Below are 115343 nucleotides of genomic sequence, written 5' to 3'. Positions count from 1 at the left end.
ATCATCATCAACGGCATCCCAAAAGCGTCTGTCGATTTCGAAGTCACAGCAGCTGCTCATGAAAAAACCCGCCACTGAGGCGGGTTTCAGCGTGTAGACAAACCCTCGCATTCGGTGTCAGTCCTGCGTGCTGGTGCTCACGAATGTCACATTCGCTCCGCGCCAGTACTCGTCCTTCCTAGACTGCAAAGGTTTTCTATCACGCTGAAAAGAAGACAAAGGGCTAAAATAAAGTACATTTTAGCCCTTTATCAACAATCTGATACCCGCCACTGAGGCGGGTTTTGCTTGCGTTTCTAAGCTTTCTTTTTCATTAAGAATGAAGCAATGATGGCGGCTGCTAAGAAACCGATACTGATAATCGAGCTAGGTAAGTTCTCTGGTCTGAATAGGAACAGAACAAAACTGACACTGAGTACAAGACCAGCAAATAAAGTGAAATACGGAAATAACCAAACTTTGAAATACGGCTCCTGCGGATATCTTGGACGCAGTTTCAAATGAGCCAGACAGATGCTGATCCAAATAAGAGAAACCGCAAAACCAGGGATAGCCAGCATATAGCTGAAAATTTGATCTGGGTACAAGTAAGCAAAGAATGTTCCGATTAAAAGAAATAGAACAGTCACCCATAAACTTAAAATAGGTACACCTCTTTTGTTGACCTGTGCCAGCTTTTTTGGACCGCCGTCTGATTTAGATAGAGAATGAATCATTCTCGTCGTGCCGTAAATACCAGAGTTGGCGGCAGATAGAACGGCTGTAATTAAGACGAAATTAATGAAGTGAGAGGCACCTTGCATGCCAGCTGCTGAAAAGACTTGGACAAAAGGACTGTTATTCGGATCAATTTGATTCCAAGGAATGAGTCCACAAATAATCAAAATCGGCAGTGTGTAAAACAAGATGATGCGCCACATCATACTTTTGACAACACCAGGTAATACCTTTTCTGCATCCTTTGTTTCTGTAATGGTCAGCCCGATCAATTCAGAGCCTCCATACGAGAAGATCACCACTAATAATGAGGCAAAGACAGCACCCCATCCGTTCGGGACAAAGTTTTGGTAATTGGTGAGAACAGGCGTGCTTTGTTCGCTCGGAATGATTCCAAATAATAGTGCAGCACCGAGAATAATAAACACAATAATAACGAAAATCTTCATTCCAGCGAACCAAAACTCAATTTCACCAAAGTATTTTACATTATTTAAATTAATTCCGATGACTAAGAGCGAGCAAAGTAAACATAAAGACCATAATGGTACGTTCGGCAACCAATATTGAAGCAAACTGCCCGCTGCAATGATTTCAATGACACATACAGTGAGCCACATAAAACAGTAAACCCATCCGACAACAAATGAAAAACGTTGACCAAGCGCAATCTGTATGAGGTCGCGAAGGTTATTCCCCGGGTAGACGATGGCCATTTCAGCTAAAGCCGCCATGACAATGAGAAGAAGCAATCCAGCAAATACATAGGAAAAGATAACTCCAGGACCTGCTAAGCCGATTGTATCGGCACTTCCTTTAAAGATTCCTGTACCAATGACCCCGCCCATCGCAATCATGCGAATATGACGCGGCGATAAAAGCTTTTTTAATTCGTGTTGTTCCTGATTCGCGCTCATGACGTTCTCCTTTTTTAAAATGCTTATGTTCCATTTTCTTTTTTCGAGCGGTCAGTGTCAATATAAAAAAAGAGATTTTTCAGACAAAATAGGCGGTTGATTCTATCAAATGAGCCGTTTTCTTCCATAAATCTTTTCCATGACCCATCCCCAAAATCTAAAACTTCGTGAAAAAATGAACATTTGCCTTCATTCTGACATAAACAATTTTCAGTTTTTGTCGATATATCTTTTGTGTTACTAAAGTCCTAATAAAGAATTGTTTATAACTGTAAAATATTTCAAAAATGTATGAAAGAATGAAAGGAGTTATTGAAGATGTTTATGAGAAAAGCAAGTGATTCATCGTCGGAAGCCCTTCTTAGTGAAAGCAGTCAATTAGTTGAACGAATTGAGAAGGGAGATTTTTCAGCCAGAATTGATACTGCTGCATTCTCTTCTAGTCAAACAATAGAAGCAGTTGCTCAAATAAATGAAGCGTTGCAAAAGATGCAAGAAGTGCAAGAAGATATTCATATGCGTATGAATTTAGTGACAAAAGCGATTCAAGTGGGTCTATGGGATATGACGGTTGTAGCAGGAGATCCTGTGAATCCAAAAAACGAATTCACATGGACAGACGATTTCCGCAAAATGCTAGGTTTTCAGAATGAAAACGATTTTCCGAATGTCTTAGACAGCTGGGCATCTCGAATTCATCCAGATGAGCAGGAATACACCTTGAATGCATTCTCTACGCATTTATTGGATCATTCTGGCCGTACACCGTATGATATCGAATATCGTCTGAAGTTGAAAAATGGCGAGTATCGCTGGTTCAAAGCAACTGGAACGACGATTCGAGATCGAAATGGGGTACCTCTTCGTGTGGCAGGGGCTCTTTTTGATATTCATGATCAGAAATTGAAAGAAGAAGAGCTGCAAGCATTCGTGACAAGATATGACTTGATCAACCGTGCGCTTGTGGAAGCGCCTTGGGATATGGTTGTAGAGGCTGGCGATCCTGTCAATCCAAACAATGAATTCTGGTGGTCTCCGCAGTTTAGAAAAACGCTTGGTTTTATAGATGAAAAGGATTTCCCGAACGTGTTGAGCAGCTGGAGTGATCGTTTGCATCCTGAAGATAAAGAATCAGCTCTCCAAGCTTTTGCGGATCACTTAAATGACCATTCTGGCCGTACACCATTTGACATTGATTATAGATTGCAGAGTAAAAATGGCGAGTACCGCTGGTATCATGCGGGCGGTGAAACCATTCGTGATGAGAAGGGTGTCCCTTTACGTGTCGCAGGAACGATTCGTGATATTACGTTAGAAAAAAATAAAGAAAAAACAGCCCATGAAATGGCTTCCCAAGTAGAGCAGCTTTCAAGTTCTATTAGTGAGATGGTATCTGGCATCAGTTCTGTGACAAACCAAGCACAGGAGCTTGCTGTCGCCCAAGAGCAGTCAACGTCTGCTGCTAATCTGGCGAAAAACAGTGCAGATGAGACGAAGAACATTTCAGACTTGATCAAAGAAGTGGCAAACCAAACGAATCTGCTTGGTTTGAATGCCGCAATTGAAGCAGCAAGAGCAGGCGAGCAGGGACGCGGTTTCTCAGTCGTTGCCGATGAAGTACGTAAGCTAGCGCTTCATAGTGCCAATGCGACAGAAAATATCGAATCTAGTTTAACTGAAATGAAAACACAAATCGATCAAATTCTTGAAAATATCTCCAATATGACAGCTCTTACGCAAACACAGGCTGCTTTAACAGAGCAAGTGAACGCTTCAGTTGATGAAGTGAATCATATGTCTCAGCGTCTGGTGGCATATTCAAAGAGTATCTAATGTCAAAAAACCGCCTTTTCATCAGTGAAGTGCACCCCAAATATTAGACACAGTCTAACATTTGGAGGTGCTTTTCTTTTGGCTAAATTTACAATTGAAGATAAAATCAAAGCGGTAAAACGATACCTCATTGACCGCGAACCCCTGCTTGGAATTGCAAAACAGATTGGCGTGCACAAAAGCATACTTCAATATTGGGTCAGAAAGTATCAATATCATGGCGAAAAAGCTTTTTCAAAGTCATATACAAATTATCCAGTCCAATATAAACTAGACGTACTTGATTATATGAATGAACATGGGACGTCTATCTTGGAAACAGCTGCACTCTTTAACCTGCCTTCTGATACAACGCTTTGGAACTGGAAGCGCATCTTGGAAACACAAGGAGTAGACGCCCTTCAATCTAAGAAAAAGGGGCGTCCGTCTATGAAAAAGAAAACTGGAAAACAAGAAATAACGAAAGGATCAATGGAAGCGTTACAGGCAGAAGTAGAACATTTGCGCATGGAAAATGAGTATTTAAAAAAGTTGAATGCCTTAGTTCAAAACAAGGAACAATCACCAAACAAGACAAAGCGCAAGTAGTCTATGATTTAAGGCATCAATATCCGGTGAAATCACTTCTTAAGCTCGCATGTATTCCACGCAGTACCTACTATTACTTGATCAAGCATTTAGATCGTCCTGATCAGGATGTCGAACTGAAAAAGATGATTCAAACCATTTATCAGGAACATCAAGGACGTTATGGATATCGCCGGATTCGTGATGAACTAATCAACCGAGGACAAAAGGTGAATCACAAAAAAGTCCAGCGCATCATGAAAGTTCTAGGGCTAAAATGCATGGTCCGAGTGAAGAAATATCGTTCATACAGAGGCACAGTGAACAAAATAGCGCCTAATATTTTGGCTCGTCATTTTCAAGCTGATAGACCAAATGAGAAATGGGTCACAGATATAACGGAGTTCAAGTTATTTGGTCAGAAGCTCTATCTTTCGCCCATATTAGATCTATTTAATGGTGAAATCATTACCTATACAGTCGGTTCAAGACCTGTTTACTCACTCGTCTCAACGATGCTTCATCAGGCGTTCAACCGTTTAGATGAAGAGGAGAAACCAATGATACATTCTGATCAAGGATGGCATTACCAAATGAAGCAATATAGACACGCCTTAAAAAAGCGTGGGATTACACAGAGTATGTCCCGAAAAGGTAACTGTTACGATAACGCAGTTATCGAGAACTTTTTTGGTATCTTAAAGTCTGAATTTCTATACCTAAAAAAATTTGAGAACATCGAACACTTCAAGCAAGAACTTGAACAATATATTGATTACTACAATCACACACGTATAAAGACAAAACTAAAAGGCATGAGTCCGATACAATATCGAACTCATGCCTCGAAAGCTGTCTCATAAAAAAACGCGTCTAAATTTAGGGGGTCACTTCACAGAAGGCGGTTTTTTTATTTAGGCATGATCCGCTGGGAAAACAATACCGGCGTCTTTCCTAGCGGTTTCAAGAACCTTCATAACAGAAAGACTGTCATCAAGCCATTCATAACACTTTTCGACATTTCCTGTTTCAATGATATGCTGAAATGCTTCTGCTTCATAAAACAGGCGGTTTGAATTGGTTTGTGCATTGAGTGAAGTGACTTGGTCTCCTATATGCAGCAACACTTCCTCACAGCCATTCGCACCATTTTTCACATGCAGGAACCCTTTTTCCCCTTGAATCAAAGCGAAATTCATACTGCTTGTATCTTTGCTGCCAACACTTGTGGCGATGAAATCATTGTAAGTAAAAGTTAAAACACCAGATGTGTCGATGCCGTTTGGATGGCGGTTGGCCTGGTAACGAACGTCTTTCGGTGAACCAAATAGATTCATAATGAAATGAACATTGTAAATGTTAATATCCATGAGGGCACCGCCAGAAAACTCTGGGTTAAAGACATTCGGCGTTTCCCCGGCGAGCAGCTGATTATATTTACTTGAATATTGACTGTAGTTGCATTGAACGAGTTTGATTCTGCCTAATTGATGAAGGTGTTTTTTGATTAAATGATAGTTGGGCATATGAACGGTCGTAATGGCTTCAAATAGGAAGAGCTGCTTTTCCTTTGCGAGAGCGATTAAGGCTTCTAGCTCTTTCACATTAGAGGTAAAAGGCTTTTCGCAAATCACATGTTTTCCGTGTTTCAATGCAGCCGTGGCATGCTCGCTATGTAAACGATTGGGTGATGCGATATATACCGCTTCTATGTGGGGATCTTCTAACATAGCGGTTAAATCCGTATAAGTCGTTTGCACCCCAAATTGATCTGCGAGTTTCTTTGCCGTCGCTTCCTTTCTTGAATAGACAGCGTGGCAAGAAGCACCTTCAAGCTGTTCAATTGCCTGGAGGAAACCTTCCACAATCACACCTGTTCCAATGGTTGCTATTCTCATTCTATTCATAACCCCTTTCATACGATTGATGTCACGTCAAGCTGTCTCTAGTATACCTGATGTTTTCATACAACGTGTACTTAACAGCTAGGCGCAGAGGGGTGCCAGTAAAAAATACCGGCACATCTTTGGCAGTCTCTACAATTAACTAATGTTAGCTAATGTTTGTTTCGTTAACAGTTGAATGGCCGCCTTCCTCTTTTTTAACTCTTGAATGGATTTTTGAATATCTTCTACTTTTTGTTCGAGCAGCTGTTCCGCTTCTGTTTTTGACTGTTTCTCGAATAGTGACGTGATAATTTCTCGAATTTCTTTGAGTGAGAAATCTAGCTTTCTTGCTTCAGTGATAAAGGATAGCATGAGTACATATTTTTTATCATATAAACGATAGCCGTTATGTGCTCTCTTAGGCTCGGGGAGCACACCCTCATTTTCATAAAAACGAATGGTTTCAATATGCACACCAGACATTTTTGACAATTTTCCTCTCGTAAATGTAATCATTCCCTGCACCTCCTTTCTTTGCTATCCATCATACAATTAGATTTGCTAGTTTCAAAATATTCTCCGATGAACATTTGTACCTTTTCATACTGTTAAAATGACAGGTCTGTTCTATTCACAGCGGATTCCATAGAATAGGTTATAATAGATGAGGATGAAGTGATTTTTTGTTACAGATAGGAACAAGTAGACAGCGTGAGAAAAAAACGATAGGCTAAAATAGGTATATAGTATGATGAATAGCATGTGATTATGTAGATGATCACTCAAAATAGTGACAGCACGTTTTGCTGAGAAAAGGGGAGCAGTGAATGTATAAATTAGTCGCAATTGATATGGATGGTACGTTATTAAATGATCAGCATATGGTGCCGGATGAGGTGTTTGAAGCCATTCAACAGGCGAAGGCAGAAGGCGTTAAAATTGTTTTATGTACAGGCCGGCCGATTGGCGGGGTGCACCGCTATTTAAAAGAGCTGCAGCTTGATCAAGAGGGGGATTATGTCATCGCCTATAACGGAGCGCTTGTACAAAACAGCCATACAAATGAAGTCGTATCAGAATTAACTTTATCCTATGATGATTTGACTTCTTTATATGAACTGAGCCGTCAGCTGGATACACCTATGCATTATTTCGATTCGGCTCATCTATACACACCAAATCGGGATATTAGTGAATACACGGTACTTGAATCGTATTTAACGAAATTGCCGCTTAAGTATTTACCTGTCGAAGAGGCAGACCCATCCATGAGACTTCCGAAGATGATGTATATTGATCAGCCGGAACGTTTGGAAAAGACGATACAAGCCATTCCATCTGAAGTGAAGGATCAGTACATGATGGTAAAAAGCACAGATTTCTTCCTAGAAATTCTTCATCCTGATGTGAGCAAAGGGAATGCCGTGAAGCTTCTAGCGCATGAACTGGGGATTTCTCGTGAAGAAGTGATGGCGATTGGTGACAATGGGAACGACGTGTCGATGCTAGAATTTGCGGGCTGTGGCGTTGCGATGGGAAATGCCATTGAAGATGTCAAAGCAGTTGCGGATGTTGTGACAAAATCCAATAACGAAGCAGGAGTCGCACATGTCCTGCATGAGCGAGTCATCGGAAAATAAAGAAAGAGCGGTCTACCAATGAGGTAGCCGCTTTTTTATATGTGTGAGAAAAAGTAAACAAGCATACGTCTGCTGTTCAAATTTGTTTTTTCGAGCATCGCCTTTACATGATCATGCACCGTATGAGGCGAGATAAATAACGTACTGGCAATTTCCTTTGTGGATTGTCCTTTTATTAAGCAGTCAAGGACGTTCATTTCTCTTTCTGTCAGCCGATATGTTTTCGCTATATAAGGAAGGATTTCACTTGTTTGAGCTCGCTTAATATGAATCATGACAGCCTCTTCCTCCCCGGCTGCCTGTGCTAAACGAAATGCTTGAAGAGAGAGAAAACGCCCTGTCGGCATTCTGGTGATGCTGACCGCTGTTTGGTCACCGCCGCCGTATAAAAGCTTAGCACCTAATGCTCTAAACGGACGGGGCATGATGGCACCGTCATGAATTTGCTCAAAGGTTTGGAAGGTGTGGAGCCAATGAAGTCCGGTTTCATTTCCATAAAGAAGATGGTAATCGTGTGAAAGAATGAGGAAGCCTTGGTGTTCCGCCGTTTCATCTTCTTCAGTTTCTCTTCTTTTAAAAAGTTCATCTCTCAGCTTGGCTGCGAGTGCTGGTGTTTGGCGACTAACCGCTTGTATATCTTGTTCATGAAAAGGTTCCTTCTCCTTTTTTCGATAAAGGCTGGCAATTCCCCAGCATTCACCTTGAATCACAAGGGCTGCCCGCAATTCATCTGCCCATCCGTTAGGTAACAAAATGTGCTGGTATCGACGACTGTTGATGTATTCTCCGCTTTGGACGAGACTGGCAGCGTGGACAGGACCTTTCGCTAGATCTTCATGCTGGTGCACATCTTTTTTTAAATATTCATTTTGAAACAGCTCGTTATGTATGGCTTCAATCGGTTCATCTGTAAAAGAACCCGTCGAGAGGAGAGTAGCTGGATCAATGGTTGTGATACAGGCAGCATCAAAATCACAGATAGCAGCAAGTTCATCTCGAATGCTTTTTCTCAGCTGCTGAAAATGAGCGGCTGGATTGTTCATTTGATCTCCTCCTCAATATCCCTACTTTTAGGGATCGTTTTTTCTCATCTATCTTCTTACAATGAAGATAACATACCGTTAGTGTAAAGGAAACGAAGCAAAGCGGAAACTGGAGGAGAAGACATATGAGTGTAAATCAACATTGGCATGATCCTGTTGCTGAATCCTATGCAGCGACAATTGCACATAAAGTACCGGGCTATCATCTTTTGCATGAGCTGACAGTGGATAGAGTAGAAATCGAATTAATGGGAGCGGCTTCTCGCATGTTAACAGTCGGAGCAGGTGGGGGCGAAGAGATCATCAACATGCTTCAAAGAAATAAAGACTGGCATATCACAGGGGTTGATCCATCTCCAACCATGCTTGATATGGCCAAGCGCAGAGTGGCACAGCTTCATATGCAAGATCGCGTCACATGGTATGAGATGGCCTTAGACAAAGTGCCGGTTGAAAAGTCGTACGATGCAGCAGTAAGTTTGCTTGTCATTCATTTTGTAAAAGATCAGCTGACCTTTTTACAGGAGATCGCCCGCCGGCTTCAACCAGGTGCTCCTCTCGTGTTGGCATTTATTCAAGGAGACCCGGAAACGCCGACATTTCAGCTGGAGCTTCATATGCTTTCTCTATTCATGAAGCGTCAAGGTTTGGGAAAGGAAGTGTTTACGTCCTTCCGAGAAAGGCTGGGTGTCACAACATATCCCGTGTCTGAAGAAAAGATGACAGCACAATTAACCGAAGCAGGATTTCAAGACATCAGACCTTATTTTCAAGCGGGCATGATCAAAGGGATTGTTTGTAAAAGAGGCGATAGAAAGGCGGTTGGAAAATGAGGTCAAAAGTGATGGTGATAGGCGGTTATGGACATGTGGGGCAGCAAATATGTCTTCAATTAAGTGACGTGTATCCTGGGCAAGTCTTTGCGGCTGGCCGAAGTTATGAGAAGGCTGAACAATTTGCACGCCAAACGAATGGGCGTGTACGTCCATTTCAGATAGACGTAAGACAACCAATGGATACGGACTGGATGGATGAAACGAAACTCGTGATCATGTGTCTGGATCAAGATGACACGTCATTTGCTGAAACATGCTTACGATCAGGTATTGATTATCTCGATATTTCGGCAAAAGGAGCCTATATTGAGAAGCTAGCAAAGGTCCATCAACAGCAATTGAACGCAACGGCTGTGCTGAGTGTAGGCCTTGCACCTGGTCTCACCAATTTGCTTGCAGCGAAGGCGGCATCTATTCTGACCTCTGTGGAGCAAATTGATATTAGTATCATGCTTGGGCTAGGTGACCAGCATGGAAAAGCAGCTATTGAATGGACGCTTGATCATGTGCATACGGATTATGAGCTGACGAAGAATCATCAGCGAAAGAAAGTCAAAAGTTTTACTGGAGGGAAACGCATTGATTTTGGCAAAACGCTTGGAAAGCGGCAAGCCTATCAGTTCCCTTTCTCTGACCAGCAAACATTGCCTTCGACGCTCCATGTGCCTTCTGTGACAACAAGGCTCTGTTTTGATTCTGGCGTAGCGACACGTGCATTTGCTCTCACAAGGAAACTCGGAATGACGTCCCTTCTCACGATGCCGAAAATCAAGGAACGAGCCATTTCACTGATTCAATCTGCTCAAATGGGTACAGATCAATATGCAGTGAAAGTAGAAGCGGTAGGAATGAAGGGTAACGAAATTCATCAAGCAGCGCTTGGAATAAAAGGTCGCGATGAGTCTCAAGCAACGGCTCAAGTCGCCAGTGCTGTGGCACTGCATGTATTGAGTAGGCAGTTTCAGGCAGGTGTTTTTCATATCGAAGAATTATTTTCATTAGCGTATGAGAATGGTGATTTTGCGTTGGTGGATCAAAAAACGAAGGAAAAGCACCCATTAGCATTGAGAGCCAGCCTTTTAACGGCATAAAAGAAAACGACAAAAGATACGCATCAGCTCAAAAGAACAGGTCAGTCATGTGGGCGCTTTATTCATGATCCATTTCAAAACAAGGTGTCTATGATCCGAAAACAACCGCTTGCTCTCCATGAAATGGCCGAGAGGTGGAAGAGATTTAAATCAAGGATTGTAGTCGGAACTGATATAATGGTTACATTGGGCAAATAAATCTCAAGTGGGTGTTTACAAGTGTTAGATACAGAAAAAGATGTAGTGAAGAATTATATAGATTCACCCCAAAAATTGAAAAATTTATATAAACGAGTATTGTTTGTTGTCAGTCTATCGCAAATATTTGGAGGGGCTGGAATAGCTGCAGGAATTACGGTAGGTGCCATTTTAGCACAACAAATGCTTGGAACTGAAGCCTATGCAGGAGTCCCAATCGCTTTATTTACTTTGGGGTCAGCTGGGTCAGCTTTCATTGTAGGAAAGCTTTCACAACGTTATGGACGACGCATCGGTTTATCGACAGGTTTTGTTGTTGGAGGGCTCGGAGCAATTGGCGTTGTGCTGGCAGCTATGATGAATAGTGTCATTTTATTATTTGCATCGCTCTTCATTTACGGAGCAGGAACATCCACGAACTTACAAGCGCGTTATGCTGGGACGGACTTAGCAAATTCTAAACAGCGTGCAACTGCAATTAGTACAACAATGGTCATGACAACATTTGGAGCAGTAGCAGGTCCGAATTTAGTTGAAGTGATGGGTAAATTTGCAGTGTCCATTGGTGTTCCAGCACTTGCCGGTCCTTTTATTTTATCAGCAGTAGCATTTATTGTAGCTGGTCTTGTCCTTTTTATTCTGCTGCGTCCTGATCCATTAGACATTGCCCGAAGAATAGCAACTTACAAAGCAGAACATGGGCATGGAAATAAACCAGATGCTGCTGATAAAAAAACAGATAAAAAAGGGCTTACAGTAGGTGCCACAGTGATGATCTTAACTCAAATTGTCATGGTGGCACTCATGACAATGACCCCGGTGCATATGCAGCATCATGGTCATGGATTAGCCGAAGTGGGCATTGTGATTGGTTTTCATATAGGAGCCATGTATCTTCCTTCACCTATCACGGGTGTACTTGTAGATAAACTAGGACGAACAGCTATGAGCATAGCGTCGGGCATCACATTGTTACTTGCTGGTTTATTAGCAGCATTCGCACCAAGTGATTCAATGATTCTATTAATCATTGCTTTGTCTTTACTTGGATTGGGATGGAACTTTGGTTTAATTAGTGGTACTGCTCAAATAGTGGATTCTACAGAACCATCAAACCGGGCAAAAACCCAAGGAACACTCGATGTTTTTGTTGCGTTAGCAGGTGCTTCTGGCGGTGCCCTTTCAGGAATGGTCATGGCGAATACGAGTTATGCTACATTATCTTTAAGCGGAGGAATTTTATCGTTAATTCTCATCCCTGTCATCGTTTGGTCTTTTAAAAGTAAAACATAATGCAGCTCCGTGCTCATCCATCACAAAAAAAGACATGCCTCCAATCATAGGAAAGCATGTCTTTTTTGAATCTCTCTTCACAGGATGCTAGTCTTCTTATGATGCCGAGGACACATCTCCTTTTTTCTTGATACTGGCTTTAATGAGCTCAGTCAATGTGTCAGAGCCTTTTGTGGAAAGATGAACACCATCTGGCTGAAAATAGGATGGCTGTCCGGTAGCGGCTGAATGCCAATCGACTAAGCTCACATTGTGGTGTTGATTGGCCACACGCTCAATGACTGCATTCACATCATTTTCCCAAGATCTTGGAACGCGAGTGTTCACAAGAAAAATATGTGCCTTCGAGAAATGTTGAATGAATGAGGTCAAAGTCCCCTCTGTAAAATAACCATTTGTGCCAAGCTCAATAATAACAGCGGCATCAGCCTTGTTAAAAGAAGCATATTGAGGGGCGATGCGGATGGCTTCGTTCATTTGCCTTCCGACCCTTGCGTCAATGGTGATGGGTTCATAGGCCTTTTCTAAATTTGAAGCAATGTCTAACATGACGGAATCACCAATGGCAAGAACTTGGTGAAATTGTTTAGGATCCGCTGCTTTTTTCTTATGTTTGTCTTTCTTTTTCTTCACTTTTGATTCTGTCTGACCGCCTGCCTTTTGGGGCGCTGTCTTAATTTGTGTGACTTCTTGCGCATGCGGGGATGTATGAGACGAGCTAGACATGCCAATGGTAAATAAAATCAAAAGGACTGCGGCAATCCCAAGAAACACTTTATTGGACATAGACCATTGCTTGATTCCTGTTTTCCAAATCGACCAAGAGGCAAAATAGTGTCTAAACCCGAGTTTACGAATCGGCTGTTCGATCAAACGATAGGAAGCCTCTGATATGAGTAGAATTGCGATGAGCTGCAATGTGACACGTCCCATGGAAGGCTGTCCAATCTCAATGACCGGTGTGGTCAGCACGATAATTGGATAATGCCATAAGTAGATGCCATAAGACCGCTTTCCGAGCCAAACGAGTGGTTGAAATGACAGCCATTTCCCAATAAGACTGGCAGGATGGCAGACACACGCAATTAAGATCGCTGCATTCAAACAGAATAAAAGCATACCGCCTTGGTAGAGAAAGCCGTCAAATTCGTCGACTGCATAAACACATAAGAGGAAAATGACCATCGAACCGAATCCGGCTATTTGTAACATACGTCTGCCGATAGGAAGTAATTTTCTGCTGGAAAGTCTGTGCATGGGCCAGACAAATGCAAGACTGCACCCGATGAGGAGTGCAAACGCACGTGTGTCTGTTCCATAATAGATCCTGCTCGGGTCAGTATCCGGTGAATAGAGAATGGCCATCCATAAAGCAGATACAAGTGCCAGACCAAAGGTGATCATAGGAAGATGGGATCTATTTTTCACCCATTTCAGTCCAGCAATCAACAGTACCGGCCAAATGAGATAAAATTGCTCTTCAATCGCCAAAGACCATAAATTTTTTAGTGGAGATACAGCATTGAAGCTGTCAAAGTAAGAGAGCTGATGAAAAATGTACCACCAGTTACTCACATAAAAAAAGGACGATAAGGCATCGCCACGAATGGACATTAATGCATTTGAACCAGCAATGGCGCACCAGCTGACGATTAAAAAAATCATGACGTAGGCAGCTGGAAGCAGCCTTCTGATGCGGCCCATCCAAAAAGGCAGAAGCTCTTGATAGCCCAAATCCTGCTTATGCAGCAAGATGGTTGTAATCAAGTAACCAGAAATCACAAAAAACAAATCAACGCCAAGAAACCCGCCGCTCGCAGGTCCAATATGTAAGTGATAAGCAATGACCGCCAATACGGCAACAGCTCTCAGCCCATCTAATCCTAATATGTAACGTAAACGGTTTTCCTTGCTGTTCATGAAAAAGAATCCCCCATCAATGTCAAACGCGTCTTTTTTGTTGTCACTCCAAAAGAACAACGATTCTTTTATTTTATATAAGATTAGACGAATCAGCATTACATTTTGTTGGCGAATTTCTGTCTTTTTTAAAATTTTTTTATATGAAGAAACATTCTAAGGCTTGAGGGATTCTTATTTTTATACTCAAACCGAAAATCCCTGTCATAATAAAAGAAGAAGGAAAGGGGATGTGTTGAATGAAAACGATTGAAAATGATCTGTTATTGGTTCAAATCAATGAGAGAGGTGCCGAGGTGAGAGAGGTGCTTCATAAAGAAAGTGGACGTCAATATATGTGGTCTGGTGACCCTGCTTATTGGGGCAGGGTGTCGCCCGTCTTATTTCCGATTGTAGGACGGTTGAAGGATGATCAATACAAGATAGACGATCAAACGTATCAACTCTCGCAGCATGGATTTTTGCGTGATGTTGATTTTGAACTATTTGAAGAAGCAAAAGATCAGGTGATTTTTCAATATCAATCAAATGGCCGTCACACGTCACAATATCCGTATGAATTTACAGCGCGCATCAGTTATGCACTGTCGGAAAATGGACTAACGATTTCCTGGGAAATTGTTCATGAAGGAGATGGCACGATGTATTTCTCGATTGGCGGGCATCCGGCATTTCATGTCCCGCTTGTTGAAGGCGAGCAGACAGATGATTATTCACTCACATTGATACCTTCCACCGAACATGATCCAGTTCAATATGAACTTCATGATTCACTTGTGAGAGAGAAGGAGAAAGGTGTTGAGTTTGAACCGATTCAACTTCGCCCAGAACTTTTTCAGAACGATGCAATGATCTTTAGTCATATTGATCAAGTATCATTGACTTCTCAAGCAGGTCACGGCGTTGAGGTCGATCTCAGTGGTTTTCCGTTCGTTGGTATTTGGTCTCCATATGATCAAGAAAAGGGAACAATGGCTCCTTTTGTTTGTATTGAGCCTTGGTATGGGATCGCTGATATGGAAGGGACAAACGGGCAGTATAAGGAGAAATTCGGCATTCAAACCTTAGAGAAGCAAGAGACCTTTCACGCAGCTTACACCATTTTCTTTAAATGAACATTTGTGCATGATGAAGTGAACAATTTGTTATGATAGAGGAAAAAAGGAGGCGTACGAATGGATCGGGAGAAACAGCAATTAAGTATTGAAGCAGCAAGGCTCTATTACTTATCTGATTACAGTCAGCAGGAAATCGCCAAGCAGCTTGACCTGTCGAGGCCAACGGTGTCTCGTCTGCTTCAGTATGCGAAGGAAAAAGGGTACGTCCAAATTACAGTGATGGACCCATTTGAGGATTTAAATGAGCTGTCCTTATTGCTGAAAGAAAAATATGATCTGCTCGAGGCTCATGTGGTATTTTCGCCAAAGGACGATTATCCAACGATTACTGATTACTTGAGCCGGTTTGGTGCAGATTATCTTCAGAATACGGTGAAAGACGGTGATATCGTTGGAGTGAGCTGGGGCACCACGATGTATCAAATTGCTCAAAAGATGCAACCTAAACAGGTAAAAGGGGTAGAAGTGGTTCAGCTGAAAGGCGGAATCAGCCATTCACATGTGAATACATATTCTGCGGAAACGATCCAGCTGTTTGCATCAGCTTTTCAAACGGCACCACGCTATTTGCCACTGCCTGTTGTGTTCGATAGTGCCGCCGTTAAAGAGATGGTCGAACAGGACAGACATATTCAGCGCATTATTGAAATGGGCAAACAGGCAAATATCGCTGTGTTTACTGTTGGGACGGTAAGAGATGAGGCGCTTTTGTTTAGGCTTGGTTATTTCCGTGAAGAAGAAAAGGCGCTGCTCAAGACATCCAGTGTTGGAGATATCTGTTCGCGTTTTTATGATCAAGAAGGACGCATTTGCAGTGAAGCGATTAACAATCGCACAATCGGTGTGGAGCTGGATGATTTGAGAACAAAAGAGCGTTCCATTCTTGTTGCTGGTGGACATCGAAAGGTTGCCTCTATCCATGGGGCGCTGAGAGGAAAATATGCGAACGTATTGGTGATCGATCAGCACACAGCAAGAGCTCTTTTAAATGTCACAAAATAGATGAACAAAATTTCATAACTATATTTACAATTGTTCAATAGTCATTTAAGATGAAAGTATCATATTTAAAAGGAAGTGTGAATCATGACAATAGCAAAGCTCATTGATCATACAGCACTAAAACCAGATACATCTAAAGCTGCGATCATGCAGTTACTAGAAGAAGCAAAGACATATCAATTTGCTTCCGTTTGTGTGAACCCAACTTGGGTATCTCTTGCGGCGAAAGAACTAGAAGGAACAGGCGTTGATGTATGTACAGTCATCGGTTTCCCGTTAGGTGCAAACACAACAGCAGTGAAAGCATTTGAAACAAAGGATGCCATTGAAAACGGTGCAACTGAAGTGGACATGGTCATCAATATTGCGGCATTGAAAGATGGCGAATATGATGCAGTTGAACAAGATATTCGTGCTGTTGTAGACGCAGCAAAAGGCAAAGCCTTAGTGAAAGTCATCATTGAAACTTGTTTACTCACAGATGAAGAGAAAGTACGAGCTTGTGAACTTTCTGTAAAAGCTGGCGCTGATTTCGTCAAAACATCGACTGGATTTAGTACAGGCGGTGCAACAGCTGAGGACATCGCATTAATGCGTAAAACAGTTGGACCTGACATCGGTGTCAAAGCATCAGGCGGCGTGAGAACAAAAGAAGACGTAGAAGCGATGACAGCTGCAGGCGCAACCCGTATTGGTGCCAGTGCAGGCGTTTCCATTATTAAAGGGGATCAATCAGCTCCTTCTAAAGACTATTAATTCATACGATCCTATGGTAGGATAACATTCATGACTCATTAGATGATGAAAAAGTCATATGCGGAAGGATCTCATTTCTGGGATTTTCTTCCGCAATTTGTTTGCGAAATAGGGTTTGTTCCATACAAGCACATTAATGTAAACGAATTCATTCAAGGAGGAAAAACATGAAATACGTCATTGGTATTATCGGTTTGCTGGTGATTCTCGCCATTGCATGGCTGGCAAGTAACGGGAAAAAGCGAGTGAAATTCCGTCCAGTCATTGTCATGATTGTACTGCAATTTATTTTAGGTTATATTCTGCTCAATACAGGTGTTGGGAACTTCCTAGTCGGGGGCTTTGCAAAAGGATTCCAAATGCTTCTAGGCTATGCTGGTGAAGGGATCAACTTCGTATTTGGCGGTTTAATGAATGATAATGCGTCAACTTTCTTTATCAATGTCTTGCTGCCGATCGTCTTCATTTCTGCCTTGATTGGTATCCTGCAGCATTGGCGTATCCTTCCGCTGATCGTACGCGGAATTGGGTATTTGCTTAGTAAAGTCAATGGAATGGGGAAACTAGAATCTTACAACGCCGTAGCGTCAGCGATTTTAGGTCAATCCGAAGTGTTCATTTCCATTAAGAAACAGCTTGGATTATTACCTCAACAGCGTCTTTATACATTGTGTGCATCTGCGATGTCGACTGTATCAATGTCCATTGTCGGTGCGTATATGCAAATGATTAAACCGGAGTACGTTGTTACAGCACTTGTGCTGAACCTATTTGGTGGATTTATTATTGCGTCTATCATCAATCCATATGAAGTGTCTAAAGACGAAGACATGCTTGAAGTCGTAGAAGAAGAAAGACAATCTTTCTTCGAAATGCTCGGCGAATACATTATGGATGGTTTCAAAGTAGCCATTGTTGTGGCTGCGATGTTGATTGGATTCGTTGCATTAATTGCGATGATTAATGGTATTTTCACAGCTGCCATCGGTGTTTCTTTCCAAGATGTACTTGGATATGTGTTTGCACCATTTGCGTTTATTGTTGGTGTACCATGGAGCGAAGCAGTACAAGCGGGAAGTATTATGGCGACCAAGATGGTGTCTAACGAATTTGTGGCGATGCAAATTCTTTCTGGCGATGCCTTCCATTTCACTGCTCGTACAGAAGCGATCATTTCTGTATTCCTTGTGTCATTTGCGAACTTCTCGTCTATCGGTATCATTGCTGGAGCAGTGAAAGGCTTAAATGAAAAACAAGGAAACGTTGTCGCACGCTTTGGATTAAAGCTGTTATTCGGTGCAACACTCGTCAGCTTCTTAACAGCAGGCGTTGTCGGTTTGATTTACTAAACTAAAAAAGGAATGGTGAAAACAATGAGAATGGTAGATATCATTGCGAAAAAACGTGACGGAAAAGAATTATCTTCAGAGGAAATTTCTTTCTTTGTCAAAGGTTATACGGACGGAACAATTCCTGACTACCAAGCAAGTGCCTTGGCGATGGCGATTTTCTTCCAAGATATGACGGATCAAGAACGTGCAGATTTAACACTCGCTATGGCAAACTCAGGGGACACAATTGACCTGTCTGCTATCGAAGGTATTAAAGTAGACAAGCATTCAACAGGTGGTGTAGGCGATACAACAACGCTTGTACTCGCTCCTCTTGTTGCAGCACTTGATGTACCTGTTGCAAAAATGTCTGGGCGTGGTCTTGGACATACGGGTGGAACAGTCGACAAGTTAGAGGCAGTCAAAGGCTTCCACGTTGAAATTACAAAAGACGAGTTCATCGAACTGGTGAACCGTCATAAAGTAGCGGTCATTGGACAATCAGGCAACCTGACACCTGCTGATAAAAAACTGTATGCCCTTCGTGATGTAACAGGAACTGTTAACTCAATCCCGCTCATTGCAAGCTCGATTATGAGTAAGAAAATCGCTGCTGGCGCAGATGCAATCGTATTAGATGTGAAAACAGGTGCAGGTGCTTTCATGAAAACACCTGAAGACTCTGAGAAGCTTGCAAAAGCAATGGTTCGTATCGGAAATAATGTTGGCAGACAAACGATGGCTGTCATCTCAGACATGTCTCAGCCGCTAGGATTAGCGATTGGAAATTCCCTTGAAGTGAAAGAGGCGATTGACACGCTTAAAGGCGAAGGCCCTGAAGACTTAAACGAGCTTGTGCTCACATTAGGAAGTCAAATGGTCGTTCTTGCGAAAAAAGCAGAGACACTTGATGAAGCAAGAGAAAAGCTAATTGAAGTCATGAAAAACGGCAAAGCACTTGAGAAATTCAAGGAATTTTTAGAAAACCAAGGTGGAGACGGCTCGATTGTAGATCAACCGGAAAAATTGCCACAAGCACCTTATCAAATCGAAGTGCCGGCAAAAGAATCAGGTGTGATCGCTGAAATCGTCGCAGACGAAATCGGTGTTGCAGCGATGATTCTTGGAGCAGGACGTGCAACAAAAGAAGACGATATCGATCTATCTGTTGGCATCATGCTCAACAAAAAAGTAGGCGATCGTGTAGAAAAAGGTGAATCTCTCGTGACGCTGCATGCAAATCGTGAAGATGTTGCGAATGTCATGGAGAAAATTTATGACAACATCCGCATCGCTGACCATGCTGATGCTCCGACTTTGATTCATACAGTGATTACAGAATAAAGAGAAGAAGACAAAAGTGATGAATCGCTTTTGTCTTTTTTTATGTAAATTTTAGGTAGCGCTTCTTCTAGATATGATAAGTTAGATGAGTGGGAGGGGATAAACCATGAGAATGCTCAAACTCATTCTCTTTATTTTTGTAGTCTTGATGATCATTGGATTTATCAGCTACTATGTGGGACCAACATCGACACCAAGTTCTTAAGACGAGCAAAAGCTCGTCTTTTTTAATTGAAATAAAAAATTTCACTTTATGAAACAAACCTCTTGCAATCATGAAACAATGGGTGTATATTAGTTGACGAGTCAATGATTGATATATCAACTAATTGATCTGAATAGAAAAGAGGGGATGGCATTGACTGCATTTTGCTCTGAAGAAGCAGAGGTATTATATCGTTTGCAGTGCGTGAACCGTATGATGGGTGTGAAGTTCGAAGCATGCACGGGCATCAGCCAATCAAGACTGGAGTTGCTATCACTGTTATTCCAAGCCGACGAAATCAGCCAATCCGATTTGCAGAAAAAAGTAAATATTGATAGTGCGGCTGTGACGCGTCACTTAAAACAGTTAGAAACAAAAGGAATGGTCACGCGAAGAAGAAAGCCGGAAGATAATCGCGTCACGCTTGTTCGTCTGACAGATGAAGGCAGAACAAGAATCGAAGCTTCTAAAAAAGAAAAAGAACGATTTATCTCAGAAATGCTTGAAAACGTAAGTGATGAAGAACGAAAGCTTCTCACTGATGTGCTCATCCGTATACAACAAAACATCGAGAAGATTCAAACAACCTAAAGGAGTGTTACACATGGCTACAACATTAAAAACAAACGATTTTATGGATATTATGAAAGGGCGCCGCTCCATTCGTAACTATGATCCAGCAGTGAAAATTAGCAAAGAAGAAATGACGGAGATTTTAGAAGAGGCAACAACAGCACCATCATCAGTGAATGCACAGCCTTGGCGCTTCATGGTCATTGACAGCCCAGAAGGAAAAGAAAAGCTTGCACCACTCGCAAAATTCAACCAAACACAAGTAGCTACATCATCAGCTGTCATCGCTGTGTTTGCAGATATGAAAAACAATGAATACTTAGAAGAAATTTATTCAAAAGCAGTAGAAAATGGCTACATGCCGCATGAAGTAAAAGAAAGACAAATTGCTGCATTAACTGCACATTTTGAAGCTCTTCCAGAGCAAGTGAATCGTGAAACGATCTTAATTGACGGTGGACTTGTGTCAATGCAGCTGATGCTTGCTGCTCGTGCGCATGGCTATGATACAAACCCAATTGGCGGATATGACAAAGAAGTCATCGCTGAAACATTCGGCTGGGATAAAGAGCGCTATGTACCAGTTATGCTTCTATCCATTGGGAAAGCAGCTGACGAAGGTTATGCTTCTTACCGTTTACCGATCGATCGCATCACAGAGTGGAAATAATTTTTTAAAAAAGGGAGACGATCATATGATTATTATTCATGCAGGGATGACCATTCATCCAGAGAAAGAAAACGTATTTCTAGAAGAAATCAACGGTTTAATGAAAGCTTCACAGGAAGAAGCAGGCAATGTGTCCTACAAGCTTTTCAAGGATACAGAGAAAGAAAACACCTTTTTAATGGTAGAAGTGTGGAAAGATGAAGCAGCGGTTCAAAGCCATAATGCAAGTGCACATTTCCAAGCTTTCGTCGCAAAGGCAAAAGAATTTTTAGCCGCTCCACTTGATGTTATTGCATATCAAGGAGAGCAACTTTCATAGAAAAACAACAAGAACCCTAGGCATTTATAGCCTAGGGTTCTTTTATTTTCGACAATTCGTTCCACCTATTTCAATCTCGTATTGTGCATTTTCCACAAAGTTTCTGAAAATAAAATGTTTTTCGACTTAAGTATATTGGAATATGCTAGAATTAGATATTATTTATTACCAAATTAGGGAGGAACCAATATGAAAAAAGGGAAATGGACGAGCATCGCACTAACAGCTGTCCTCAGTTTAGGCACATTGACAGCTTTCAGCACCCCTCTATCTGCCCACACCTCAGAAAAGTCAACATCCTCAGATGGTGGTCATTATTCAGGTATTCCATTCGACGCAAGTGTTGTCAATGAAGACCGCCTCATCAAAGCCTTGAAAAAACAAGGAAAGATCAAAAAGAATGCCAATGAGGCAGAAACCCAAAAAGCATTAAAGAACTACCTAAAGAAAAAAGAAGAAGCAGCGATGAAACAAAGCGCAAGTACCTTAACAGAAGAACCTGAATTCCTAAAAGAATACAAACAAAATGTACATAATAAACTAGCCAAAAAGAAAAAGTTAAAGAAGCATAAAGGAAAAGAAGGCAATCAAGTAAAGCCGGTGAAAAAGGAAAAATATAAAGGCGACGTCCGTAATGATAAAGTTTTGGTCTTATTAGTAGATTTTAAAGATTATAAGCATAATAGTATTAAAAAAGAAGAGACTGATATGTACTATGACAAGTATGATCAGCAGCATTACCAAGATATGCTTTTCGGAAAAAATGGCTACATCGGTCCAGATGGTAAAAGAAAAGTATCTATGAAGCAGTATTACGAAAAGCAGTCCGGTGGAAGCTACACGATTAGTGGAACAGTAGCTGGATGGTATACAGCCAAGCATGAAGCAGCATATTATGGTGGGAACGTACCAGACGAATCAGGCAGTGACGGCAGACCGCGCGAATTGGTGAAAGAAGCCCTCGAAGCAGCGGCAAAGGATCCAAACATTGACCTTGGTGAATATGATCAATGGGACCGCTATGATATGGATGGAGACGGTGTTTATAATGAGCCGGACGGTATCATTGACCACCTCATGATTGTACACGCTGGCGTAGGTGAAGAAGCTGGCGGCGGACAGCTTGGCTCTGACGCGATTTGGTCGCATCGCTGGTCACTTGGTGATGTATTTGAGATTCCAAATACTGAATCAGAAGTGGGTCAAGGCGGAAAGTTAGGCGCTCTAGATTATACAATTGAGCCTGAAGATGGCGCAGCAGGCGTGTTCACACATGAATTTGGACATGATCTTGGTCTGCCTGATGAATACGATACACAATACACAGGCAGAGGAGAGCCCGTTTCTTATTGGTCTATCATGTCAAGCGGAAGCTGGGCAGGTAAAGTACCTGGTACGGAACCAACAGGTTTTAGTCCATATGCAAAAGAAATGCTTCAAAACTTGCATGGCGGCAACTGGCTTTCTGGAAAAACCATTGATGGTAAGACATTAACAAAAAGCAAAACAGTTTTAATCGATGAAGCAGCAACAAAAGGAACCAACCATGATGCGGTTCGAGTCGATTTGCCAGATAAAGAGATTGTGGTCACTCAGCCTGCACAAGGGCAATATTCATACTTCAGCGGAACAGGTGACAATTTGAATGCTACCATGACGACATCAGGGATTGATTTGTCGAAGGGAAGCAAAGCCGAGCTTACGTTTAAAGCATGGTACGATATCGAAGAAGATTATGACTATGCGTATGTAGAAGTTCGTGAAACTGGGACAGACAAATGGACAACCATTGCTGGTAATATTACGAATGATCGAAATGAGGCAGGAGCGAATGAAGGCAATGGCATCGATGGAAAATCGGATGGCTGGGTAGATGCATCCTTTGACCTTTCTGCTTATGCAGGGAAGAAGATCGATCTGCAATTCCGCTATACAACTGATGCAGGATATTCACTGCCAGGTTTATTTGTAGATGATCTAAAGATTACAGCAGATGGAGCAAAAGTGTGGTCAGATGATGCCGAGGGAACGTCCACGTTCACTTTTAATGGATTCTCTCAATCTAATGGAAAACAATATGCCGCTCAGTATTATTTACTAGAATGGCGCTCTTATGCTGATGTCGATAAAGGCTTAAAGCATATCAAACGAGGAGCAAGTCTGATGAGCTATAATAACGGTTTGGTCGTGTGGTACGTCGATCAATCGTACAGTGATAACTGGGTTGGAAAACATCCAGGGAACGGCTTCCTTGGAGTCGTAGATGCAGATCAACAAGTGTTGAAATGGAGTGACGGCTCTATTGCAGCGACAGGTTTCCAAGTACATGATGCAGCATTCTCTTTGAATCCAAGCACGAAGCTGAATATTGATTATACAGCGACAACAGGCTTAACCTTAGAGGATCGCTATATCCGCCCAACGCGTACATTTAGTGATAAAAAGAACTATGTGAATCCAAATAACCCGGATGCAGGACGTGATGTGCCAACATACGGCCTATCCTTTAAAGTCGTCGGACAAAGTAAGGACCGTTCTGTTGGAAAGGTATTAATTTCTAAAAGCAACTAAACAAAAAGCCGGATTCTATCCATGAATCCGGCTTTTTGATACGTTAAGACATGGATTTTTAGCGTATGACTCGTCTTTGATCGAATGTTTGTTCTTTTTTATTTTGATATCCGAATGAAACCATTATATAATAGAGATTGGAAGGTTTTTCTTTCATTCAATGTTCTTTTTAGTTGTTAAAAAACCAAGAAAGGATGAGCGTTACCAATGAGTTGTGTCACTGCCAAGCAATTAAAGGTGATTCGAGGGACGATGCAGACTTTTTGCAGCCATTTAGAGTATGATGGCCACGGTAAGCTTCATATTAATACCATCATGGCTTTTATTAAAAAGGAATTTGGTGTAAGAAAAATGAAAGACATTCCACAAAGTCGTTTTCATGAGGCGTTAGAGCTAATCCAAGACTTTGATTTATACACGGACAAAATACAAATACGAGACCGTCTATCAGAAAGGAATTCACTAAATTGAATATTTTAGCAATGATTTTAGTAGGAATTGTCGCTTTAGAGCACATTGTCATCATGTTACTAGAAATGTTTTTTATGGAATCAAAAATGGCGAAAAGATCTTTCAATCTGCCTGAACACTTACAAAAGGATCCAAATGTGAAAGTGATGTTTGCTAATCAAGGGCTATACAATGGCTTTCTAGCTGCTGGACTCATTTGGGGGCTCATTCTTGGTTCGAATACCGTAGGATATATGATTCAGCTATTTTTCGTTCTTTGTGTGTTCATCGCAGCAGTATTTGGCGGTGTGACGTCTAATAAATCGATTATCATCAAACAAGGGTTACCAGCTTTTCTTGCATTAATTGCACTTATCCTGGCTATATAATCCTATCAGCGTGATAGAAAACCTTTGCAGTTTAGGAAGGACGAGCATCGGAGCGAATTTGACATTGGTAAGCACTGAAGCACAGGACTGACACCGAATGCGAGGGTTTGTCTACACGGTAAAGCCGCCCTAGAGGGCGGCTTTTATCTTTTACGCATTCCCATCAAACGAATAATGGACGTAAGACAAAGGGCAACAGCGACAGCCAATATGATTTTTCCATACATGACGCCCGTAAGATTCATTAAAAAGACAGCCAATATGATACAGAGCGTGATGATAATCATCACAATCGAATAGGTTTTCATCTCTTTTTCCACTCCTTTTAAATTCCCTCTAGCGCAAGAGGCCTGTCAATTGTTTCTCATATTATATCATTTCATCACAATTTTACATGAAATTCCCTGTCAATAGAATGTGACAGAATGATTAGATTTGAAGTGAGGCTATATTTTTTAAAAAATCGGGTATAACATAAAGAGTTGTATCCAAGTCTGATTGCTTGATATTTAATTGTGCAAAATATAAAATAGCCACATGATAAATAGAAAGGATGATAAAGTTGAGCAAGAACGTTTTATTAGTATCAACAAGCAGCTCAGAAATGAACGGACACCCAACAGGCTTATGGCTAGAAGAATTGGCCGAGCCATTTCATATTTTTAAAGAAAATGGACTCAACGTGCAAATTGTTTCAATAAAAGGTGGAACAGTACCGATCGATAAAAATTCAATTCCTGAAGGAGTTCCAGCACAATATCAAGATGTGTATGAATTACTTCAAGACACAAAGGCACTGACCGATGTAAACCCAGCTGAGTATGATGGCATTTTCTTTGCTGGAGGACATGGCCCAATGATCGACTTTGCGTCCAATCAATTGGTTGCCGATGCGATCTTAGCGATTTCAGACAAAAATGGAGCCGTTGGGGCAGTTTGCCATGGCGTTTCTGCCTTTGTTGATGTGAAGGATCGTGATGGAAAATCATTTATCGACGGCAAGAAAATAACAGGATTCACAAATGAGGAAGAGGATGCTGTTCAATTGACATCTAAAGTTCCTTTTTTATTGGAAACAAAACTTCGCGAGCAAGGGGCAGCATTTGAAAAAGGCGATGCATTTGCGCCATTCGCCGTTGTAGACGGACAAATCATTACTGGACAAAATCCAGGATCAAGTGCAGAAACAGCACGCTTATTTGTCAAAACCATTGCATAAATCATCAAATAAACCAGTCGTGACGATACGGCTGGTTTTTTGTTATAAAAATTTCCTGAAAAGTCCAAAACAAGTATTAGAAAAATGGTAAAATAATCACAGGGTAAAAAACCCAAATTAGGGAAAAGGGGATGTTCCTGTGAGAGCATTTTATGTCAAAATCACCGCCGCCTTACTGTCTATTTTATTGGTCACAACAGGTTTATTTTCACCAGCAATCAAAGCAGAAGATGCACCAAAATCAAGTGAAAAAGTATCGCCACTGACTGAAAAAGCCATTCAGCAAGTGCAAGAGTCGTTTGAAAAGCAGGATAAAGGGACTGCGGTTCAACAGAAGGAAGTAAAAAAATCATTTAAAGTAGATAAGAAAAAGGGAATAAGTATTAAACGAAAAGCGGCTGCAGATGGAAAGATGCGCACGTCTGCTGTTCGCTCTATTGATGGACTAGCCATTAATCAATCGGCAGTTTTAAACGAGGAAGATCCAGTTGATTTATGGTTCTTAAGTACATCGTCCCCTCAGGCGCTCATCAGCCGGATTACCTCTCCAAATGCTGATTATTTCGTTCAGTTATTTGTTATTGATTATGAAGAAGGACAAGCTTATCCAACGGATCTGATTCAACCGGCAGGCAGTCTGCTTGCGTTAAGCAATTTACCAGCGGGGGATTATGCGTTTGGTATTACTAGCGGTGGAGACTTTGGAGACTCATATACATTACAGGTGAATGCAAAAAACCCACCAAATTTCACAGGTGCTGAATCCCTGTCATCAACATTGCAATACTTTGTTGCTTCGTATGCCAATGGGGATGTTTTCGCAAATGGTACAAAAGTGTATAACAAACAATCTAAGACCGCTGATTATAAATGGGAGCGTGTATTTTATTTCTCATATGATGGAAAATATCAACAGAGAACGCATTCTGTTGACAGTGTAAAAGTGAAAAGTATTTCGGCACCAGTATCGTACTCTGCTCCATACGCGAGTTCCTCTGAGGCCATTCTTGTCTACTTAGATGTGGAGACATTATTTATGTATCATGAATCATCGTTTGCTAGTGGGCAGTACTACCATAGCAGCTTTGTTGATACTCTCGGAAAGACAACGCCAAGGCGTTTAGACATTGATGACCTGACAAATTACGGCGATCATATTTTGGCTGTTGATTTAAAGACAGGAAAGCCAATTGATTTCTTCAGTGTCCTTAATTTCTACTATGCAGCAGGGATCGAGAAGCTGCCAAACATCAATACATTGAATTAAGATCGGCGGTTGACATCAAATCGCCACATGTGTAGAGTAAAGATAATTAAATGACAAAAGTCCACTAGGGGAGTCATGTATGACTGAGACAAGAGGAAATCTTGGACCCTTTGAACCTGATCTAGTTTGTACTAGCGGAGGGAAGTGGAGCTGGACCTTGTCTTATTCATGATTGAATCGATAAGAAGGCCGCTCCATTCGGGGTGGCTTTTTCATTTATTCAACTGAAAAAGAGGAGGCTTTTTTTATGACATTTTCAACCCAATTAAGGCAAGAAGCAGAACCATTATTTGAAGCGATTTATCAGCATCCGTTTGTGAGAGGACTCGCAGCAGGAGAACTCGAAAAGGAACAGATCATTCATTATGTCAAACAGGATGCAGAATATTTAAATGCCTTTATTAAAATTTATGCGGCAGCCATCAGCAGATGTACAGACAGAGAGGACATTACCTTTTTCCATCAACAAATGGCTTTTGTCCTTGATAGTGAGACACATCCTCATCAAAACCTTTGCCGAGTGGCAGGTGTCGCTTATGATGAACTGCAAGGTGCGTCTTTGGCGCCAAGTGCCCATCACTATATTCATCATATGCTGCAAGTCGCCGAGGAAGGGACGCTAGGAGAAATCATTGCGGTTTTGCTCCCTTGCCCTTGGACCTATTGGGAAATAGGCAAACGAATGCTTAAAGATGTTGAGCCCGACCCTGCCCATCCATTCTATGAGTGGATCACGTTTTATGGCGGGTTAACGGACTCTGTTACAGTGGAGCTTTGCAAACGGCTTGATCAGTGGGCGGAAGGAGCAAGTGAGAAGGAAAAGGAGAAAATGAAACAGCACTTCATCTTAAGCTGTCAGCTTGAGTATAAATTCTGGGACATGGCCTTTACTGTCGAAGAGTGGCCTGTCCAAATGGAGGTGCATTCTTCATGACATGGAAGATGAAAGAAGTCGTTCTTGCTGTCATTTTATCAGTGGCATGCGGAGTTATCTATTTAGGGTGGTCGACTCTTTATTTACCGATTACAGCCCTTGTCGGTCCAGCAGGAGGCAACATCATGTTCGGAATTTGGGTCATTGCCAGTCCAATCGTTGCTTACATTATCCAAAAGCCTGGCGCTGCCCTCATCGCAGAAACAGCTGCCGCTGCCGTGGAATTACTGACAGGCAGCCACTTCGGTCTTTCTGCGCTTTTGATTGGTGTATGCCAAGGACTTGGAGCAGAAATCGCCTTCGCTCTATTTGGCTATAAGCGATATCGCATGTGGACACTCATGTTGTCTGGTGCCTTTGCAGCAGTAGGGGCAATGGCATATAGCCTCATTGCCAATGGATTCGGCTATTACACGCCTCAAGTGTTACTCATGACACTTGTCACTCAAGTCATTAGCGGCATGTTACTCGGTGGTTGCTTGGCAAAGGTTGTGGTGGATGCTTTATCTAAAACGGGTGTGCTGAATCAATATGCCATCATGAAAGAAAAACGAAGTAAGGGTGACCAGCATGGATTCATTTCTCGCGTGCAGTAATCTCACTGTCCGTTTTTATGAACAGCCGAATCCCGTTCTTCATCAAGTATCTCTTTCTATTCAAAAGGGGGAAAAGGTGCTGATATTAGGACCAAGTGGAAGCGGGAAATCTACGCTGATTTCTGTGCTTGCTGGCATTATTCCAGAGCATATGGAAGCTGAAGTACAGGGAGAAGTGATGCGGCAAAGGCATACTGGTGTCATGTTTCAAGACCCAGATTCGCAGTTTTGTATGCACCGAGTCAATGAAGAAATTGCGTTTAGCTTAGAGAATCGATCTGTCCCTCGAGAACAAATGGATGACATGATTCAGCATCTCATGAAAAAGGTACAGCTGGATGTCGACCCAAATACAGATATTCATACCTTATCTGGCGGAATGAAGCAGCGGTTGGCGCTTGCATGTTTACTAGCATTAGAGCCAGATGTCCTGTTCTTTGATGAACCGACTGCACAGCTTGACCCAGCAGGAAGAATGGAGATATTTCAATTGCTTCAGCAGCTTTCGGCTGAACAGAATCAGACGATGATTTTTGTGGAGCATGTGTTAGACGGTGTCATCGAGTGGATGGATCGGGTGATCTTATTAGATCATCAAGGCCGTATCATAGCAGATGGAACGCCAAAAGACGTGATGAACACATTTGAGGGAGAAATGAAAGAAGCCGGCATTTGGCGTCCGAAAATATTTCCCGAGAAATGGTCCACTATCGTACAAGATCCGTTTCATCCACTGAGTCAAACACTCTTGCAAACCTTTGAGGCGAGAAAAGAACGTCATGAGACATCAACAAATCGAGAGGTCATTATTCGCACAGATCATCTACAATTAAGCTACGGGAAAAAAAGCATTATAGATGACCTGCACCTTAATATAAAAGCAGGAGATTGGGTTGCGATCATCGGTGAAAATGGAAGCGGAAAAAGTACGTTTCTTAAACATGTCATCCGTTTAGAACCAATAAAGAAAGGTCACATTTTCTTAAAAGGAAAACACCTGAAAAAGTGGTCTGACCGAACATTATATGAAAAAGCAGGCTTTGTATTTCAAAATCCAGAACTTCAATTTATACAGGACACAGTGTTTGATGAAATCGCATTTGGTGGGAGACAGCGAAATTGGCCAGAGCCTGTTGTGCAAGAAAAAACGAATCAGCTATTAGCAGAGTTCGGCCTAGAGAAGCATAGAGACGTGCATCCTTTCACCTTAAGCTTAGGACAAAAAAGAAGATTAAGTGTTGCCACGATGCTTCTTTTTGATCAGGATGTACTCATTTTAGATGAGCCGACCTTCGGGCAGGATGAGAAAACGGCGAGGGAGTTAATCCGGCGTTTAAAAGAACGTCAACGACAAGGCACCACTATTATCATGGTCACACATGATATGGAACTCGTTGATGAGTGGGCTGATCAGGTGCTTGTTTTTCATCAAGGGGAGCATGTTTATGATGGTACGCCTTTTGATTTATTTTCTCATCAGGAACTTGTCACTTCCTGTGAGCTGAGAGTGCCGTTACATTATCGCTATATGGCTGAAAGAAAGGAAGTGATGACGATTGCAAAGTAATCACTCCTTTCTATCCACTGTAAATCCAGTCATGAAATTACTTGCCCATCTCCTTGCGATGTGCTGTCTGATGGCGATTTCTGATCCTAAAACGACGTTCATCATCTGGCTGTTTGCACTTGGAATTGGACTTGTCCTAGGCGGCTGGAATTTGAAATACCTCATCACCAGACTTGTACCTTATCTGCTCTTTTTCATTCTCGTGTTTTGGATGATCGCGGCCTTTGGCAAGGGAGATCATACAGTTTGGAAGTGGGCATGGTTTCATATCACAGAGGAGAGTTTAAGAAATGGGCTGACCATTTCTTTTAGAATGCTCGGGTTTGTGACATTTGGTCTCCTTTTTACATCAACAACTGATTTGACGGCCTTTATGATGAGCTTAATCCATCAATGCCGAATGTCACCCAAATGGGCATATGGGATGCTGGCAGGCTTCCGGTTTATCCCGTTGTTTCAAAGTGAATTGAAGCAAATGAAGGCTGCACATAAAATTAGAGGTTACAAGCAAAAAAACAGTTGGAAAGCCTTTATACGTTATGCACTCCCTCTTTTCACGCAAGGCGTACGGAAATCTGAACGACTAGCCATTGCGATGGAAGCAAGAGGCTTCACAGGGACGAGGGAGAGAACGTATTATCATGTCATCAGCACTTCATGGATCGACTGCATGTATCTTTTTTTCATCGTCATTAGTGTGTTGATATGCATCTTCTTCTTTTAAAAACAGCCACATTCTCTTGATAGAATGTGGCTGTTTTATATGTCTTAGGTCATTTGGTTGATATTAGTACACATTGCAGGCTGTAATAGATCATATAAAGAACCGATAAAGAGAGTGTACTGAGAAAAAGAGAGGATGAACGTGAGCGAATGTCACAGAGAATTGATAACATAATAGACGCTTTACCAATCGTTGGACTAGCTATGAGAGAGCAGCTAACCTTTTCTGTATTAGGGAAAGAGAAGGTTCTTTATTATCAGCAGCACGGGAACATTGACTTAGGGTTTAAAGCTGGGGATGTTGTAGCTCCCGGGTTCCAAAACTTTTCAATGTTGAAAAATGGGAGAGAGCCATCGTTTATCCAGATTCCTAAAGAGGTGTACGGAATTCCTATGGACATCGTCGCCGTCCCGATTAAAGATGACAATGGTCAAGTGATCGCTGCCTTCTGTGTAGCATATGACCAAACGAATCAACAACGATTAGAACACATTATGACGGAAAGTAACGATGCTTCCGAAAAACTAGTCGCGATGGTACAGCAAGTGGCTGCACATTCAGAGGAACTACAAGCGACAAGTGAACAAATTCTACAAAATACAAAAACCACTGTCGAAAATTCCTCTAAAATCAACCAAGTGTCTAATCTCATCAAAGGTATCTCTGATCAAACGAACTTACTTGGACTCAATGCATCCATTGAGGCTGCAAGAGTAGGTGAAGCAGGAGCAGGCTTTGGGGTGGTTGCTACAGAAGTGAGAAAGCTGTCTACTCACGCGAAGCAAGCAACGACTGATATTGAAACAGCGCTAAAAGATGTGCAAGGCTCTATCAAAGGAATGGAAGAAGAAATAGCACAAATCGTGGCTTCTTCTGAACATCAAGCAGAACTCGTTGGCACTTTCACAAAAATTATTGAGGGGCTGCACGAAACGAACGAAACGATGAAATCATTGGCAACAGACTTAGTGAATTATCAAGTGAAATAAATAAACGAATCACCAAACCTCCAGCCGTATCGGAGGTTTTTTAACGTGTTGAAGTGAGTTTTTTGTCATGATATTGACGGGTTTTTCACTGACAGGGAAGTTACACTTCTGTATGATAGAAAAAGAGAGACCTGTTTTGATCATTAGACCTATTCATAAGGAGGAAGACCATCTTGACACAATCAGCAAAGCTACAAGAAGTACTTGCGCCTTACCGTCCATTGCTAGATCAAACCGAAAAACCACTGATTCAATTACAGATAAAACAAGGAAAAACAGGACCATATGATAGCAAAATAGCAGGTGATCCTTATTTCCCAAAAAACGACGAATATCCTGTTGATGGAGAAGGCCATCCTATGAAGCTGCTGGCACAAATCAATTTCGGTCAGCTGCCAAAGCTGAAAGATTACCCAGAAACAGGACTTTTGCAAGTGTTTATTTCTGTACATGATGATCTTTATGGGATGAATATTGACCAAAAAACAGAGCAAAAAGATTTTCGGATCAAATTTATTGAGGAACCTTTCTTAGCTGAAGAAGACTTATTGACTGATTTTTCATTCGTGAAAATTCCTGACGATTTTTATTTTCCAGTTACGAAGGAAGGTGCGATTACAGGTGAATTATCAAGCGAAACGATCAGTGTAGGAGATTTCCGCTTTGAAAAAGTCACAGGAAAGCAAAGCTGGGATCTATTCGAAGATGCTGTTGGTATTGATGGTGATGAAGCGGATCAATTGCTAGATGAATTTTATGAGACAGCAAGTGGTTTTGGCCATAAAGTTGGCGGATACCCAGGTTTTACACAAGAAGACCCGCGTACCTATGTAGACCAAGAACATACTGTGCTATTATTGCAAATTGACTCAGATGATGAAGTGGACATGTTGTGGGGAGATTGCGGCATTGCCAACTTTTTTATCAAACCAGAAGACCTCAAACGAAAACATTTCGAAAATGTCGTCTATAACTGGGATTGCTCCTAATTTTGTAAAAAACACTCTTTTTGAAGAGTGTTTTTTGTCTATTTTTAGCCTTTTTGCCCCTAAATCGTCATTTCTGAGAGGTAATATGTCATTCTTTCTAGTTGACCGTATCAAAAAAAAATGTAAAATCATCTTAAAGTCCTCTTTTTTGAAAATAATAATAACATGACATATCAATCAACAATGAAATGCTCGAAAAAGCGGAATGTACTGGGGGGGATCAATTGATCATTTCGAAAGTAATCAACAATAATGTGGTCAGTGCGTATGATGACGAGCAGCATGAGCTGGTCATTATGGGCAGAGGGATTGCGTTTCAAAAGAAAAGCGGAGACCCGATTGACGAAGAACGTATCGAAAAAGTATTTTCCATTCAAAATAAAGATATATCAGAAAAATTCAAAACCCTGCTTTATGATATTCCGATCGAGTATATGCAAGTGTGTGAGGCAATTATCGATCACGCAAGAACGACCCTTAACAAAAATTTAAATGACAGCATCTATGTCACGTTAACGGATCATATTACCTTTGCTATTGAACGTCATCAAAAAGGAATGGACATTAAAAATGCCTTACTTTGGGAAATCAAACGGCTGTACAAAGAGGAATTCATGTGTGGTGTAGAAGCGATTCGGATCATACAGGACAAGCTCAACATCCATCTTCCCGAGGATGAAGCAGGCTTTATTGCGATGCATATTGTCAATGCAGAACTGAATGAGGAAATGCCGAATGTCATTCAAATTACAAAACTGATTCAAGATATTTTGAACATCGTAAAGTATCATTTCCAAATTGATTTGGACGAAGAATCATTAAATTATTTCCGTTTTGTCACGCATTTGAAGTTTTTTGGACAGCGTCTGTTTAACGAAACACAAATGGAAAATCAAAATGAGTTTCTGTATGAAGTGGTAAAGGAAAAAAATACAGCCGCTTTTCAATGTGCGGAGAAAATTAATGACTATGTTCAAAAAGAATACAACCGAAGTCTCATAGAAGATGAGATGTTGTACTTAACTTTGCACATCGATCGAGTCATAAAAAGAAAATAAATCAAAAAGAAAGCGTTGACATATCAAAATTAACATGCTAATTTATAACTATAAACTCAATAACCCACAATCTTTTAGGATTGTTACTGGTCAAGCAGGCAAAACCTAAATCATTGTCCCTATCTTTGATAAGGCATGATTTAGGTTTTTTTGTATCTAAAGGCTTATAAAAATTGAATAACGATCAATCGCTATGAAGGATTGTTACTGGTTAAGCAGGCAAAACCTAAATATCGATTAATGTCTGAATCGCTATTTTTCGGGCATTAATGGATGTTTAGGTTTTTTCTATATCAAGATGAAATCAACGATTGGAGGGTAACACAATGAACCACAAACAAACAGCAAAAGAAGTTCTAGAGCTTGTCGGCGGTGAAAAGAATGTAAAGCAAGTCACGCATTGTATGACAAGGCTCCGCTTCAACCTATACGATGAAAGCAAAGCGGATAAAGAGAAGCTGCAATCAACAGACGGCGTCATGGGCGTGAATCAAAGCGGCGGTCAATACCATGTCATTATTGGCAACGACGTATCAAACGTCTATCAAGCAATGATTGCTGATTCTGGGCTATCAGCCGATGTGAAATCAGGCGGTTCAGAAGAAGCTTCAAAACAAAATGTGATTTCTAAACTTTTCGATTTTATCTCTGGTGTCTTCACACCGATTCTTCCAGCCATCGCTGGAGCTGGTATGATCAAAGGGATCTTGGCATTAATGCTGACATTCCAATGGATCTCAGATAAAAGCAGCACATATGCGATTTTAACAGCTATCGGAGACGGAGCCTTTTACTTCTTACCGATTCTGCTCGCTGTAAGCGTAGCCAAAAAAATTGGCACAAATCAGTATATCGCCGCTGCCATTGCAGCAGCCGCACTGCACCCGCAGCTCACTGCTTTACTAGGTGCAGGAAATACAGAATTTCTAGGCTTGCCAGTGGTTGCCGTTGTGTACTCTTCATCGGTGATTCCAATTCTACTCACGATCTGGCTCGGCTCATATGTTGAAAGATTCGCGGAAAAATATAGCCCAAAATCATTGAAGATTATCCTTGTTCCAACGGTCACACTTCTTGTCGTAGTACCAATTATGCTTATCGCAGTAGGACCGCTTGGTGGGATTATCGGAAATGGCCTTTCAGGTGGAATTGATTTATTGTTCAAACATGCAGGTATTTTGGCCGGACTCTTAATCGGTGGCTTTATGTCACCATTGATCATTACGGGCATGCACTATGCACTACTTCCAATCATGATCAACAACATTACATTAAACGGTTTTGACTTCATTCTTCCAATGATGTTTGTAGCGAATATGGCACAAGCAGGCGCAGCATTCGGTGTCTTCTTAAGATCAAAAAACAAAACATTCAAATCATTGGCGATGTCTACAAGTATCACTGCGTTAATGGGTATTACTGAACCTGCTATGTATGGTGTGAACATGCGATTGAAAAAACCGTTCCTTGCAGCCCTCATTGGTGCAGCAGCAGGCGGCGTGTTCATGTCTATCTTCAAAGTAAAGTCATATGTGATATCAGGATCAGCAGGTCTTCCAGGTCTCCCAACGTTCATTGGACCGACATTTGTTTACTCCATCATTGGATTAGTGATCGGCTTTGTTGTAGCAACCATCATGACACTTGTTCTAGGGTTCAAAGATGTACCAGTGAAAGATGATACAAAAGCAGACAAACCAGAAGAAAAGAAAGACACAGTAGCGCTTCAAAATGAAGTGGTACAAAGCCCGCTTGAAGGTCAACTAAAGCCGCTCAATCAAGTAAATGATGCAACATTCTCTAATGAAATCATGGGTAAAGGAACAGCCATTGTCCCAACAGTTGGACGTGTAGTAGCACCGTTCAACGGCAAGGTTGAAACCATTTTCCAAACGAAACATGCCATTGGTTTAAAGAGTGATCAAGGCACAGAGCTTCTCATCCATGTGGGGATTGATACAGTAAAACTTGGCGGTAAACATTTCACAAGTCATGTAGAGTCAGGTGATCTCGTTCAAGCAGGAGATCTGCTAGTTGAATTTGATATCAAGGGCATTCAGCAAGAAGGCTATGATGTAACAACGCCAATTATCGTCACCAACACAAATGATTTTGCACAAGTTGATGCGAAAACAGATGGGGCGATTACAGTAAAAGAGACATTGCTTACAGTCAGTGTAGAAGAAAATGAGGAGGGCATTCAACATGACCAATTTAGAAAAAACATTTCCTAAAGGTTTCTTATGGGGCGGCGCAGTAGCCGCCAACCAAATTGAAGGCGCTTATAACAAAGATGGAAAAGGCTTATCGACAGCGGATGTATCACCACACGGTATTATGCACCCATTCGATGAATCAATGAAGGACCTTAACTTATATCATGATGCGATCGACTTCTATCATCGCTACAAAGAAGATATTGCCCTGTTTGCAGAAATGGGATTCAAGTGCTTCAGACTATCTATTTCTTGGCCACGTATTTTCCCAAATGGAGACGATGCGGAACCGAATGAAGCGGGCCTCGCTTTCTATGAAAAAGTATTTGATGAACTGCATAAGCATGGAATTGAGCCAGTTGTCACGATCTCTCACTATGAAATGCCACTTGCACTTGTGAAAAACTACGGCGGATGGAGAAACCGTAAGCTTGTGGGTCTTTATGAAACATACGCTAAAACATTGTTCACTCGCTTTAAAGATAAAGTGAAATATTGGATGACCTTCAATGAAATTAACGTCGTCTTACATGCTCCTTTCACAGGGGGTGGCCTTGTATTTGAAGAAGGCGAAGACGAGAAAAGCATTCAATATCAAGCAGCGCATCACCAATTTGTTGCAAGTGCTCTAGCTGTTAAAGCAGGACACGAAATCATTCCAGATGCGAAAATCGGTTGTATGATTGCAGCGATGACCACATATCCGTACAGCTCAAGACCTGAAGATATGTTTGCTGCGATTGATCAAGATCGTAAAACATTGTTCTTCTCAGATGTACAGGCAAGAGGCTATTACCCTGGATACATGAAACGTTATTTCCTGGAAAATAACATCAACATTGAATTCCAAGACGGTGACGAAGACATTCTAAGAAACCATACAGTCGACTATATTGGCTTCAGCTATTATATGAGTTTTGTGACAAGTACAGATCCAGAGGTTCTTGGACAAGTGACTGGTGGTAACCTATTTGAAGGCGTGAAAAACCCTTATCTAGAAGCAAGTGATTGGGGCTGGCAAATTGATCCAAAAGGACTTCGTACAACACTAAACCAACTATATGACCGCTACCAAAAACCATTGTTTATCGTAGAAAATGGATTGGGTGCTGTGGATCAAGTAGAAGAAGACGGCTCCATCCAAGACGATTACCGAATTGATTACCTCAGAAGTCATTTGCTTGAGGCAAGAGAAGCGATCGCAGACGGTGTTGATCTGATCGGCTATACAAGCTGGGGCCCAATTGATCTTGTCAGTGCATCAACAGCTGAAATGAAAAAACGCTACGGCTTCATTTATGTCGACCGTGACAATGAAGGCAACGGTACATTAGATCGAAAGAAAAAGAAAAGCTTTGATTGGTATAAACAAGTGATCGCGACAAATGGAAAGCATTTAGACGCATAAATAGAGAAAATATTGTTTGGTTTCTTTGAGAACTCATGGTGTCATAAAACGATGAAAACAATTTGAATCGAGGCATTATCATTCTTTAGGTGTCACTTTGGAATGATAATGCTTTTTGTTTTATGAAAAGACAAAATTTTACAAAAAATAAACCACACTTTAAATTTTTGCGTGGTTCAAATAAATCATATGATCTTTCGAATATATTTATTTATGCTTTTGAAGAAGAGCTTTGATCTTCAAAAAGTGGTTTTAATTCGATAATATCAAGTAATACTGATTCTTCAAGTCTTTCTTTTATATATCTAAAATCTTGATTATTTTGAGATATAATATCTTTTATGGATTTGATACCATTGATTTTACTTAAAAAAGTAAACCATTCATAAGCATCGCGTGAATCAACAAGGTATTCAATGCTATTATTAATAGTGATATATAATAAGTTATCCTCTTGTAAAGGCATTAAAACATCTATGTTTTCTTTTAGTATTGGAATGTGTAATATATTAATCGTGAGAGCTGCGTCTTGGTTTAAGTTAAAAGTGAAATCGCAATAACAATCAATCTGCTTTTTATAGTCATCGTATCAACCTTTTTTCAAATTCTAATTCATCTTTGACATTTATTCCGTAATTTCCTATAGAGGGAATTGTCGGCTTAAGCATTCTTGCTTTATCAATTGCACCGATATAGATGTTTTTGAAAGAATATCCCTTTCTTTGATAAAACCTAATGGCATTTAAGTTATCATTACTAGTGATTAAATTAATAGATTGTATATTTTGTGTTTTTAGATGTTGTTCTAACTCAAAAAGCAATTTACTGCCAACCCCATGGTACTTTTCTAGAGCCTCTAAAGTCAGGATTTCCGCCTCTTCTTTGAATATTTTGTAAACTAATATTCCTACTATAGTATCTCCACGTTTAGCCAACATAATGTTTTCATTTAAAACATTATAAGTTGTCCCTTTAGACACCATAGTCGTTCCACCCCAATGTTCATTGAAAAAACATGTTAACCATGAAAAGTCTTTTGAACTTGGCTGAGTTACTGTCAATTCTTCTGAAAGAGACCATTTTTTTGAAAGCTGGATATGAGCTATTTCGTTGTCATTCGCTTGATCCTTAGAAAAATTGATTGAGATACCTAGTTTTTCGGCGTTTATTTGAGCAAGTTTTTGTGCGTAGTTTGAAAAATCTTCAGGGTCAATACCAAAATAAAAAAAACTTTCAGGTGGATTCTTTTTGTACCACAATTTGCTACTGATGACATATTCGTTTTGTTTTGTTTCAGTTATGTTGATATCATCATATAATAGTGCTCTTCCTTCAATAAACTCTACGACAAATTCATCTAATTTGTTTTGAGTAAATAAACGGTTTTTTTCTTGAAAATATCCTATTGCACTTAATTTACTGTGAATCCAATTAATTAAATCATCCTCGTTTAGTTCATGATCTCTTGCTAGTGCCATTAGCATTGCAATGTAATTAACGATTGTTTTGCTTCTCTTAGTTGAAATGTTTTTATAGATGTTTTCTAGAATATCATCATTCAGTTTATTCATTTTACATATACAACTTCCTTTTCAATTAATTGTTTACTCAATGCTTGGAGGTCTTTGATACAAGTTTGAACATCTGTATCATATTCTTCAGCAATTTCCGTTACTATTGAAATAAACTCTCTTTGTCCGTCAATTCGTTCATAAAAATCAGCTGCGACTTGATTTAGGGACATGCCCGGTTCGATAATGATACCTTTTAAGTACTTTCTTGTTCATTATCAGGATTTTTTACGAAAATTGTATTATTCTTCATTGTGATTCCCTTCATTCTTTTTTCTATAACAAGGTACCAAGATTGTAGCTTTGGCTCGTTTGTGTCAGGGGATGATTTAAGATTTTATTATCTTCAATGGATATATGTATAGTTGATTTTCTTTGACAAAATCATTATATAAATAACATTCGTCATGAGTCAGCAAAGATTATACACTCCTTTCATAAAGTGTTAGGGTATGAAAAACTAGTTATTAATGTCCTCCAGCAACAACTACATTACGAATCTCAACAAGACATGGAGTTTTATTTTTTTGATGTAACATTCCTCCTGTATATGTATTAAATTCCTATTTTATATCCTAACAAAAGTGATAATAGCATGCCGTTTATATTTTTTTCAATATTTAAATAATGATTTTTTAACAAATTTTATGTTTATAAAGTAATAGTGATGAGTAGATTGATGTTGCAAATAGATTGATAGTTTGTAAAAAAGAAATTGGAGAAAATACAAAAGATGGCTAGAATCATCGGTTATTTTAATCTAGGAAGGCGTTTATGGTTTTAGAGAGCTGTATATCCACTAAATTGAATTCTAAATGGTATAGGATAATCTTTTAGGCTTGCCTGAGGGAACAATGGCAAAAGCAGTATTGTACGCTGCTAAAGAATCAGCTGGATTTTCAGCACATTTTGATGCGTATTGCAATTTCATTTTTCAACTTAAAGGGAAAAAGAAATGGAAGTTGGCTGAAAATTTTAATACAGTGAATCCACTTCAACATTATGAATTAATTGAGGCTCCTCATTTGCCAGATCCATTAAAGTCGTATTGGAATGGTGATTTTCCTGATGAAAATTTATCTAATGGATGGGAATTGATTTTGGATACGGTATCATTTTTATTTCTTCCAAGAGGTTGTTGGCATTCAACTAGTTCTTCTGAAGAAACCATTGCATTAAACTTTACCTTCGGTCAGCCAGTTTGGCTAGATCTAATTTTAAGGAATCGATTGATTCAAAAAGACGAATGGAGAGAACTCGTTAATATTGATCTTTTGGATGAAAATGAACGAAAAAAGGTAGAAGAAAAATTAAAATCAATGATAAATAATTTGCCAAACGATTTCAAGGGGATTTCAGTAGGGGATATACTGGCAAGAAAGATGACTTAGATGTATATCAATCTACACAACTTGTTGTAAGACAACTTATGAGTATAAAAGATGGTTTTTAAGAAGATAACTTATATTCATTATCTTCTTAACTCTACTATAGAAGTATGACGATTAAACTTAATATAATGTTGATAGAGATGACAAAAAATAAAGAACCGCCCAAAAAGCGGTTCTTTATTATGACGGTAAGCTTTTTCTGCAGATCTCCGCCTATTTCCACACTTGATCCGCAATCTCAATCACATGACGCAGCTTTTCCCATTGCTGTTCTTCTGTTAACAAATTGCCTTCCTCTGTTGAGGCGAATCCACATTGTGGGCTCAAACAGATTTGGTTGATGTCCACATATTGTGCCGCTTCCTCGATTCTTCTTTTGATCTGATCAACGGGTTCAAGTTCCCCATACTTTGAAGTGACAAGACCTAGTACGATTTGAAGGTTTGGATTTTTCACATAACGAAGGGGTTCGAATCCGCCAGAACGGTCATCGTCGAATTCTAAGAAGAGACCATCCAAATCGAGACCCGCAAAAATCGTTTCTGCTGCTGCTTCATATCCGCCTTCAGCTGCCCACGTCGATTTAAAGTTACCACGGCAAATGTGCATGGTGATCACTAAATCATCTGGTCGATCGGCAACCGCTTCATTGATTGTTTTCGCAAACGATTCACGCAGTTCATCTTCCTCGCGGCCAAAAGCTTTGATTTGTTCATGTCCTTTTTCAGAAAAGAACACAGCCCAAGCTGTATCATCTAGCTGTAAGTAACGGCAGCCTGCATCATAAAAAGCACGGATGGCTTTTTTATAAGCTTGTGCCACGTCATGGTGAAAATCATCTAAGCTGTCGTACACACCTTCTTCAAGCTTTCCACGGAAAAAGAGCATATTCGGACTTGGAATCGTCATTTTAGCCGTATGATCACCCGCGATGCTGTGAAGGAAGCGATAATCCTCCAGCATTGGATGATCAGTAAAATCAATCTTACCTGTTACTTTGATGCCTCTCGCTTTTGTCGTCGTATTGTGGAATTGAATGCCTTGGTCTGCTTCAAATCCTTCGACCCCATCTAGCCCTTCTAGAAAGTCAAAATGCCACCATGCACGTCTGAATTCTCCATCTGTGACAACCTCTAATCCAATTTCCTTTTGCTTCTCTACAATACGAGTAATTTCTTCGTTTTCAATTTGTCTGAGCTGTTCTGCTGTCAGTGTACCGTCTGCTTTTTGCTTGCGGGCTTCTTTGATGCGTTCAGAACGAAGTAAACTCCCTACTTGATCTGCGCGAAATGGCGGCTTTGTTGTTTTCTTACCAATGGTTTGTACTTGTGTCATGCTGAATCCCTTCTTTCTTCAGGTTATAAATCAAATAAAAAAGCTCTTCCTTGGATAAGGAAGAGCATCATATACTGTGAGATCTCTGCCTTATCTTCAAACAAGCATCAGCTTGCTTAAGGAATTAGCACCATTCTGTTCCTAGGAACAGCGGTTGCCGGGTTTCACAGGGCCAGTCCCTCCACCACTCTTAATAAGGTTACCTTTGATTTAATTTTCTTAATAAACACAATTATTCAATCTTTTTGAGAAAAAGTCAATGGTTTTTCCTATTTATTTTCCTACATAAACAAATCAGCGACGAGAACACCAGCTAATCCAACAAGTGATAGAACAGTCACCATTAATGTCCAAGTTTTAAAAGTTTGAGCCATCGACAAATTAAAGTATTCTTTGTAAATCCAGAAACCCGCATCATTCACGTGAGAGAATGTAATACTGCCGGCGCCTGTTGCAATCACCATTAATTCTGGGCTGACTCCCGTCAAACCAATCAGCGGTGCAGAAATGCCAGCTGCTGTGAGACCCGCGACAGTCGCTGACCCTAAAGAGACACGAAGGACAGCTGCAATCAGCCAAGTGAGGAGCAGAGGAGACAGTGTGCTTCCTTGCATAATCCCTGCAATGTATTGATCAACACCGCTGTCAATGAGCACCTGTTTAAAGGCGCCGCCGCCTGCAATGATCAATAGAATCATCGCAATGGAGCCAATTGAATCCGTAATCGACTTCATGACGTCCTGCATGCTCTTTCCTCTGCCAAGACCAAATGTGTAGATGGCAAGCAGCACAGAGATTAATAGGGCAATTGCCGGCTCACCTAAAAATTCAGCCGCCGGTAGCAGCGGGGAGGACGGGAAGAAAATTTCTAAACATGCTCTGAATGTCATGAGCAATACAGGTAAAATAGCGGTGAAAATACTAATGCCGAAGCTTGGCATTTCCTCTTCTGTAAATTCCTTTGGATTAAACAAGTCCTTTGGAATGTGTGCATGCAGTTGATCTTTCTTAAATAGTTTCGTAAACAAAAGTCCGCCTACTAAAACAGCAGGAATGGCTAAAATAATTCCAACCAATAAGGTTTGTCCCATGTTGGCTTGAAATACATTGGCAATGGCTGTCGGCCCTGGGTGAGGAGGGAGGAAGCCATGTGTTGTAATGAGTGCAGCGACGAGCGGCATTCCCACATACAACACAGGAAGTCTTGCGGCTTGAGCAATGGTAAAGACTAATGGAATAAGAATAATGAATCCGGTTTCATAAAAAAGAGCAATTCCGATAACAAATCCAGTCAGCATCGTCGCCCATTGGATTTTCCCGATACCAAAGCGGTCGATGAGTGTCATGGCAATACGCTGAGCACCGCCAGAATCAGCCATCAATTTACCAAGCATCGCTCCAAAGCCAAGAACCAACGCCAGATGGCCGAGTGTACTTCCAAGCCCTTTTTCGACTGAAGCAATCGCTTCAAGTGGTGACATGCCTTCTAAAACGGCAACGATTAAAGAGACGATAATCAACGAAATGAAAGCGTTTAACTTAAAGACAACCATGAGTAAAAGTAATAACAAAACGCCAAGTCCGATAAAAACTAACGACATGATCTTTCCTCCTTTGTGCTGCATAAGGGAGCGTGAACGCCCCCTCTGCTTTATCCTTCAAGTATGTCTACTGCTTCTTTTAACGTATCCTTTGAGCCAACATTTCCCGGGAAAATCACATAAGACATAAATGGGAATTTGCTTTCTTCTCCTGTTTGCCAAACGGGAATACCTGGTCTGATTTGACCTGCGACGGTCGCACGTTTGACGCTGAGTCCTCTTGTTCCAATATCGCTTGAGGTGATTCCACCTTTGGCAATGAGGTACTTAGGGCGAATGGAGAGGCGCTGAACAATGCTTGTCACAGCATCACTAATCTGAACAGACAGTTTCAATTCTTCCTCTTGACGATCGTCCCCAAGATCAAGCCGTTCTCTCCTTGTATAAACAGCAACCGATTGCCCGGTTGTTAAAAGCCGTTCAGTTTGTTGAATCACGCGGTCAATTTCCTCTTGAAATGCTTCAGGTTCTAACACGAGGTGTGTATCAAATTCAATAAATGCAATGTCTTTATTTTGCTGCAGCGCTCGCAATTGTTCGGTTGTTTTTTTGACATGGGAACCGACCATGATGAGGCCACCGTGCGTGCTTTCTTCCTGTATTAAGTCTTGTCTAGTTAATAGTGCTTGATCCTCAACACCGCCAAGCACTTTTGTGAGAGCTGCCGCACTTCTAAATAGAAAGTGCTGACCTGCTTTGATGGCATCTATGAGGGCAATGACAAAGACTTTGACATCGTCATAGTCCACTGCATTTACAACCACTTTTTGAAAATCCTTCACGGTCATCAGCTGATCCTTGATTTGTTCAATACGTAAAGCCCGGATATCTTCTAAAGAAATATAAGTAGTGTTTTCCTTAGTGAACGATCCGTTTGATTTCTCTTCGATCCATTCTCCGAGGTGAGAAGATTGAAATCCGAATGTACGATCCAATGCAAATTCTGTGTCACCAGCAGGAATTAATTCGTGACCTTCCTGTACGTAGTGAATATTGCCAATCGTAAAGCGGCCGCCTTCTTTAAAAAAGGGAAGAAGGATTTCCCCGTCAAATTGGCGGGAGCTTTGCTGTTCAATGGTCGTTCTGAGAATGTCAGTCTCTAGCGGGAAGTGTCCACGCAGGGTGGAGTCCCCCCGGCTGACAATGATGAAATCTTGATCAAGCCGTTCAGCCGTTTTCACAATCGTTGATGCGATCGTTTCATGAAGAACCGCCGTTTCTTTCTCTGTCATACTGCGAGAGTTGGTTAAGATAAAGAACATACGGCTGTCTTCAAGAAAACCAGCTTCAATGCTTTTCTCTGACCAATCGGTGAAAACAGAGACGCCGTGTACGGTTTGAATGCCTGTTGGGTCATCGTCTAATACAATCACTTTATGGTGGAAATGGTTTAGTGCTTGTTCGTATGCTGATTGAATGCGGTCTGAATCCGCTTTCGGAATGGCATTTAGTAACTCAATGCTTTGTTTCATAGAACCTCATCCTTTCTTCACTTCAACATGAGCCATTTTTTCGTAATATTGAACGATCCCACCGTGATCAAGTCCAGACTTTCCGTCCGCTTTGAGGGCGTGGAAGATTTCCAGCAGCTGACTAGAAAGCGGGAGAGGAACGCCGATATCGTGGGCAGTTTCCATGACATTGGTTAAATCCTTTAAGTTGATGTCAATACGTCCGCCAGGCTCAAAGTTTCGTTCTAAAATGAGAGGAACCTTCGCATCGAGTACAGCACTTCCTGCCAGTCCACCTCGGATGGCTTCATACATTTTATCAATCGCAATGCCAGACTTAGCGGCAAGGACGAGTGCCTCGGACATGGCAGCGATATTTAAGTTGACGATGATTTGATTCGCTAGCTTAGCGGTTGTCCCGCTTCCATTTGATCCAACTAATACGACATCTGTGCCCATGGCATAGAGGACATCCTTTACTTGCTCAAAAATCTCTTTTTCTCCGCCCGCCATAATCGCAAGTGTCCCGTCTATCGCCTTTGGCTCTCCGCCACTGACAGGAGCATCGATAAATTCGACCTGATGCTGTTTTGCCAGTGCCGCTAATGCTCTAGAAGTAACAGGTGAAATAGAGCTCATATCTATAATGATCGTGCCAGGTTTTGCTGTAGCCAATATGCCTTGTTCACCTGCTACAACTGCTTCTACATGCTCACCTTTTGGAAGCATCGTGATTATGATATCGCTTTCATATGCTGCCTCAGCAGCTGATGCAGCGGCATTTGCGCCCACTTCTTTTAATGCTAGAACAGCTTCTGTATGAATATCGAAAACAGTCACAGTATGACCGGCTTTTAATAGATTGAGTGCCATAGGTTTCCCCATAATGCCTAATCCAATGAATCCAATTTGCTTTGCCATTTTGTCCGCCTCCTATTTAGAAACCCCTTACAAAAAGCGCTTTCTTTTCATTTTGTTAGTATATATACTATCGATTTAAATTAATAGTAGGAAATAAACTATTGTCCATTTAATGTACATGACGAAATAGGAATGTGTCAACGGAAAATATGAGAAAAGTCACAAAAAAAAGACCGGAAACAGCTCCGGTCTATGGTCGATTATGTTTTATTTTTAGCTACAGCTAATCGAGAACGTTTGACGTTGTCGATTGCATTTGATCCTAATTCTAAAACAGCTGTGACGTACAAAACATCAATAATCACAAGCTGATTAATACGAGAAATCATTGAGTCAGAACGATAGGTTGTTTCTCTCGATGAACTGAGCAGATGAAAGTCGGATTTCTTGGCGAGCTCTGATTTCGGATAGCTCGTAATCGAGGCGACCGTTGCACCTTTTTCCTTTGCAAATTGCACGGCATCAAGGATTTCTCTACTTTCTCCTGAATGTGAGATCGCGACGATAAAATCATGTTCCGTTGCATGTGTTGCAATCATATTCATCATATGAGGATCACTGCATAGACTCACTTCAAAGCCGAGCTGGAGAAACTTATGATAGGCATCTCCGGCAATAAAACTGGAGGCACCTGCTCCAAAGAAGACGGTTTTATGAGCCTGTTTCATTTGCTCAATAAATTGTGTCACAGCTTGGTCTTCTAAAATATGTTTCATATCCTGAATAGAGTTGGTGGTTAACTCTATGACCTTATGTTTAATATCTGCGACACTATCAGATGCTTCGATCTCACCGTATATGGATTGAGGTGTATTGGTCGCAATATCCTGCGCGACATGGACACGAAACACTTGATAGGACTCATAGCCAATTTTTCGCAGAAAACGAAAGATCGTCGTTTCACTTGTGTTGCATTCAGCAGCGAGTGCACTAATCGAATGAAGCACAACTTTCTGAGGGTTTTGTAAAATGTAATTGGCAATCTTTTTCTGGGTAGGGGACAAACTATGAAATGTTGTCCGGATATGACTAAAAATATTCTCTTCTATGATAAACACCACACTTCATCTAACATTCTATCTTAAGCATACAGGAACTTATGAAAACGGTAAACAAACCTCACATGAAAAATAAAGAATAATATGGAAGAAAACACTTCTTTTGGTTCTTTTGTCATGGTATACTCAATTGGTAATAGACAAAAATGGGGGTTTTTACTATGACAATGAAAAAAGGCCTAACGATCAGCCTGCTCATTTTTTCGCTGATTGTTTCATTGTTTGCGCCAGTTGGATCTGCGGATGCCAAACAAGTGAAAAAAGCAAAAGTAAGTACACACTATTATAAAAAGAAAAAAACGTTTAAATATGCACAGGTGAAAAACCTTAGTAAAGCGCATATGAAAACCATCAATCGTGATTTAAAAGATGATATTGCATTCTCTTATTCTACGTACTTGTTCTTAAAGGACGAAGCGAAAAAAGAAGGCATTGGGAAGATCACATACGAGAGATCGTTTAAAACGAAATTTAACAATGGGAAGAAACTAAGTATCCTAAACTATGATTACATGAATGACGGTAGTATGCACGGGGATACGATGGTTACGAGCATGAACTATGTGTTAACAAAGAAAAAAACAAAGCAACTGTACTTTACAGATGTGGTAAAAACAAAGAAAAAGCGTACAAAAGTAAGGGATTATATCTATAACTACACAAAGAAGCATAAAAGTAAATTCTATGCGAATCTGAAAAAAAGCGATATTCAAATCGGCTACGACACGCAGTACTACTTCACGAAAAAGGGAATCGCTGTTGTCTTCCAGCCATATGAAATTTCACCGTACTATGTAGGAATTCCTATGATTCAAGTACCTGCGAAGGTGTATAAATAAACAAGAGAAACGGCCATGAATTTGGTCGTTTTTTTATACTTAAAAAGAGCCCCTGGTGACGAGGCTCTTCTTTTTACATTTATACTTGTTTGGGTGCATCGTTTAGTGGGTGACGGCGTTTGCCGTTGTAGTGGCGGCGCATACGAAAGATTTCAAACTCCGAAAGCTCTGCGCTTTTTCGTTTTTGGGTGCGGTTATCTTTTTTGAAAGAGAATAGTAAGTAGCAGCAAAGTGAAGCGATAATCAATAAAATCATCATATGACATTCCTCCAATTCATCCTATTCTTTAAGTGTAGACAGGGTGAGTGATGTTTATAACTGAAAATAGTTAGCAAATAGCGTTTAGTTCTAAAGGTTTATTCTTGCTGCTTTTTTAGGTCTAAAATACTGGTTGTTTTTAACTATTATATTTCCAGTTATTGCACTCGTCAAGAAGAATTTTTCTGGGGTTGTCTCTATTAGTACGATTAAGTGTCATAAAAGTTTCAGAAAATTGTAAACTTTTATTAAAAAACCGTTCCCGAACAGGAACGGTTGTAAACATGTTTATGCTTTTTCTTCAAATAAACGTGCAATTTCCACGATCACTTCTGACGCTTTCAGCATGTTCTCTACAGAGATGAATTCATATTTACCGTGGAAGTTTTCCCCGCCAGTAAAGATGTTTGGCGTTGGAAGTCCTTTATATGAAAGCTGTGAGCCATCTGTACCGCCGCGGATTGGTTCAATGACAGGTGTCACTGAGCGGTTTTCCATGGCTTCATGAGCGATGTCTACGATATGTTTGACTGGCTCAATTTTTTCTCTCATATTGTAATATTGATCTTGAATGCTAAGGGTGATGCTGTTTTCACCGTAGACCGCTTTTAAGTCGTGTGCGATTTTTTCAAACAGTGCTTTGCGCTTGTTGAATTTCTCTTTATCAAAATCACGAATAATATATTGCAGCTCTGCTTCTTCTACTTCTCCTACAAACCTCGTGAGGTGGAAAAAGCCTTCGTATCCTTCTGTGTATTCTGGAGATTCATCTGAAGGAAGTTTGTTGTGAAAGAGCATGCCGATCTTTGCAGCACTGACCATTTTGTCTTTTGCTGTCCCTGGATGGACGTTGTTTCCTTTAATTGATACTTTTGCACCTGCGGCGTTGAAGCTTTCATATTGAAGCTCTCCTAGCGGGCCGCCGTCAATCGTATAAGCATAAGAAGCGCCAAAGGCATCAACATCGAATTTGTGAGGTCCTCTGCCGATCTCTTCATCTGGTGTGAAGGCGACACGAATTTTTCCATGCTTGATTTCTGGATGCTCAATCAGGTAATGCATGGCGGTCATAATTTCTGCGATACCTGCTTTGTTATCTGCACCAAGCAGGGTCGTGCCATCAGTCGTGATGAGCGTATGTCCTTGGTATTTTTGTAAATTTGGAAACTGTGCTGGAGATAATACGATATGTAGATCTTCGTTTAACGTGATGTCCCCGCCTTGATAGTTCTCATGAATCTGCGGTTTCACGTTCTTGCCAGTGAAGTCAGTGGCTGTGTCGATATGAGCTAGGAAGCCAATGGTTGGCACTTCTTTGTCTGTGTTAGATGGGATCGTGCCCATGACATAACCGTTTTCATCCATTGTCACTTCTTGAATGCCGATGGATTTCATCTCTTCAACAAGCTGCCTTGCTAGGTTCAGCTGTCCTTCAGTGGATGGGCAGCTCTCTATGTCTGCATCAGACTGTGTATCCACTTTTACATAACTTGTGAATCGCTGGATCATTTCCTCTTTCATTAATACGTCACTCCTTTTGTAGAATATGTTCATTTTATCATGTCTTGAATGCGCTTCATAACAAGAAAGGCTTTCTCTGACAATTAGAGAGGAAAAAGACCTACTTTTATTTTGCGATGTGCTGAATGGTTCTTTAGGGTGATTTTTTTGGGTGTCTTTTTATTTATAATGAGGACATATAAAATCATCCATTTGTACGTTAATTTGGGAGAAAGGGGTGCGAAAGTTGGATTCTAGTCAAACACTTGCACTCGCTCAAAAGTTCCAGGAAGCTGCTGATGGCATTCGGCAGTCGAAGCAGCTGCTTGAGAATCGGCTGAAGGCAGTTGGATCAGGCTGGCAAGGGGAAGCAAGAGATAAATTTGATCAAAGCTTTGAGGAAACAGTGGCACGCTATGATCAATTTGAAAAGGACTTGCTTGAAACAAGTCAGGAACTGCGGGATGCTGCTGTCAAAATCGAGGAACGTAAAGCTGAAATCGCCAGAATGGAAGAGCTTGAGCGAAAAAGGCGAGAAGAACGGAGAGAAAGAAACCGAGAAGGGAGATGATGTGATGGCGCGTGACATTGTAGTAGATCCAGATCAGCTGACAGGGCTGGCGAATGATTTTGTAGGAGAGCTTTCGGCCATCGAAACAAAGCACCACGATTTACATAGTGAACTGGATGGCCTCATCCTAGGCTGTGATCCCCGTTATCGAAGCTGTTTTTCTGGAGTAGGAGATGCATGGGGTTCTGGACAAGCCTTAATGAGCAAATTGAGCAGTGACGACATTGCCATTCGTCATGCAACGGATAAAATGGTCGAAGCTGATGATATTTTAAGGAAAATGTACAGTCTGTATGATCAATATGGTACACTCACGAGCCTAGCTGGTATTGTGATGATGCAGGCAAAATACTATGGACTTGGCATGACGACCTTTATTAAAGAAAATGGCCGCTATGCTGCGCAGCATTCAAAGCTCCTTCTTGATGTGACCGGACGGGTAGAAGGAACGAGATTTGACCGGTTGGCAAGGATTTGGCTGAGTAAAAAAGAATTATTAAAACGATCCAATTGGTCGATGGCTGACCTGGTCCATAAGAAATTCACGAAATTTTATCCTAGCGATACAGTTGCGTTCACGAACAGTGTACGTGATTTCACAAAAGGAAGTATCAATTGGAAGGACACAGCTGGCATCAAGTCTGTTCTGAAAAATGGTGCAAGGTTTGCGAAAGGAAATGCCATCATTGCAACGGTCGTCACGGGTGCAACAGAAACGGTTGGCTGCGGTCTGAAAATTGCGGAGAACTATGCGGAATTTGGGGATCAGCCAGAAGTTCTCAAGCGTGAAAATGCAAAGGCTGTTGGAAATGCAGTGAATAATACGGTCTTTATTGCAGGCGGATCTGTTGCAGGTGCCGTTGTGGGCGGCGCTCTTGGAAGTTTTGCAGGACCGATTGGAACAGTCGTTGGCGGTGCGATAGGATCAGCAGTAGGTGGCTTTATTGGTGAAAAAGTCGCCAAGCTTACTTCTGGTTTTGCAGAACAGGTCGCAGTGAAATTAAAAGACCCAATTCATGCGGTTGTCGATAAAGGAAAAAAAGCATTTGAACTGGCAGGTCAAGGTGTTAAAGCAGTCAATGACACCATTGATCAAGCAAATCAGGTGATACATAAAGGAATAGAAAAAACAAAAGAAACCGCAGATTCGCTGTTGAAAGGTGCAGGTGATTTCTTGAAGGGCGCATTTTCTTTTGGATAAGGAGAGATCAAGTTGGATCAGCTAAGTCTAAGTATCGAGGAACTCATCTTTAGTTTTTACAGTGAAGGCTATTTTGAGCAAGGGATGTCTTTAAAGGAAGCCTATTATCCAGATGTAGAGGATGAACGTCTTGGATTTTTATTTGAAATTGCATGTCGCTCTTTGCTGGCAAAAGACGTGCTGGAATTTCGAAATAGACAATACCGTTATAAAGAAAAATACCGGCATTTCATTCAAGCCATGAACGATGCATCACATACCGTGAAAGCTTCAAGGTTTGGTGCATTAGATGAAGAGGTCAGTACGTCCTTTCATACGACTCAGGCAGGTGTGTATTCACACCATACGCTTTATGATCAACAAGTGCATCAGATTCACAAACTAAAAGACGATCAGCAGACTGTGGAGCAAGTGACAACCTTTTTGAACATACACATGAGTGAACACCTCACACCAGTCATCAATTTGCAGGCAGAAGAATTTGAACTGCTGTTAGAACAAGCCAGTCAAGGGAATGATGATTGGCCTTCTTTTCTAAATAAAGCAGAGAACCAAGAGCTTGTGCGGGCATTTGTTTCTGATGTAAGGGTCAGAAAAGGAAAAATGGATTCTTTGATGAAGGTCACTTATGATAAAAATAATACGCCGGATGTAGTGTCTATGATATTTGTTATTCCGGGGCAGAAGCATTCTTGGCTAGTGTCGGGCATGAAGGAAAATGAATTTCGGATAGAGACGGCTCATAGGGACGGATTACGTTCTATATTCTAATGGAGAAAAGGAGAATGGCGCTTGAATCCAAGTGAAGTAATAGAAGTGAGGAGCAGACCCTTTCTAAGAGTATGGGCATTCTTAGCAACGGGCGGATTTGGCATCATCGGTATTTGGTTATTTTCAGAAGCTCTTACATTTGAATCGAATTATACGTTGTTTTTATTTTTAGGCGGATTATTAGGCATTGTCTATGGGTGGATCTCTTTTTTGATGATTCTTCCGGCTTTTACGAAGAGGGGAAATGTGATTTTTCGCATTCAGCGAGGAGAGAATGGCGCTGTTTTATACCGGCAACAAACAATCCCTTTTCAAGACATTCAATCTATTGATATGCGCAGGCATCGTTACAGTATCAGGGGATTTCTGTTCATGGATGTGCTCATTCGGAAAATTGATGGGAAATTGATCAAGATTCCGGCGTACAGTATTTTAGATGAAGAAGTATTTGAGCAAACGGTGAAACAAAACATTTATCCATATTTACATGAGACCGCCCAAGAGAATTGGAAACAGCAGCATGGTCATGGTGAAAAGCAGAATCAATAGATGTTTTTGCCATCATTCCATGAGGTGAGACGCCACTTTTTTTAAGAAATCGTGTAAGATGTCAGTAAAGACTGAACAATCAAGAGGTGATGAGAGATGGACAAAGAAATGGTAATTGACCTCGTCACAGAACAAATGGCACGAATTCGAAAAGAAAAAGACTATACACAGGACCGCATGGCTGAGGTGCTTGGGCTATCCAAACGGCATTTGCAGCAGGTAGAAAAGAATCGTCTTCGCCTCAACTGGACGCAATCTGCGGCCGTATGTGCATTATTCAGGGATAGTGACATTTTAAAAGGGACACTTGGGGATGATCCGCTTGAGATTTTGGAAGTCGTCGCCCACGATGAATTGCATTTATCTGTTGAACGTACGATTGGCGGAAAGGTTTGGTGGCGGACGTCTGTGAGAAAAGGTACGTTTCGTCTTCAGCAGAATGTGCTAAGTCAGCATTACCGCATCTTAGATGATGAGAATTATCGCTATTATAGTTCCTTTAATAAAGAAGAAGCGAAGCGGCGGTTAGAGGAATTAAGTGAGCTGTCGTAAGCAGAAAAAGAGAGGTCCCTCTATGACAGGGACCTCTCTTTTTTGTGTTGTTTATACTTTCAGAGTGTTTTTCGCCCGAATAAAGGCAACAAGCTGTTTGATTTCTTCATCTGTTAGTGGAACGCCGTCTACATGGATGGTTCCTTCTTTTGCTTCCGTCAGCTCAATTTTGATATCAGAGATTTTGCGTTGTATCTCTGGCTCGTCCGTTCTACCAAGTAAAAAATCAATGGACGTATCATACAAATCAGCCAGCAGTTTCACTGCTTCAAGCGAAGGTCGTCGGTACCCAGATTCGTAACCGGCATAGGTGCTTTTGGCGATACCTAGGCGATCTGCCGTATGCTGGAGAGACCATTTTTTCTTTTTTCTAAGGGTGGTTAAACGATCGAGTATCATACATGAACGCTCCTTTATATACAACAACAGTATATCATATTTTGACAAAGAGTGTACGCGTTATGCGTAATAATTTCTTGATTAATTCGCGTTATGTGACTATAATGGCAATGAAGGTACGCGTAAAGCGTATATTATAGAATAGCACAAGCTGGCTTATAATATGTGTGACAAACGAAGTAATTTTACTGAAAGAGGTGGACCTGTTGAAGAAATTATTGCTTTTAACCACTGGTGGGACGATTGCATCTGTAGAAAGTGAAAATGGTTTAGCTCCAGGTGTTAAAGCTGAGGACCTTTTAAGCTATTTAAACGAAATTAATGCAGACTACACAATGGACACAAAGTCCCTAATGAGTATAGATAGTACCAATATGCAGCCTGAATACTGGGTTGATATCGCAACAGCCATTTATGAAAATTATGATCAATATGACGGATTTGTCGTCACGCATGGTACGGACACAATGGCCTATACATCAGCAGCACTATCGTATATGCTGCAAAATCCTGATAAGCCAATTGTCATTACAGGGTCACAAATCCCGATTACGTTTAAGAAAACAGATGCGAAGAAAAACATTACAGATGCGATTCGTTTTGCATGTGACGGTGTTGGCGGCGTATACGTCGTGTTTGATGGCAGAGTCATTCAAGGAACTCGCGCAATCAAACTAAGAACGAAAAGCTACGATGCATTTGAAAGTATTAACTACCCATATATTGCATCGATTGAAAATCATCAAATTGAATACAATAGCAAAGTAAAAAGATCATCAATGAAACCGCTTAAATTAGATGCATCCTTGAACACAGACGTTTGTTTACTAAAACTGCATCCAGGACTGAAGCCTGAGTTTTTAGATTCAATCAAAGGTTTGTACAAAGGAGTCGTCATTGAAAGCTACGGCAGCGGCGGAATTCCTTTCGAAGGAAGAAACCTTTTAGAAAAAATCAACGAATTGCTGGAAGAAGGCATTTCTGTTGTGATCACCACTCAGTGTCTCGAAGAAGGAGAAGACATGAGTGTGTATGAAGTAGGACGTAAAATCAATCAAGAACTGGTTGCTCGTTCAAGAAACATGAACACAGAAGCTATCGTGCCAAAGCTCATGTGGGCATTAGGTAAAACAACAGATCCACGAGAAGTGAAAAAGATTATGGAAACGCCAATCGCAGAAGATTTAGTGATTTAACTATTCTATAGAAAGCAGGTCATACGAGATGGTTCAAGCAACTTATCGTTACGAGAAGGATTTTCTAGGTGAAAAAGAAATTCCCGCAGACGTGTATTATGGTGTTCAAACGCTTCGTGCAAAAGAGAATTTCCCGATTACAGGATATCGCATGCATGAAGAGCTCATTCGAGCATTTGCCATTGTCAAAAAAGCAGCAGCTCAAGCCAACATGGAAGTCGGACGTTTATATGAAGGAATTGGAAATGCGATCGTTCAAGCTTCAGATGAAGTCATTGAAGGCAAATTCCATGAATATTTCATCGTAGACCCGATTCAAGGCGGCGCAGGAACGTCTATGAATATGAATGCCAATGAGGTCATTGGAAACAGAGCCCTCGAGATCATGGGACATCAAAAGGGCGAATACATTCATTTAAGTCCAAACACACATGTGAACATGTCACAATCGACAAATGATTCGTTCCCAACGGCGATCCATATTGCAGTGCTCAAGCAGTTAGACATTTTACTTGAGACGATGCAGGCCATGCATGACGTATTTCAAAAGAAAGCAAAAGAATTCGATCATGTCATCAAAATGGGGCGTACTCATTTACAAGATGCTGTTCCGATCCGTTTAGGACAAGAGTTTGAAGCATACAGCCGTGTGCTGAGCCGTGATATTAAACGAATCAACCAATCAAAACAGCATTTATATGAAGTGAATATGGGTGCGACCGCTGTTGGGACAGGCCTCAATGCAGATCCTCGCTACATTGAAATCGTCGTAAAGAAGCTTGCTGATATTTCTGGACTGCCACTAGTAGGCGCAGAGCACCTCGTAGATGCGACGCAAAATACAGATGCATACACAGAAGTATCTGCTGCCTTAAAAGTATGCATGATGAACATGTCTAAAATTGCGAATGACCTTCGCTTAATGGCATCTGGCCCACGTGCAGGTCTTGCTGAGATTGCATTGCCAGCCCGTCAGCCGGGATCATCCATTATGCCTGGGAAAGTCAATCCAGTCATGGCAGAGCTCATTAACCAAATCGCATTCCAGGTCATTGGGAACGACCACACCATCTGTCTTGCTTCTGAAGCAGGCCAGCTTGAGTTAAATGTGATGGAGCCTGTTCTGGTCTTTAACTTGCTTCAATCTATTAGTATAATGAATAACGGATTCCGCTCATTCACAGATCATTGTTTAGCGGACATCGAAGCAAATGAAAAACGTTTGAAAGAATATGTCGAAAAAAGTGCAGGTGTCATTACTGCGGTAAACCCTCACTTAGGCTATGAAGCCGCGGCTAGAATCGCAAGGGAAGCCATTTTAACAGGACAATCGATCAGAGATCTTTGCCTGCAAAATGATGTGTTAACAGAAGAAGAACTTGATATTATTTTGAATCCTTACGAGATGACAAAGCCTGGCATTGCGGGTGCAGAGCTCCTAGAGCGATAATAATATCAAAAATTTTATTTTATTAATATGTGGAATTGCCTGTGAAATAGAGAAAAACAGGCAATTCACTTTCTTTCGAATTGACACACTTTTTTCACAATATTTTGAAAACGCTTAACGCACGCACAAAGGGAGGAAACAAAATGAAAACACCACGTCTACCGTCTATTTTAGAAGTCGTGTCTGTACTTGGCTTATTTTTAGCAATTGTTTTATCATTCACTCTTTACTTCAAACTAGATATTCAACTCGCATTGTTTATCTCATGGTTTATGGTCATTGCTTTAGGGATTCGTTTAGGGCATTCATACAAAGACCTTCAAAATGCGATTACAAAAGGGATATCGAATGGTTTAGAGGCTGTTTTAATCTTAATTGCAGTAGGTGCACTTGTTGGTACATGGATTGCTGGCGGTGTTGTACCCACGTTAATTTATTACGGACTGGAATTTATTCATCCTAATATCTTCTTATTAGCTACACTGATTATCTGTTCTATTATGTCTGTTGCTACTGGTACGTCTTGGGGTACAGTTGGAACGGCAGGTATTGCGATGATTGCGATTGGTGAAGGATTGGGTATCCCATTACCGATCGTAGCTGGGGCTGTTTTATCTGGCGCTTATTTTGGTGATAAATTATCTCCTTTATCTGATAGTACTGTGCTCGCTTCCTCTCTTTCAAAAGTGGACGTGCTGGCGCATGTAAGAGCCATGATGGTCTTATCCATACCAGCCTTTGTGATTACAGCGATTATGTTTACGGTTACAGGTTTTATGTATGGCGGACGCAACATTGATCAAGGTAAAGTAGAATTTTTGAAAAATGCCCTTCAAGATACATTCACAATCAACATTTGGATGATCATCCCAGCAGTAGTGGTTGTATTACTGCTCGTATTTAAGAAACCTTCAATGCCTGTTATCGCTATTGGTGCCCTTCTTGGTGCAGTCTGGGCGATGGCATTCCAAGGAATGAACCCAGCTGATGCGCTTGGTACAGCTTATAACGGCTTCTCTATTAATTCAGATGTAGATTTCTTAAATACACTGTTGAACCGTGGCGGTATTGTGAATATGTTAGGATCTCTAGTGGTCATTATTCTTGGACTTGGTTTTGGTGGAGTTCTTGAATACTTAGGCGTGTTAAAAGTGATCGTCTCAACATTCGAGAAAAAATTGCACAATGCAGGAAATGTGACACTGTCTACACTTGTAGTAGCATTCTTTGCGAATATCTTTGGTTGTGCAATGTATGTCTCATTAATTCTTACACCAAAAATCATGGAAAAAAGCTATGACAAATTAAAATTAGACAGACGTGTGTTATCTAGAAACTCTGAGGTTGGTGGAACACTTACGTCTGGTATGGTTCCGTGGTCAGATAACGGAATTTACATGGCAGGGATTCTAGGCGTCTCGACATTCTCTTATTTACCATTTATGTGGTTGAGCTTTGTTGCCATTGGTCTTGCCATTATCTACGGATATACAGGGAAATTCATTTGGTACGTGAAAAATCAACAAGACTCAGAAGAATCGGCATCATAAGCCGCTGCAAAAGCCGCCCCTCCCCGGGCGGCTTTTGTTTGTCCTAGGACCGTAAGACTATGTGTGTTTCCAGAAGGGTGGTTGTGTATTTTGACCCCCTATAAAAGAGGGCTTAAGGTGTGGTATGAAGCAGATTGAAAGCATATTTATACCATAAAAAGGGCACAAATCCCTATTCAAACATGAGTCTTTGAACCTTATAATAACAATATTGGAAAAAGTGCGATTCACCATTACGCTCGTTTAGAGGGACTCTAAGCAGCGTTTTTATTTTTGACAGGAGGAGGAACCCATATGAGCTTATCGGATATGCTGTCTGCCCTTAACGGTGGCATTTCAAATAAAAAGGCAGAGATCGAAGAGAAAATTGCTCGACTCAAAAAAGCAAAAAGTAAGGTTGAACGTGAACAAGATGCGGCAGAAACAGATCTAAAACAAATCAAGCAGCCAAAGCTTGGGGCCTCTTGGAAAGGTGAGCGGAGCCAAGATTTCAAATCAGAGCGAAATGAAGCGCATGATGCGCTGCAAACGATCGTAAGCGATAAATACCCACGCTACGTGAGCCGAATCGAATTCAAAATCAGTACACTAGAAGCAGAGCAGGCTGCCTTATCCTTTGCCAGCTCTTTAGCTGGAGATGCCGCACGTTTGGCTGAAAAAGGAGAAGACGCAGTAGAAGACGCAAAACGCTTGATCTCAAAAGCATGGAGCAGCTTGTAAGCGAGCTTCATGCTGAACAAACCTGGAGGATATCATAATGGGACAAATTAAGTTAAACTACCAAACAGTGATGGATAAACTAGATGAAGTCTCCCAAGCAGTTGAAGCTTTAACAATGAAAAAAGCAGCAGATAAAGCTGGTGAAAACAGCCTTGAATTTGTAACCAAATGGACGGCACGTGAAGCAGAGGTGGGCGAAATGGTCTCAAGCTTTAAAGAAGCCTTGATCAAAAACGTTCAGGATACACGCTCAAATGTGAAGACACTAAAAGAACAGGATGAAGCGATTGCGGCAAAATCATAAGCCCCAATCGTTTTATTGATAGCGTAGCTGAGTACGATGTAAAATATAGTCGTAAAGACTCATATATAATTCGGGATTTATGACCTTAGATTATTCCGTTTTTCTTCCAAACACCATGTTAAAAGGACACCTTTTCCCTATTTAAGCCTAAGGCTTTTCACCTTATACTATACTTAATGAAAGCGAACGATAGAAATGTCAGGACTGGAAAAAGCAGATGATCTGCTCGGTTTCAAAAACGCTGACGCCGTGCTTTCTTATGAGGTCTAATAGAGGTGGATGACATGAGTTTATCCGAGATGCTGCACCATCTGCATATGGGGATTGAAAACAAACGTGCAGAATTTGACGAAATGATCTCTCGGTTAAAGACAGCCAAAAGTAATATTCGAACAGAACAAGATCTTGCGCAGTCTGACATAAAGGAAATCAAGAAGCCTGCTCTAGATTCGTCATGGAAAGGTGAGAGAGGAACGGACTTTCACCGTCATCGGAAAGAAGCCTATCACGTGCTGCACGACATTGTGAACAATGAGTATGAAACCTATATGACGGAGATAGACCAAAAAATTATGCATTTTGAGTTAAAAAAAATGGAACTCGCTGTCGCTAGTAATTTTGCAGGAAGAGCCCAAGATGTGATGGAAAAGGGCGAGGATTTTGCAAAGGATGTCAAACATTTAATTGAACGGGGCTGGAAAGCTCTTTAATAAAATAAACGAAACAGCCGGCTGAACAAGCGGCTGTTTTTTTGGTTTAGTCACATCCACCGCTACCACCAGAATCACCACCGCAGGAGGCATCAGAAGCGTGATGTGTATACGAATCAGTATAGTTACTGGTTGTTGAACTGTGATGTGCAGAATGCTTAGAAGATGAACGCTTATCTTTTGGTGTAAACATGTGGGCGGCAATGACGCCTAAAGAAGCTAGTATGATGATGATAACAAACATGATGTATCCCTCCTCTTGTTTCATATTCATACGTTTGAGCCATAACAAAGTTCCCGGTCGGAAAGAAAAACTGGGCAAAGAGTTCTATTTTCGTTTATGATGATAGGCAAAAGTAATTGACCAAGGGAGGGGAGTCTATGTTATCTCTACGTCAGGAGGAGCTGTTGAGGCGGTTAATGCAGGCAGAGCAGGAGCTGACAGGTGAAGAAATTGCACGCCTGATAGGCGTCACATCACGAACAGTTCGAACAGATATGAAAGCGCTTAAATCAATATTAGAAGCACATGGGGCAACACTTCATATGAAACGTGGAGCAGGGTATACATTGACTGTCGAAGATTATGGAGCATTTCGTACTTTTTTGAAAAACTCAATGAGAGAAAGAAATGAAAAAAAGAATCAAGTTATTCCAAATCAGCCGGAGGATCGTATCTCTTATTTATTGAGAAGGCTTTTATTGTCCGAAGACTATATGAAATTAGATGAATTGGCCGAGGAATTATTTGTGAGTGAATCTACTGTGAAAAATGACCTGAAAGCAGTCAAGCATATTTTCTCTTTACATGGACTCTCTGTTGCACACCGTCCTAAATATGGACTGAGGCTGACTGGAGATGAAATGAAATTAAGGTATTGTCTAGCTGAGCATGTGTTTCAGCAGGAGCATCCGAATCCTGCCCTTTTACCTGAAGAAACATATCAATTGATTCAAGATATGGTGCGTTCACGTACAAAGGCAAGCGGCCTTCATGTGTCAGAGATCGGTTTAAGCAACTTAGTGACACATATCGCCATTGCGTGCAAACGAATTGAAGAGAAAAAATTGGTGATGATGCCGGAAGGAGAACTCAAAGACATTCAAACACAGCCCGCTTTTCAAGTGGCGAGGCAAATGGCAGAAGATATGCGTCACGTACTCGGTATAGATTTTCCATTATCTGAAATGGCCTATATTGCGATTCATTTAATGGGGGCAAAAATGATGGCGTATGGAGAAACGGGCCACACGCTATTTCACATGCTTGATGAAGAGCATTTCCGTTTAACTCATCAATTACTTGGTTATGTCGAAGAGCACATGTCACTTGATATTCAGACAGACAAGGAATTGATTGTGGGACTAAGTCTTCACCTGAGATCAGCGATTCATCGGTTCCGATATGATATGAACATCCGTAACCCCTATTTATCAGACATAAAAAGGCATTATCCGATTGCTTTTGAAGCAGGTGTCTATATGGGAAGATGGCTGAAGGAAAAAGAGAATGTAGAGATTCATGAAGATGAAATCGGATATTTGGCGCTGCATATTGGTGCTGCCATAGAGCGGATAAAAACTCAGACTGTGAGAAAAAAATGCTTGATTGTGTGCGCAACGGGTGTCGCGAGCAGTCAGCTTCTTCTCCATAAGCTGAAGGCCGCCTTTAGCGAAAGGCTAGAGATTGCTGGAACTGCAAGTGTCAGTGACCTTTTGTCGTATGACTTGAGAAGTATCGATTTGATCATTAGTACCATCCCGCTTCAGAACACATTACCTGTGCCAGTGATTGATGTACATACGATCCTCAGTGAAGACGATATGTCGAGGCTGAAACGATTTGTACATGGGTCACAAGAAATGGGGGTCTTGCGATATATCAGTCCGAAGATGACTTTTTTTCAGCAAGATCTACAAACAAGGGAAGAGGTTCTTCAATTTTTCGTGAATGTATTGCAGGAACAAAACCGAATCCCGGATGATTTTGAACAGCTATTGCTGGAAAGAGAGGAAGTGTCACCTACGTCGTTCGGTCATTTGGTCGCGATCCCTCACCCAATCAAACCGGCAACAGAGGATACGTTTTGTGCGATCTGTACGTTGAGAAAACCAGTGCTGTGGGGCGACGATCGGGTACAGGTCGTCTGTTTGTTAAGTATACAGAAGACGTATCAGAAAGAATTGCAGTCACTTTATCAATTTCTTGTGCGTTTGACAGAGCAGAAGGAAGTGGTGGAGCAAATCATCAAAGCGGCTTCATTTGAAGAACTGACGGCGGCGCTGCACGTGTTGGAACAGCCAGATGAAAAAAAAGGACACCCATTTCCGCATCTGTGAGGAAAAAGATTAGATGTTAATGAAAGCGCTTTTAAAATAACATCAAAAAGGAGGATGATCACGAGTTTTTGTAAAGGGGGAGACGGATCATGAGCTTTAAAGAGAGAGCGGCCGACGTCATGGGACATGTCGCTTATCGTATTACAAATCAGAAATATATTATGGCGATTAAGCAAGCATTTGTCACATTAATGCCAATCATCATTACAGGGGCTTTTGCTGTACTGGTCGCAAATATGATCATGAGCCCGGAAACGGGGCTTGCCCATTTTGAGATATTCAGGTTTTTAGCAGAGCTTCAGCCAATTATGAAGGCAATCAATTATGCCACGCTGAACTTTTTAACGATCGGGGCTGTGTTCCTCATCGGGATTGAGCTTGGGAAAATCAATGGACATAAATCATTATTCCCAGGGTTAATGGCATTGATTTCATTTATATCCGTTATTCCGACGACACTTCTTCTTGAAGTCGATGGATCGATGCGTGAGGTTGTCGATGTGCTAGCGAGGCAATTCTCCGATCCAAAAAGCTTATTTTTGGGTATGATCATTGCCATCGTCTCTGTAGAGATCTTTTGTAAGCTTACCGAGGTGAAGTGGCTGCAAATTAAGATGCCAGATTCTGTTCCATCGAATGTGGCGACGTCTTTTTCTTCACTTTTCCCATCAATTATTACGATTACGATCATTAGTTCATTCGGGTTTGCGTTTCACCGTGTGACAGGCATTTATTTGCATGAAGCGGTGTATAACGTCGTGCAGCGTCCGCTTGAAAGTGTTGTGCAGGGACTGCCTGGTATTTTAACGTTAATGTTTGTGGCTCAATTTTTCTGGGTGATCGGTATACATGGCAACCAAATGATTAAACCGATTCGCGAGCCGCTGTTATTAGGATCAATTGCAGTGAATATGACAGCATTTCAAGAGGGCAAAGAGATTCCAAATATTATCACGATGCCATTTTGGGATGTGTATATGAGCATTGGTGGTTCGGGTGTGACGATTGGTCTGTTGATTGCCATTTTTATAGCAGGAAGAAGGGAAGAGATGCGGAGCATTGCCAAGCTTTCATCAGGACCTGGACTGTTTAACATCAATGAACCAGTTATTTTCGGATTACCTGTCATGTTGAACCCTGTGATGGCGATTCCGTTTATCGTTACACCACTCGTGACAGGTACGATTGGTTATATCGCAACCGCTACAGGTTTTGCCGGGAAAGCGGTGGTGATGGTGCCATGGACGACACCTCCGATTGTGAATGCTTGGCTGTCTACCGCTGGCAGTATGGGGGCTGTCATCACACAGCTCATCTGTATTGTTGTCGCTGTTTTCATCTATTTACCTTTTGTCCTCTTATCCAACCGGAAGCCAGAAGCAGCACCTGATTCAGAATAGAAGGAGGGCTCATGAATGAACATGCAATTTAGATGGTATGGCAAAGAAGATCCTGTCTCCCTTTCATATATTCGGCAAATTCCCGGCATGAAAGGGATTGTCAGTGCAGTCTATGATGTGCCGGCTGGTGATCTGTGGCCGGAGGAAAGTATTGCTCATTTAAAAGCGGAAATCGAACGTCACGATCTTGCTTTTGAAGTCGTAGAAAGTCTCCCGGTCCATGAAGATATTAAGCTGGGAAAGCCTAGCCGGGATGTTTATATCGAGCATTATCAAGAAAATATCCGGAGATTAGCAAGGCATGGTGTGAAGGTCATTTGTTATAACTTCATGCCAGTCCTTGATTGGACACGAACACAGCTCGATTTCCCACTAGCTGATCAATCGACGACCCTTGTTTATTTTCAGCATCAGCTTGAACAGATGGATATAGAAAAAGATCGACTTTCCTTACCAGGATGGGATACGTCTTATACGCAGGAAGAAATGAGAAAGTTGATGGCTGCATACAGGGCATTGGGTGCGGAAGGGTTGTTTGAGAACCTAGACTATTTCTTGGGAAATATCCTTCCAGTTGCAGCGGAAGAGAACATGAACATGGCACTGCATCCAGATGACCCTCCTTGGAACATATTTGGTCTGCCCCGCATTGTCAGTTGTGAAGAACAAATAGATCGTATCCTTCAGCTCGATGAACGCTCACAGCATGGACTGACCTTTTGTTCCGGTTCCCTAGGCTGTAATGCGAAAAATGATGTTCCTTCACTTGCGAGAAAGTATGCCAAAAAAGGGCGTATACACTTTGCTCATTTACGCAATGTCAATTTGTATGAAAACGGTGATTTTGAAGAGTCGGCACACCTGTCGTCAGCAGGCAGCCTCGATATGGGAGCGATTGTGAACGCATTGTTTAAGGAAGGATTTGCTGGCTATGTCCGGCCAGATCATGGACGAATGATCTTTGGTGAGACGGGCAGACCTGGCTATGGATTATACGACCGAGCACTTGGAGCTATGTATTTACAAGGGATGTGGGAAGGACTTCAAATTCACACGAAGAAAGGTCAGGTGGCAACATGAACAAAATTGATATACCCAATGACTTTATTCTAGGTGCTGCGGCTTCTGCTTGGCAGACGGAGGGTTGGAAAGGGAAGAAACCGCATCAGGATTCGTATATAGACCTTTGGTATAAGGAGGGGTATCACGTATGGCACGAAGGGTACGGACCAGCAGGAGCAACGAATTTTTACGAGCGCTATCCTGAAGATGTAGCCCTTATGAAGGAAATTGGGTTATCTCATTACCGGACATCGATCAATTGGTCGAGGTTTCTCATAGATTACGAGAATGGAATTGTAGATGAGACCTATGCTCGTTATATTGATGATTTCATCAATGAATTACTTGAAGCAGGTGTAGAGCCGATGTTTTGCTTAGAGCATTATGAGCTTCCTGCCGTTTTGCTTGAAAAGTACGGCGGCTGGTCATCTAAACATGTTGTCGAGCTGTTTGTTCTCTATGCAGAAAAGGTGTTTGAACGCTATGGAGACCGGGTCAAACATTGGTTTACCTTTAATGAACCAATTGTTGTTCAGACTCGTGTGTATCTAGATGCTATTCGTTATCCTTTCGAGCAAAATACGAAGAAATGGATGCAGTGGAACTATCATAAAGCCTTGGCGACAGCAAAAGTGGTGAAGCTTTTTCAGGAAATGGGCTTGAAGGAATCAGCCCGTGCAAAAATCGGGGTCATTCTCAATCCAGAAGTGACGTATGCGAGATCGACTGCTCCGCATGATCAAGAAGCGGCCCGCATGTATGATTTGTTTTTTAATCGAGTGTTCTTAGATCCCTCCATTAAAGGCGAGTATCCAGAAGAACTGCTTGATGTGTTGAAAAAGCATGACATTCTTTTCGATGCAACGGAAGAAGAGCTTCAGCTCATTAAAGATCATACAGTCGATGTGGTCGGTCTTAATTTATACTATCCGCATCGCGTTAAGGCACCTAGCAAGGCTTGGAACGAAAACACACCGTTTCATCCATCTTATTATTACGATCTATTTGAGCTCCCAGGGAGAAAAATGAATCCATTCAGAGGCTGGGAAATCTATTCGAATATCGTCTATGATATGGGCATGAGAATAAAAGAAGAATACGGCAATATCGAGTGGTTTGTGGCTGAAAACGGTATGGGGGTCGAGCAGGAAGAGCGGTTTAAAAACGAAGACGGCATCATTGATGATCAGTACCGAATTTCATTTATCAGCCAGCATTTGAAAAAAGCCCTCCAAGCGAAAAAAGAAGGTTCAAACTGCAAGGGATATATGCTCTGGGCTTTTACGGATAATGTCTCGCCGATGAATGCATTCAAGAATCGCTACGGATTAGTAGAGATCCAACTGGAGAATGAACGGAATCGTCAGATGAAAGCGTCAGGGTACTGGTTCAAAACATTAATCCAAACGAGGAAATTAAGGGATGAACCAGATGTCATTTATCAATAGGAGTGATGGGATATGAAGCGAATCATTCTCGCTTGTGCAGCAGGAATGTCGACGTCGATTGTGGTATCTAAAATGAAGGCAGCCGCAGAAGGAAAAGGGCTGGATTATGAAATTTATGCGATACCTGAAGGGGCGATTGCGGACGAATTAGAAGAGCATGGGGACGATGTAAAGGTCATTTTGCTAGGACCGCAAGTTAGCTTTATGAGAAAGGCAGCAGAAAAAACAGCGGCACCTTATCATATACCTGTCGATGTGGTAAATGTAAGATTATATGGAACAGCGAATGGAGAAAAAATTCTAGAACATGCACTGAAACTAGCAAATGAATCTTGAGCAATCGGAGGAGAAGCAGATGACGGTATTAGAGGAAATGCAGGGAGCAGCCTTTCAAATCATTGCCCATGCAGGTGAGGCACGAAGCCATTATGTAGAAGCCATTCGTCTAGCAAGAGCGGATGACTTTGAAGCAGCGCAGCAGTTGATTGAAAAAGGGGAGGAAGCGTTTCGAAGCATCCATGGCCTGCACTTGTCGCTGATACAAAAAGAGGCGGCAGGGGAACAGCTTCCCTTTTCTTTACTGCTCATACATGCAGAAGACCAAATGCTCACAACAGAGACCATCCATCTGCTTGCCATTGAAATGATCGAAATGTGTAAAAAAATGAATACCCTGTCAAAATAGATATCAGTTATTAACCAATTTCTGTTATAATCATTCGGTAGATAAAGAGAAAGCAGGATTGGTGAATGAAAAAAACATGTATGTGGCTTGCAGTTGGTTTAGTCATGCTGCTCATTTCGGGCTGTATGGGTACGAAACAGCAAACAGAAACAAACCAGCAAGCCATCAAAGAGGTAAAGGGTCAAGTACAAACGAAAGAAACAACAGAAACGCAGCAAATTGAAGCGGCAGAGATAGACAAACAAAACTGGATTCAGCAAAAGGAACCCGTTGCGCTTCCAATCTTGATGTATCACAGTATTTCCAGCGGTAATTCGTTACGTGTGCCAAAAAGCGAATTTGCGGCTCATATGAAATGGCTGAAAGACAACGGCTATGTCACGCTGTCGCCGAAAGAGGCATATCAAGTTCTCGCGACCAATTCGACACCAAGTGAAAAGTATGTTCTTATCACATTTGACGATGGATACACGGATAACTACACAAAGGCATTTCCGATTTTAAAGGAATATGGTATGAAAGCCACGATTTTTATGATCGAGCAGTCCATTGGCCGTCCGCATCATTTAACCGATGCCCAAATGGATGATATGATGGCGCATGGTATTTCAATAGAGAGTCACACCATTCATCATTTAGAACTCAATCGTTTAACACAGAAGCAGCAGGAAGAAGAATTAAAAGGATCGAAGGTATTCTTTGACCAGCGTTTTTCTCAACAAACGATCATGGTCAGCTATCCGGTCGGTCGCTATAACGAAGACACACTGAAGCTGGCGAAGGAAGCAGGATATGAAATGGCTGTAACCACTGAACCAGGACATGCGAAAAAGGAACAAGGCATGATGTCCTTACACCGCCTGCGCATTTCACCGGGACTTTCACCCGAAAGCTTTGGCAGGCTGATAGAGGGAAATTGATCAATATTAGATCACAGATGTTTCACATGAAACATTTTACGACATGTTTCGTGGAGATGCTTTGTGGATCGACAACATCATAGGGCTTGAGTACACATCTAGATATATTCTTAGACGTGATCGTCACACATAATGTTTTTTAAATGATGTGAAAAGGGAGAGAGCAAAGATGTCAAATTTTCTTGGAATTGATCATGTCCAGTTAGCTGCCCCAAAGGGGAGTGAAGAGAAGGCACGTTTGTTTTTTGGGGAGATTCTAGGAATGAAGGAAATACCTAAGCCTGTTCACCTAGCAAAACGTGGTGGTGTTTGGTTTCAGTGTGGCAATCAACAGCTTCACATTGGCATTGAAGATCAATTTCAAGCAGCGAAAAAAGCTCATCCAGCTTTTCAAGTAAAAAAATTATCAAATTTAAAAGAGACATTAATGAAACATCATATTCTTATAAAGGAAGATCAGCCGTTAGATGGAGCCAATCGGTTTTATGTAGATGATCCATTTGGAAATCGAATTGAATTTTTAGAGAGACTGTAGAAAATAAATCTTGTGAGAAACAATAAGGATGTCGAGAAAATCTCGACATCCTTATTTTATGAAAGTAGGTTATTGATAAACAGGATAACCTGTTATCTTTATATCTTTTCCGAGTGGTTCAAGAGAGAGTTGATCCAGTTCAATTGCATCACTCATGAGGCGTATGCCTTCGCCTCCGAAAAAAGAAGGAGAGAGTCGTCCGCCAATGAGCTTGGGCGCCATGTAGATGACGAGTTTATCGACAAGCTGCTGTTCTAAAAATGAGGCATTGATTTGTCCGCCGCCTTCAATCATTAGGGAGGAGATATTTCTTTCTCCAAGCACTTGAAGTACTTCTTGTAAGGGCACCCGGGTATCGCTATCCGTCATGATGACGCTGACGCCAGCTGCTTCTAAAGCAGCTCGTTTTTCTTCATCGGCTTGTTTTGTTGTAAAGATCCATGTTGGCGCCATTTGATCTGTGACCACCTTTGCTGTCAGCGGGATAGACAGCTTAGAGTCTAAGACAATTCGAATTGGATGATGACCGTTTGGAATCCGTGCTGTTAATGAAGGATCGTCGTGAATGACGGTTTGCGCACCGACCAAGATGGCATCGTTGATACTGCGAATGTGATGTGCATCATAACGGGACGTCTCTGATGTAATCCACTTGCTGTCAGACGTAGCAGATGCAATTTTTCCGTCTAACGTAATGCCCGCTTTGAGCGTCACGAAAGGTGTTTTTTTCGTAATAAAGTGATTAAATACTTCATTCATTAGAATGGATTCCTGTTCAAGTACGCCCGTGATAACTTGTATGCCAGCGTCTTGTAAAATGGCAATCCCGCGGCCAGCGACCAGCGGATTCGGATCAAGTGCCGCCACGACAACAGTTTCGACGCCAGCTTTCACAAGTGCTTCAGCGCATGGGCCTGTGCGGCCATGGTGGGAACAAGGCTCTAGTGTCACATAGATCGTGGCACCTTTTGCCTTATCTCCAGCCATTTTGAGCGCATGGATTTCTGCATGTGGTTCGCCGGCCTTCATATGCGCCCCGACCCCAACAATTTCATTTTCTCGCACAATCACAGCCCCGACGAGCGGATTGGGAGATGTCTGACCTTTCATTGCTTCGGCATTTTCAAGGGCTAGTTTCATATATCGCTCATGATGTGGCAATCGTACGCACCTCTTGATCCGCCTTCATATGACCTGAGCGGTTAATTTTTGTCTGCAAGTATTTTTCATTGAACTCAGAGACATCACCCCAAAGTGGAATCCGTCCAGAAAGAGAAAGGCCTGCATGACTGATAGCATCGGTCTTTTTCGGATTATTGGTAATAAGTCTGACTGGCTTTGTACGCAATGTTTGAAGAACAGCAATCGCTTCTTCATATTGACGTGTATCATCTTCAAAGCCTAGTGCTTCGTTCGCTTCTACTGTATCGTAGCCGTTTTCTTGCAAGATGTAGGCCATGGCTTTACTGAAAAGACCGATCCCGCGTCCTTCATGGTTGGCTAAATAAAACAGTGCGCCTGCTCCATTGTCCTCAATCATCCGCATAGACTGTTTCAATTGGAACCCGCAATCGCAGCGTTTGCTTCCGAAAATATCGCCGGTGTGGCAGATGGAATGCATGCGGATCAGCGCTTCATCAGCATGTTCGAAATCTCCGTAAACAAGGACACTTGATTGCTGGTGATCTGCAAGCTCACGGGAGGAAAGGCTTTCGATTAAAGCTTCATCTGATAATGGTTCTTTCCCGTCATCTTTTAACCATGAATACCAGTTAAACATGACCGTTCTACCGTCTAAATTCACTGGCAGTTTAATAGGTCCAGTGATATATATAAATCCGTCTTCTTGCTGTACTCGTTTGATTTTATCTTTTAAAATGGCTGTTTTAACCTCTGTGTGTTTGTCCATATTCTGCACCTTCTTTTTTGTCTGTTTCTTCAATCTGTAAACGAACGAGAACGCCAAATGGATCAATAAATTCGTTACTTTTTCCTGTCGTGTTCATGTGAACGCCTGCTTTTGTCAGACGTTCGACGACGGATGTTCTATCATCTTCTTTTGGGAAAACCAGTGTATAGCTTCTAATTCCTGAAAAACGTGGATCAATGGCTCCTTTTCTCCCGCGTCCCCATGCATTAAAGGCAAGGTGATGATGATAGACGCCACCAGCAACGAATAAGCTGGCTGGGGGAGCCATTCGGATATGAAAACCGAGCGTGTTCACATAAAAGGAATCGGCTTCTTCTGGGTTGAGATGGAAATGCAAGTGTCCCATGACTGTACCAGCCGGGAGTCCTTCCCAGGTAGAATCAGCGGCTTCTTGCAGGAGACCATCTCCATCAAGCGGAGCATTTCCGCCACCTTTCAGCTCTCCATGCTCACCTACCCATATGTCCTGAGGACGATCAGCATAAATCTCAACGCCGATGCCATCTGGATCACTTAAATAAATGGCTTCACTGAAAAAGTGATCGCTTGCTCCAATTAAAGGATAGCCTTTTTTGATCACATGCGCCAGCCATGTGCCCAGGTTTTTTCTGGTAGGTAATAAAACCGCAAAATGATAAAGTCCTGGCTCATGATCCGGCTTCTCTTTCAGCTGCACATCTTCTTTCAGCACAAGGATTGGTTCCTTTGCGTTGCTGCCAAGCGTGACAGTAGAATCCGTCTGTTCTAATAAAGTAAAACCTAAAATGTCTGTATAAAAAGGCAAAGAACGCTCAAAGCTGGACACATGTAATTCTGTTACACCTAATCTTACCTGCTCTATTGTATTCAAAGCTCGGTCATCTCCTTCATGTTATATGCATCTGCATGTTCAATGGTTTATTGAAAATTGATAAAATGATTACCTTGTTACTTTTAGTAACTAAACTATATAATAGTTAGTGACTTATTTCAAGTAATTAATTATGTTATAATGAAAAAAAGTAGAGAAAAGCAGGAGGGAGTAAAGTATGGCTCAAGTAGATGGCTGCCCAATTACAGATGCCATGGAGATTTTAGGGAAGAAGTGGGTGATTCTGATCATCAATCAGCTTTTGACAGGGCCAAAACGTTTTTGTCAGCTAGAAAATGAAATGAACATCAGCGGACGGTTATTATCAGAAAGGCTGAAAGATTTAGAAGCTGAAGGCCTTGTTGAGAAAAAAGTATATCCCGACATTCCCGTGCGGATTGAATATGAACTAACAGAACAAGGAAAGAAAATTGAACCAGTCATACGGGAAATGTATGCTTGGTCTTTAGAGCGCAAAAATAGTGAAAAGGGTGAACATGTCCCTTCTTAATCGATTTCGATCAGTGTCCCTGATCGATTTTTTTTGTGATTTTCCAGAAATCTAAGTCAATAGTATGAAAAATGATGTTGACAATAATTTCATTCATCATATAATATCAAGGAGAAGAGGGTTCTTTTCCCTGTAATGGAATGGGGAGGTTATGCCATGGTATCATGAATGGGACAGATTACCTAAACCGTGTATCACTACATCATGTAGCAACAGACATCTTTGACTTGTCAAAAGCAAAGATTTATTTTTTGGTCTCTATTGATAATGATTATCATAATCATTTATGAGTGTGATTCATACGCTGATAAAGGTTATTTTTTTTATTGTCCATTGAGAATAATTATCAATATCAATTAGGAGGGTATATATGAAATCACTTCGTTCAGCATCACACGTCTTATTATTCTTTAGCTTTGTTCTATTGTTTGCTCTAGCCCCGGTTAGCTCTGCCTCAGCAGCAGGTTTAGCAGATGGTCAATATTCAGCACAATATGTGGTATGGAAAGCAGACAGTGATTCAACGTCAACAGCAAATACGTATTTTGAAAAACCAGCTAAGCTTGTTGTGAAGGACGGAAAAATCAAAGCGCAAGTCACGTTAACGAACAGCTCTTGGATTACAAGCTTTAAAACATTGGATCAAGGTGTCTACAAAGATGCGAAGGTGATCAGTACAAACACAGCTGCTAATAAGAGAACGGTAGAGTTCAATGTCAACAGCCTGACAGATGTTGTACCAGCAAAAGTGAGTGTGACTGTACCGGTCATTGGATATACAGGCAATTACGATATTCGCGTCAAGTTTGATGCAGCAACTGTTCAATAAAAAGGGAGGAAATTCATTTGATGAAAAAATGGATCAGGATGCCAGCCTTCATGGCTGCATTGCTGCTGGCACTTATACTGCCTTTTTCAAATGCACAGGCTGCCTCATTAAATGATGGTACATACTCCGTCAATTACACTGTGATGAAGGCCGAAGGAACTGCAGTTTCGATGGCAAATGATTACTGGCTGAAGCCGGCAAAAGTGATCGTGAAAAATGGCAAGCTAACGGTTCAAATGACCATTAAAAACAGCAGCTGGGTAACGGAATTTAAAGTGCCGGGAAATGGCGGCTATGTCGATACGACGGTTCTATCAACGAATAAGAAAGCCAATACAAGGCTTGTTCAATTCCAAGCACAGAGTTTGTCTAAACCAATCAAGTCAAAAATCCATGTCACAGTCAAATCGGCTGATTATGATCATGACTATACCATCCAACTGAAATTCGATGAAAGCAGCATCAAGTCACTTTCTTCTGACAGTTCAAAAGAAACAGCAGGTGCAGCAAAACATCAAGAATCATCAAAAGAAACAACCAAAGCAACTGATTCATCCACCAAAACAAAACAAGAAGAAAATCCTCAAACTGGTGATACAAGCCAGATGGGATGGCTCCTTGTGCTTGTCTTATGTTCAGGTGGGTTTTTAGCGAGAAAGTGGATCATCAAGCATTAACGGAAGGAAGTGTCATCTTTTGAAACGTCTTTTTCATCTACAGACAGCTATTCTGCTCGTTTTATTCAGTTTGTTGACTGCGTTTCAGCTGCCTCAAGGAACGGCTCAGGCGGCATCATTGGTTGATGGTGAATATACGGCCGGATTCACCATTTTAAAAAATGGCAGCACTGAAGCATCCATGATGGATACGTATACAGAAAAGCCAGCTAAGCTCGTCATCGAAAATGGCAAGACGACTGCCTATTTGACGCTGAAGCAAAGCAAAGAAATCACAGATTTCAAGGTCGAACAAAATGGCTCTCTCGTCACCACTGAAACGGTCAGTGAAGATGAGACAGCGAATACGCGTGTGATCAAATTTGATGTAGCCGATGTATCAGCCAAATTAAATGGCTGGGTCAAAATTTACTGGGACTTAGGCGGCTTTATTTATGATGAGGCGTATGACGTACAGATCGCTTTCGACGAGAGCAGTCTCACACTTGTCACGCCTGCGAAGCCAGACGATAGTGAAACAACACCAGATGATCAAAACGGTACGACGCCAGGCGACAGTGAAACAACACCAGATGATCAAAGTGGTACGACACCAGGTGACAGCGAAACAAAGCCGGATGATCAAAACGGCGCAACACCAGACGATCAGACGGAAACGCCAGACAATAACAACGGCACAACACCAGTTGATTCACCGCAGAACCAATTAAAAGATGGTGTGTATCGTATCAACTACAGTGTGCTGAAGGGCGATGAGGATGTGGCATCTCGAATGAGCCAATACTTCTCACATCCAGCATCATTAACCGTTAAAAATGGAACGCAAACCGTTTCCTTTACGGTGAAGGACCATACGTCAGTTGATTCTTTGAAAATAGAGAAAAACGGTTCTTATCAAGAAGTGAAAAACGTGAGCACAGATCAAGCAAAGAACACAAGAGTGGTTTCATTTGAAGTGTCTGATCTGAAAAAAGCAGTTAACGGAAAAGTACACATTGTGGTAGCAGCCGCTCACTATGATCAAACGTACGATATTCGTTTTCAATTTGATTCAAAAAGTATCGTTCCACTGAAGGACGGTCAAATAGAGGAAGAAACACCGGCTACACCAGAAACACCAAAACCAAATAAACCAGCACCAGACACAACGAACGGCGGAACGAATCAAGAGACAGTTCAGCTAAAAGACGGGGTGTACAAGCTTCCTTTTTCAATGAAGAAAGCGGACAAAGATGAGCTTTCTCGCATGAACGATTACGTCGTGAGCCCTGCGACATTGGTGGTGAAAAATGGCCGCCATTTCGTTTCATACACTGTGAAGAACAGCTCAGCCATCACGTCGTTCCAAGTAGGAACCGGCGGTAAATTTGAAGAGACGCTAGTTGCAAAGACTGATCAAAAAGCAGATACACGAGTGATTCAATATGAAGCAAAAAGTGTAAGCAGTGATCAGGCAGCACGCGTGAAAATTGACATTCCAGCTGCCAATTATCATGAGCAGTACGATGTCAAACTTGTCTATGATACGAAAGGCATTTCACTTGGTGAAGGAAGCGGAATTGCGACGGTAATCGGAGACGATGAGAGCATCGGCTTTGTGAAAAATCCAAATGATCACGATTCTCAACCAAGCCAGCTTGCGAATCTCGCCCCTGAGGAAACGGGTGCAGAGCAGATGACCTTTACGCCATCAGATGACCAAACCAAGTCTGAGACAGGTCAGCTGAACCCAAAAACAGGAGATACTTCACTTCTTTGGGTGTACATTCTTTTATTCGGCGGATCACTATTCGTGCTCGTCAGAAAGTATCAAACTCGTACAAGATAAAGAATCTATGTTAAGTGAGGTGCGCCATTCATCTCGGCGCATCCACTTCCTTTTTTTCGAAAGGAGGCTTCTGTTTTTTGAAGCATCGAATGTTATGTACCCTGATCACGGCTCTAAGTGTGTGCGTCTTCTTAGCAGGCTGCTCACAATCAGCTGAAAGCTCAGCGAAAGGCAAAAAAAGCGCAGCATCAAATGCCCGCATTGTGGCAACGACTGTAGCTGCTGCTGAGATCATGGATGCGCTAGAGGTGGATCTTGTCGGGGTGCCAACAAGTCAAAAATCCTTGCCGGCTCGATACAAAGGACTCCCAGCAGTCGGTAACCCAATGAGCCCGGACATGGAAATCATTCAATCACTTCAACCGACAGATGTCCTGTCTGTCACGACCCTTCAATATGATTTAGAAACGCCTTTTCAACAAGCTTCTGTCCCTGCGACATACCTCAACCTTGAGAGCCTGGACAAGATGGAGAACGCCATCACAAAGCTTGGAGAAAAATATGATAGAAAGACGCAAGCGAAACGCATTGTGGATGATTTTGAACAAAAAAAGAAAGACATACAAGAGAGAACGAAGGGAAAGACGAAGCCATCCGTTCTCATTTTGCTTGGTGTACCAGGCAGTTATTTAGTGGCAACAGAGAATTCGTATATCGGTGATCTTGTGCGTATTGCAGGAGGAAAGAACATCGTAAAAGGTGAGAAAATGGAGTATTTGGCATCCAATACGGAGTATTTACAAAAAGCCAATCCAGATATCATTCTCCGAGCCGCACATGGGATGCCGGATGAAGTCGTCAAAATGTTTGATCAAGAATTTAAAACAAATGACATCTGGAAACATTTCCATGCGGTCAAACAAGACCGGGTGTACGACCTCGAAGAAAGCTTATTCGGGACAACAGGCAACTTAAAGGCAAGAGAGGCATTAGATGAATTGACTCGTATGTTGTATCCGTCATAAGCGGCGAATCTTAATGATAAAAGGACGTTCAAGATGAAAAAAACAGGGATTTTATTTCTGATAGTCAGTCTCTTACTAGCCGGCGTATTTATTTATTCCGCCATTACGGGGAGCATTCATGTTACACCAATTGAATTATTGGAAGGGCTTATGACCGGTCAACATGCACAGGTAGAAATCATTAAAGATTTAAGAATCCCCCGCATGCTCATAGCGATGTTTACAGGGGCGGCTTTATCTGTCTCCGGTGTCCTCTTGCAGTCTGTGATGAGGAATCCATTAGCAGATGCCGGTGTTATTGGTATTTCATCGGGAGCTAGCTTCTTTTCTTTAATGGCGATTACAGCGCTTCCTCAATTTTATTTCTACTCTCCTTTATTTTCAGTTTTAGGCGGGGCAATTGCCTGCTTCCTCGTATACGTGTTGTCTTGGAAAGGCGGCTTAAGCCCGATTCGAATGATTTTGGTGGGGATCGCCATCAATGCCATGTTTACAGGGATGGCAGAAGCGTTTGTGACCATTTGCAGCTATTTCAATATCACCATTAATCAGTCGGGACAGTCGAATCTGACGATGAAAACGTGGGGAGATGTCCGTTTAATCGGTGTCTATGGCGTCATTGGGCTTGTGGTTGCGCTTTTCTTTAGCAGATGGTGTAACTTGCTTGCCCTTCAAGATAAGACGGCGAAAAACTTAGGATTGCGTGTGACCAGAATGCGCCTTTTGATTTCAATCACGGCGGTGTTATTAGCAGCGGTGACTGCTGCGGTAGCGGGCGTGATTGCCTTTGTCGGTTTGCTCATTCCCCATATCTCTAGAAGGCTCGTCGGCTCGGACCATCGGGTACTGATTCCATTTTCTGCGTTAAGCGGGGCCTTGCTCATTTTGACGGCTGATACGCTCGGCAGAACGCTTGTGGCACCAAATGAAATCCCTGCTTCTACAATCATGGCTGTCATTGGCGGGCCGTTTCTGATCTTTTTATTAAGAAGGGGGGATCGTCTGCATGGACATTCGTGAGGTGTCGTTTTCCTATGATCGGCAGAGGGACATTGTTCAATCGGTCACTACGCACATCGAAAAAGGGAAAATTACGACCATTATCGGTCCAAATGGCTCGGGCAAATCCACGTTACTTTCTTTGATGGCACATAACCATTGTCCACATAAAGGACAGATTCACTTAGATGGACAAGAGCTGAATGCGTTCAAGCCAAGGGAACTCGCGAGAAAGCTGGCAGTCGTTCATCAGCAAAATGAAGCGCCGCTCGATTTAACGATCGAACGAGTCGTGGCATTTGGGAGAACGCCGTACCAGACGATGCGCGGCAGTGACAAGGAAGAAGATGAGAAAGCAATCGAGTGGGCGCTGTCCTGTACAAAGCTGACGGATAAGCGAAAGGTGCCACTCGCCTCATTGTCAGGCGGAGAACGGCAGCGTGTATGGATTGCGATGGCTTTAGCGCAAAAAACACCGATCCTTTTCTTAGATGAACCGACGACTTATTTGGATATGTATTATCAATTTGACATTCTGGAGCTCATTCGAGAGCTCAATGTCGAGCATGGATTAACCATCGTGATGGTCCTGCACGATATGAATCAGGCGATTCGCTATAGTGATGTCATCATCGCCATGAAAGATGGACAAATTATCCGCGAAGGACGGCCAAATGATGTGTTAACAGAAGAGATGGTGCGGCACATTTATCATGTGTCCGTCACAATTAAGCAGGATGCAGAAACAGGGATGTATATCGTGCCTGTAGGCATATAAGTTGTGCAAAAAGCAGGTGAGACAGTGTGAAACGAGGGAAAAGAATCGGGCAGCGAATGCTGACGATCGTCTGTTTAGGTGTTTTTCTATATAGCGGTACTGCCATTGGCTTGGAGCTCTTTGGCAATTATCAAAATCGTCAGGTGCTTGCAAAGGCTCAGACACTTTACACACACGAGGATGGAATGAAACAGCGAAAACCTGGAGAAATCCGTCAGTCATTTGATGATTTGCGAAAGGTGAATGAAGACATTGTCGGTTGGATTGACATGAAGGACACGATGATTCAGTATCCAATTGTTCAGTCAAACGATAATGCATTCTATTTAACTCGTAATTATGTAAAGGATGACACACGGGCAGGCAGTATCTTTATGGATTATCGTAATGACGTCTTGCATGAAAGTCCCAATACAGTGTTATACGGTCACCGGATGAGGGATGGGTCTATGTTTGCTGGTCTCACAAACTATTTGAAAAAAGATTTCTTCCAAGATCATCGCACATTTCAGTACGATACACTGTACCAAAGCTATGAAGCAGAGATTTTTGCTGTGTATGAGACGACAGTCGATTTCGATTATATTCAGACTGATTTTCAGGATCTTGGTGAATATGCGCACTACTTGCAGGCTGTGCGTAAGAAGTCCATCTATCAAACGAAAACAGACGTATCCACAGATGACTTGATTCTCACATTATCGACCTGTGATCACGTGCTGGCACCTAAAAACAAGCGTCTCGTGGTACAGGCGAAGCTAAAGAAAGTTTACTAGAAAAGGAGAGACAGACGGTTGAAATGTTTACATGTGATTTGGGCAGGACTCGTCGTCGTGCTTCTCCTCGGCGGATGCAGCCAGGCGGCGCCTGTCGAGAATGGGAGCAAGCAAGGTGCGCTCAACATTCAGGATTTTGCCGGCAGAACATTATCGTTTCATGAATCACCTGAACGGATCGTCTCGTTGTCAACTGGCGACATGAGCATCATTTATGCTCTAGGTGGTCAGGTGGTCGGCCGGCCAACTGCCGAATTGCCAGACAATCTACAAAAGGCAAAGTCCGTACAATCAATTGGCACAACCCATCAATTTGATGTCGAGCTGATCACGAGTTTAAAGCCCGATGTGGTGCTTGGGAATGAATCATTAAACAGCAAGGATATCTCTACTATAGAAGGAATTGGTTCACAGCTTCTTTTGACAAGTGCCAACTCAGTGAAGGACATCCAGCATCAAGTTACTTTATTTGGTGATTTACTTGGAAAGCAGCAAAAGGCCAAAGCACTCAATGCTCAAATCGATCAGCGGATCAAGCAAGTGAAGCAGCCTGAGAAAAAAGTAAAGACACTCGTTGTATATGGTGCGCCCGGCACATATATGGCGGCACTTCCACAATCTTTAAGCGGTGATCTGCTGCGGATCGCTGGTGGGGCGAATATTGCTGAAAATGAACCAGCACTCGAAAAGTTTCCGCAATATGCACAAATCAATGCAGAAAAGGTAATCGAGGCCGATCCGGATCTCATTTTGCTGATGACACACAGCAATCCTGAAGATGTCAAAGCAGGCTTTATGAGTGAAATGAAGCAAAATGCGGCGTGGCACGATGTATCAGCTGTCAAAAATGGACACGTTGAGATTCTGCCAAGTGACCTATTTGGGACAAATCCAGGCGCAGAAGTCATCAGAGCGATCGATGAATTAGAGAAGAAATTGAAGCGATTGTCATCATGAAGATGAATGCAGAACTAGATTTTCAAAAAAGGCAGTCAAGACGAAAATGGCTGTTACCAGGATTGTTTCTCTCTTTATGTGTGGGCGTCTGTCTAGGACTTGCGGTAGGTTCTGTCCAATTATCGCTGACGGATTTAATGGCTGTGTTCACGGGATCAGGTCTGCCTGTTCATGAAAAAATTGTCATGGATTTACGGCTTCCCCGTGTGCTCATTGGTTTTCTCGTTGGGGCCTGTCTCGCGGCATCAGGGGCGATTTTACAAGGAGTTGTCCGAAATCCACTTGCTGACCCTGGGATCATTGGTGTGACTGCGGGCGGCGGGTTAGCTGCTGTACTCAGCATGATTGTTCTTCCGCAATTCACGTATTTGCTTCCGGCAGCCGCTTTTCTGGGCGCCTTATTAGCAGCTCTTGTCGTGTATATGCTGTCATTTGATCAAGGGGTTTCACCGCTTAAATTGATCTTGGCAGGTGTTGCCGTCAATGCCCTGCTTGGTGCGGTGATGAATGGGTTTATGGTGCTATATAGTGAGCGTGTGCAGGCTGTTTTGCCTTTTCTATCAGGGGGATTAAACGGGCGGAGCTGGCATCATCTTAGCTTTGTGTCGCCATATGCGCTGGCTGGATTATGTCTTTGTTTTTTCGCCATTAAACCGTCCAATCTCCTTTTACTTGGCGATGAATCGGCTCAGCTATTGGGTCTTCGAGTAGAGCGGACTCGATTTTTTCTCATTGCGCTGGCCGCTCTTTTAGCTGGAGCGGCTGTCAGTGTCAGTGGTTTAATCGGATTTGTCGGGCTTGTTGTGCCCCATTTTATCCGTCTTTTAATCGGAGATGATTACCGGTATTTGCTGCCGATTTCAATGCTTGGAGGGGGCGTGCTTGTGGTCTTTGCCGATACAGCGGCACGGGTCTGGTTTACACCGGTTGAATTGCCTGTAGGGATCTTGCTTGCCTGCATCGGTGCACCTTTCTTCCTCTATTTATTAAAAAAGAAAGGGAGGGGTTAAGATGGATGTCATTGCAATGGATGACGTGAGTCTCAGTCAAGGCGGCTTTCGGCTGTCTTCCATTTCAGCAGCTGTTCCTAAAGGGAGTGTAACCGGAATCATTGGCCCGAATGGGTCAGGTAAGTCGACTTTTATCAAAGCGGCCGCACGACTGACCTCAATCGAAAGCGGCATGATTTACATTCACGACATCCCGCAAAAAGAGATGACGGCACAGGAGATCGCCAAGGAGGTGGCGGTTCTCATGCAAACAAGAACCGCCATTCCATCGATGACAGTACGTGAGCTGGTCGCACTTGGACGCAGTCCGCATCGTTCCATCTGGAAAAAAAGCAGTACGTCAGATCATGAAGCGATTGAGTGGGCGCTTGAGGTGACGAATAGCCGCATTAATGAAAACAGAATGCTTCATACATTGTCAGGCGGAGAAAGACAAAAGGCATATATTGCAATGGCACTGGCTCAGAAGACAGAGACCATCATTCTCGATGAGCCAACCACTTATTTAGACATTGCGCATCAGCTTGAATTACTGGAGCTGCTCAAACAGCTGAATCAAACACATGGCATCACCATTTTAATGGTTCTCCATGACTTGCAGCAGGCCGCAAAATATTGTGACCGTCTCATTGCTATGAAGCGAGGTCAGGTGCATCAAATTGGCTCACCAAAAGAAGTGTTAACAGAAGACTTTTTCAAGGAGGTTTTTGGGATTCAGGCAGAGGTTCACTTAGACGGTGAGCATCCGCTCATTATCCCAATCGCCTCCATTCAACAACAAAAGGGAGATGAACCAAACATGATTATTGTAAACAACCAAGTAAGAGTAGAAAAAGGCAGTGCCGACCACCTTGTTAAACGGTTTAACAAGCAGGGACAAGTAGAATTTATGGAAGGCTTTTTAGGAATGGAAGTATGGGTCACTCAGCAGACAACTGATTACGATGAAGTGACCATTCACACCCGCTGGAATCGAAAAGAAGACTTTGTGAATTGGACAAAATCTCAGGCATTTGGTGATGCGCATGCTCATGGAAAGGCGAAACCTGAAGGCCTGTTAAAAAACAAAATTACGTACTATGAAGTGCAAGTCACAAGACCCGCTTTACAGAAAAAAGCCTAAATATTCAAAAGCGCTGCAGCGAAGAAGCAGCGCTATTTTTTTTGTGATTGTCTCTTTCCGTCACATATTTTTGACAAAGTATTCAAACAACTGACACAATCCTATCCAAATTTTAGGTAAAATTTACTTTATTTTTGAAGCGCATGGGTGTAAAGTACAGGTATAAATAACTAACCGAATGAAAATCAAGAGTAAAATTTCACCGAGTGAACTATATTAAATGGACTTTCACTTGTGAATCATTGAACAAATAGTGAACTTTTTGTGAAATGGTGAGCATAAATATCTCGAATCATTCGGCATGCGAAAGTAAGGGAGGATGTAAGGCTGTGAGTGAGCTGTTTTTAGCAAGATTTCAATTTGCCTCAACGACATTATTTCATTTTATTTTTGTTCCTATGTCTATAGGTTTGGTATTTATCGTTGCATTGATGCAAACCCTTTATGTGGTGAAGAAAAAAGACATCTATAAAAAGATGGCAAAATTTTGGGGTCACCTTTTCTTAATTAACTTTGCAGTAGGTGTGGTGACAGGGATTCTGCAAGAATTCCAGTTTGGGATGAACTGGTCAGATTATTCAAGGTTTGTCGGTGATGTCTTTGGTGCACCGCTTGCCATTGAAGCGCTATTGGCCTTTTTCCTTGAATCGACCTTTATTGGTCTTTGGATATTCGGCTGGGACCGTCTACCGAAAAAAATTCATTTGTTATGTATTTGGCTCGTTTCTCTTGGTACGATCTTTTCGGCGTTTTGGATTTTACTCGCCAACTCATTTATGCAGGAGCCAGTTGGATTTGTGATTAAAAATGGCCGTGCAGAAATGAATGACTTTGGGGCGCTCGTGACAAATCCGCAACTTTGGGTAGAGTTCCCGCACGTTCTGTTTGGTGCATTGGCAACCGGTGCTTTCTTTATCGCGGGTGTTAGTGCCTATAAAATGATCAAAAAACAAGAAGTGACCTTTTTCAAAAAATCTTTCCAGATTGCCATGGTGCTTGCTTTCATTTCTGGCTTAGGTGTGGCGTTCTCTGGACATGATCAAGCGAAGCATTTAATGGAATCACAGCCGATGAAGATGGCAGCAAGTGAAGCCCTTTGGAAGGATAGTGGAGATCCAGCGGCTTGGACACTATTTGCCAACATTGACACAGATAAAAAAGAAAACTCTGCGGAGATCAATATTCCGTTTGCTTTAAGTTACTTGGCTTATTCGAAGTTTAGTGGAGATGTGCCAGGCATGCTGACCCTTCAAAAAGAATATGAAGCAAAGTTTGGTCCTGGAGATTACATTCCTCCAGTCAAAACAACCTTCTGGAGCTTTAGAATCATGGTGGGTGCCGGCATGTTGATGATTTTTGCTAGTATGATTGGTTTGTATTTGAGCTTTAGAAAAAAACTAGAATCAAACAAATGGTATTTACGCTTCATGGTATGGATGATTGCGTTCCCGTTTATTGCAAACTCAGCGGGCTGGATCATGACGGAAATTGGGCGTCAGCCGTGGACAGTCTTTGGTATGATGACAACCGCACAATCCATTTCACCAAACGTATCGTACGGCATGTTGCTATTCTCAGTCATTAGCTTTACGACCATTTATCTGATTCTTGCCATCGTGCTCGCCTACTTATTCATTCGAGAAATTAAAAAAGGTGCACATTCTGAAGAGAATACAGATCAAAAGGATGAAACGGACCTGTCTACAGATCCATTTGATGGAGGCGCATATCATGGCATATCTTAACGAGATTTGGTTTATTCTTGTCGCAGTATTGTTTGTTGGATTTTTCTTCTTAGAAGGATTTGATTTTGGTGTCGGGATGTCCATGCAACTGCTTGGAAAAGATGCACATGAGCGCCGCATTTTAATCAATACGATTGGCCCTTTCTGGGATGCGAATGAGGTCTGGCTGATTACAGCTGGCGGGGCTATTTTCGCCGCTTTTCCTCACTGGTACGCTACGATGTTCAGCGGATACTATATTCCATTTACGATTCTCCTATTAGCGCTCATTGGGCGGGGGGTCGCCTTTGAATTTAGAGGGAAGGTCGAGAAGGCTTCATGGATCAAAACGTGGGACTGGATCATCTTCTTTGGCAGTCTGCTTCCGCCATTTTTACTCGGAGTGCTATTCACAAGTATGTTACGAGGAATGCCAATTGATCAAGATATGAATATGTACGCTGGATTTACAGACTTCGTCAATCTTTATTCAGTGATCGGCGGGGTAGCTGTGACGGTGCTTTGCCTCCTGCATGGATTGATTTTCGTCACACTCCGCACTGAGGGTGATTTAAGAAATCGTGCAAGAAAGCTCGGTCAGCGTGTTTTATTGATTGCACTACCAGTTCTTGTTGTATTTGTTGGTGTGTCTATTCTTGAAACGGACATTTATACCGTGCGTCCGATCATCACAATCCCTTTAACTGTACTCATTGTGGTTTGTTATGTAGCGGCTCTATTCTTTATGAGAAAAGAGCGTGATGGATGGACATTTTTATTCACAGGTGCAGGTATTATGGTGACGGTGACCATGCTTTTCACAGCATTATTCCCGCGTGTCATGATTAGTTCGATCAACCATGCATTCGACCTCACCATTCAAAACGCTGCATCAGGATCTTATTCACTGACGGTCATGACGATTGTTGCCATTTCTTTGCTACCTTTTGTGCTTGGGTATCAAATCTGGAGCTACTATGTCTTCCGTAAACGTGTAAGCGGTAAGGAGCCAATGACCTACTAATGGATAAACGTTTGCTTCAACTAAAAGGAATGAGGGGGCTTCTTGCCCTCTTAGGTATTGTGTCAATCATCCAAGGAGCAAGTATTATTTTTCAAGCACAGTGGCTGGCACATGCCATAACAACGCTGTTTGACGGGAAGAGCCTCATGCAGGCAACACCTTATGTCTTGCTGTTTCTTGCTGCCTTTCTGGTGCGGCACGGTCTCACCTTGATGCGGGAGAAGGTCATGTTCACCTATTCTTCCCGAATTGGAGCAGACGTGAGAAAGCAGCTGTTGGACCAGCTGTTCCGTTTAGGGCCAGCTTTCACGAAGAAAAAAGGAACAGGAAAGCTTGTGACATTGGCGATGGAGGGCATTGCCCAATATCGTCAGTATTTACAGCTGTTTTTGCCGAAAATGGTGAACATGGCAGTTATTCCGGTGATGGTGCTTGTCTATGTTTGGACATTAGATGAAACATCTGCTGTCATTCTCATTGTCACGCTGCCGATTTTAATTGTTTTTATGATTTTGCTAGGACTTGTCGCTCAGCGTAAAGCGGCCAAACAATGGAGATCGTATGAGAAATTATCCAATCATTTTACTGATTCTCTCCGTGGCCTTGAAACGCTTCGTTACTTAGGGATTAGCAAAAAGCATTCTCGCAATATTGGAGAGGTCTCAAAGCGTTATCGAAAGGCGACGATGAGCACACTGAAAGTCGCCTTTCTTTCATCTTTTGCTCTCGATTTCTTTTCTATGCTGTCCATTGCGACTGTCGCTGTATTTCTCGGCTTGCGCTTAATTGAGGGAGATCTTTTGTTATTGCCCGCTTTGACCGCACTGATGCTTGCGCCAGAATATTTCTTGCCAGTCCGTGAAGTGGGAAATGATTATCATGCGACGTTAAACGGTAAAGAAGCGAATGAGGCGATTCAAGTGATTTTAGAGGAAAAGGGCTTCCGAGAGCAGGAGACACAATCCGTGCAGCTGAACGAGTGGAATGAGCAATCTGAGCTCACACTGCAAGATGTCAGTGTGTTGCATGATGAACATGCTCCTTATTCGATTCAGGATGTGGACCTCACTGTGAAAGGAAAGAAAAAGATTGGGATCATCGGTGCCAGTGGTTCGGGGAAATCGACGTTAACGGATGTTCTCGGCGGTTTTGTTGAACCGTCTGCAGGTGAAATGATCCTAAACGGAAAGCCGCTTGCTCATTTACAGCTGGCGGCATGGCAAAAAGAAGTTGTTTATATGCCGCAGCATCCTTATTTATTTCACATGACACTGAGAGAAAACATTCGTTTTTATGAACCGAATGCAACAGATGAAGACGTTGAAAGAGCGGTGCAAGAGGCAGGTTTGTCTCAGCTCGTAGCTGAACTCCCCAATGGACTGGATGAGGTCATTGGCGAACAGGGCAGAGGACTGAGCGGTGGACAAGCGCAGCGGATTGCCCTCGCTCGTACAGTGCTCGGCCAGCGATCCATTATGCTGTTAGATGAACCAACGGCTCATCTGGATATTGAGACAGAGTATGAATTGAAGAAAACAATGCTTCCATTGTTTGAAAATAAACTTGTGTTTTTAGCCACACACAGACTTCATTGGATGACGGATATGGATGAAATCATTGTGATGGATCATGGGACAATTGCAGAGATGGGGACTCATGAATCATTAATGGAAAGAAAAGGTGTGTACTATCAATTGGTACAGGAACAAATGGGGGCGGTCACACATGGTCAGTAAAGGCTGGTTTATACCTTATATCAAGGAGAATCAAAAGCTGTTTGCCTTGGTGCTTTTTTTAGGGGCGATTGCGGTGTTTTCTGCTTCTATGCTCATGTATACGTCAGGGTTCCTCATTTCAAAAGCTGCCACAAGACCTGAGAATATCTTGATGGTCTATGTCCCAATCGTGGCAGTACGTACCTTTGGTATTTCACGCTCAGCGGCTCGTTATGCAGAGAGACTGGCGAGTCATCAGCTCATTTTGACGATGATTGAAAAAATGCGGGTACGTCTTTATGATATGGCTGAACGAAGTGCCAAACAGACTAAGCTTGGAACAGGTGAAATGCTTGGGCTGTTATCAGAAGATGTGGAGAGATTACAGGATGCGTATTTAAAAACAATCTTTCCATCCATCGGTGCGCTGCTTTTATATGCCGCTTCGATTGGAGCACTTGGGCTTTTCTCATGGCCTTTTGCCGGGTTGATGCTGCTTTATATGGCGCTGCTCGTATTTGTATTCCCATACATCACAGTACTTGTGAACCGGGTGCGACAAATTGAAATGAAAAAGGGCAGAAATGAACTGTACAGCCATTTAACAGATGCTGTCATGGGCGTGAGTGACTGGTTGTTTAGCGGCAGACAGAACGATTTTGTTGAGGGGTATGAACGAAAAGAAGCAAAGCTATTAGCACTCGAAGCGGCAAAGCACCGGTTTATCCGTCTGCGCCAATTTTTAGCACAGCTAGTCATTGGAGGAGCAGTCGTCCTTGTCGTGTATTGGAGCGGCTCAGTCGTTCAGGCTGGTTCTATGCCACACACGCTCATCGCAGCCTTTGTGCTTGTGCTGTTTCCATTAACAGAAGCCTTTCTTCCGCTGTCAGATGCAGCAGGCGATATTCCTGTTTATCAGCATGCCGTCAGCAGATTAAATCATTATGAAGAGCAGTCGTATGAAGGATTAGTGGAGAGGAAGGCAGCAGACGAGACACCCGTCTCTGATGGCGTTGAAGCGGTCTGTTTTGATCAAGTCACCTTCGGATATGAAGTAGATCAACATGTACTAAAGCATTTTTCGTTTTCCATGAAGCAAGGTGAATCGCTCGCTCTTTTAGGAAAAAGCGGTGCAGGCAAATCGACCATTTTAAAATTGTTAGAAGGGGCAGTCGTGCCAAATCAAGGGGTTGTCAGCATTCAGGGGAAACCGGTACAAAGCATTCAAGAGGAGATATCCTCTTATGTGTCTGTGCTCAATCAACAGCCCTATTTATTCGATACGTCTGTTTTAAACAACATTCGCTTAGGTTCTCCAGAAGCGACAGAAGAGCAAGTAAAAGAAGCCGCGCGGCAAGTGCAGCTGCACGATTACATTGAGTCTTTGCCAGAAGGTTATCACACAGGTGTACAAGAGACAGGGGGTCGTTTCTCTGGTGGAGAAAGACAGCGTATGGCTCTAGCACGGATTTTGCTGCAAAACACACCGATTGTTGTATTAGATGAGCCAACCGTCGGGCTTGATCCACGCACAGAGCGTGAATTGCTTGAAACAATCTTCCGTGTGTTAAAAGGAAAAACAGTCATTTGGATCACCCATCATCTCACTGGCTGTGAGGCATGTGACCGTATGATGTTTATTGAAGGTGGACGTATTGAGATGGAAGGGCAGCATCATGATTTGCTGAAAGAAAATGTGCGTTATCAAAAGCTGTATGAAATGGATCGTCCATTTTCGAACGTGTAAAAAATGTATGACAAGAACGTTCGGACAGAAGATTTCTGCCCGAACGTTTTTTTGAGTTTAAGGATTTACTTTTCCTACACCCGCATTTGATACAACTTCTGATTTCACATTGTTCACGTTAAGCAAAGAGTAGTTATAAGGAGGGTTGTACGTACCTGTTGAAGACGTTGGCAGACTGCCTGTGCTATTAATATATGAGTTGTTGATGACATGCCATGTACCGACTTGACGGCTGTCCCAGCTGCCAATGGCATTGTTTGTATTTTCAAATACGTTGTGCTCAATTCTCATTTTTGCGCCCATACGAGAGTTAATCGCAGTTGTATGGATGCCTTTGTAGTAGTTGTTATACACATGACCTTCTCCGTAGCGCATAGACGGTACACGAGAGTTCAAGTTTTCAAAGCGGTTGTTGTGGAATGTGATTTTTCTGTTGTAGTTATCGTTATCGGAGCTGCCCATCAGCATTGTTTTCCAGCTGTCATGGACATAGTTCCATGAGAACGTAATGTAATCGGAGTCATTTTTCACATCGAATAACCCATCATAGTCATCTTTCCCAGAGTTCAAAGTGTTGTAGAGTTCATTATGGTCGACCCATACGTTTTTAGAGCCACCTTCGATTCCGATGGCATCTTTATCACCGATTTTGCTGTGATGGATTTTGAGGTTGCGGATGATGACGTTATTAGCACGCCATACTTTAATACCAATCCCATTAAATTCGCCGTTTGTCCCTTTACCGACGATGGAGACATTGTTTGTATCTTTCACATCAATTTTATTGGCTGATGTATTAGAAGGAGTAATCGTTCCGTCTACCACGATTTTCAATTTTTCATTTGTTCCTTTGCTTTTGAGGGCAGCTAATAGTTCATTTCCGGTTTTCACCGTCACCGTTTTACCGCCTTCACCGCCTGTTGTACCGCCATTTAATGTGGAGAATCCTTGCTGATTAAAATTGGCCATAATCGAAGGGCTTTCTGGATATTTCGTTGCTGCTTTTGCCTCCCCATTTGGCGCAAATAATGAAGTCACGAGACCAACCGCTAACACACCAGCTAACATTGGAACTTTTTTCTTCAACATGAACATCTCCATTCTCTATTTTGTTTTAATGTAAACGTTTCCAAAATAAGCTGCGATTCAACCGCTCCTCCTTCCTTCGCCAGCATCGCCTCTTTCGGAATGTAGGAAGAGCATAGCACGCAAAAAGGTATCATCGGCTAAGAATTGGAACGAAGTATTCCACGATTTTCAAGGAAACTAAGGCAATGATTATTTCAATTTATCTACATGAGACAAGGATCATTGACGATAGGTATTGGGGTAACCTAGTGATTATGAAAAGGACGTTCTTCTTTTCAAGGAAAATCAAGATGATTACGAAAGCGTCATTTTGTTAGAGACAAAGACATGTCATAATCATTACATAAGAAAAAAATGGATATCAAATAGATCCATGCGCTAAACAGTAGGTAGAAAAGGCTCCAATTTAAAAAAAGAAGGTCTATTTTAAACGATGCGATCACCGGTGTCGTCTAATCAATAAGAGATAGAAAGGAAGGAGGGACGTGTTTGGAGCAGACCGAGGAGACTTTATGGATCAAGCGGGCAAAACAGGGGGATGATGCCGCATTTACCGCCCTTTATCGGCATCATTATTCGTTTCTTTACCGTTATTTGATGAAATTGACCCTTCAACAAGAGCTGACAGAGGAGATCATGCAAGAAACGATGCTCAAAGCGTACATGAAACTTTCTTCTTTTAGAGGAGATTCATTATTTTCAACATGGCTCATGTCCATTGCATCTAGACAATTTTTAGATCATCAAAAGAAAAGAAAACGTGAACAAACGAGAGAAGGAAAGGCGAATCAAGAAGCCATCCGCCGGTTCAAATGGGATGTTCAGCAAAAAGGCCATACTTGGCATGACATGTGGGATGCTCTAAATGAGTTAAAGGCTCAGGAGAGAGCACCGATCCTTCTCCATTACTATTATGGCTTTACTTACCCTGAAATCGCTTCGATGCTCGGGGTGAGAGAAGGTACGGTGAAATCGAGGGTTCATCATGGGATCAAGAAAATTCGAAAGGAGTGGGACTGATGAAAGAAGATCGTTTCGCCGATCGTTTAAAAGAGGGGCTGCAGGAGCTCGATGAACAAATCGAAGTAGAAAAGCCGAGTGAACAAGCTTTGATGTTGATGCTAAAGCAGGCAAAGGAAAAAGAGAAAAAACGTTTTAAACAAGAAGTGCTGGCGTACATCATCGTCAGTCTGACCATCATGACACTTTTTGCAGCTGCCATTACTCATTTGCCCATCATCTTCATTCTTCTCCAAGTGGTGAGCGTGCCACTCTGTGTGGTTGTCGGCATCAAGGAATACCAACATATTAAAGGAGGGTCCTCCTTATGAGTCAGACGGAAATGATCATCTTATTGTGCGCATTACCGTTACTGTTTGCACAGGGATTTCTCTTATTTATGGATGCCAAGAAAAGAGGGCGTTATAAATGGTTCTGGGGCATCATTGGATTAATCAACTTCCCATCTTCTTCTATTTTATATTGGCTGTGTGTTGTCTTACCTGATCGTAAAAGAGGAGGAAAGCTCAGGAAAGATTGAAAGACGTTGTAAAACTTTTGACCTTTTTTTTGAATGATCATCATCTAGAAAAAATGAAAATTTCATGAATGTGTCAAAGAAAGCGGGATGTTGAACGTCCAGTTCGTCATTTCTAGCACGATAGTCATTCTTTGAGCGGGTCATTTTCATGACGGAAGGTGATTCTGCTTGATCTATCTCATTTCGGCATCGTTTTCATCTGTTATCAATATTGATCAGTTTTTACAAATGGTGTTAAATTAATCTCAATATGCGTTAGAAAATCTAACAACCAAAGAGTGAGATATTGACAAGGAGGCAGATGAGACATGTTGACCTTAGATCGAGCAGCACAAACAGCACAAAGCTACATCCACCGTGTGCTAGAGGATGTAGAAAAACGGAATCCAGGCGAGGCGGAATTCCAGCAAGCCGTGAAAGAAATTCTGGAATCCCTCGTCCCGGTTTTTGCAAAACACCCAGAGTATGAAAAACAGGGGATCTTAGAACGCTTAATTGAGCCTGAGCGGCTTGTGATGTTTCGTGTACCGTGGGTAGACGATGAAGGCAAAGTACAGGTGAACAGAGGATTCAGGGTTCAATTTAATAGTGCCATCGGTCCTTATAAGGGGGGCATTCGTTTCCACCCATCGGTCAATGCAAGCATCATCAAGTTTTTAGGATTTGAACAAATCTTTAAAAACGCACTGACAGGTTTGCCGATCGGCGGAGGAAAAGGTGGATCAGATTTTGACCCTAAAGGGAAATCTGATGGAGAAATCATGCGCTTTGTTCAAAGCTTTATGAGTGAACTCAGTCGTTATATTGGACCTGATCAAGATGTACCGGCAGGAGATATTGGGGTAGGCGCACGCGAAATCGGCTATATGTTCGGCCAGTACAAAAAAATGCGTGGTGCGTATGAAGCAGGTGTCCTGACAGGAAAGAGCCCTGGCTTCGGAGGCAGTTTAGCAAGAAAAGAAGCGACCGGCTATGGACTGGTGTACTTTATGGAAGAAATGTTAAAAGCCCACGGAATGCAATTTGAAGGACGATCTGTTGTTGTGTCTGGGTCAGGAAATGTATCGATTTATGCGATGGAAAAAGTATTGGAATTGGGCGGAAAGGTTGTGGCTTGTAGTGATTCAAGCGGAGCCATTTACGACCCTCAAGGCATTTCACTTGAGACAGTGAAGCAGCTGAAGGAAGTCGATAACCAGAGAATTAGTGCCTACATAGACATTCACCCGCATGCTGAATTGATTGAAGATTGCGAACAAATTTGGTCTCTCCCTTGTGACATTGCGCTGCCATGTGCGACCCAAAATGAAATTTCAGAGTCGCAAGCACAGCAGCTAGTGGCAAACGGTGTCATCGCTGTAGGAGAAGGGGCCAATATGCCGTCCACACTTGAGGCCGTCAAAGTATTTGAACAACATGATATTTTGTTTGCACCAGCAAAAGCAGCAAATGCAGGGGGAGTGGGTGTTTCGGCGTTAGAAATGGCGCAAAACAGTGCGAGAATGTCTTGGACTTTTGAAGAAGTAGATGGTCAGTTGAAACAAATGATGCAGTCGATTTATCGTCAGTGTACTGAGACAGCTGAAGAATACGGATACGCTGGAAACTTAATGGTAGGCGCAAATATTGCAGGATTTCGCAAAGTGGCAGATGCCATGATCGCACAAGGCGTCATTTAACTCCTGCTCTCCCGCACCTGTTTATTTCATGACAAGATCGGGAATCGTCTTGTAAGAATGACAATAAGGAGGCGCGGGAGAAAATGAAAAAGTGGCTGAAACAAATTGTCAAATGGGCACCAGTGATTTATCCAGTGGTGAGGAAAATATATAAAGAACGAAAAGCATCCAAAAGTCGTAACGTATCAGCCGGGTAATCCGGCTTTTTTTTATGAAATGAATGAAACAAAAAAATATGCTCTGTGAATGATCCATATCACTTCTCTCTCCGTTAAGTACATAACAAACGGAAAGAGGAGGCAAAACAGATGAAAATGAAAAAAGCATTTTTAACGATCCCGCTTAGTGCAGCATTATTATTACCAACTGCTCAAATGGCAAGTGCACACGAAGGACATATGCATAGGGATGCAAAAAAGTCGTCATCATCACAAGAGGTGTCAAATAAAGCAACGGATCTTCGCGCAGCGCTTGATCAGCTCTTCTCAGAGCATGCTTATTTAGCAGTGATCACGATGCAAAAGGGAATTGACGGCAGTAAAGATTTTGATCAAGCAGCCGCAGCGTTAAATGAAAACACGAATGATCTATCAGATGCGATCGCCTCTGTGTATGGAAAAAAAGCAGGGAAACAATTCAAAGAGATTTGGTCAAGCCATATCGGCTACTTCGTTGATTATGTACAAGCGACAGCGAAAAAAGATGAAGCAGGTAAAAAGAAAGCGGTCAAAGAGCTTGATCAATACCGCATGAAACAAGCTGATATGCTTGATAAAGCAACAGGTGGAAGATTGAAAGCAAGTGAACTTGAAGAAGGGTTAAAGATGCACGTCAATGAACTGCTAAAAGCTTTTGACAGTTACACAGAAAAGGATTTTGATACAACCTATGAAACGGTCAGAAAATCCATTCATCATATGTTTGAAGTAGGTAAAGGTGTATCATGGGCGATTACAGATCAATTTCCTGGGAAATTTGATCAAAAATCAGTCGATACTCCAGCGGCAGATCTTCGTGAGGATTTAAACTACTTGTTCTCAGAGCATTTGGCACTCGCGGTAGTGGCTATGCAAAAAGGGAATGATGGCAGCAAGGACTTTGACCAAGCGGCAGCAGCCTTAAATGAAAATACAAATGATTTATCAGATGCGATCGCTTCTGTGTATGGAAAAGATGCAGGAAAACAATTTAAAACGATCTGGTCAAGTCATATCGGATATTTAGTTGATTATGTTAAAGCGGATGCATCAGGAGACGAGCAAGCAAAAGAAAAGGCTGTCAAAGATTTAGATGCTTACCGTATGAAACAAGCAAAATTTTTAGATCAAGCGACAGATGGCCGATTGAAGGCGGCTGACTTAGAAGCTGGGTTGAAAACCCATATTGATGAGCTCATCAAAACGTACACGTCTTATCATCATGGTGAATATGATCAGCTGTACCCGACTGTCAGAGAAGCATACGGCCATATGTTTATGGTTGGTCAAGATGTCGCATCAGCTATTGTCGATCAGCATCCTGACATGTTCAAATCCAACATGCCAAATGAGATGCCGAAAACAGGTATGGGAGGCACAGCCGGTCCATTAGGTATGTCATATGAAGCATTTGCTGGGATGATGGCAAGTCTCATCTTAGCCGGAGGTGCAGTGGGGGCGTTCTTCCTCATTCGCCGTAAACCATCAAATTAAGCAGGCATCAAGACAAGAGGGAACGTGCACAATCGTGCCGTTCCTTTCTTCAAAAGGAGGTCGACTTGCGTGAAAAGATGGCTGTTTGGTATTCTGACGCTTTTCATCATCACGGGCTGCGCATCCCAATCAATAGATGAAAAGTCATCCTCTGAAACTGCATCATCTTCTGAGCCAATGACAGCAAAACAAGCCAAGAATCAATCTCATTCACACGACACGTTAAAAGATGAGCCATCGGGTATTGTGCCAGCTGACATCTCCATTCCAGCGATTGATGTCCAAGCAAAAGTGGAGAAAACGACTTTATCAAAGGATGGCAGTATGGGTGTTCCACAAAATACAGATCACACAGCTTGGTTTGAAGATGGTCCGAAGCCTGGTGATAAAGGGAATGCTGTCATAAATGGTCATGTTGATAATAAATGGGGTCCAGCTGTTTTTTATCGACTAAAGGAGCTAAAAAAGGGAGACAAAGTCATTGTGACATCCTCGTCAGGGGAAAAGCGAACCTTTGAGGTTCTCAAGGTGAAAAGCTATCCGCGCGAAGAGAAACCAAATGCTTTTTTCGGGTACGCCTTTACACGGAATCTCAATTTCATCACATGTACGGGAACTTTTGATCATGCAGCCGGTACACATGAAAAAAGATTGGTTGTCTTTACACAACTGATTTCCTCATAAGAAAAAGGCGGATACACGGAGGTGTGACGCCTTTTTTTCATGATTTCCACAACAGCATCTTAGAAGAAGATTCATAGGTCATTAGATATGGTTGGTTGTATAAATAGGGGCGTTTGTCATATAAATGAGTTGGCAATTTTTATTTCTTTTCAGTAGAATATGAGTAATGAAGAGAACTGTAAGCGTATACAACCTGTCCAAACAAGGCAGATTCTCCACCCTAAATGAAGGAGGCCGACCTAATGCTGAGTAAAAGACTGGCGCACATTTTAAGTCAGCTGATGGCAGCTGAGACTCCTCTCACGAGCGCTGCGCTTTCTGTCAGTTTACAAGTGACAAGCCGCACCATCCGAACAGACATCAAGGAACTGAATGAGCGTCTAGCCCCTTATCAAGCAGCTGTATCAGCTGTTAGAGGCGCTGGCTATGAGCTGTTGATCAACGATGAGAATGCCTTTCGCCGTTTTATGAAGGAAGAAGTCGAACAGGAAGAACCGCTTGCTGTTCTTCCAGAAGAACGAGTTCGATTTATTTTGAAAAAGCTGCTTCTAGCGGAATCATATGTGAAGCTGGAAGACTTACAGGAGCAGCTGTTTATTAGTAAATCGACGATGAGTAATGACATGAAATGGGTCAAACGTAAGCTCGAACCCTTTGATCTGAAGCTGGAAGCAAAGCCGAATAAAGGCTGCCGGATCAAAGGATCTGAGATGAAAATCCGTTATTGCATGTCAGAATATTTATTCAATGAACGGCGTTCCTATCAAACAATGCTGAACACGGCGGTTACGATTTTGCCAAAACATGAGCTGGAATTGATTCAGAGAACCATGATTGATTATATCAACGAGGAAAAAATGAATCTATCAGACATTTGCATGAATAATTTAATTGTTCATATTGCTATTGCCTGTAAACGGATTAGACACGGAAACTATGTATCTGTGCTGCCTGAAGAAATCAACGAAATCCCAAGGGCAAAAGAATACAAGGTAGCCAAAAAAATGGTTGAGCGTCTTGAAGGGCTGCTGGATGTCTCATTTCCACAAGAGGAAATCGTTTATATCGCCATTCATTTGCTAGGAACAGCCAAAATGGTACAGTCTTTTTCAACGGGCGGTCAAAAACAAATTGTGGATGATGACACGAGCCGTCTTGTTCAGCTGATGCTGAAAGCCATTGATCAAAAATTGCAGCTGGATTTAGCGGGAGATGCGGAATTGCTGATTGGCCTCAGTTTGCACTTAAAGCCAGCGATCAATCGGTGTAAGTATGGAATGAATTTAAGAAATCCAATGCTTGATGAGATCAAAGCGGGCTATCCAATTGCCTTTGAAGCAGGGATTGTGGCGAGCAGGGTCATTGAAGAAGAGACAGGTTTGTCCATTCATGAAAATGAGATCGGCTATATGGCACTTCATTTTGGTGCGGCCTTAGAGCGCAGGAAAATGGAGATACCACCGAAGCGATGCCTGATTGTCTGTGCGTCTGGTGCAGGGAGTGCAAGGCTACTTCAAGATCGTTTGCGGTCACAATTTGGGTCGAAGCTGACCATTTTAGGAACAGCAGAGCTTTATTCCCTTCCGCATGTCTCTTTACATGCATTGGATTTAATTATTTCGACCATTCCCATTCATATGGATTTACCGATTCCGGTCATTCAAGTGAACACGATTTTAGGAGGCAGTGATTTTTTAAAAATAGAAGATGCTTTGACAAGTGAAACAAGAGTGACATTAGCCACGCAATATATGAAAAAGGAATTAGTCTTTACAAAACGCGCCTTTCAAACAAAGGAAGAGGTCATACACTTTCTCACGCAAAAGGTCATTGACATGGGCTTAGCGCCAGCAGAACTTACACAATCTGTGATGGAAAGAGAAGCGTCTGCACCGACTTCATTTGGGCATTATACAGCGATTCCGCATCCGATGACCCCGCTGACAGAAGAGACGTTTTGGGCGATCTGTACATTAGAAAAACCGATTATTTGGGGAGAGAAAAAAGTTCAATTTGTGTGCTTGCTTTGTGTCGAAAAAGAGAATGCCAAAGACTTAAAAGGCATGTACCGTCTGCTTGGAGAGCTTGTCCATCATGTGAAATTTATTCAGCACCTCATCACCTGTGACACCTTTGAAGACATGCTGGATGTCATGGATAAAAAAGCGCCTTCGTACAAGAACTAATGGTGTGATATTAACTTTTTCCGCTTCCTAAAGGAAAAAGTATGGGTGTTTATGAAAGCGGTTTCATAATATGATGAATGTGTAAAGAAAAGCTTCATACTTCAAAAAGGGGGCGTTTACAATGAACATTTTATTAGTTTGTGCAGCAGGTATGTCAACAAGCTTACTTGTCACAAAAATGGAGAAAAGTGCACAAGAACAAGGAAAAGACTATCGTATTTGGGCAGTATCTGGAGATGCTGCAAAAAATCATATTGATCAAGCCGATGTGCTTTTATTAGGACCTCAAGTTCGTTATTTATTACCGCAAATGAAAAAACTCGGAGAAGACAAAGGAATTCCAGTAGACGTGATTAATACCGTGCATTATGGCGTATGTAATGGTGCTGAGGTTTTAAAATCTGCTGAACAGTTAGTGAACGGATAAAGGGGGCGGAAGGGATGAATGGATTCAACCGATTTCTAGAAGAGAAGGTTATGCCGTTTGCAGGGAAGATTGCCGCTCAAAGACATTTACAAGCATTGCGTGACGGAATTGTTTTAACCATGCCTCTCATTATCGTCGGTTCACTGTTTCTTATTTTAGCCAACCTTCCGATTCCAGGATACAGCAATTTTATGGCAAGTGTCTTCGGAGCCGAATGGGCCACGAAACTATCCTATCCTGTGAATGCCACCTTTGACATTATGGCACTTGTTGCGACCTTTGGGATCGCGTACAGGTTAGCTGAAAAGTATGCAGTCGATGCACTGTCATCTGGTGCAATTGCTGTCGCAGCTTTCCTCCTAGCCACACCTTATCAAGTACCGTTCACACCTGAAGGATCAACAGAAGCTATCCTAGTGAATGGCGGTATTCCCGTCACACTGATGGGCAGTAAAGGGCTATTCGTTGCCATGATTATTGCCATGCTTTCCACCGAAATTTACCGCTTTATTGTACAGCGGAATATCGTCATCAAAATGCCTGATGGTGTACCGCCAGCAGTTAGTAAATCGTTTATCGCACTTATTCCAGGTTTTGTGGTCATCACGCTGATCTGGGTCGCTAGGCTTCTGATTGAGATGACACCTTTTGAGAGTATTCATAATATCATTACGGTCTTAATCGGCACACCACTATCCATTCTTGGTGGAAGCTTAGGCGGAAGTATCGTTGCCATCGGTGTGCAAATGCTCCTCTGGGCATGTGGTATTCACGGAGCCACCATTGTCGGCGGAGTCATGGGTCCGATTTGGCTCGGTGCGATGGATGAAAACCGTCTTGCCTTCCAAGCAGGAGAAGTGCTGCCGAATATTTTCACAGCGCAGTTCTTTGAAATCTTTATCAATGTCGGCGGAAGCGGCGCGACGCTTGCTTTGGTACTGACCATGATCTTGCGTGCGAGAAGTAAACAAATGAAACAGCTTGGCCGTCTTGCGATTGGGCCAGCCATCTTTAACATCAACGAACCGATCATTTTTGGAATGCCGATTGTGATGAACCCAATGCTTCTCATTCCGTTTATCCTTACCCCAATTATGATGATCATCACCACATATATCGGAATGAGCACAGGACTTGTAGCAAAACCGGCAGGGATCGCTGTCCCGTGGACAATGCCGCCAATCATTTCAGGCTATCTCGCAACAGGCGGGAAAATCTCTGGCGCGGTCATGCAGCTGATTAACCTTGCCTTGTCATTTGCGCTATACTATCCATTCTTTAGAATGTGGGATAAGCAGAAATTGAAAGAAGAAAATGAGCTTGAAGCAAAAGCATCAACAGATGAAAATGTCGTCAGCATGTAATAGAGGGAACAAGGGGGATGCGGCCGATGGAAATGGAACAAATTGTGTTTCAACTCATCTTGCACGGTGGTAATGGCAGAAGCTCGGCCATGGAGGCCATTACATGTGCAAAGCAAGGCAATTTTGATGAGGCGAAGCAAAAATTGCAGGAAGCACAAGACGCGTTAAATGAGGCGCATCACGCACAGACAGAGCTGATCCAAGGAGAAATCAGAGGAGAGAAAACCGACGTCAGTCTCTTGATGATTCATGCACAGGATCATCTGATGAACGCAATGACCGTCAAGGAGCTTGCAGCTGAAATCATTGAGCTCCATGAAAAAATGAAGCAATTCGGAGGTGTCAATTCATGAAAGACGGAATTAAAATTGTCACAATAGGCGGTGGATCAAGCTATACGCCTGAGCTCGTCGAAGGGTTTATTAAACGATATCAAGAATTGCCTGTAAAGGAATTATGGCTTGTGGATATTGAAGCGGGTCAGGAAAAGTTGAACATCGTGGGTGCCCTTGCAAAACGTATGGTTGAAAAAGCAGGTTTGCCGATTGAAGTGCACCTCACTCTTGACCGCCGGGCAGCTCTGAAAGATGCGGACTTTGTCACGACACAATTTCGTGTAGGACTGCTCGAAGCCAGAGCCAAGGATGAGAGAATCCCGCTTAAATATGGCGTCATTGGACAGGAAACGAATGGTCCAGGCGGGTTATTTAAAGGTCTACGCACCATTCCAGTCATTCTAGACATCGTGAAGGATATGGAAGAGCTTTGTCCAGATGCCTGGCTGGTGAACTTTACAAATCCAGCGGGCATGGTCACAGAGGCGGTGTTACGCTACACGAATCTGAAAAAAGTGGTCGGTCTATGCAATGTGCCGATTGGAATCAAAATGGGCATTGCAAAAGCGCTGGATGTCGATGTCGAACGCATTGAAGTACAATTTGCAGGCCTCAATCACATGGTCTATGGCTTAGATGTGTATTTAGACGGGGTCAGCATTATGGATCAAGTGCTCGATGAATTAGGAAATCCAAACAGCCAGTGGTCCATGAGGAATATTGAAGCGAAAAACTGGGAGCCTTCTTTCGTCAAAGGCTTAGGGGTCATTCCATGTCCGTATCATCGTTATTACTATAAAACGAAAGATATGCTGGAGGAAGAACAAAAAGCGGCTCAAGAAAAAGGAACAAGAGCAGAGGTTGTGCAGCAAGTCGAGCATGAACTATTTGAGTTATATAAAGACCCAGATTTATCGATTAAACCGCCGCAGCTCGAAAAAAGAGGCGGGGCTTATTACAGCGATGCAGCATGTAATTTGATCAGCTCCATCTATAATGATAAACATGACATTCAACCGGTAAATACAGTGAACAGAGGAGCGATTGCCAGCATTCCGGCCGAATCAGCGGTTGAAGTGAACTGTATTATTACAAAGGACGGACCGAAACCAATCGCGACAGGTGATCTGCCTGTGGCTGTGAGAGGACTCGTTCAACAAATCAAGTCCTTCGAGCGTGTGGCAGCTGAAGCAGCTGTGACAGGAGATTACGAGACGGCTCTTGTCGCCATGACCATCAATCCACTCGTTCCATCTGACGAAATTGCAAAGCAAATCTTAGATGAAATGCTTGAAGCGCACCGCGAATATTTACCGCAGTTCTTCAAATCAGTGAATGCGTAAAATAAAATGGCCCCTTTATGGGGTCGTTTTTTATGATTTTTTCATATGGAAACCGGAGAAAGCAGTGTATGATAGAAAAAACAACATGTACTGCTTCAAAGAAAGGACGGTTAGAATATGGTGGCAATTGGGTTAATGCTTTACGGCTTTATCGTTCAACCTCTACTTAGTTACGGCACAGTGGTTTTGTTTTTGTATGGAATCATTGCTTCATTTATTGGTCTGATTCGGCGTAGACAGGATGTGTGGATGTATGTTCTCCGCCTGCTCGTATGTTTTACTATTCCAGTAACCAATCTGTTAATGTATTTCGCAACCATCGGTGGAGATGAAAGAGACTTTGATTTCCAGCCGATGCCGCCAGTTTATCATCTTGTTTTTATCCTAGAAATCATCATCGTCTTTTTACCAGAGATCTTTTTACTGATCGAGAGAAAGCGGAGTATCAAAGGGAAACAGTGGATATATGCAGGGGCCATTGTGGGGATATCGGTCTTGTTTTGGTGCACGATTTGATTGAAGGCTGACTGACATCTAAGTCTTTTTCGCCTTTTTGTTGCGTAACCTCTTTCGCCTCACTTTTACAAAAGTAATCGAAAGAACAAAGATAGAAATTCCGAGAAACTTAAATAGAAAACGGGTGAAGAACGGTGAATCATCGAAACCTGTAGCGATGATGATCGATCCGATGCAAATCCCAAAGAACGCTAGTAAATAAGTAAAAAACATATCATCACTCCTTAAGCGTGGAATAGATCCATATTTTCCATTATGAGGTAGCGAAGGAGATAAAGAAACAAAAAAAGAACCCTTCATCAAATGAAAGGTTCTTTCGCTTGCTTATGCCTGCTTGACGACCGAATCGACTTCTACTGTCCAGCCGAAGATATCTGGCTGAGTTCCTTTTTGGATTCCAGTAATCGCTTCGTACAATTTCTTCGATACTTCGCCTGTTTGACCATTTTGAATGACGTATGGCTGATCGTGATAAATTAATTCACCGACAGGAGAAATGACGGCTGCCGTTCCTGTCCCGAAGATTTCTTCAAGTTCACCTGACTGATGTGCTTCGATTAACTCATCAATTGAAATTTTACGTTCTGTCACAGGGATTTCCCAATGCTTTAACAGCTCAAGCACAGAATTCCGTGTGATCCCTTCTAAAATGCTGCCGTTCAGTTCAGGCGTCACGATTTCTCCGTTGATTTTAAAGAAGATATTCATACTACCGACTTCTTCAATATACTTTTTCTCGATGCCATCAAGCCACAGGACTTGTGAAAATCCTTTCGTTTCAGCAACTTGCTGTGCTTTCAGGCTTGATGCATAGTTTCCAGCTGTTTTGGCATTTCCTGTTCCGCCTTTAACAGCGCGGACAAATTCGTTTTCCACCGCAATTTTGACCGGATGAATGCCTTCTTTATAATAAGAACCTACTGGAGATAAAATGATGATCAGCTTATAGGTGCTTGACGGTGCAACACCTAAATAGGGCTCAGTAGAAATAATGAATGGACGAATATACAAAGAAGTGCCCTCTGCATCAGGTACCCAATCCTTATCAATGCGAATGAGTTCATTTAAGCCTTCTAAAACCGTTTCTGTATCAATTTGCGGGATACATAGGCGGTCATTTGATCTGTTTAAGCGTTCCATATTTTTTTCGGGACGGAATAAGAGAATCTTTTGATCCTCAGACACATACGCCTTCAAGCCTTCAAAAACAGATTGGCCATAATGATAAACCATAGAAGCTGGATCCATTGGAATCGCCTGATAAGGGATAATTCTCGGATCATACCAGCCTTTATCAATTGAATAATCCATCACAAACATGTGGTCTGTGAAGATTTTTCCGAATTCAAGTTGATCAGATTGAGGTTTTGGTTTTTTTGTTGAACTAAGTTCAACGCGGATGGGTTGTTTTGGCATCGTAAATCTCCTTGCTGTTTGATTATTTGAAAATTCTAATAATATGAAATAATTATGATTCTATTCTATACCTTCACAAAATATTAGCAATAGGTTTTCTGGAATTCAGACAAGAAAAATCTGTTAAAGCGCTTTCCTCCTCTCTGTCATGGTTTTACTGAAGTTTCTCCTTAGAAATAAAATCCAATTTCATTATTAACTGATTAATCTGACAATTTAAAAACGATTTGTTTTCCTGTAAGATATTCTTTCAACCATACACCTTTTGACTAGTACATTGCAAGGGGCATTGCCATATTTTAATCCTCTTTTTTTTAACCGATAAAGGTAGAAGAGAGTGGAAGGGAGCAAACAACGAGATGAAACGAATGATATCAGGCGCCTTATTGATTTTATTGATGACCGCCATTAGTTTTGGCTGTCAAGCGATGACGGAGGAGGCTGGTGCGAAGCAAGGTACTGCCTATTACGTCGCAGCAAATGGGAACGACAAACATCCAGGGACAAAGCAAAAGCCTTTCCGTACGCTGAAAAAAGCGGCAAGTATCGCGAAAGCTGGGACAACAGTTTATATGAGAGGCGGTACATACAAAGAGAGATTGATTGTCCGCCATTCTGGAACAAAGAAAGCACCAGTTGTTTTTCAAGCGTATGGAAAAGAGAAGCCTGTCATTAGCGGAGCATCTCTTAAAGGAAATCAAGCAGACGGTGGTCTTGTGAAGATTGATCAAAAAAGCTATATCACCCTGAAAGGTTTGACAGTCGGTCATATTAAAACGAATCAAGAAGATGTGACACCCATCGGTATATTCATCACAGGAAGCGGCAAAGGCGTAAAACTGCTTAACAACCGTGTGTACGACATTCAGACGACACATCAAAATGGGAATGCTCATGGCATTGCGGTCTATGGAACGAAAGCACCTGCAGCCATTGAAGACATCGAAATCAAAGGAAACACTGTGGAAAAGTTAAAGCTAGGTTTTAGTGAAGCCCTTGTGCTAAACGGAAACGTGAAAAAATTCCGCGTGACACATAATACAGTCCGGCATACGGACAATATCGGGATTGATTTAATTGGTTTTGAGAATGTCGCACCTTCTAAAAAGTATGATCAAGTGCGAAATGGTGTCGTATCTAGAAACAAAGTTTATGAGATTACGAGTGTTGGGAATCCAGCGTACGGCAAGGACATCTCCGCAGGAGGAATCTATGTGGATGGCGGGAAAGACATCGTGATTGATCATAACATCAGCCATCATAATGACCTTGGGATTGAGGTCACAAGTGAACATAAAGGGAAGATGGCCGAACGCATTCGCATTGAGCACAATCAAGTATATTTAAATCGTTATACAGGCATCTCCATTGGCGGCTATGACAAGAAGCGGGGTGGAACCACAAACACGACCATCTCCCATAACATTTTGTACAAAAATGACACAGCCGGCTTAGAAGGCGGTCAATTGCTCATGCAATATCAATCGGTGAACAATCGAATCACGAATAATATCATGACAGCCAGTGCTTCGCATTACTTAGTCGTGAATCTTTACGAAGTGAACAAGAAGAATACATTCCAAAAGAATGTCTACGATGACCGCAAAGGTGCAAAAGCCTCACAGTGGGTATGGCGCGGGAAATGGCTGGAAGGCTACAAAACGTATCGCTCGAAAAGCGGTCAAGATAAAGGATCAGCACACCTCAATCCCCAATTTGTGAATGAGAAAAAATATGATTTCCGTCTTAAGGCATCATCACCTGCTAAGAAAATCATCGGCAGTTAAACAAGGCATTCGGTGCAAATGATCATTTTAGAAATTTTCAAAAAAATCATTGACATTGATGAGACATCACATTAAAGTAAAGAAGACATTTCAACTAAAACAAATTTCATAACGGATCTCTTATCAAGAGAGGCAGAGGGACTGGCCCTATGACGCCCAGCAACCGTTTCTATTTAAGAAATTGGTGCTAATTCCTGCAAAGCTGTTACAGCTTTGACAGATAAGAGAGGAAGACTTCCCGATACATGTTTCATGCAACGGTGATCAAGCCTCTCTTTATCAAGAGAGGCTTTTTTTGATCTCTTTTTTTAGAATCAAAAGACTGGGTTCACAGGCATATTTCCACTTCTTTACCTAGTTTTCCGATGTGAAAAATAAAACAACTTGAGGAGGAACAGCAATGAAACGTAAATATTGGACATCATCTCTTGTATTATTGACGGTCCTGACCGTGCTATTATCTGGTTGCGGTACGGGATCAAGCGCAGGCTCAAAGGCTAATGCAAACGAAAAGGTCTCCTTTGACAATGTCCCGAAGCGATTTGCAAAAGGACAGGGAGCAAAAATTAAAGTGATCCGTAAAATTGGCGGGGACGATCATACTGCTCAGTTTTTAGCAGGAACGAAGGCAGAAGGTGAAGCGCTAGGCTTTACAGTAGATGTCTACACGGCAAATGGTGATACGGCGAAGTTTCATGATGCTATTTCTCAAGCACTAGAAGAAAACTATGATGGCTTTATCATCTCTCATGGGGATGATGAGGCGACAGTCGCTGATGTGAAGAAGATCACAGCGAAAGGCATTCCAGTTGTGGCGTTTGATTCAAATCCGAAGCTGAAGGACATCAAAGGGGTCACAGTGACGTCTCAAGATGACGAGCAATTAGCAGAAAAATCATTAGATGCACTCGTGGCTGATTTTAAAGGGAAAGCAAATATTGCGTATCTTTGGGTAGACGGATTCCCTCCAATGGTGAGACGAAACAAGGTGTACCAAGAAACGCTCAAACAGCATACAGGAATCAAGGAACTTGACCGATTTGGCGTTGCGGCCTCTGATACATCAGTTCAAACACAAAATGCGGTTGCGGCTATGCTAAATAAATATCCAAAGGGTAAACTGGATGCGATTTTTGCCACGTGGGATGCATTTGCGATTGGTGCCGCAAGAGCTTTAAAAGAAGCAGGAAGAACCGAAGTGAAAATATACGGTATTGATGTGTCTAATGCCGATCTGCAAGAAATGACTGCGAAAGACAGTCCTTGGAAGTACACTGCCGCTGTCGATCCGAAGCTCATTGGCGCAATCGACGTAAGGATTCTTGCGAAGAAACTAGCTGGCGAGAAAACGCCATCTTCCTATGACCTTGAGGCCTCTCTCATTTCACAAAAGCAGCTTCAGGATGCAGGAAAGGCCATCAATATGGTCAATCTTGCAGATGAAGTAAAAGGATTCGGATCATCGACTGCTTTTGAAGAAGACTGGATGAAGACCTTGAAGAAGCATTATGCAAAATAAACAACGTGCACTCTCTTTTCATAGAGGGTGTTTCGTTTTTCAATTGACGATCAGGAGAGAAGGAGGACACCTATGACAACGCCGCTTGTTCATATGAAAAACATTTCGATTGAATTCCCAGGAGTCAAAGCGTTAGAACAAGCAAATTTCACATTAAAAAAAGGCACAGTCCATGCCCTGATTGGGGCGAACGGTGCTGGGAAGTCAACGTTAATGAAAGTTCTCTCTGGTGCTCATTCACATTTTGAAGGAACCATCCACATCAATGGCGAGGCGGCGACCATTCATACACCGAAGGATGCGGCCTCATACGGTGTGCAGACCGTCCATCAAGAAGTGGATACAGCTCTAGTGCCTTATTTAAGTGTTGGCGAAAATATGATGATCCATGAAATGGAGAAAAAAACATTCGTCCGTTGGAAAGAGATTCACCGCAAGGCAGCACAGCTGTTACAAGAGATGGACATTGACATCTCAACGAAGCGTCTTGTGAGTGATCTGACACTGGCAGAAAAACAAATGGTGCTCATTGCCAAGGCTGTGTCGATCAAATGCAGCATTTTAATTTTAGATGAACCAACCGCTCCACTTAGTCATGCAGAAACAAGCAAGCTATTCTCAATGATTCATCAATTGAAAAAGAACGGCACAGGCATCATTTTTATTTCGCATCGCATGCCAGAGATTTTCAACATCTGTGATGAACTGACTGTGATGAAGAATGGAACCGATGTGGCGGCGCACCTCATTAAAGAAACTGATCCAAAGCAGGTCATTGAAGAAATGCTTGGCGCGCCATTAGAGGATCAATTCCCATCTCGTACAACGCTAGAGGATGCACCGATTGTGCTTGATGTGAAAGGGTTGCATGACCAGCATAAATTAAACATCATTCATCTTCATGTGAAAAAAGGAGAAATTCTCGGGATTGCAGGACTAGTCGGTGCTGGTAAAACAGAATTGTGCAAAGCCCTATTCGGCGCCTCAGAAAAAAAGTCAGGCACTGTGCAGCTGCATGGTCAAACCATTCATATCAAGTCGCCTCATCACGCTGTGAGAGCGGGTATTGCCCTTGTGCCTGAGGAACGGAGAAAAGAAGGGATTCTAACAGAAGAAACTGTTGGATGGAACGTAACAGCTGCAAGTCTACGTTCGTTTACACGGCCGTTCAGCTTTTTACATCGTTCTAAGGAACGGAAGGCAGCAGATGGAATCGTCAAGCGGCTTGGCGTCAAGACACCTTCTCTTGAAGCGAAGGTGAAGCATCTATCTGGTGGAAATCAGCAAAAGATTGCGATTGGAAAATGGCTGTTGGCTGAGGCGGATGTCTATCTCTTTGATGAACCAACCAAAGGTGTAGACGTTGGAGCCAAAAAGGACATTTTCTCCCTCATTGCAGAACTAGCTGCAAGAGGAAAAGCGGTTATTTATGCTTCAAGTGAGCTTTCAGAAATTGCAGGAATTGCCGACCGAGTATACGTCTTATATGATGGCAGCATTGCCCGGGAAATGACGGCACCAATGACTGAAGAAGAGCTTTTATATCATTCAACAGGAGGACAATCATGAGTGAACGACAAGTTTCAGCCCCAGTTCAACAAATCAAGAAACAGCGGCCATCCTTTCATCTGTTTGATTTCTTTTATCAATATGGCACCATCTTAACGATTGTCGTATTGATTGTTGTCTTTGCAGCAGCCAATCCGGCATTTTTACAGTCAGGAAATATCATCAATATTTTACGATCGATCTCGATTGTAACCATCATTGCGGTAGGGCTGACGATCTCCCTAGCAGTGAATGGCTTTGATTTATCTGTAGGCTCAGTTGCTACGTTATCAAATGCAATTGTGATCTCCATGTTTGTATGGTTCTCGCAAAATCCACTCATTGCGATCCTTTCTGCGCTGGCGGCTTCTCTTATTGTCGGTTTGCTGAATGCTTGGATGATTGTCAAAATGAAGATTCCAGATATGCTCATGACACTAGCCATGATGTTTATCATTCAAGGGCTGGCACAAACCTATACGAAAGGTGCGACCATTTCTGAAAATATGGTGCTGCCTGATGGCACTTTTTCAACTGGCACCATCCCTGCCTTTTTCAGCAAGATTGGGCAGGTCCCCTATATCATTTTGATTATGGCGGCCATTGTGCTTTTTGCCCATGTTTTTATGACTTACACAAAGCATGGGCGGTTGATGTATATCATTGGTGGAAATAAAGAAGCCGCTCGATTGTCTGGTATTCATGTGAACAAATACAAAATCGCAGCATATCTGTTGTCTGCTTTATTTGCGGCGATCGGTGGTATCGTGCTGGCATCAAGGGTGATGACAGCAGAAATTAACGCAGGAACGCCATATTTAATGGATGGGGTAGCTGCTGCTTTTATTGGGTTTTCAGTCATGGGAGCAGGTAAACCAAACGCATTCGGTACATTTATTGGTGCGGTGCTCATCGGTATTTTGCAAAATGGACTTGTGATGATGTCTGTCCCGTATTATGCAATGGATATCGTGAAAGGATCTGTGCTTGCACTGGCACTCGCGCTGACTTATTACAAACAGCGTGGCTAAGATGTATTTTTTTAAAACCATTTACGTCCTCTCTCCGTCTAGTAAACGGAAAGCAGTGTAACAGCTGTTTGCCAAAAGGAGATGACAAAAAGAATGAATATGTCAGCAACTCATGTAGAAGATTTGAAAAGTGTCATGGAAGACTGGAAAAATGAATTATTAGTATATAAATTTGCATTAGATGAAATGGATACAAAGTTTTCGATTATTAGTCAGGAATATAATTTAATCCATGGACACAACCCAATAGAGCATACAAAATCACGGATCAAATCCTTTGAAAGCATCGTGAATAAACTAGCGAGAAAAGGATGTGACATCACCACACAATGTGCCAAGGAGTACATACATGATATTGCTGGTGTCCGCATCATCTGTTCGTTTATTCAAGATATCTATAACATTATTGATGTTCTGAGGCAAAGAGAGGATTTAAAGATCCTTGAAGTGAAGGATTACATTCAGCATCCGAAACCAAATGGCTATCGAAGTCTTCATTTAATTGTTGAGATTCCTGTTTACTTAACGAATCGTGTGGAGCATGTGAAGGTTGAAATTCAGGTGCGGACCATTGCGATGGATTTCTGGGCGAGTCTCGAACATAAAATCTATTATAAACTGCAAAACGATGTTCCTCATCAGCTCACCGATGAACTAAAGGAAGCGGCAGATATCGCTCACTACTTAGATGAAAAAATGCAAAATATCAAACGAGAAATTGATTAACCAATCAAAAAGAGTAGCTGTTTTGAATGACAGCTACTCTTTTCAGTCTTATTAAGGGTTGGTGCCTCGATCTCTCTTTTGAATGATCGTACCGTCATCTTGCGATTGTGCATACGGGCTGCCTTTTTGTGTAGAAGTGCCAATCCAAACACCTGTGAACAAGAGCGCAAAAATCGCACTTGAGATCAGCCATTTTTTCATCATACATCACTCCATCTTCTTAACAAGTTTTGAATGACAATGCCTTGTTCTGAAAATAAATCGCTTCTTTCGGAAGACCATTTTCAGTTAAGTAGGCGGCTACATCCTGACAGATAGCCTCAAGATCAACAAGGAAATTCATAGATTCTAATTGATCACAATAAGAAATGATCTGCTCAATCATGTTGTCTGGCTGGAGCATCAATGTTTCTAAAATGGATAATTTAAGTGAAATGTTTCGTTGTTTTAAATTTTCTGCTTTTTGAAGTGAAAGCTGTACATAATAGTGGAACAAACCAGGCTTTTTCAGCTTAAACAGCGCTTTCGTGTAGGCATACAAGGCCAGTAAATAGCCGCCTGGAGAAGAAGTTTCGAATGCCTCAATCAATAAAGCCTTTTCTAGGAGCGGTACAGCTTCACTGTATTCATTTCTTAGACTTTTAATAAAGGCTGCATTGCAATACGCGTGACCAAGTAAATCTGGGTCCTCCATCTGTTCTAGTGAGTGAATCACCTGTTCAAACAAAGTTTCTGCCTCATCATATTTCGATTGATCCGCATAATTCAGAGCAAGCATCATTTGACAGCTGATTGATTTTTTCACATAACATGGATCTGCGTCGTAAATAGACGAAGCCTTTTTTAAGTGGTGGATGGAGAGAAGTGTGGATCTTATATTATAGTATAGACATCCTGTTTTATAATGGAATTCTGCCTTTTCAATGTCATCATGTACGAGATCTAATTTATCCTCGGCCAATTTCAAATGGTGAAATGCTGTATCGTGATTCCCTCTGCGCATTTCATACATGCCTTTAAAGAAATAGAAATAGTAGCTGAGCATATCATCTGTACGAATCGCATTTTCATCCACAAAAAGACTGTGATCTAACGAAGCTGTATCTTCGACTAAATCTTTGAAACGATATTCTAAAAGTTGATAGTAGAGTAAGACGTCTTGATTCTCTTCCATTCGATCAAATGCTTGAAGAATCTCTTCTTTTAGCTGTATTGCTTCTTGTATGTCTCTTTTTTTCATCAAGACATACCAGTCATTTAGCATATTTGCTACATCAACGGATGACAAAACACCTGTTTCTGCCAATTGGTATCCTCCTTTCTTCACCTATTCATTTCTGCTGATTCTTATTTGTCTGAATCATCTTTCCATATTAAGTATCTTCTTATATTTTAAGCGGTCTATCTCAATTTGTAAAACATGTTTTTTGATGTAAATTCAACCATTAGTGAAAAAATTAGGGAGTAACGATTGAATTGTATACGCTTACATTTTTTTAGGTAAAAAGAGGATATTGAAAAAAATATATCAGGATATCAATAGAGGAAGAGAGACAGTGAAAGAGGGTTTTTTCATAGGTGAGAAAGAAGTGGTATTTATAAAGGAGTGTTCGCGGTTTTTTGTGAGATTATATCACATGAATATTGTGAAACATGCTTCTTTCAGAATAAAATGAGTTATTCGCAAAAAAGTAAAATTTAAAGAGACTATCGATCTAGAATTGTATGGATCTTTGGTATTGATAAAAAATATCACACAGTATAGCTTTAGCGTGGTATAGTAAGATTGTTGTTGCGAATATTTAGACAAAACTGACAATTGGGGGTCGTGTTTTATGAAGAAATCGATGTTACTGATCATGGGACTAATTGTTGTGCTCGTCATGGCAGCCTGTGGTTCAAAATCAGACAGCGGTTCGGGAGAAGGCAAAGGCACATATAAAATCGGGATAGATGTAACATATCCGCCATTTGAATTTGAAAAAGGCGGCAAAACGGTGGGAATAGACGTTGATTTAATTAACGCCATTGCGAAAGACCAAGACTTCAAAGTGAAGCTTGAAGCAATGGATTTCTCAGGGATTATTCCAGCGATGCAAGCAGGTCAGCTTGATGTTGGAATGGGTGGTATGAGTATTACAGATGAGCGTAAAAAGAAAGTGGATTTCTCAGATCCATACTTCGACGCTGGTCTGACAGTTGTTGTGAAAAAGGACAGCAGCATCAAATCAATTGATGATTTAAAGGGGAAAAAGCTAGCTGTTAAAAATGGGACAACAGGTGCAAAATTTGCAACAGATAACGCAGACAAATATGGGTATGAAGTAGTTCAATTCAATGACAGTCCATCTATGTTCCAAGAAGTATCTAACGGAAATGCAGATGCTTTAATTGAGGATTACCCTGTCATTACGTATGCGATCGCACAGCAAGACTTGAAATTGAAAACAGTTGGAGATCGCTTGAATGGAGACCAATACGGGATCTCAGTGATGAAGGGGAAAAACCAGGACTTATTGAAGAAAATCAATAAAGGGCTGGAAAACCTAAAGAAAAACGGTGAATATGACAAAATTATTGAGAAATATTTGAAGTCATAACACAAGCGAGGCGCGCTCAGAGCGCGCTTTCTTTATGTGTCAACCGTATGTGAATTAGGGAGGGAAAAACATGGATACGATTGTTAATGCATTTCCGTATTTAATGGAGGGTTTGCAAACCACTTTATATATCTTTGTTGTTGCTATCATTTTAGGTTTTATCATCGGGTTAATTGTGGCGCTATTCCGCCTGTCACCATTTAAAATCTTGAACTTTATTTCACTCGTTTTTGTCAATGCCATTCGAGGTACGCCATTTATCGTACAGCTATTCTTCATTTATTTTGGGCTAAATACACTTGAATTCATTTCACTTGACCGAGTGCCGGCAGGGATTATTACAGTAGCGATTAACGCAGGAGCTTATTTCTCAGAAATTATTCGTGCAGGGATTCAGTCCATCGATAAAGGACAAACTGAAGCCGCACGCTCTTTAGGATTCACAGGTGGACAAAACATGCGCTTTATCGTCCTTCCACAGGCATTTCGCCGTATGCTTCCAGCCATTACTAACCAAGCCATCATCAGTTTGAAGGACACCTCTCTTTTATCGATTATCGGTATTGCTGATATCATGCAGCGGGGACAAGTTCAAGCATCGGCTACCTTTGATCCTTTGAATGTCTGGCTCATTGTCGGTGTCATTTATTTCGTGATCATTTATTTACTTTCTCTACTGGCTAGCTACGCAGAAAGGAGATTTGATGTGAAATGAGTATGATTACGGTGAAAAACTTAAAGAAATCCTTTGGTGATAACGAAGTCTTAAAGGATATTAATGCAGTCATCGAGGAAAAAGAGGTTGTATGTGTCATTGGTCCTTCAGGATCAGGGAAAAGCACATTTCTAAGATGTCTCAATAAATTAGAGGATATTACGGCTGGGGAAGTTGTTGTCCACGGACATACGATTACAGACCCAAAAGTGAATATCAATAAAGTACGACAAGAAGTTGGCATGGTGTTTCAGCACTTTAATTTATTTCCTCATAAAACCGTGTTAGAAAATATCACGATCGCACCGGTGAAAGTAAAAGGGATGGAGAAGAAAGCGGCAGTCGATAAAGCATTAGACTTGCTTGAAAAGGTCGGCTTGAAAGACAAGGCCAAAAGTTACCCTAACCAATTATCTGGTGGACAAAAACAGCGTGTTGCCATTGCAAGAGCCTTGGCGATGGACCCGAAAGTGCTCTTATTCGATGAGCCGACATCTGCTCTTGACCCTGAGGTCGTTGGGGATGTTTTAGCTGTTATGAAACAATTAGCAGTCGAAGGAATGACGATGATTGTCGTCACACATGAAATGGGCTTTGCAAGAGAAGTAGGAGACCGCGTGATCTTTATGGATGGTGGATATATCGTCGAAGAAGACAAACCAGAAGCACTCTTTGGAAACCCACAGCACGAGCGTACCAAATTGTTTCTTAGTAAGGTGCTATAAAAAAAGAGTAAGAGCAGGTATGCTCTTACTCTTTTTCTTTTGTGACGAAATAAAGACATGTGATGAGAATGAACAGACCGATGCTTACACTGCCTACAATGACGCGTTGTTCGAGCAATAAATTAAGAAGTGCAATGATGGCAAGGAATATGACACCGATAATAGGGAGTATCCGTCTAATGTGCATTTTCATAAATGTTAAAAACCTCCAATTATGTTATATTATATGATACATACATTTTATTATCATATTGAATAAGGCAAAAGGAGTGTTTTCAAAAAAAATGAGGAAGTTTGTTATTTTAACCTTAATTTTTTCTTTGTGCAGCTGTATGTTTAATAGTGAAGTGAAAGCTTCAGTAGAGCTAAGCTCTGATGTGGAAGGGTTTCATTCGGTAAAAGCAATCTTGCAAGCAATTGAAGAAATACCTGAGTATATAATAGATGAGGGTTCAGTAAAAACTGCTAGATGGATAGAAGAGAATTCGGGATTAAAAACGACCATCCAAGGTGAGAGGCTTTTATTCGATCTTAATGAGAAGAAAGAGATAAGTATTAAAAACATAAATATTCCTGCATGTGTCGGTGCAATAGGAGTCGCCATTATTTCTAATGGTATACCGATTTCAAAGATTTTAAAACTAAAGAAAGCGATTGGGATGTTTGGTGGGACGATAAAACTGGTAGAATCCATTAAATATTTTTATGATCAATATAGAAAACAAGGTAACTCAAGAAAAGTGGCTTTAAAAAAAGCGAGCCAAAAAGTTTCCAACCAGGTGGATAAAAACCTAAGGCCGGCACTCTTAGATTTTTTCAATATTTCAGCTGTTATAGGTGCGTGTACTTAAAAATAGATAGGGCAAAAACCAAAAATGTTTTTGCCTATCAAATGTTTTTAACGAGCCTCCATGCATTTCCTAGGAAATATTATCGTTGGAAGAACTCAATCCACTCTTGGTCTGGCCCTCGGAAAAAGAAGTAGCAATAGCCATTAGGTAATGTTGTGATTTCTTCATCTATTAGCTCAATTTGCAGCTTTTGAATACGGTTGAATTCAGCGTGAATATTATCTGTTGTGAAGGCGAGGTGGTGGACCTTTCCTTCAGATGGAAGGTCACTGCTATACCCTTGAATGAGTTCAATTTCCGTTTCCGCTTCGTCTTTAAAGCCAAGAAAGGCAAGTTCAATGACTCCGTTTGTATGAGTGATGCGATCCTTTAATTTCATGCCCACCACTTTTTCATAAAAATCAATGGACTGATCAATATTTGTCACCATAATCCCTGTATGATCTAAGCGTAATGTTGTCAAAAAAGAGCCTCCTCTATGTCGAATTGATATTTTTCTCCTCATCTTATCATAATAGAAGTAACGTATACATTCATATGGTAGGATAGAGAGAGTCAATTTAGGATAAGGATGACACAAATGAAAAAAATCTCATTAAAACAAACATTTGCAGAACAAGTGAAAAAGGGATATCCGCTTATTTCAAAAGATGCTGTGTCGCGTGTGAACGGTGTTCAGGAAGGCGAGCTCATTGAATGGGTAGATGAAAGAGGCTCTTTTTTAGGGAAAGGATATTATGGTGTGCAAAATAAAGGCATCGGTTGGGTGCTTTCCTTTGACGCTAACGAAAAAATAGATCAGGCCTTTTTTGTTTCTAAACTTGAACAGGCATCCAAAAGCAGAACGCATCTATTTCGTGATGCACAGACGACGGCTTTCCGTGTGTTCAATGGGGAAGGGGATGGAATTGGTGGAATCACGATTGATTATTATGATGGATTCTATCTCATCCAATGGTATAGCGAAGGTGTTTATACATTAAAAGAAGATGTATTGGCTGCGATTGAGCAGGTGTACCCTGACTATAAAGGCATTTATGAAAAGAAGCGATTTGATACGTCTGGACAATATATCGAAGATGACGATTTTGTAAAAGGGGAGAAAGGTGAATTTCCTCTTATCGTCAAAGAAAATGGGATGAACGTGGCGGTTTATCTAAATGATGGTGCGATGACAGGTATTTTCCTTGATCAGCGTCATGTGCGAAAAGCAATTCGAGATCGCTATGCAAAAGGAAAGACCGTCCTTAATACGTTCTCTTATACCGGCGCTTTCTCTGTAGCAGCAGCGCTTGGCGGGGCAAGCCGTACGACAAGTGTAGATGTTGCAAACCGCAGTTTGAAAAAAACATCTGAGCAGTTTGAAGTGAATGGCATTGATGTAGACGGGCAGGATATCAAAGTCATGGATGTCTTTAAATATTTCCCGTTTGCAGCGAAAAAAGGCTGGAGCTATGATGTCGTGATTTTGGACCCACCTTCCTTTGCACGAACGAAGAAACACACATTCAGTGCAGCGAAGGATTATAAGAAACTATTAAAAGAAGCCATCCAGATCACAGCTGAGAACGGCGTCATTGTGGCGTCAACCAATAGCAGTGCATTTGGGATGAAAAAGTTTAAGGGATTTATTGCACAGGCCTTTAAAGAATCTGGGAAAACGTATCGTATTCTTGAGGAATATACACTTCCTGAGGACTTCCGTACAACGAAAAATTATCCTGAGGGGAACTATTTAAAGGTTGTCTTCATCCAAGCATAAGAAAAAGCCATTTTCCGATAAGGGGAAATGGCTTTTTCTATAAGGCAAACGACATCAGGATAGGCGCTGCACATAATGTAATAATGGCCGAAATGATCATGGACACACTTGAGATCGTGCCTGAGACCGAGCTCAGTTCAAAGGCCTTCGATGTGCCTGCACCATGTGCTCCTGTACCAAGCAGAACGCCCATTGCAATGTCATTATCAATACGGAAATAACGGATAACCAATGGCCCAATGATTGAGCCAAATAATGCTGTTAAAATGACGAAGACAGCCGTAACGGACGGCATCCCGCCAATCATTTCAGACACACTCATCGCAACGGGTGTTGTGACGGATCTTGGGACGAGGCTCTCGATCAGACTCGTGTCCAAATGAAACAATTTGGCGATAAACGCTGTTGATAAAATCGCAACGATAGAACCGCAAGCCACAT

The 115343-nt window shown here is 41.9% G+C and carries 116 protein-coding genes and 3 riboswitches (2 of these 119 cut by a window edge); of the genes, 88 read left to right on the top strand and 28 right to left on the bottom strand.

Annotated features, from left to right (window positions below; genetic code table 11):
• A protein-coding gene (locus tag NSQ64_RS20020) for a DNA alkylation repair protein (RefSeq protein WP_420359985.1) crosses the window boundary here: on the top strand, positions 1-78 show its end. The gene continues 1023 nt to the left of window position 1, outside the view; 78 of the gene's 1101 nt are visible here — the last part of the coding sequence; its start codon lies beyond the left edge, outside the window; it ends in the stop codon at positions 76-78.
• 218 nt (positions 79-296) lie between these two features.
• Here the strand turns inward: NSQ64_RS20020 and NSQ64_RS20015 are convergent, their stop codons facing one another.
• Positions 297-1634, bottom strand: a complete 1338-nt coding sequence (locus NSQ64_RS20015; protein ID WP_159160086.1) for an amino acid permease — start codon at positions 1632-1634, stop codon at positions 297-299.
• A gap of 318 nt (positions 1635-1952) precedes the next feature.
• Between NSQ64_RS20015 and NSQ64_RS20010 the strand changes: the two genes are divergently transcribed.
• Together NSQ64_RS20010 and NSQ64_RS20005 are read left to right on the top strand one after the other, a co-directional pair.
• Positions 1953-3467: a methyl-accepting chemotaxis protein gene (locus NSQ64_RS20010; protein WP_135009510.1), complete on the top strand. Its 1515-nt coding sequence runs from the start codon at positions 1953-1955 to the stop codon at positions 3465-3467.
• Positions 3468-3545: 78 nt separating this feature from the next.
• A protein-coding gene (locus NSQ64_RS20005; protein ID WP_268356789.1) for an IS3 family transposase occupies positions 3546-4897 on the top strand; the annotation gives its coding sequence in 2 pieces (ribosomal slippage) (positions 3546-3990 and positions 3990-4897; 1353 coding nt in all).
• A gap of 51 nt (positions 4898-4948) precedes the next feature.
• Here NSQ64_RS20005 and NSQ64_RS20000 read toward each other — a convergent pair.
• Positions 4949-5932, bottom strand: coding sequence for a Gfo/Idh/MocA family protein (locus NSQ64_RS20000; protein ID WP_341018006.1), 984 nt, complete (start codon positions 5930-5932; stop codon positions 4949-4951).
• 144 nt (positions 5933-6076) lie between these two features.
• Complete coding sequence (locus tag NSQ64_RS19995) at positions 6077-6436, bottom strand: MerR family transcriptional regulator (protein ID WP_007498034.1); 360 nt, start codon at positions 6434-6436, stop codon at positions 6077-6079.
• A gap of 311 nt (positions 6437-6747) precedes the next feature.
• On the opposite strand from NSQ64_RS19995, the gene yidA reads away from it, so the two are divergent.
• The gene (yidA, locus tag NSQ64_RS19990) at positions 6748-7560 is read left to right on the top strand and encodes a sugar-phosphatase (protein ID WP_008345739.1); all 813 of its coding nucleotides are present in this window, start codon (positions 6748-6750) and stop codon (positions 7558-7560) included.
• 35 nt (positions 7561-7595) lie between these two features.
• Here the strand turns inward: yidA and NSQ64_RS19985 are convergent, their stop codons facing one another.
• Positions 7596-8603 carry a helix-turn-helix transcriptional regulator gene (locus NSQ64_RS19985; RefSeq protein WP_341018003.1) on the bottom strand — a complete coding sequence of 336 codons (1008 nt, stop codon included), beginning with the start codon at positions 8601-8603 and terminating at the stop codon, positions 7596-7598.
• A 125-nt stretch (positions 8604-8728) separates the two neighbouring features.
• Here NSQ64_RS19985 and NSQ64_RS19980 point away from each other — a divergent pair, with 125 nt between their 5' ends.
• The 3 genes from NSQ64_RS19980 to NSQ64_RS19970 all read left to right on the top strand — a co-directional run bounded on the left by NSQ64_RS19980 (position 8729) and on the right by NSQ64_RS19970 (position 12021).
• Positions 8729-9436, top strand: a complete 708-nt coding sequence (locus tag NSQ64_RS19980) for a class I SAM-dependent methyltransferase (RefSeq protein ID WP_341018001.1) — start codon at positions 8729-8731, stop codon at positions 9434-9436.
• Positions 9433-10530 (top strand): saccharopine dehydrogenase family protein, encoded by a 1098-nt coding sequence (locus NSQ64_RS19975; RefSeq protein ID WP_181891619.1) that lies wholly within the window; start codon positions 9433-9435, stop codon positions 10528-10530. Before NSQ64_RS19980 ends, NSQ64_RS19975 begins: the two co-directional genes overlap by 4 nt.
• A 219-nt stretch (positions 10531-10749) precedes the next feature.
• A complete protein-coding gene (locus NSQ64_RS19970; protein WP_047947042.1) occupies positions 10750-12021 on the top strand; it encodes an MFS transporter in 1272 nt (423 codons plus the stop codon).
• Between the two features lie 96 nt (positions 12022-12117).
• Here NSQ64_RS19970 and NSQ64_RS19965 read toward each other — a convergent pair whose 3' ends face one another.
• Complete coding sequence (locus NSQ64_RS19965) at positions 12118-13941, bottom strand: acyltransferase family protein (protein WP_135009513.1); 1824 nt, start codon at positions 13939-13941, stop codon at positions 12118-12120.
• Positions 13942-14180: 239 nt separating this feature from the next.
• Between NSQ64_RS19965 and NSQ64_RS19960 the strand changes: the two genes are divergently transcribed.
• The 11 genes from NSQ64_RS19960 (at position 14181) to NSQ64_RS19910 (ending at position 24669) form a co-directional block, all read left to right on the top strand.
• Positions 14181-15056 (top strand): aldose 1-epimerase family protein, encoded by an 876-nt coding sequence (locus tag NSQ64_RS19960; RefSeq protein WP_341017995.1) that lies wholly within the window; start codon positions 14181-14183, stop codon positions 15054-15056.
• 60 nt (positions 15057-15116) lie between these two features.
• Positions 15117-16061: a sugar-binding transcriptional regulator gene (locus tag NSQ64_RS19955; protein WP_039164987.1), complete on the top strand. Its 945-nt coding sequence runs from the start codon at positions 15117-15119 to the stop codon at positions 16059-16061.
• 84 nt (positions 16062-16145) lie between these two features.
• Positions 16146-16817, top strand: a complete 672-nt coding sequence (gene deoC, locus NSQ64_RS19950; RefSeq protein ID WP_007498018.1) for a deoxyribose-phosphate aldolase — start codon at positions 16146-16148, stop codon at positions 16815-16817.
• A gap of 167 nt (positions 16818-16984) precedes the next feature.
• On the top strand, positions 16985-18166 hold the full coding sequence (locus NSQ64_RS19945) for a NupC/NupG family nucleoside CNT transporter (RefSeq protein ID WP_019743592.1): 1182 nt from the start codon (positions 16985-16987) through the stop codon (positions 18164-18166).
• Between the two features lie 24 nt (positions 18167-18190).
• Positions 18191-19492: a pyrimidine-nucleoside phosphorylase gene (locus NSQ64_RS19940; protein WP_041091254.1), complete on the top strand. Its 1302-nt coding sequence runs from the start codon at positions 18191-18193 to the stop codon at positions 19490-19492.
• A gap of 352 nt (positions 19493-19844) precedes the next feature.
• On the top strand, positions 19845-20288 hold the full coding sequence (locus NSQ64_RS19935) for a MarR family winged helix-turn-helix transcriptional regulator (protein WP_045033720.1): 444 nt from the start codon (positions 19845-19847) through the stop codon (positions 20286-20288).
• Positions 20289-20301: 13 nt separating this feature from the next.
• Positions 20302-20940: a nitroreductase family protein gene (locus NSQ64_RS19930; RefSeq protein ID WP_181891623.1), complete on the top strand. Its 639-nt coding sequence runs from the start codon at positions 20302-20304 to the stop codon at positions 20938-20940.
• A 25-nt stretch (positions 20941-20965) separates the two neighbouring features.
• On the top strand, positions 20966-21259 hold the full coding sequence (locus NSQ64_RS19925) for a putative quinol monooxygenase (protein ID WP_100324610.1): 294 nt from the start codon (positions 20966-20968) through the stop codon (positions 21257-21259).
• 189 nt (positions 21260-21448) lie between these two features.
• On the top strand, positions 21449-23830 hold the full coding sequence (locus NSQ64_RS19920) for an immune inhibitor A domain-containing protein (RefSeq protein ID WP_341017989.1): 2382 nt from the start codon (positions 21449-21451) through the stop codon (positions 23828-23830).
• A 207-nt stretch (positions 23831-24037) separates the two neighbouring features.
• On the top strand, positions 24038-24301 hold the full coding sequence (locus NSQ64_RS19915) for an ORF6C domain-containing protein (protein WP_008345710.1): 264 nt from the start codon (positions 24038-24040) through the stop codon (positions 24299-24301).
• Positions 24298-24669 carry a DUF1304 domain-containing protein gene (locus NSQ64_RS19910; protein ID WP_007498006.1) on the top strand — a complete coding sequence of 124 codons (372 nt, stop codon included), beginning with the start codon at positions 24298-24300 and terminating at the stop codon, positions 24667-24669. The genes NSQ64_RS19915 and NSQ64_RS19910 overlap by 4 nt, the downstream gene beginning before the upstream one ends.
• A gap of 143 nt (positions 24670-24812) precedes the next feature.
• On the opposite strand, the gene NSQ64_RS19905 is transcribed toward NSQ64_RS19910, so the two are convergent.
• Positions 24813-24977: a hypothetical protein gene (locus NSQ64_RS19905; RefSeq protein WP_008345707.1), complete on the bottom strand. Its 165-nt coding sequence runs from the start codon at positions 24975-24977 to the stop codon at positions 24813-24815.
• Positions 24978-25231: 254 nt separating this feature from the next.
• On the opposite strand from NSQ64_RS19905, the gene NSQ64_RS19900 reads away from it, so the two are divergent.
• The 11 genes from NSQ64_RS19900 to NSQ64_RS19850 all read left to right on the top strand — a co-directional run bounded on the left by NSQ64_RS19900 (position 25232) and on the right by NSQ64_RS19850 (position 37636).
• Positions 25232-25888: a type 1 glutamine amidotransferase domain-containing protein gene (locus tag NSQ64_RS19900; protein ID WP_017358640.1), complete on the top strand. Its 657-nt coding sequence runs from the start codon at positions 25232-25234 to the stop codon at positions 25886-25888.
• A 139-nt stretch (positions 25889-26027) separates the two neighbouring features.
• Positions 26028-27155, top strand: a complete 1128-nt coding sequence (locus NSQ64_RS19895) for a hypothetical protein (protein ID WP_341017985.1) — start codon at positions 26028-26030, stop codon at positions 27153-27155.
• Between the two features lie 56 nt (positions 27156-27211).
• Positions 27212-27315, top strand: a riboswitch (TPP riboswitch).
• Positions 27316-27402: 87 nt separating this feature from the next.
• On the top strand, positions 27403-28089 hold the full coding sequence (gene tenA, locus NSQ64_RS19890; RefSeq protein ID WP_007498001.1) for a thiaminase II: 687 nt from the start codon (positions 27403-27405) through the stop codon (positions 28087-28089).
• Positions 28086-28685, top strand: coding sequence for an ECF transporter S component (locus NSQ64_RS19885; protein ID WP_019743666.1), 600 nt, complete (start codon positions 28086-28088; stop codon positions 28683-28685). The genes tenA and NSQ64_RS19885 overlap by 4 nt, the downstream gene beginning before the upstream one ends.
• A complete protein-coding gene (locus NSQ64_RS19880; protein WP_341017982.1) occupies positions 28660-30252 on the top strand; it encodes an ABC transporter ATP-binding protein in 1593 nt (530 codons plus the stop codon). The genes NSQ64_RS19885 and NSQ64_RS19880 overlap by 26 nt, the downstream gene beginning before the upstream one ends.
• Positions 30242-30976: an energy-coupling factor transporter transmembrane component T family protein gene (locus NSQ64_RS19875; protein WP_024719222.1), complete on the top strand. Its 735-nt coding sequence runs from the start codon at positions 30242-30244 to the stop codon at positions 30974-30976. The genes NSQ64_RS19880 and NSQ64_RS19875 overlap by 11 nt, the downstream gene beginning before the upstream one ends.
• 149 nt (positions 30977-31125) lie before the next feature.
• Positions 31126-31965, top strand: coding sequence for a methyl-accepting chemotaxis protein (locus tag NSQ64_RS19870; protein ID WP_024719223.1), 840 nt, complete (start codon positions 31126-31128; stop codon positions 31963-31965).
• 173 nt (positions 31966-32138) lie between these two features.
• Positions 32139-32954 (top strand): YwqG family protein, encoded by an 816-nt coding sequence (locus NSQ64_RS19865; RefSeq protein WP_017358646.1) that lies wholly within the window; start codon positions 32139-32141, stop codon positions 32952-32954.
• Positions 32955-33178: 224 nt separating this feature from the next.
• Positions 33179-34012 carry a BglG family transcription antiterminator LicT gene (licT, locus tag NSQ64_RS19860; RefSeq protein ID WP_017368351.1) on the top strand — a complete coding sequence of 278 codons (834 nt, stop codon included), beginning with the start codon at positions 33179-33181 and terminating at the stop codon, positions 34010-34012.
• 326 nt (positions 34013-34338) lie between these two features.
• A complete protein-coding gene (locus tag NSQ64_RS19855; RefSeq protein WP_268382027.1) occupies positions 34339-36246 on the top strand; it encodes a beta-glucoside-specific PTS transporter subunit IIABC in 1908 nt (635 codons plus the stop codon).
• Positions 36218-37636, top strand: coding sequence for a glycoside hydrolase family 1 protein (locus NSQ64_RS19850; RefSeq protein WP_035702586.1), 1419 nt, complete (start codon positions 36218-36220; stop codon positions 37634-37636). The genes NSQ64_RS19855 and NSQ64_RS19850 overlap by 29 nt, the downstream gene beginning before the upstream one ends.
• A 211-nt stretch (positions 37637-37847) precedes the next feature.
• Here the strand turns inward: NSQ64_RS19850 and NSQ64_RS19845 are convergent, their stop codons facing one another.
• The 3 genes from NSQ64_RS19845 to NSQ64_RS19835 all read right to left on the bottom strand — a co-directional run bounded on the left by NSQ64_RS19845 (position 37848) and on the right by NSQ64_RS19835 (position 39380).
• Positions 37848-38102 (bottom strand): hypothetical protein, encoded by a 255-nt coding sequence (locus tag NSQ64_RS19845; protein ID WP_268382026.1) that lies wholly within the window; start codon positions 38100-38102, stop codon positions 37848-37850.
• A gap of 115 nt (positions 38103-38217) precedes the next feature.
• Positions 38218-39207, bottom strand: a complete 990-nt coding sequence (locus tag NSQ64_RS19840) for a GNAT family N-acetyltransferase (protein WP_017358651.1) — start codon at positions 39205-39207, stop codon at positions 38218-38220.
• Positions 39204-39380, bottom strand: coding sequence for a PqqD family protein (locus NSQ64_RS19835; protein ID WP_017358652.1), 177 nt, complete (start codon positions 39378-39380; stop codon positions 39204-39206). The genes NSQ64_RS19840 and NSQ64_RS19835 overlap by 4 nt, the downstream gene beginning before the upstream one ends.
• Positions 39381-40061: 681 nt before the next feature.
• Between NSQ64_RS19835 and NSQ64_RS19830 the strand changes: the two genes are divergently transcribed.
• The gene (locus NSQ64_RS19830; RefSeq protein WP_341017974.1) at positions 40062-40598 is read left to right on the top strand and encodes a JmjC domain-containing protein; all 537 of its coding nucleotides are present in this window, start codon (positions 40062-40064) and stop codon (positions 40596-40598) included.
• 213 nt (positions 40599-40811) lie between these two features.
• Here NSQ64_RS19830 and NSQ64_RS19825 read toward each other — a convergent pair whose 3' ends face one another.
• From NSQ64_RS19825 to NSQ64_RS19805, 5 genes are all read right to left on the bottom strand, one after another.
• Positions 40812-41933 (bottom strand): 5-methyltetrahydropteroyltriglutamate--homocysteine S-methyltransferase, encoded by a 1122-nt coding sequence (locus NSQ64_RS19825; protein ID WP_025208229.1) that lies wholly within the window; start codon positions 41931-41933, stop codon positions 40812-40814.
• A gap of 87 nt (positions 41934-42020) precedes the next feature.
• Positions 42021-42133, bottom strand: a riboswitch (SAM riboswitch).
• A gap of 81 nt (positions 42134-42214) precedes the next feature.
• On the bottom strand, positions 42215-43534 hold the full coding sequence (locus NSQ64_RS19820; RefSeq protein ID WP_008345676.1) for a gluconate:H+ symporter: 1320 nt from the start codon (positions 43532-43534) through the stop codon (positions 42215-42217).
• Positions 43535-43584: 50 nt separating this feature from the next.
• Positions 43585-45006, bottom strand: coding sequence for a four-carbon acid sugar kinase family protein (locus NSQ64_RS19815; RefSeq protein ID WP_024719228.1), 1422 nt, complete (start codon positions 45004-45006; stop codon positions 43585-43587).
• Between the two features lie 6 nt (positions 45007-45012).
• Positions 45013-45906, bottom strand: coding sequence for a 2-hydroxy-3-oxopropionate reductase (garR, locus tag NSQ64_RS19810; RefSeq protein WP_341017969.1), 894 nt, complete (start codon positions 45904-45906; stop codon positions 45013-45015).
• A 200-nt stretch (positions 45907-46106) separates the two neighbouring features.
• Positions 46107-46964, bottom strand: coding sequence for a MurR/RpiR family transcriptional regulator (locus NSQ64_RS19805; RefSeq protein WP_024719230.1), 858 nt, complete (start codon positions 46962-46964; stop codon positions 46107-46109).
• Between the two features lie 161 nt (positions 46965-47125).
• Here NSQ64_RS19805 and NSQ64_RS19800 point away from each other — a divergent pair, with 161 nt between their 5' ends.
• Positions 47126-47803, top strand: a complete 678-nt coding sequence (locus NSQ64_RS19800) for a DUF3298 and DUF4163 domain-containing protein (RefSeq protein ID WP_024719231.1) — start codon at positions 47126-47128, stop codon at positions 47801-47803.
• A 79-nt stretch (positions 47804-47882) separates the two neighbouring features.
• Here NSQ64_RS19800 and NSQ64_RS19795 read toward each other — a convergent pair whose 3' ends face one another.
• Together NSQ64_RS19795 and pepT are read right to left on the bottom strand one after the other, a co-directional pair.
• Positions 47883-48062: a hypothetical protein gene (locus NSQ64_RS19795; RefSeq protein ID WP_008345664.1), complete on the bottom strand. Its 180-nt coding sequence runs from the start codon at positions 48060-48062 to the stop codon at positions 47883-47885.
• Positions 48063-48350: 288 nt separating this feature from the next.
• On the bottom strand, positions 48351-49583 hold the full coding sequence (gene pepT, locus NSQ64_RS19790; RefSeq protein WP_024719540.1) for a peptidase T: 1233 nt from the start codon (positions 49581-49583) through the stop codon (positions 48351-48353).
• Positions 49584-49809: 226 nt separating this feature from the next.
• Between pepT and NSQ64_RS19785 the strand changes: the two genes are divergently transcribed.
• The 5 genes from NSQ64_RS19785 to NSQ64_RS19765 all read left to right on the top strand — a co-directional run bounded on the left by NSQ64_RS19785 (position 49810) and on the right by NSQ64_RS19765 (position 53206).
• Positions 49810-50133, top strand: coding sequence for a WXG100 family type VII secretion target (locus NSQ64_RS19785; RefSeq protein WP_017358661.1), 324 nt, complete (start codon positions 49810-49812; stop codon positions 50131-50133).
• Between the two features lie 4 nt (positions 50134-50137).
• A complete protein-coding gene (locus tag NSQ64_RS19780) occupies positions 50138-51334 on the top strand; it encodes a DUF6861 domain-containing protein (protein WP_017358662.1) in 1197 nt (398 codons plus the stop codon).
• Positions 51335-51346: 12 nt separating this feature from the next.
• The gene (locus NSQ64_RS19775; protein WP_024719539.1) at positions 51347-52105 is read left to right on the top strand and encodes a hypothetical protein; all 759 of its coding nucleotides are present in this window, start codon (positions 51347-51349) and stop codon (positions 52103-52105) included.
• Positions 52106-52126: 21 nt separating this feature from the next.
• Positions 52127-52654, top strand: a complete 528-nt coding sequence (locus NSQ64_RS19770) for a YfjD family protein (protein WP_024719538.1) — start codon at positions 52127-52129, stop codon at positions 52652-52654.
• A gap of 96 nt (positions 52655-52750) precedes the next feature.
• Entirely contained in the window at positions 52751-53206 is a 456-nt protein-coding gene (locus NSQ64_RS19765) for a helix-turn-helix domain-containing protein (RefSeq protein WP_008345651.1), read from the top strand.
• Positions 53207-53257: 51 nt separating this feature from the next.
• Here NSQ64_RS19765 and NSQ64_RS19760 read toward each other — a convergent pair whose 3' ends face one another.
• Positions 53258-53605, bottom strand: a complete 348-nt coding sequence (locus tag NSQ64_RS19760; RefSeq protein WP_017368336.1) for a helix-turn-helix domain-containing protein — start codon at positions 53603-53605, stop codon at positions 53258-53260.
• 206 nt (positions 53606-53811) lie between these two features.
• Here NSQ64_RS19760 and NSQ64_RS19755 point away from each other — a divergent pair, with 206 nt between their 5' ends.
• From NSQ64_RS19755 to NSQ64_RS19730, 6 genes are all read left to right on the top strand, one after another.
• The gene (locus NSQ64_RS19755) at positions 53812-54801 is read left to right on the top strand and encodes an asparaginase (RefSeq protein WP_017358664.1); all 990 of its coding nucleotides are present in this window, start codon (positions 53812-53814) and stop codon (positions 54799-54801) included.
• Positions 54802-54829: 28 nt separating this feature from the next.
• Entirely contained in the window at positions 54830-56251 is a 1422-nt protein-coding gene (aspA, locus tag NSQ64_RS19750; protein WP_017368335.1) for an aspartate ammonia-lyase, read from the top strand.
• 143 nt (positions 56252-56394) lie between these two features.
• Positions 56395-57801 (top strand): Na+/H+ antiporter NhaC, encoded by a 1407-nt coding sequence (gene nhaC, locus NSQ64_RS19745; protein ID WP_341017964.1) that lies wholly within the window; start codon positions 56395-56397, stop codon positions 57799-57801.
• A 294-nt stretch (positions 57802-58095) separates the two neighbouring features.
• Positions 58096-58521: a YwqH-like family protein gene (locus tag NSQ64_RS19740; RefSeq protein ID WP_008345637.1), complete on the top strand. Its 426-nt coding sequence runs from the start codon at positions 58096-58098 to the stop codon at positions 58519-58521.
• Between the two features lie 37 nt (positions 58522-58558).
• Positions 58559-58825 (top strand): YwqI/YxiC family protein, encoded by a 267-nt coding sequence (locus NSQ64_RS19735; RefSeq protein ID WP_008345634.1) that lies wholly within the window; start codon positions 58559-58561, stop codon positions 58823-58825.
• A gap of 284 nt (positions 58826-59109) precedes the next feature.
• A complete protein-coding gene (locus tag NSQ64_RS19730) occupies positions 59110-59535 on the top strand; it encodes a YwqH-like family protein (protein WP_024719536.1) in 426 nt (141 codons plus the stop codon).
• Positions 59536-59581: 46 nt separating this feature from the next.
• Here NSQ64_RS19730 and NSQ64_RS19725 read toward each other — a convergent pair whose 3' ends face one another.
• Entirely contained in the window at positions 59582-59779 is a 198-nt protein-coding gene (locus tag NSQ64_RS19725; RefSeq protein ID WP_341017959.1) for a hypothetical protein, read from the bottom strand.
• A gap of 137 nt (positions 59780-59916) precedes the next feature.
• On the opposite strand from NSQ64_RS19725, the gene NSQ64_RS19720 reads away from it, so the two are divergent.
• The 8 genes from NSQ64_RS19720 to NSQ64_RS19685 all read left to right on the top strand — a co-directional run bounded on the left by NSQ64_RS19720 (position 59917) and on the right by NSQ64_RS19685 (position 67925).
• Positions 59917-61875 (top strand): BglG family transcription antiterminator, encoded by a 1959-nt coding sequence (locus NSQ64_RS19720; protein WP_341017957.1) that lies wholly within the window; start codon positions 59917-59919, stop codon positions 61873-61875.
• A gap of 89 nt (positions 61876-61964) precedes the next feature.
• On the top strand, positions 61965-63275 hold the full coding sequence (locus NSQ64_RS19715) for a PTS sugar transporter subunit IIC (RefSeq protein ID WP_024719533.1): 1311 nt from the start codon (positions 61965-61967) through the stop codon (positions 63273-63275).
• A gap of 15 nt (positions 63276-63290) precedes the next feature.
• Entirely contained in the window at positions 63291-64355 is a 1065-nt protein-coding gene (gene uxuA / locus NSQ64_RS19710; protein WP_079919719.1) for a mannonate dehydratase, read from the top strand.
• Positions 64352-65785: a glycoside hydrolase family 1 protein gene (locus NSQ64_RS19705; protein WP_341017954.1), complete on the top strand. Its 1434-nt coding sequence runs from the start codon at positions 64352-64354 to the stop codon at positions 65783-65785. The genes uxuA and NSQ64_RS19705 overlap by 4 nt, the downstream gene beginning before the upstream one ends.
• 12 nt (positions 65786-65797) lie before the next feature.
• Entirely contained in the window at positions 65798-66121 is a 324-nt protein-coding gene (locus tag NSQ64_RS19700) for a PTS sugar transporter subunit IIB (protein WP_008345616.1), read from the top strand.
• A gap of 19 nt (positions 66122-66140) precedes the next feature.
• Positions 66141-66470, top strand: a complete 330-nt coding sequence (locus NSQ64_RS19695) for a PTS lactose/cellobiose transporter subunit IIA (protein ID WP_341017951.1) — start codon at positions 66141-66143, stop codon at positions 66468-66470.
• 65 nt (positions 66471-66535) lie between these two features.
• A complete protein-coding gene (locus tag NSQ64_RS19690) occupies positions 66536-67390 on the top strand; it encodes a polysaccharide deacetylase family protein (RefSeq protein WP_341017949.1) in 855 nt (284 codons plus the stop codon).
• 169 nt (positions 67391-67559) lie between these two features.
• A complete protein-coding gene (locus NSQ64_RS19685; RefSeq protein WP_341017947.1) occupies positions 67560-67925 on the top strand; it encodes a VOC family protein in 366 nt (121 codons plus the stop codon).
• A 69-nt stretch (positions 67926-67994) separates the two neighbouring features.
• On the opposite strand, the gene ribD is transcribed toward NSQ64_RS19685, so the two are convergent.
• Genes ribD through NSQ64_RS19670 form a run of 3 tightly spaced genes read right to left on the bottom strand, consistent with a single transcriptional unit; the run spans position 67995 to position 70705 of the window.
• On the bottom strand, positions 67995-69086 hold the full coding sequence (gene ribD, locus NSQ64_RS19680; RefSeq protein ID WP_058337099.1) for a bifunctional diaminohydroxyphosphoribosylaminopyrimidine deaminase/5-amino-6-(5-phosphoribosylamino)uracil reductase RibD: 1092 nt from the start codon (positions 69084-69086) through the stop codon (positions 67995-67997).
• Positions 69073-69834 carry a GTP cyclohydrolase II gene (locus NSQ64_RS19675; RefSeq protein WP_008345606.1) on the bottom strand — a complete coding sequence of 254 codons (762 nt, stop codon included), beginning with the start codon at positions 69832-69834 and terminating at the stop codon, positions 69073-69075. The genes ribD and NSQ64_RS19675 overlap by 14 nt, the downstream gene beginning before the upstream one ends.
• Positions 69812-70705, bottom strand: coding sequence for a VOC family protein (locus NSQ64_RS19670; RefSeq protein ID WP_035702540.1), 894 nt, complete (start codon positions 70703-70705; stop codon positions 69812-69814). Before NSQ64_RS19670 ends, NSQ64_RS19675 begins: the two co-directional genes overlap by 23 nt.
• A 178-nt stretch (positions 70706-70883) precedes the next feature.
• On the opposite strand from NSQ64_RS19670, the gene NSQ64_RS19665 reads away from it, so the two are divergent.
• From NSQ64_RS19665 to cydC, 15 genes are all read left to right on the top strand, one after another.
• Positions 70884-71216 (top strand): winged helix-turn-helix transcriptional regulator, encoded by a 333-nt coding sequence (locus NSQ64_RS19665; protein WP_007497926.1) that lies wholly within the window; start codon positions 70884-70886, stop codon positions 71214-71216.
• 370 nt (positions 71217-71586) lie between these two features.
• Positions 71587-72045 carry an NEAT domain-containing protein gene (locus NSQ64_RS19660; RefSeq protein ID WP_007497924.1) on the top strand — a complete coding sequence of 153 codons (459 nt, stop codon included), beginning with the start codon at positions 71587-71589 and terminating at the stop codon, positions 72043-72045.
• A gap of 20 nt (positions 72046-72065) precedes the next feature.
• Entirely contained in the window at positions 72066-72722 is a 657-nt protein-coding gene (gene isdC / locus NSQ64_RS19655) for a heme uptake protein IsdC (RefSeq protein ID WP_341017943.1), read from the top strand.
• A 19-nt stretch (positions 72723-72741) separates the two neighbouring features.
• Positions 72742-74550, top strand: a complete 1809-nt coding sequence (locus NSQ64_RS19650) for an NEAT domain-containing protein (protein WP_341017940.1) — start codon at positions 72742-72744, stop codon at positions 74548-74550.
• A 77-nt stretch (positions 74551-74627) separates the two neighbouring features.
• Positions 74628-75515 (top strand): heme ABC transporter substrate-binding protein IsdE, encoded by an 888-nt coding sequence (gene isdE, locus NSQ64_RS19645; protein WP_058337095.1) that lies wholly within the window; start codon positions 74628-74630, stop codon positions 75513-75515.
• A gap of 33 nt (positions 75516-75548) precedes the next feature.
• Complete coding sequence (locus NSQ64_RS19640) at positions 75549-76535, top strand: FecCD family ABC transporter permease (protein ID WP_007497915.1); 987 nt, start codon at positions 75549-75551, stop codon at positions 76533-76535.
• Positions 76522-77292 carry an ABC transporter ATP-binding protein gene (locus NSQ64_RS19635; protein ID WP_008345591.1) on the top strand — a complete coding sequence of 257 codons (771 nt, stop codon included), beginning with the start codon at positions 76522-76524 and terminating at the stop codon, positions 77290-77292. Before NSQ64_RS19640 ends, NSQ64_RS19635 begins: the two co-directional genes overlap by 14 nt.
• A gap of 26 nt (positions 77293-77318) precedes the next feature.
• Complete coding sequence (srtB, locus tag NSQ64_RS19630; protein ID WP_135009534.1) at positions 77319-78068, top strand: class B sortase; 750 nt, start codon at positions 77319-77321, stop codon at positions 78066-78068.
• A gap of 18 nt (positions 78069-78086) precedes the next feature.
• Positions 78087-79025 (top strand): ABC transporter substrate-binding protein, encoded by a 939-nt coding sequence (locus NSQ64_RS19625; protein ID WP_341017937.1) that lies wholly within the window; start codon positions 78087-78089, stop codon positions 79023-79025.
• Complete coding sequence (locus tag NSQ64_RS19620; RefSeq protein WP_008345586.1) at positions 79022-80035, top strand: FecCD family ABC transporter permease; 1014 nt, start codon at positions 79022-79024, stop codon at positions 80033-80035. The genes NSQ64_RS19625 and NSQ64_RS19620 overlap by 4 nt, the downstream gene beginning before the upstream one ends.
• 1 nt (position 80036) lies before the next feature.
• Positions 80037-81158, top strand: coding sequence for a heme oxygenase (isdG, locus tag NSQ64_RS19615; protein WP_100324624.1), 1122 nt, complete (start codon positions 80037-80039; stop codon positions 81156-81158).
• Positions 81159-81487: 329 nt separating this feature from the next.
• Entirely contained in the window at positions 81488-82903 is a 1416-nt protein-coding gene (locus tag NSQ64_RS19610) for a cytochrome ubiquinol oxidase subunit I (RefSeq protein ID WP_058213460.1), read from the top strand.
• The gene (gene cydB / locus NSQ64_RS19605) at positions 82890-83906 is read left to right on the top strand and encodes a cytochrome d ubiquinol oxidase subunit II (protein WP_058337090.1); all 1017 of its coding nucleotides are present in this window, start codon (positions 82890-82892) and stop codon (positions 83904-83906) included. The genes NSQ64_RS19610 and cydB overlap by 14 nt, the downstream gene beginning before the upstream one ends.
• A complete protein-coding gene (gene cydD, locus NSQ64_RS19600; protein WP_268417079.1) occupies positions 83906-85642 on the top strand; it encodes a thiol reductant ABC exporter subunit CydD in 1737 nt (578 codons plus the stop codon). Before cydB ends, cydD begins: the two co-directional genes overlap by 1 nt.
• Positions 85632-87368 carry a thiol reductant ABC exporter subunit CydC gene (gene cydC, locus NSQ64_RS19595; protein ID WP_341017929.1) on the top strand — a complete coding sequence of 579 codons (1737 nt, stop codon included), beginning with the start codon at positions 85632-85634 and terminating at the stop codon, positions 87366-87368. Before cydD ends, cydC begins: the two co-directional genes overlap by 11 nt.
• Before the next feature lie 57 nt (positions 87369-87425).
• Here cydC and NSQ64_RS19590 read toward each other — a convergent pair whose 3' ends face one another.
• The gene (locus tag NSQ64_RS19590) at positions 87426-88457 is read right to left on the bottom strand and encodes a pectate lyase family protein (RefSeq protein ID WP_008345573.1); all 1032 of its coding nucleotides are present in this window, start codon (positions 88455-88457) and stop codon (positions 87426-87428) included.
• Positions 88458-88946: 489 nt separating this feature from the next.
• Here NSQ64_RS19590 and sigY point away from each other — a divergent pair, with 489 nt between their 5' ends.
• The 13 genes from sigY to NSQ64_RS19525 all read left to right on the top strand — a co-directional run bounded on the left by sigY (position 88947) and on the right by NSQ64_RS19525 (position 100222).
• Positions 88947-89477: an RNA polymerase sigma factor SigY gene (gene sigY / locus NSQ64_RS19585; RefSeq protein ID WP_007497895.1), complete on the top strand. Its 531-nt coding sequence runs from the start codon at positions 88947-88949 to the stop codon at positions 89475-89477.
• Positions 89477-89788 carry a YxlC family protein gene (locus NSQ64_RS19580; protein WP_045033786.1) on the top strand — a complete coding sequence of 104 codons (312 nt, stop codon included), beginning with the start codon at positions 89477-89479 and terminating at the stop codon, positions 89786-89788. Before sigY ends, NSQ64_RS19580 begins: the two co-directional genes overlap by 1 nt.
• The gene (locus NSQ64_RS19575) at positions 89785-89997 is read left to right on the top strand and encodes a transcriptional regulator (protein WP_341017927.1); all 213 of its coding nucleotides are present in this window, start codon (positions 89785-89787) and stop codon (positions 89995-89997) included. The genes NSQ64_RS19580 and NSQ64_RS19575 overlap by 4 nt, the downstream gene beginning before the upstream one ends.
• A gap of 308 nt (positions 89998-90305) precedes the next feature.
• Complete coding sequence (gene gdhA / locus NSQ64_RS19570; protein ID WP_008345568.1) at positions 90306-91676, top strand: NADP-specific glutamate dehydrogenase; 1371 nt, start codon at positions 90306-90308, stop codon at positions 91674-91676.
• Between the two features lie 83 nt (positions 91677-91759).
• On the top strand, positions 91760-91873 hold the full coding sequence (locus NSQ64_RS19565) for a hypothetical protein (protein ID WP_008345567.1): 114 nt from the start codon (positions 91760-91762) through the stop codon (positions 91871-91873).
• Between the two features lie 111 nt (positions 91874-91984).
• Positions 91985-93367 carry a copper amine oxidase gene (locus tag NSQ64_RS19560; RefSeq protein ID WP_268382004.1) on the top strand — a complete coding sequence of 461 codons (1383 nt, stop codon included), beginning with the start codon at positions 91985-91987 and terminating at the stop codon, positions 93365-93367.
• A 69-nt stretch (positions 93368-93436) separates the two neighbouring features.
• Positions 93437-94051: a class F sortase gene (locus tag NSQ64_RS19555; RefSeq protein WP_144679044.1), complete on the top strand. Its 615-nt coding sequence runs from the start codon at positions 93437-93439 to the stop codon at positions 94049-94051.
• A gap of 242 nt (positions 94052-94293) precedes the next feature.
• Positions 94294-96237 (top strand): BglG family transcription antiterminator, encoded by a 1944-nt coding sequence (locus NSQ64_RS19550; protein ID WP_251210580.1) that lies wholly within the window; start codon positions 94294-94296, stop codon positions 96235-96237.
• A gap of 121 nt (positions 96238-96358) precedes the next feature.
• Positions 96359-96664 carry a PTS sugar transporter subunit IIB gene (locus NSQ64_RS19545; RefSeq protein ID WP_007497889.1) on the top strand — a complete coding sequence of 102 codons (306 nt, stop codon included), beginning with the start codon at positions 96359-96361 and terminating at the stop codon, positions 96662-96664.
• 14 nt (positions 96665-96678) lie between these two features.
• Positions 96679-98028: a PTS cellobiose transporter subunit IIC gene (celB, locus tag NSQ64_RS19540; RefSeq protein ID WP_341017921.1), complete on the top strand. Its 1350-nt coding sequence runs from the start codon at positions 96679-96681 to the stop codon at positions 98026-98028.
• 26 nt (positions 98029-98054) lie between these two features.
• The gene (locus NSQ64_RS19535) at positions 98055-98381 is read left to right on the top strand and encodes a PTS lactose/cellobiose transporter subunit IIA (RefSeq protein ID WP_008345561.1); all 327 of its coding nucleotides are present in this window, start codon (positions 98055-98057) and stop codon (positions 98379-98381) included.
• A complete protein-coding gene (locus tag NSQ64_RS19530) occupies positions 98378-99706 on the top strand; it encodes a 6-phospho-beta-glucosidase (RefSeq protein WP_007497885.1) in 1329 nt (442 codons plus the stop codon). Before NSQ64_RS19535 ends, NSQ64_RS19530 begins: the two co-directional genes overlap by 4 nt.
• Before the next feature lie 117 nt (positions 99707-99823).
• Positions 99824-100222 carry a hypothetical protein gene (locus tag NSQ64_RS19525; protein ID WP_060832752.1) on the top strand — a complete coding sequence of 133 codons (399 nt, stop codon included), beginning with the start codon at positions 99824-99826 and terminating at the stop codon, positions 100220-100222.
• Between the two features lie 324 nt (positions 100223-100546).
• Here NSQ64_RS19525 and NSQ64_RS19520 read toward each other — a convergent pair whose 3' ends face one another.
• Complete coding sequence (locus tag NSQ64_RS19520) at positions 100547-101638, bottom strand: branched-chain amino acid aminotransferase (RefSeq protein ID WP_008345553.1); 1092 nt, start codon at positions 101636-101638, stop codon at positions 100547-100549.
• Positions 101639-101997: 359 nt separating this feature from the next.
• Here NSQ64_RS19520 and NSQ64_RS19515 point away from each other — a divergent pair, with 359 nt between their 5' ends.
• From NSQ64_RS19515 to NSQ64_RS19495, 5 genes are all read left to right on the top strand, one after another.
• Entirely contained in the window at positions 101998-103425 is a 1428-nt protein-coding gene (locus NSQ64_RS19515; RefSeq protein WP_160757830.1) for a DUF1565 domain-containing protein, read from the top strand.
• Positions 103426-103542: 117 nt separating this feature from the next.
• A riboswitch (SAM riboswitch) is annotated at positions 103543-103652 on the top strand.
• A 173-nt stretch (positions 103653-103825) separates the two neighbouring features.
• Positions 103826-104944 carry a sugar ABC transporter substrate-binding protein gene (locus tag NSQ64_RS19510; protein ID WP_144667562.1) on the top strand — a complete coding sequence of 373 codons (1119 nt, stop codon included), beginning with the start codon at positions 103826-103828 and terminating at the stop codon, positions 104942-104944.
• 72 nt (positions 104945-105016) lie between these two features.
• Positions 105017-106513, top strand: coding sequence for a sugar ABC transporter ATP-binding protein (locus NSQ64_RS19505; protein ID WP_341017916.1), 1497 nt, complete (start codon positions 105017-105019; stop codon positions 106511-106513).
• A complete protein-coding gene (locus NSQ64_RS19500; RefSeq protein ID WP_017368303.1) occupies positions 106510-107523 on the top strand; it encodes an ABC transporter permease in 1014 nt (337 codons plus the stop codon). Before NSQ64_RS19505 ends, NSQ64_RS19500 begins: the two co-directional genes overlap by 4 nt.
• Before the next feature lie 93 nt (positions 107524-107616).
• Positions 107617-108249 (top strand): GTP pyrophosphokinase, encoded by a 633-nt coding sequence (locus NSQ64_RS19495; protein ID WP_007497867.1) that lies wholly within the window; start codon positions 107617-107619, stop codon positions 108247-108249.
• A 51-nt stretch (positions 108250-108300) separates the two neighbouring features.
• On the opposite strand, the gene NSQ64_RS19490 is transcribed toward NSQ64_RS19495, so the two are convergent.
• Positions 108301-108450: a hypothetical protein gene (locus tag NSQ64_RS19490; protein ID WP_341017914.1), complete on the bottom strand. Its 150-nt coding sequence runs from the start codon at positions 108448-108450 to the stop codon at positions 108301-108303.
• 19 nt (positions 108451-108469) lie between these two features.
• The gene (locus NSQ64_RS19485) at positions 108470-109555 is read right to left on the bottom strand and encodes a Rap family tetratricopeptide repeat protein (RefSeq protein ID WP_341017911.1); all 1086 of its coding nucleotides are present in this window, start codon (positions 109553-109555) and stop codon (positions 108470-108472) included.
• Between the two features lie 529 nt (positions 109556-110084).
• Between NSQ64_RS19485 and NSQ64_RS19480 the strand changes: the two genes are divergently transcribed.
• The 3 genes from NSQ64_RS19480 (at position 110085) to NSQ64_RS19470 (ending at position 112289) form a co-directional block, all read left to right on the top strand.
• The gene (locus NSQ64_RS19480) at positions 110085-110849 is read left to right on the top strand and encodes a transporter substrate-binding domain-containing protein (protein ID WP_007497862.1); all 765 of its coding nucleotides are present in this window, start codon (positions 110085-110087) and stop codon (positions 110847-110849) included.
• Positions 110850-110919: 70 nt separating this feature from the next.
• Positions 110920-111564 (top strand): amino acid ABC transporter permease, encoded by a 645-nt coding sequence (locus NSQ64_RS19475; protein ID WP_024719504.1) that lies wholly within the window; start codon positions 110920-110922, stop codon positions 111562-111564.
• Positions 111561-112289 carry an amino acid ABC transporter ATP-binding protein gene (locus NSQ64_RS19470; protein ID WP_007497858.1) on the top strand — a complete coding sequence of 243 codons (729 nt, stop codon included), beginning with the start codon at positions 111561-111563 and terminating at the stop codon, positions 112287-112289. The genes NSQ64_RS19475 and NSQ64_RS19470 overlap by 4 nt, the downstream gene beginning before the upstream one ends.
• A gap of 25 nt (positions 112290-112314) precedes the next feature.
• Here NSQ64_RS19470 and NSQ64_RS19465 read toward each other — a convergent pair whose 3' ends face one another.
• Entirely contained in the window at positions 112315-112482 is a 168-nt protein-coding gene (locus NSQ64_RS19465; RefSeq protein ID WP_157957368.1) for a hypothetical protein, read from the bottom strand.
• A 91-nt stretch (positions 112483-112573) separates the two neighbouring features.
• Here NSQ64_RS19465 and NSQ64_RS19460 point away from each other — a divergent pair, with 91 nt between their 5' ends.
• Entirely contained in the window at positions 112574-113140 is a 567-nt protein-coding gene (locus NSQ64_RS19460; RefSeq protein WP_268381992.1) for a hypothetical protein, read from the top strand.
• A 79-nt stretch (positions 113141-113219) separates the two neighbouring features.
• Here NSQ64_RS19460 and NSQ64_RS19455 read toward each other — a convergent pair whose 3' ends face one another.
• A complete protein-coding gene (locus NSQ64_RS19455; RefSeq protein ID WP_008345541.1) occupies positions 113220-113603 on the bottom strand; it encodes a VOC family protein in 384 nt (127 codons plus the stop codon).
• 117 nt (positions 113604-113720) lie between these two features.
• On the opposite strand from NSQ64_RS19455, the gene NSQ64_RS19450 reads away from it, so the two are divergent.
• Positions 113721-114902 (top strand): class I SAM-dependent rRNA methyltransferase, encoded by a 1182-nt coding sequence (locus NSQ64_RS19450; protein ID WP_019743483.1) that lies wholly within the window; start codon positions 113721-113723, stop codon positions 114900-114902.
• Between the two features lie 37 nt (positions 114903-114939).
• On the opposite strand, the gene NSQ64_RS19445 is transcribed toward NSQ64_RS19450, so the two are convergent.
• Positions 114940-115343, bottom strand: partial view of a CidB/LrgB family autolysis modulator gene (locus tag NSQ64_RS19445; protein ID WP_007497850.1) — the 3' portion only. Its footprint extends 277 nt past the window's final position; 404 of the gene's 681 nt are visible here — the last part of the coding sequence; its start codon lies off the right edge, out of view; the stop codon is at positions 114940-114942.

The sequence above is a fragment of the Bacillus sp. FSL W8-0183 genome, assembly GCF_038006825.1.
In the GTDB taxonomy this organism is placed as follows: Bacteria; Bacillota; Bacilli; order Bacillales; family Bacillaceae; genus Bacillus; species Bacillus altitudinis.
Note: the sequence above shows the minus strand (reverse complement) of the source record. Positions and strands in the feature narration are given on the sequence as shown.

Coding starts and splice junctions, on each gene's coding strand:
- NSQ64_RS20015 (WP_159160086.1), bottom strand. CDS start 1,634: ATGAGCGCGAATCAGGAACAACACGAATTAAAAAAGCTTTTATCGCCG.
- NSQ64_RS20010 (WP_135009510.1), top strand. CDS start 1,953: ATGTTTATGAGAAAAGCAAGTGATTCATCGTCGGAAGCCCTTCTTAGT.
- NSQ64_RS20000 (WP_341018006.1), bottom strand. CDS start 5,932: ATGAGAATAGCAACCATTGGAACAGGTGTGATTGTGGAAGGTTTCCTC.
- NSQ64_RS19995 (WP_007498034.1), bottom strand. CDS start 6,436: ATGATTACATTTACGAGAGGAAAATTGTCAAAAATGTCTGGTGTGCAT.
- yidA (WP_008345739.1), top strand. CDS start 6,748: ATGTATAAATTAGTCGCAATTGATATGGATGGTACGTTATTAAATGAT.
- NSQ64_RS19985 (WP_341018003.1), bottom strand. CDS start 8,603: ATGAACAATCCAGCCGCTCATTTTCAGCAGCTGAGAAAAAGCATTCGA.
- NSQ64_RS19980 (WP_341018001.1), top strand. CDS start 8,729: ATGAGTGTAAATCAACATTGGCATGATCCTGTTGCTGAATCCTATGCA.
- NSQ64_RS19975 (WP_181891619.1), top strand. CDS start 9,433: ATGAGGTCAAAAGTGATGGTGATAGGCGGTTATGGACATGTGGGGCAG.
- NSQ64_RS19965 (WP_135009513.1), bottom strand. CDS start 13,941: ATGAACAGCAAGGAAAACCGTTTACGTTACATATTAGGATTAGATGGG.
- NSQ64_RS19960 (WP_341017995.1), top strand. CDS start 14,181: ATGAAAACGATTGAAAATGATCTGTTATTGGTTCAAATCAATGAGAGA.
- NSQ64_RS19955 (WP_039164987.1), top strand. CDS start 15,117: ATGGATCGGGAGAAACAGCAATTAAGTATTGAAGCAGCAAGGCTCTAT.
- deoC (WP_007498018.1), top strand. CDS start 16,146: ATGACAATAGCAAAGCTCATTGATCATACAGCACTAAAACCAGATACA.
- NSQ64_RS19945 (WP_019743592.1), top strand. CDS start 16,985: ATGAAATACGTCATTGGTATTATCGGTTTGCTGGTGATTCTCGCCATT.
- NSQ64_RS19940 (WP_041091254.1), top strand. CDS start 18,191: ATGAGAATGGTAGATATCATTGCGAAAAAACGTGACGGAAAAGAATTA.
- NSQ64_RS19935 (WP_045033720.1), top strand. CDS start 19,845: ATGGCATTGACTGCATTTTGCTCTGAAGAAGCAGAGGTATTATATCGT.
- NSQ64_RS19930 (WP_181891623.1), top strand. CDS start 20,302: ATGGCTACAACATTAAAAACAAACGATTTTATGGATATTATGAAAGGG.
- NSQ64_RS19925 (WP_100324610.1), top strand. CDS start 20,966: ATGATTATTATTCATGCAGGGATGACCATTCATCCAGAGAAAGAAAAC.
- NSQ64_RS19920 (WP_341017989.1), top strand. CDS start 21,449: ATGAAAAAAGGGAAATGGACGAGCATCGCACTAACAGCTGTCCTCAGT.
- NSQ64_RS19915 (WP_008345710.1), top strand. CDS start 24,038: ATGAGTTGTGTCACTGCCAAGCAATTAAAGGTGATTCGAGGGACGATG.
- NSQ64_RS19905 (WP_008345707.1), bottom strand. CDS start 24,977: ATGAAAACCTATTCGATTGTGATGATTATCATCACGCTCTGTATCATA.
- tenA (WP_007498001.1), top strand. CDS start 27,403: ATGACATTTTCAACCCAATTAAGGCAAGAAGCAGAACCATTATTTGAA.
- NSQ64_RS19885 (WP_019743666.1), top strand. CDS start 28,086: ATGACATGGAAGATGAAAGAAGTCGTTCTTGCTGTCATTTTATCAGTG.
- NSQ64_RS19880 (WP_341017982.1), top strand. CDS start 28,660: ATGGATTCATTTCTCGCGTGCAGTAATCTCACTGTCCGTTTTTATGAA.
- NSQ64_RS19870 (WP_024719223.1), top strand. CDS start 31,126: ATGTCACAGAGAATTGATAACATAATAGACGCTTTACCAATCGTTGGA.
- NSQ64_RS19855 (WP_268382027.1), top strand. CDS start 34,339: ATGAACCACAAACAAACAGCAAAAGAAGTTCTAGAGCTTGTCGGCGGT.
- NSQ64_RS19850 (WP_035702586.1), top strand. CDS start 36,218: ATGACCAATTTAGAAAAAACATTTCCTAAAGGTTTCTTATGGGGCGGC.
- NSQ64_RS19845 (WP_268382026.1), bottom strand. CDS start 38,102: ATGCCTTTACAAGAGGATAACTTATTATATATCACTATTAATAATAGC.
- NSQ64_RS19840 (WP_017358651.1), bottom strand. CDS start 39,207: ATGAATAAACTGAATGATGATATTCTAGAAAACATCTATAAAAACATT.
- NSQ64_RS19835 (WP_017358652.1), bottom strand. CDS start 39,380: ATGTCCCTAAATCAAGTCGCAGCTGATTTTTATGAACGAATTGACGGA.
- NSQ64_RS19830 (WP_341017974.1), top strand. CDS start 40,062: ATGGCAAAAGCAGTATTGTACGCTGCTAAAGAATCAGCTGGATTTTCA.
- NSQ64_RS19825 (WP_025208229.1), bottom strand. CDS start 41,933: ATGACACAAGTACAAACCATTGGTAAGAAAACAACAAAGCCGCCATTT.
- NSQ64_RS19820 (WP_008345676.1), bottom strand. CDS start 43,534: ATGTCGTTAGTTTTTATCGGACTTGGCGTTTTGTTATTACTTTTACTC.
- NSQ64_RS19815 (WP_024719228.1), bottom strand. CDS start 45,006: ATGAAACAAAGCATTGAGTTACTAAATGCCATTCCGAAAGCGGATTCA.
- garR (WP_341017969.1), bottom strand. CDS start 45,906: ATGGCAAAGCAAATTGGATTCATTGGATTAGGCATTATGGGGAAACCT.
- NSQ64_RS19800 (WP_024719231.1), top strand. CDS start 47,126: ATGACAATGAAAAAAGGCCTAACGATCAGCCTGCTCATTTTTTCGCTG.
- NSQ64_RS19795 (WP_008345664.1), bottom strand. CDS start 48,062: ATGATGATTTTATTGATTATCGCTTCACTTTGCTGCTACTTACTATTC.
- pepT (WP_024719540.1), bottom strand. CDS start 49,583: ATGAAAGAGGAAATGATCCAGCGATTCACAAGTTATGTAAAAGTGGAT.
- NSQ64_RS19780 (WP_017358662.1), top strand. CDS start 50,138: ATGGCGCGTGACATTGTAGTAGATCCAGATCAGCTGACAGGGCTGGCG.
- NSQ64_RS19765 (WP_008345651.1), top strand. CDS start 52,751: ATGGACAAAGAAATGGTAATTGACCTCGTCACAGAACAAATGGCACGA.
- NSQ64_RS19760 (WP_017368336.1), bottom strand. CDS start 53,605: ATGATACTCGATCGTTTAACCACCCTTAGAAAAAAGAAAAAATGGTCT.
- aspA (WP_017368335.1), top strand. CDS start 54,830: ATGGTTCAAGCAACTTATCGTTACGAGAAGGATTTTCTAGGTGAAAAA.
- nhaC (WP_341017964.1), top strand. CDS start 56,395: ATGAAAACACCACGTCTACCGTCTATTTTAGAAGTCGTGTCTGTACTT.
- NSQ64_RS19740 (WP_008345637.1), top strand. CDS start 58,096: ATGAGCTTATCGGATATGCTGTCTGCCCTTAACGGTGGCATTTCAAAT.
- NSQ64_RS19735 (WP_008345634.1), top strand. CDS start 58,559: ATGGGACAAATTAAGTTAAACTACCAAACAGTGATGGATAAACTAGAT.
- NSQ64_RS19730 (WP_024719536.1), top strand. CDS start 59,110: ATGAGTTTATCCGAGATGCTGCACCATCTGCATATGGGGATTGAAAAC.
- NSQ64_RS19725 (WP_341017959.1), bottom strand. CDS start 59,779: ATGTTTGTTATCATCATCATACTAGCTTCTTTAGGCGTCATTGCCGCC.
- NSQ64_RS19720 (WP_341017957.1), top strand. CDS start 59,917: ATGTTATCTCTACGTCAGGAGGAGCTGTTGAGGCGGTTAATGCAGGCA.
- NSQ64_RS19715 (WP_024719533.1), top strand. CDS start 61,965: ATGAGCTTTAAAGAGAGAGCGGCCGACGTCATGGGACATGTCGCTTAT.
- uxuA (WP_079919719.1), top strand. CDS start 63,291: ATGAACATGCAATTTAGATGGTATGGCAAAGAAGATCCTGTCTCCCTT.
- NSQ64_RS19705 (WP_341017954.1), top strand. CDS start 64,352: ATGAACAAAATTGATATACCCAATGACTTTATTCTAGGTGCTGCGGCT.
- NSQ64_RS19700 (WP_008345616.1), top strand. CDS start 65,798: ATGAAGCGAATCATTCTCGCTTGTGCAGCAGGAATGTCGACGTCGATT.
- NSQ64_RS19695 (WP_341017951.1), top strand. CDS start 66,141: ATGACGGTATTAGAGGAAATGCAGGGAGCAGCCTTTCAAATCATTGCC.
- NSQ64_RS19690 (WP_341017949.1), top strand. CDS start 66,536: ATGAAAAAAACATGTATGTGGCTTGCAGTTGGTTTAGTCATGCTGCTC.
- NSQ64_RS19685 (WP_341017947.1), top strand. CDS start 67,560: ATGTCAAATTTTCTTGGAATTGATCATGTCCAGTTAGCTGCCCCAAAG.
- NSQ64_RS19675 (WP_008345606.1), bottom strand. CDS start 69,834: ATGGACAAACACACAGAGGTTAAAACAGCCATTTTAAAAGATAAAATC.
- NSQ64_RS19665 (WP_007497926.1), top strand. CDS start 70,884: ATGGCTCAAGTAGATGGCTGCCCAATTACAGATGCCATGGAGATTTTA.
- NSQ64_RS19660 (WP_007497924.1), top strand. CDS start 71,587: ATGAAATCACTTCGTTCAGCATCACACGTCTTATTATTCTTTAGCTTT.
- isdC (WP_341017943.1), top strand. CDS start 72,066: ATGAAAAAATGGATCAGGATGCCAGCCTTCATGGCTGCATTGCTGCTG.
- NSQ64_RS19640 (WP_007497915.1), top strand. CDS start 75,549: ATGAAAAAAACAGGGATTTTATTTCTGATAGTCAGTCTCTTACTAGCC.
- NSQ64_RS19635 (WP_008345591.1), top strand. CDS start 76,522: ATGGACATTCGTGAGGTGTCGTTTTCCTATGATCGGCAGAGGGACATT.
- NSQ64_RS19620 (WP_008345586.1), top strand. CDS start 79,022: ATGAAGATGAATGCAGAACTAGATTTTCAAAAAAGGCAGTCAAGACGA.
- isdG (WP_100324624.1), top strand. CDS start 80,037: ATGGATGTCATTGCAATGGATGACGTGAGTCTCAGTCAAGGCGGCTTT.
- cydB (WP_058337090.1), top strand. CDS start 82,890: ATGGCATATCTTAACGAGATTTGGTTTATTCTTGTCGCAGTATTGTTT.
- cydD (WP_268417079.1), top strand. CDS start 83,906: ATGGATAAACGTTTGCTTCAACTAAAAGGAATGAGGGGGCTTCTTGCC.
- cydC (WP_341017929.1), top strand. CDS start 85,632: ATGGTCAGTAAAGGCTGGTTTATACCTTATATCAAGGAGAATCAAAAG.
- NSQ64_RS19590 (WP_008345573.1), bottom strand. CDS start 88,457: ATGTTGAAGAAAAAAGTTCCAATGTTAGCTGGTGTGTTAGCGGTTGGT.
- NSQ64_RS19580 (WP_045033786.1), top strand. CDS start 89,477: ATGAAAGAAGATCGTTTCGCCGATCGTTTAAAAGAGGGGCTGCAGGAG.
- NSQ64_RS19575 (WP_341017927.1), top strand. CDS start 89,785: ATGAGTCAGACGGAAATGATCATCTTATTGTGCGCATTACCGTTACTG.
- gdhA (WP_008345568.1), top strand. CDS start 90,306: ATGTTGACCTTAGATCGAGCAGCACAAACAGCACAAAGCTACATCCAC.
- NSQ64_RS19565 (WP_008345567.1), top strand. CDS start 91,760: ATGAAAAAGTGGCTGAAACAAATTGTCAAATGGGCACCAGTGATTTAT.
- NSQ64_RS19560 (WP_268382004.1), top strand. CDS start 91,985: ATGAAAATGAAAAAAGCATTTTTAACGATCCCGCTTAGTGCAGCATTA.
- NSQ64_RS19550 (WP_251210580.1), top strand. CDS start 94,294: ATGCTGAGTAAAAGACTGGCGCACATTTTAAGTCAGCTGATGGCAGCT.
- NSQ64_RS19545 (WP_007497889.1), top strand. CDS start 96,359: ATGAACATTTTATTAGTTTGTGCAGCAGGTATGTCAACAAGCTTACTT.
- celB (WP_341017921.1), top strand. CDS start 96,679: ATGAATGGATTCAACCGATTTCTAGAAGAGAAGGTTATGCCGTTTGCA.
- NSQ64_RS19535 (WP_008345561.1), top strand. CDS start 98,055: ATGGAAATGGAACAAATTGTGTTTCAACTCATCTTGCACGGTGGTAAT.
- NSQ64_RS19530 (WP_007497885.1), top strand. CDS start 98,378: ATGAAAGACGGAATTAAAATTGTCACAATAGGCGGTGGATCAAGCTAT.
- NSQ64_RS19525 (WP_060832752.1), top strand. CDS start 99,824: ATGGTGGCAATTGGGTTAATGCTTTACGGCTTTATCGTTCAACCTCTA.
- NSQ64_RS19520 (WP_008345553.1), bottom strand. CDS start 101,638: ATGCCAAAACAACCCATCCGCGTTGAACTTAGTTCAACAAAAAAACCA.
- NSQ64_RS19515 (WP_160757830.1), top strand. CDS start 101,998: ATGAAACGAATGATATCAGGCGCCTTATTGATTTTATTGATGACCGCC.
- NSQ64_RS19510 (WP_144667562.1), top strand. CDS start 103,826: ATGAAACGTAAATATTGGACATCATCTCTTGTATTATTGACGGTCCTG.
- NSQ64_RS19505 (WP_341017916.1), top strand. CDS start 105,017: ATGACAACGCCGCTTGTTCATATGAAAAACATTTCGATTGAATTCCCA.
- NSQ64_RS19500 (WP_017368303.1), top strand. CDS start 106,510: ATGAGTGAACGACAAGTTTCAGCCCCAGTTCAACAAATCAAGAAACAG.
- NSQ64_RS19495 (WP_007497867.1), top strand. CDS start 107,617: ATGAATATGTCAGCAACTCATGTAGAAGATTTGAAAAGTGTCATGGAA.
- NSQ64_RS19490 (WP_341017914.1), bottom strand. CDS start 108,450: ATGAAAAAATGGCTGATCTCAAGTGCGATTTTTGCGCTCTTGTTCACA.
- NSQ64_RS19480 (WP_007497862.1), top strand. CDS start 110,085: ATGAAGAAATCGATGTTACTGATCATGGGACTAATTGTTGTGCTCGTC.
- NSQ64_RS19475 (WP_024719504.1), top strand. CDS start 110,920: ATGGATACGATTGTTAATGCATTTCCGTATTTAATGGAGGGTTTGCAA.
- NSQ64_RS19470 (WP_007497858.1), top strand. CDS start 111,561: ATGAGTATGATTACGGTGAAAAACTTAAAGAAATCCTTTGGTGATAAC.
- NSQ64_RS19465 (WP_157957368.1), bottom strand. CDS start 112,482: ATGAAAATGCACATTAGACGGATACTCCCTATTATCGGTGTCATATTC.
- NSQ64_RS19460 (WP_268381992.1), top strand. CDS start 112,574: ATGAGGAAGTTTGTTATTTTAACCTTAATTTTTTCTTTGTGCAGCTGT.
- NSQ64_RS19450 (WP_019743483.1), top strand. CDS start 113,721: ATGAAAAAAATCTCATTAAAACAAACATTTGCAGAACAAGTGAAAAAG.